A 113,854-nucleotide genomic window follows, 5' to 3' on the forward strand; every position below is an offset into this window, starting at 1 on the left:
CAGCCGACGATCGTTCCGGCCGCCGGAGCTGCTGATGCGAGTTTTGGCGGGACAAACCGACAATGGAGTACATCAAGGGCCTCCGTCCCGCTTCAGACTATCCGCCGAACAGGCATCGCGAATCCTCTGGTTATCATTGATGAGATCGAGAAGGCTGGGGACGGGAAGCACAATGGCAACATGCTGGACGTCTTGCTCCCTTTTTTGGAGATCGAGAGCGCGAAGCGGTATCATGATCCATACCTCGAGTGTGCAGTCGATTTGTCGATGATCGGCTATATTTCGACAAGCAACTCGAGATCTACGATCCCTGGTCCTCTGCTCGATCGACTGCGGGTACTTGAGGTCCCGCAGCCCCGGAAGCAAGACCTGAAGATCGTAGCTCGGACAATCCTGAGCGAGATCCGGCAGGAGAGGCGAGAGGACGAGATTTGGACACCAGATCTCGACGGCGATGAGATCGATCTCCTGGCCAAGCAATGGCGCGGCGGCTCGCTGCGGCCGTTGCGGCGAATGATCGAGGTCATTCTCAGCGGTCGCATGACGCTCGCACCGCGTCACTAACTCCGCTCGATTCTTGCATCCTTCCAATTCATCCTCTTCAGAGGAGCATGACTCATGCGTATCTGGTTTCTGTCCGATCTCCATCACCATAGCTCATGGCCCTTCGCTGCTCCGGCCATCGCTCCTGCTTGCGATGTCATCGTCATTGCTGGAGACAGCGGAGAAGAGATGAGCCGCAAGGCCCTCCCGTGGACTGCCGAGGTCTTTGGCCGCTACGGCAAGCCCATTCTCTACGTGCCGGGAAATCATGATTTTTATGGTGCCAACCTGGCATTCGAAATCCGGAAGGCGCAGCTGGTCGCCGAGCACCACAAGATCACCTTGCTTGCCCAGGGCGAAACGGTGGTCCTCGGCGGCGTACGCTTTGTCGGCGCGACTTTATGGACCGACTTCGATCTCGGCGGATATGGACACATCAGCGAGCTCGAGGCCATGAAGAATATGAATGATCACCGTTACATTAGGTTTGGTAGCTCATATTCGAAGGTGCGGCCGAAGGACCTGATCGATATCCACTACGCCCATAGAGCCAGGATCGAGCAGGTCTTGGCGACGCCGTTCGATGGGCCGACGGTAGTCGTCACGCATCATGCGCCTTTGGAGCGCTCACTCCAGAAGGGTTATCAGGAGGGACCATTGGATGCGGCTTATGCGAGTGATTTATCGTTGCTGATTGAGATGTACCAGCCGGAGATATGGCTGCATGGGCATGTGCACGTCAGTCATAATTACATCCATGATAACACCTGTGTCCGGAGCAACCCTCGCGGTTACCTCATGGGAGCCCAAATGGCGGGCCGCGGGAGGACTTGGCCCGAAAATCCGAACTTCGACCCGACACTCGTCATCGAAGTGGAGCCGCGGCCGAAGCCGATCTTACAACCCACATGAGAGATGAAGCCGCTTCGGTATCTACCTACAGTAGGTACATTGCGGCCTGAAATTTCTGGAACGCGCTTTGAGCCTCTTGTAGCGACTTAAGTCACTGGGTAGGCCAACACACCACCCATGCTGTTTTGGAGCCCCTGTAGGCCGTCCTGGACGGTCGCTCCCGACGCCCGCGTCAACCAAAATGGGGTTGCGGCGAGGTTTTCGGCAAATGCGGGAGAAATCAGTGCTCGTCTTGATATGGGCAGGCACAAATATTGGAGCCCGCGTCGTCGGTCGCAACCACGACCACTACCAAGAAAGCCCAGGCCCGCAAAGCCGCAGCGCCCAAATCGACTGCAAAGACGGCGGCAAAGGCAGCGAAGGCCGGCACCAAGGCAGCAGCTCCCAAGGTTCCTGCAAAGGCGTCGAAGAAGACCGTGAAGGCTACCGCCAGCTCCAACGGAATCCTGACGCTGCGGAACATCGCCGACACGCTCTCAGAGGCGCATGAGCTGCCGAAGCGTCAGGCGAACGAGATGCTGACCCAGGTGGTAGAGATCATTGCGAAGAGCCTGAAGAAGGGCGACAAGATTCGCCTGAGCGGCCTTGGTATTCTGCAGGTGCGCAAGCGCGCCGCCCGTACGGGTCGCAACCCGCAGACGGGCGAGCCGATCAAGATCAAAGCCTCCAAGAAGATCGCCTTCCGACCCGCCAAGGAGCTCAAGGAAGCCGTTTAACCGAGCACTGTAGCGGGGTGGCTGAGTCCAGGCCCACCTCGTCAGGAACTCGGCGAGATGGGCGTACCGCTCCATGAGGAGAAAACTCAGGAGTGGTTGACATACAGAAAGATCCTACAGCTGTTCCATAAGACTTGTTGCCGGCCACAAGTCTTGAAGCCGCAAAGGTAGAATGTCCCTATTCTGTAAAAAAATATCATTACAATTTAGTAAGCGCGCTGGTGCTATAGAGCCCTTTACGAGAGCGCCGGTACCAATGAATCCTGCCTCGGGTTAGAATCCAGCTTCTCAGTCAGACGAGAGAAAACCGAGGGAACGGCAATGACTATCATGAGGAGCTTCGCGTTGGCTGCGATCGTTGCCACTGTGGCAGGTGGTGTGACTGCTGCACAGGACAGAGTCATCAAGATCGCGACGGAAGGCGCCTATGCCCCGTGGAATTTCACCGGCGCGGGCGGCAAGCTCGAAGGCTTCGACATTGATCTCGCCAACGAACTTTGCCGCCGCATCAAAGTAAAGTGCGAGATTGTGGCCCAGGACTGGGACGGGATCATCCCCGCTCTTCAGGCGAAAAAATACGATGCCATCATGGCCGGCATGAGCATCACCGACGACCGCAAGCAGGTCATCGATTTCGCTGGCCCCTATGCCGACTCGCCGAACGGCTTCCTGGTGGCGAAGGACTCGCCACTCGCCAAGATGCCGGGAACGGGGCAAACCTATAATCTGGTAAGTCAGCAAGCGGAGGCCGAGAAGGCAATTGAGGCGACGAAGCCGTTGCTCAAGGGCAAGACGATCGGCGTGCAGGTTTCCACGACCCATCCAGTCTTCGCCGAGAAGTATCTAAAGGGGATAGCTGAGATCCGGGAGTACAAGACCACCGAGGCACACGACCTCGATCTTCTGGCCGGCCGCATAGATGCGGTGCTGGCGGACGCCACTGCGATTATCGGCACCCTCGGTAAGCCGGAATTCAAGGACTACGCCCTCGTCGGGCCTGCTGTCACCGGTGGCATTCAGGGCGACGGGGTCGGCATTGGTCTGCGCAAGGAGGACGCCGAGTTAAAGCAGAAGCTCAATGAGGCAATCAACGCGGCCACTCAGGACGGCACCATCCAGAACCTCTCGATGAAGTGGTTCAAGATCGACATTGCTCCGAAAACCTGAGGATAGCAGCGCGATACACACTCATCGGCTCAACTACACACGCCAATGACGCGGCCTCAGCTTACGCCGTGTTCAGCCATGGGGCTCAGGACATGAAGCGATCAATAGAATAGGGCTTTGGGTCAGTGAACGTTTCCCGGTCAGTCATCATCTCAGCCAGTAAACGCCCGGTAACCGGTCCAAGGGTCAGGCCATGATGATTGTGGCCAAAGGCGCACCATAGCCCTTTGTGCTTTGGAGCAGCACCAATGACGGGACGCATATCAGGCAGACAGGGGCGGGCTCCCATCCACGGCTGCGGATCAATCCGATCCTTAAGAGGAAAAATTTCGCGCGCCAGGGGCTCAGTTCGTTCCAACTGCAGGGGAGTTTGTACGGAGTCTCGGTGGGCAAACTCGACACCCGTGGTCAGGCGGATACCGCGCGTCATTGGCGCCAAAAGAAACCCGCCGTCCACGTCGACCACAGGATGGTGGAGGACAGCATCGGCCTGTGGTCGGAGATGTACGTGGTATCCGCGTTTGACGACCAGCGGAACGCGATAGCCTAGAGGACGCAGGACCGTGTCGGACCATGGTCCGAGAGCAATTACGACGTCGTGGGCGCGGACTACGCTATCCCGGCTGCGGACTGTCCATTCGATACCGTCCTGCCGGAGCGTGCGGGCCTCACCTTGAACGAAACGGCCGCCGCGCTGCTGAAACAGGTCAGCGTATCCTTTTACGAGACCGCCGGGGTCGGGAACCGTCGCCGGATCCCGCCAATGAATTCCACCAATGAGGGTCTCGGATGTGTGAGGCTCGCGCTGACGAAGGCTCTTGCCGTCGAGGATATCGAAATGCAATCCATAAGGCTCAAGAACCGCTGCATGCTTCGCTGCGTGGTCGAGAGACTTCCGACTGCGGAATGCCTCGATCCAGCCCGTCCGGCGCAATTGCCCCAGAAGCCCGGCTTCTGCCATGAGGAGTTCATGCTCTGAAACTGACCGCTCGATGAGAGGCAGCATGTCGGCCGCTGCCTTTTTCAAGGATCCGGGGGCGGATTCGCGCCAGAATTGCCAGAGCCAAGGGAGGATCCGAGGCAGGAAGCGCCAGTCGGAACGGACATCTGCGGAGCGGTTCAGGGCATAGCGGAGGACGGTCCTGAGATCGCGGGGGAACCCGTAGGGGATGACGCTCGACCGTTCGATCAGCCCAGCGTTGCCGTGGCTCGTTTCCTCACCCGCGCCGCGTCGGTCAATCAGAATGACATTGCGCCCCCGCATCTGAAGATGCAGGGCGGCGGAGACGCCCACGATGCCGGCTCCCAGCACGATGACATCGGCGCGGATTTCAGGATGCGGCTGTGTCATCGGCTTAGGACGCGTGCGAGCTCACGCGGTGGATCTCGAGCGCCATCTTCACGTCCTCAATCCCAAGGCCCATGGATCGGAAGAAGCTGGCTCGATCAGGGGAGGGGGCCCGCGCTCTGCCGCAGGCAAGTTCACCCAGATCGCCGCGGATGTCGTCGCGGGACCACCCGTTTTCGGAGGCCAGGACCATCTCACCCGCAATGAGGGGAGTTGTCGACCGATCATCGCAATAGACATTCATTCGCGCCAAGGCATCCGGCGGGATTTCATGGGCTCGCGCGACATTCGTGCTGATCGAGGTCACAAGCATCCCGGGCCTGATATGGTCCATCGATAGAACCGGGGTGCCGGAGGACGTACAAAGCAGCACCACATCGGCATCGACCACCGCGCGAAAGCAATCGTCAACGATCTCTGGGATCGGTCGGAGATTGCCGAGGCTTGCCTCGAGGGTTTCCTTCTTGGCCAAGATGTTGCGTGAATGAATGCGGACCCGCTTCCAGGACCGAAGCGGCAGGACGTGACGCAAGTGAGCCAAGGCAATGGGGCCGCTGCCGATGATCGCCAGATTGGCGGCATCAGATTGGGCGAGGAGGTCGACCGCCAAAGCCGTTGTTGCGGCGGTTCGCTCTGTCGTCAGCGCCAGCGAGTCGCAGAACAGCAAGGGCTGTCCCGTCTCAAGGCTCATCAGCATCGTCGTGGCCGTGACCTTGCCGCCGGACGGGGTGACCACATAAGGAGAAACCTTGACCCCGAAGACACCGTCCTCCGGCAGAACACCCGAGTAGGTGATGAAGTCGCCCCGGTTGTCGGGAAGAAGGGTGAGGACCTGCGGCGGCTGGGTCACACGGCCTTGTCCGTGCGCCTCGAAGAGGTCGCGCATCGCCGCAACCGCATCAATGCGCCTCGTCCGGTCCTCGACGGCAGCAGCGTCGAGCCAGGCAGGGGAGGGCTGTGTCATGCTCGGCTCTCCACCTTGACAGGCTTTTCAGAGGACCGGGAACGAATAAAGACTTCGGGGTTGTAGGGGGTGTCGGGTTCGAGCGGATACATTGGTCTCGGCACGCGCGTGAAGGTGAACTTCCTCAGATCCGGGGAGGCCAGCGCCCCGCTGTCGCAGACCAGAACACGACTTGCGATCGGCTCGAACGCGGCCCGGAAATGCTGCATGGATTTGACACCAACGATCCTCTTGGCGCGAGGGTCAATACCAAAGGCGAGGAATTGCTGCAGGTCATGACACTGGTGAGGCTCGGTGACGATGACGACCTGAACGCGCCCGACCTCGATCACCGCCGTGGGACCAAAGGACATACGGACACCCGCATACATCGGTCCATCACAGGTGTAGTTACCGTCGGATACGCTCAGCAGCGTGCCAGTGAGCTCAAGCGGTTCGCCGCCGAAGGTCGCGTTCACCTTGCCACCGAGACGGATCGATACCGTTTCACCGGGCTTCCTGCTCTGCAGCTGCGAGGTCGTCTCAGGGTCCACGATCGGGCAGAAGCAGGCGTCTGCGTCTGCCGCAATCAAGGCCCGAAGCAGGTTCGTGCCGTCGCCGTAACCTCCAGCTCCGGGATTATCGGCATAATCCGCGATGACCACCGGCCGGTCATCGCCCGCAAGCGCGGAAGCCACAGCCTCATCAGGCGACAGGAAGCGATTGACGAGATCATGGCGCACGTCCCACATGGCCTTTGCCATCTCTTCGGCGAAGTGCCGGTGAGGTTCCGGATCCCCTGAATAGGTCACCGTGATGGTCGGGCCGATCTCATCGATATCGGCATAAGGAAATGCGCCGTTGACGCTCACCGCCAGGACATTAGGCTCGCTTTCATACGCTCGGGCGCGGTCCATCACGGCGACAAGCGGCCCAACATCCGTGCGGCCGCCATTGGCGTCCTCCAGCATGGGCGGGCGCACGAAGAGGGTCTGGGGCTTGATTTCGCCAGCCATGGTCCGGTGCAGCAACTCGCCCGCATGCCGGCCGGACACGCGCATGTCGATATGCGGATAGGTCTTATAGGACACGAGAATATCGGCCAGTTCGCACATGCGCCGGGTGACGTTCGCATGCAGATCCAAGGTCGCGGCGATTGGGACATCTCGACCGACAATGGCGCGGAGGCGTTCGAGAATTTCTCCTTCGCCATCGCCTGAATGGGTCGTGACCATGGCTCCGTGGAACGCGAGCAGGATCCCATCGAGCCGTTCCCGCTCGCGGCGGGCGCCGTCCTCGACGACCTTTACGATCTCCTCGAAAGCCTGCTCGGTGACGCAGCCTGCCGGATTAGCGTGGGCACTGATGACATGAACCAGTTCCCAGTTCTTCTCGCGTGCAACATCCAGGAAACCCGCGACCTCGGTATTCGTCCCATCGAGCGCACGCAGGGCCTCGTCGCCGTGGAGCAGGATCACGTCGGCGAAGCGGTCCAGGGATGTCAGGCGCACGCTGAAGGAATTCGACTCGTGCATGATCTGTGCCGAGAGAACGCGAAAAGACATGGTCCAACTCCAGGTTTGAAGGAGGGCAGGGGACGAGTACCGGTGGAGCGTCTGCTTCCTCGTGTCTCGTCCTCATGCAAAGAGGCAGCGTACCCCGCCGGCTCAGCCGAGCGGGGCACTTTCAGGAACATTGATCGTTCGTTACTTTGCGGCGAGGTCGCGCTTGAACCACTTCTGGGACAGCCGTGAGATCGTGCCGTCGGCCAGGGCCGATGCGATCGCCTCGTCGAACATCACTTTCAGGTCTTGGTCAGTCTTGCGTAAGCCTGCAGCAACACCCCGGCCCATGAAGCCACCGGTGAAGCCGAGACCGGCAATGACGAAGTTCTCGAAGCCCGGCTTGCTCAGGGTGATGTCGAGGGCCGTCGTGGCGGCGGCCACAGCGTCGATGCGCCCTGCCGCGAGATCGAGATCATGCTGCTCCGTAGTCTTGTACTCGCGGACTTCCACGCCCTGGAACAGGCGCTCCATCAGGGTTGCGAGAGTGGTCGAGCCCTGGACGCCCACGACCTTGCCCTTGAGGAGAGGTTTCATCTCATCAGCGGCTTTCTGAGCCGCCGCAGGATCCGCGCCGATATCGAAGACCTTGTCGCTCGGCACCTTTGCCAGGGGAGAGTCCTTGGGAACTAGGAAGGCGCCAGGGGTACGGGCATACGGCCGCGAGAAATTGATGGTTTCCAGCCGCTTCTCCGTGATCTGCATCCCGGCCATAATGGCGTCGTACTTGCCGGCGTTGAGCGCCGGGATGATGCCATCCCAATCCTGGGCCACGATCTCGCACTTCACCTTCATCCGCGGGCAGAGCTCGGCAATAAGATCGATTTCGAAACCTTCGAGCTTGCCGCCGGGACCGGTGAAGTTCCACGGAGCATAGGCTCCTTCCGTGGCGATCTTCACGGTTTCCCATTTCTTTGCCTGTGCGAAGGCGCCGCCTGTGGCCGCAAGAAGCCCCAGAGCCGCAATGCCGAGTAGTTGAAGACGCTTCACCGAGCCGCTCCCCTTTTTGAGTGTTTCTGAAATCCGTCCAGGGGTCGACCAGGGTCTCCACCAGGAGCCTAGACCTTGCTCTAGACAGATGGGCTCACGCAAACGAGAATGTCTCCGGCTCAACTGTGAGAAAATCTAACAATGGCAGCACGCCGGCTCCCTCCTCTCAATGCTCTGCGGGCCTTCGAGGCTGCGGCCCGCCGTCGCTCGATCTCCCGGGCCGCGGAGGAACTCGGGGTGACGCACGGGGCGGTCAGCCACCAGATCCGGACGCTGGAAGCCTTCGTTGGCACCGATCTCCTGGAGCGGGCGGGCAACCGCTTCAAGCTGACGGTGGCGGGAGAGCAACTCCTGGCCCCCCTGAGTTCCGGGTTCGATCTTCTGGCGACAGCCGTCATCAGCTTGGATCGACCGAGCGTCCGGGGCGACGTCACGGTGAGCGCGCCGCCTGCCTTGACGTGCCTGTGGCTGGTAAAGACCGTCGGGGATCTTTTGAAGCAATATCCGGACTTGCGGTTACATCTGCGTCCCTCAAACAGTCCGAAGGAGGTTATCGCCTCCGATGTCGATCTGTGCATTCGCTATGGCGATGGAATCTGGCCTGGCCGGCGCAGCGAGCGGTTGACCGACACCGATCTTTTCCCGGTCTGCCGGCCGGATCTTCTAGCAAGTGGTGACATCCTTGAGTTGGCCAACGCGCCCCTGCTATGTGCCGCAAATGGGCATGAGTGGGACCTCTGGCTGGCGACAGTCCCACAGGGAAGTATCCTCACCGGAGGACGCCACTATCTCGGAAACCATTTGGCGATGATTGAGGGAGCTGTCGGTGGCCTCGGGCTTGCCATGGGAGACAACGTAACCTGTCAACGCTACTTGGAATCTAGAGTCCTTGTTCGACCGTTCGCTGAGAGTGTTCGGGCGCCAGCCTCATTTTTCCTGATCGATGCCGGCGATCACGAGCGACGTCCGGCCGTGACAGCGGTTCGGCAATGGATCCTCGAAAGCTTCAATCGGGAGACCGCTCTAGCCGCCTGAGTCCAGAACGGGAGACAACAGCGACGACCTAAACTTCTTGTCAAAAGATCCCTTATGCGAATGTTTTCCAATCTCGCTCACTGCTCTCCCTCAAAGCGAAAGGCGCCGGATCGCTCCAGCGCCTGACGGCTCATCCGCCGACCCTCACAACAGTGGGTCAATCATCTCTCATCCCATCATGGAACGGCCTCAGCATGCTCCAATACTGGTCAGCTAATTTCTGACAATGCCTCCCAGTCCTCTTCTGGCATGAAATCCTCCTGCGCTCGGTTCGAGGGGCTTGGCGTAGCTACTTTTTTGACCTTTCCACGAACGAAGCTGTCCAACTTTTTATAGGCCTTGGTGAAGTCCTCTCCTTCGCGCAATTCTGTACGACAATCTGTGCTGCCGTATCGCCCAAAGCGGATGAAAATTCCCCGTTTGATATGTGCCTGATAACCTCGGCCCCGCTGTGCATACACCGCTCGATAGAGAGCCCACGTTCCCTGCGTGCACGCTGAAACAGGTTCGACATTCAAAAGCATTCGAGCCTTCAACAGGCCGCTCTTGCATCCAGCTTGGGTTACCCTCGTTTTCCAATCTGGTCGAACCGTAATCGCATGCCTATCACCTTTCGCGGCCCATCCTTTGAACTGACCACGATAAACGGTGTAGTCCCGCCACGTTGTCAGCTCGTAATCGACGTCGTCCGTCGTACTCAGCCGGATCTGCCACTTGGTGCCAGCCGGAGCCCCCCAGTTCATAACGCGTTTGGCAGCATTCTTCACAGCCTCTTCCCGTGCTTGCTTCAGGCGTTGCTCCAAGGGAGCAGCTAAACGACACGCCAGTCGACGTCGCTCGCCGGCCTCCTGAGCTTCCGCAGCTCTCGTCTTGAAGTCTTTGGACGCCTCCAGTTTACGGAGCCGCCGACGCTGTAAGCGGATCGAGGCAATCTCCTTACCGGTCCGAAGGAGAAAATCGACTGCAGCGGCCTGGGTGAGGCCGCCCCTTTCGGCCTTCGGGACCGATCGTACAATCGCTAATGCGCGTTTGTGGGTCAGAATGTCTGTTTCATGGCCGACCACTTCGGCGGCTTTCATGACAGCCGCACGCATAGCAGGCGAGAGCTGGGACATGCGGCGAGTAAGTTGGTTCTTCGACATGTGGTATCCTTGAGTGAGCCGCTTCGGCACGATTTGACTGTTGAATTAGTTGAATGTTCTGGCGCTCAGCCGATCAGGAGAGAGATCCAAGAGAATCCACTCCTCCGTTGCTCGTGTTCACGCACTTCACCTCGGCAGAACGTGCTCAGCTATCTCCAAGAGAGCTCGTGCAGTGACACTGATCTCATCCACGCCGGACTGCGTGCCGAGAACACCGAGTTTGGTAAGAACTGCTCGAAGGCGGATAGAATCTCGCTTCCGGATGGCAGTACGAGCATGGGCGACTGCATCGAGGCACGCCCGATAATCCCAGTCGGGCGACGGCTTGAAGAGGTCTCGCTGGGCCCATGCAGCCACTTTGCGCTCCAAGCTATCGCACAGCTTTTGAGCCAACCTTTCGTTCTCTGCGCTCAGAATGGGAGCACCGCAGCCCAGCAACCGAGGATGACTTGCTCTAGCTTCCGCGATGAGTGCATTGGCACACTCAGTGACAGCCCGAATAGAGCTAGGGTCTACAGCAAATTCTCCTCTCGCGAAAATCTGGTATTGGTAGCTTACGGCAAGATGAAGTCGCCCAGATTGGGTAATCGACCTTTTGACTTTGAATATGTCAATGTAGCATGGCGGCAGTTCGCGCGCGATTGGACTAAAACTCGACATGATCTTATCTCCATAAAGGGATATGACTAGGCTGTCCTCAAAGATGAAATCATCCTTGGACATTGACGAGTTTTATGAACTGCGAATCTAAACTAAGCCCAAATTCAGTTGTGACAATTGTTCCAGCTCGGCATTTTTCTTGGATTCATCCACTGCCTCTTGGAGTTAATTATGTCTTCTTTCCAAGAAGACCGGTTTACTATTGGATTATAATTGGATTAGAGCCTTGCCGAGTTCTAGCAACTTAAAGGGTGTAATTGATCAGGGGCACTGCCGATCTCAGGCTTAGTTTCACAGATGGCAAGCTCAGCAGGGGATGCTCTCGAGCAGTCGATTTCCACTGCGGATGGACGAGCGTTCTCACACGAGACTTTCCCTGATCCGCGGCCACTCGACGAGACTGGGCTAGAAGCTCATCCGGCAGGTGTTCGCCACCAGGCGGCGCTCTTCAAGGACTCAGTCGAGATAAACTTCGTTCCAAAGGATGATGGCCGCGATCCAATGGCCACCATCGCGCACCATCTAACGAAACAACTCTGCGGTGATGATCGTGTAGCGGTACGTTGCCTCTCCCGTGTCCTTCGAGAAAAGACGAAGTGCACGCGCCTTGGTACGGAGGGCATCTCTTGACGTTTGCGCGAATCGAGGTGAGCGTAATTCTTCTTGTTGGCTGAAGGTTTAACGATGCAGGGCAGCACCAACCATATCTCCACTGCGCACTGGGACAGGTGCCGGTGACTGAAAGGATTGAAAAAGTCCCCTTCCCTATTGCATCTGACCTCCGACCCATTGCTTCAAATTTCGAAGGAATTGTCCCCGGTTTCACGACCATTGTGCCGCCTTCGACGATCCCTAATTGGGATCCGGCTTTTTCGGCTCATGATAATGCGAAGCAGTTGTTCGAAGCACGCTGGGCGGAGACCCGCTGCCTGCGGCGGACAGAAGCTCTGAGCCGGCCGGCCAGGCGCCGCCCAGTCGATTTCCATAACCCCTTCTTTCAAAACGCGTTGAGCAGACGTGAGCTCGTCAGACTGCGGATCGAAGAGGGATTCGTGTGGTTTGGCGGTGAAATCGCTGGTCGCCATTGGCCGGCATTCTGCGAGGAGGGACTGCGTTCGGCCGGTCTGCACGTCCTCCGCAGATTCGTACAACTGACCCGTCGAAAACAACATTTGCTTGTCGGCTCGGATAAGGGACGGGTCTACCACCCGGATTCGAAGCTTCTTGGTCTTGACGCACCGTATGTGACACTCAACGACGTCATGCGTGGCGGATTCCGGGTTGATTTGGACAAGACCTTTGCGTCTTGGGACGACCTTCGAGCTTCGCTCGAGCAGTTGCCTTTACCATGCCTCCCGCATGCTGTTGTCGCAGATGAATGCCCCAGGACCGGGGTAGTCCGGAATCCGCATCTTTGGTACCTGCTGCCCTATGGCAGCGAAGTCTGGTGGGCCCCGGACGACCCGCGCTGCCGAAAGGATATCGTGCGTTTTCTTAGCGGAGTCATCGCAGGCATCTGCAAGACCTTGCTGCCGTTAGGGGCCGATCCTGGCGGCCTGTGCAATCCGCTCAAAGGGAAAAACCCGCTGTCTCCGTTCTGGACGGTGAAAATCTGGAATGACAACGTTTTTCTAAGACTCTCCGAATGGGCCTTGCACGTGGATACGCGGGCAAACTTATCGGTGATGGCGCGGGAGAGTGCAGTTGCCGTCTCAGGGTTGCGCAAAAAGCAGTCCAACATCGTTTTTTCGACCTGTCAGACGTGGGCTTTCGACGAACTGCGGCGGATGCACAGATCGGAAGATCCGGACTACCAGGTCGGGCTTGAAGACCGAGCTCTGCTCGCAGCGAACCTGTTTGAACGGTTGAAACCCCGTGCGATCTCTAGTTTCGAGCGCCCCCGACAGGCTTTGGCCGTGCTGGATAAAGTCGTAGAGTTCGCAGCTGACCGTTGGGATCCCGCTAGACTGAAGGCGAACGACCGCGACCGCGGTGCCTGCGCGGTTGAAGTCGCCGGACTACCGCTGCGGGAGAGGCAGAAAGTCGGCGCTCGATATGCTGCGAGTAGGCAAACCGCCAAGTCGCTTGAGGCTATGGTCAATGCCATTCTTGCTCTTCAAGCAGAGGGCTTGCCAACGTCAAAAGTGGCCGTCGCGAAACGAGCCACCCTCAGCCGCTCGACCGTTGTCCGCCATTGGCAGACCGCGATCGACAGTGCCGCCCAGCGTGCGCCGGCATCTACAATCTCCCAGACCACCACGGCAGCGCCGACCGAGGACGAGTGTGTCAAACGGTGTATAGGTAGAAAGGAATACCACGGTTCGCTGAAGCACGGTTCCATGGATCGTCATGACCCTACGGTGGACTTAGATGTCCTTCCGGGCCAGATTGACATGATATCTCCCCAGGGAAATGAGGGAACCTCTTTATCCTCCTGTGCGGATCCATTGTCGGGCTGGAATATCTCGACCGACACTCCAGCCGACTCTATGAACGCTCCTCATGTCACGCAGGCCCGAAATGGCGGTCCCATACGAGTGGGCAACGCCTTGCGGCCCAATTTACGGTCATTAACTCAAGGGGTGGAGATACGGGAGGGCGCTACCATCCCTCAAGGAAAACCTCGGCACCGGCTTCCTCAGCACAGTCGACGGCAGTTTCCAGACAGACCGGATGGACGAGGCCTAAGACTTCGAGAACCGGGCGGACCAAGCTGGAAACCACTCCCCACGGGCGGCCGAGAGCCGGAAGCGAAACGCCCTGCCCGGCTCAGCCCCAATGATCGGAGCCTCGATCCGCTTGTCCGTCACCTACTCGGCCGCTTCCCCGATCTGCAGATTGTGACTGTCATAGAGCGGCGGACCGCCTGATACCGGCGATCGGCTCGGACTTTGGATATTAAGCACGTGTGGTGATGCTCTCCATGGCCACAACAACCGCTAGAACATCACGGTAGCGCTCCGTCCCAACGCCCTGTTCCTGGTCACAGCCGCCTAGGGAAACAAGTTTGTGCCGGCGATCCTTGCCGACACCGGAGCGGAGGCGCTCGTCATCGCCATGCGCCTGCTCAGGGCTGAAACGGACCATACCAGGGAGCCTGCTCCATCCATTTATCAGCCGTTCGTGAGTGTCGGCCTTTTTCTCTGTGAAACGCCTTAGAACCACACCTTCCGGACGCCCCATCTCAGTCCGTTGGAGGACAAAACAAACGGTCGCTTTGCTACGGCTTTGCCAAGCGATAGGCACTGCCCAGAAGATCAACGAGATCGAGCAATCGCGCCACGTACGGGTCACGGGCGGTGAAACCAGCCTCCGTGTGCTCGGCCTGCCATTGTCGGTCAAGCGCATCGATCAGGCGGAGCAATCGACGATGATGCAGGCCCAAGCGCCGCTGGATCGGATCAGCCACAATGCCCGCAAAGGCGGCCGCGATCGAGCTGACCGCCAGAAGCCCGCCGGTGACCCCGCTGAGCAGCGCCGGTGATACGGCCGCGGGGAAAATGCCGTACCACATACCGCCCAGGCCAGTTCCGAGGGGAAAGGACGCGATTGCGGCCTGCTGCGCCAGTGCAGCCGCCAAGGCCGGGCCGAGTGTCATCACACCCGGAGTGGCCTGCTTCACCGTGACAGCTCCCGCCCCGACCGTCATCAACGCTGTCGTGATTTCCGCAGCCGCGGCGCGTGTCCCGGCATAGGTCGCCATGCCCTCTTCGAGTCGCTGCCTGAACTCAGGATCGTCGCCACGCCGGCCGATCGCCTGGAGGGTCTCGTTCAGCGACTCCTGAAGCTCAGGGGCGGACAGGATGGTCTCGGCCAGAGCATCCTTGCGAGACTCCCGCTCGCCCTGCCGGAATGGCAGTTCCAGAAGCTCGGTCATGATGAGCCACTCGATCTCCTGACCGACGGCCGTGTCGAACAACAGGTTGCGGGAGCCAAGATATCTCGCCGCTCGCTTGGCGCCGACCGCCTGGGCCCCGGCCGCCGCGAGTTTTGCGGCCAACTGCGGCACCGCGAGGGTGACGTTGGCGGGTGCCTTTAGCATGTCCCACCCGACCGCCCTGCGATGGATCGCCGCCGAGCCGGCAAGCGAGAAGTGGCGGTCGACGAACGCGTCGACGCGGGATCGGCGGCTGTCGAAGTAGCGTCGCCCAGCATCGGCAACGATGCATCCTGCGGCTTCGGCCGTCAGCCGACCGTTTCCCTCGGATTGCATGGCAATTTCATCCGCCATTGAACTCGCCGACGTCAGCCAAGCTTGAACGGGTGTCCGACCCAACCTCGTGGGGAGGAGCAGGGTTCTCGGCAACCCAAGCAGATTCAAGAGGCTCTATCGGCGATCGATGACCGTATACTCGGCGTCGATCACATCGTCCCGCGAGCTCTGCTGAGCCTGACGCACGCGACGGCGAAGGTAAAAATACGACGCGATGCCGCCGACCACCATCAGCGGGAGCACGACGAAGAAGCCAACAAGGACAAGGGTCAGCAGAACAGCCCCGGCTGCAGCCAGGATCACCAGTCTGATTACGGTAGCCAGCAGCCGGTTTGCATGGCTGGGAGCCGTAGTGGCCCGAAAAGCAATGTAGTCCATGGTGGATTCCCCGTTGCGGTCGCGCTCGTGGGCGCAAAGCAAGAGAAGAAGTCCGACATCGCGAGCGGCGACCCGCTCGCCAGAGGGGCCCGGACCCTAAGGCTATGCTGACGTGGGGAGTGGGCGAGCGGGACGCAAGATCAGGGACAAAAGGGAGCATCTCCAGCACAGTCGTGGCTACGGCGAGTTCGTCGTAAAGGTCGGCCTTTGAGCGGGAGGCAATCAAACCTGACGGAAGCCCCGACACCGGGCGAAGGTCATCTGGCCGGTTGGCCCGAACGGTACGGCAGCGGAGCTGTCGTTCTCACCCCCAACCCCCATGCCTGGCCAGCCGACAGGCATCCCGGGAACGGACAATCCCCTCACCTGGGACTTCACAGCAAGCAAGCGTTTGATGGCGTCCGCAGTCACGTGCCCTTGATGAAGTAGCGGCCGACCTCAACGGGTGCCACCACGCGAGATCCTGGGGCATGCCAAGGTGAACCTTGACCGGACCGATGTCGAGCGTCTCCCGAACCACCATCAGGAAGCCAGCGGCGGACATGATCGACCCAGCTGTAACAGCATCCGCAGGACGGGGCCTTGCTCACGACGACCATCAGCAGGCCCGGTTCGGCGAAGGCAGGCCTCATGATCAGAACCGCCCCACGTGCCGAGGATGGCGAGGAAAGGGCGGCGATTGAGCTTGAGCGTCTCCTCAGGCTGCGGTCGGAGTGTAGCCGACCTCCGGACACCCTCAGAAAACGCCGAATCGTTGATTCCTGTTAGAGTGGGATCTGGGTACCAGGGTTTCGGCTTGTCCTCGGCCGCCACACGAACGTAGCGGAGGAGCACTTCCTATTGCTTTTTGACACGATACGGGGTGAGCCGTTCAGGGGGGTCAGGCTGCGCTCAAGGCCTGCAGGTCCGTACCCGGTGCTAGGTGCTCTGACGCATCGAGGATTTCGACGGCCACAATCCGGCCATCTGCATCGAAATCGAACACGATACCAGGGCGAACTTCCTCGCTCTCGCTGACGGATGTTTCAGCAAAGCGCAGGTAAAGGGCATCAACCTCAGCATCGTAATGGGCTCTCATCGCCTCCGGCTCCGACCCCGATCAAAAAAGAGGGTCACCACCCGATGGGTTCCCGCTCCAGGGACATATACCACACGCAACACTCTGCCGTCTCGCTCCGGGATTGAGCGGAAGGCCAGTACCCTCTCCGGGTGCTTCGGATCAGGCTCTGTCGTCTCAGGCGCCAAAATGGTGCATTCCACCCATTCCCGCTCGATCTCACGCTCTGCGAGCATTTTGATCGCATGATCGGAGTAGGAAAAGGACACAGCAGGCGGGGTCATCACAATGGCCTCATCTCACAGACCCACCCTATTCATCACACGCAGGGGGTAGAGCGCCACCGGGAATGCACAGGCAGGGATCAGAACCGAGACCCTCCCATCGTCACCGCTCGGCGCCCTCGTCCCGGTTATTGGAAGATCCTTTGGGATATCGAGAGAAAGTTGGGTCTCTCATGCCACCATAGAGGCCAAGGATCGATGGTAAGCGAGAAACTGTCCGAGTTGTCCATTAAAGGCCCCTCTAGGGCGACCGAAGCAGCCTTGATCTCGCGGTAACTGCTCACGCGTTTTTAAGCGTATGCGTAAACTAAGTTCGCTGACAGCGAACTTTTTTCTTGACGCCTCTTGAGGTCCGCCCTAATTTCCTAAGGGTCAATTATTCTTACAAAGGGATAAGCCATCATTCACTGAGGCTCCATCCGGAGCCTTGCGGAAGGCAAACGCCTTCTACCATTCGGCCGGTTCGTGCTGAGCGCGCGGTCCGGACGGGCGTGCCCCCGATGGCGGGGGCACGCCCGTACTTTCAGGGTTACCGTTCTCGCCCCGCCTTTCTTTGCTGCGATGGCAATCAGAGCAATCCCGCTCTGGTTGGCAAAGATAGGAGATATCGATGGAAACATCGAAGGATATTGACCGGGAACGGCGGCGGGTTGGGTCTCGGAAGCGGTGGAACTGGGCGAAAGCCCTCATCCGTCCGCAGACGATCAAGACCCTGGTGGCAGTCGGCAAGTGGGTCACTCAGGTGATCTACATCGCCCTCGCGATCATCAAATTCCTTCGGGAGTGATCCGCCGCCCTGTTTAGTGCCAAGGAGAAACACAATGCTGAACGAAGCGCTTCGCTTGATCCGTGTTTATCACGACATCAAGCAGTCAGAAGCTGCGGAAAGGCTCGGCATCTCTAAATCATACTTGTCGGAGATTGAGAAAGGACACAAGAAGCCCACGCTTGAGCTCATCGATAAGTATGCTGATGCCTTTGGCATTCCAGCTTCTTCTATCATGTTCTTCTCTGAGAACATGGATAAGCCAGGAGCTTATGAGCAAGCTCGGACATTCGTGGCGTCCAAAATCCTCAGTCTGATGCGGTTCCTTGAGGAACGTTCAGAACATGCACATGCGGACCAACGCTAAACTGTATAAGCTCGATCAATCGCCGCTCTACAAGCTGAGGAGCCGCGCAAAGCTTGCCCGCCTTTTGGGAGTGAGTGTCGCGGATCTACGCCGCCTGACGAAAAATGCGGACTCGCTTTATAAGGAGTTCGAAATCCGCAAGAAGAATGGTGAGATGCGCCCTGTACAGAACCCAGAGCGGTATCTCAAAGTCGTCCAGGGGCGCCTGGCTAAGGTTTTAGCCAGGATCGCCCCTCCGGACTATCTTTATTGCCCTGTGAAGGGACGCTGTTACGTCTCGAATGCCGGACAACATCGGGGCAATAGAGATGTTCGGTGCCTTGATATTCGCAGGTATTTTCCGAGTACGCCATCTCGCAGGGTCTACTGGTTTTTCCGCTCCGTTATGGGATGCGAGAAAGACATTGCGGCAACCCTTGCCCGCCTTGCCACGTACAAAGGATGCTTGCCAACGGGCAGCCGTCTCAGCCCTATCATGGCGTACTATTCGCACATCGATACCTGGGACGCGATCGCCTGTATCTGTAAGGAAAAGGGCTATCGACTGACTGTATACATTGATGATGTGACGATCTCCGGCCAGTCAGTCGACCCTGACGATATCTGGAGGATCAAGCAGGTCATTCATCGTTCTGGCCTCCGGTACCACAAGGAGAAAGCATACACAGATCGTCCGCCTGAGATTACGGGTGTGATCGTGGACGGTGAACGTCTCATTGTGCCCAACAGGCAGATCGCGAAACTGGCCAAGACCCGTAAATCACTCAGCTCGACCACTGATCCGGAAGAACTCAAAAAGCTTCATGACAAGATTTCTGGACTGAGAGGTCAGATGGCGCAAGTCGCAATCAAAGCGCTGGAGTTGCCGCAGTTATCAACGACCTAGCTTAGGCAACGTCCTTCATTTTCAACATTATGGCCTTCACCAGAGTGGCCTGAACACCTCGTCGCATCCGGTCAATCCCATGCCAGCCAACGCTTTTATCTCTTATTCTCACGCTGACGAAAAATATCTTGAGCGACTGCACAAGCATCTGTCGGTGCTCCGCCGCGAGGGCGATCTTCAAGACTGGTCGGATCATAAGATCCTTGCTGGTTCGAAGCTGGGCGACACGATCAGCGCCAACCTAAACGAAAGCACCTTGTTCATTGCTCTCCTGAGCCCGGACTACCTCGCCTCCACTTATTGCTACGAGAAGGAGTTTGAGCAGGCGCGGAAGATGCATGAGCAGGGCAGAATCCGGATCGTGCCAATCATTCTTGAGCCCTGCGACTGGCTCGCCTCCCCCTTCAGCGAGTTCATGGCTCTGCCCAAGGACGGGCTGCCGATTTCGGAGTGGACGAACCCGAACAATGCGTTCCTCAATATTGTGACGGGCTTGCGTCGGATAATCGAAGGCATGGAAGCTGACTCTTCGGGCAGGCTGACGCCAGTTGTGAATGTCAGCCCTACGACGGGTCGTCGCCCGCGTGTCAAACAGGACTTCGACAGCATTCAGAAGGCGGAGTTCGCCGACGGGGCGTTTGCAACCATTCGGCATTATTTCGAGCGCTCCTGCGCCGAGCTGCACGACCTAGAGGGTCAGATCAGAGCGAAATTCGAGCCGATGAGCCCAACCGCTTTCACCTGTACTGTAGTCAACCGCGGGAAGCGAAGCGGCGGTGAAGCCCATATCACCGTGCATAATTCCAAGGGGCGGCGTCATGGTATGGGCGACATTTCTTATGTCTACGAGCGACATGCCGGCACTAACACAGCGAACGGCTGGATCAGCGTCGAGGCGGATGACTACAACCTCTATCTTGAACACCATGGTGGGTTTCATTCCTTCGGCGGGCGTGATGACGCGAAGCTCACTCCTGAACAAGTAGCGGAAACCCTCTGGAACGATTTTGTGAGGCAGGCAGGAATCGAATATGAATAGCAGTCCGATCATTTGTGGCTGTACCAGCTCACATGTCGGCATAAAATGGACGTGACCGGGATTTTGAACCAGGCGCTTTGAGGGGCTATTGCATCCCTGCGGCACTGGGAATGTCACAGCCCCATATTCCGAGGCAACCAAGCGGTCCATGCCCCCAATACGTCGTCTGTCGTTTCTGGGAACAATCGACGAGCTCAGAAGACCGAGGGCAGATCTCGTCTGATCGAAACGGACCCACTAAGCACCCGTGTGCAATCAGGAGCTTACCCGGAAGGGGTTGGGGTGATGGTTATGGTCCTTCAGTCCACAACGTCTTCGGTTTATGAACAGATGGATTTCAGGATAGCAGCTTGCTGAGATCCCGACAGTCGAAACGGATCGATCTTCCCTTGCGTCGGTAGTGTAGTTCGCCGAGACCGAGGTATTTGATGGCCTTGCCCATCGCGTCTTCAGGTGGGCCTGGAATGACAAGGATCTTTCGGTGAGTTGATCCGAGAAGCTGCTCGTAGAGGAGCAGCTGCCCGACACCTCGTTGAAGGTCCGTGGCCGTACAATCTGACTTGATCTCGAACAGGATGGGTGACTTCCCGAATGTCCGTAGGTCCGGACCATGTCGTCCGACCCGTGCGTTCGAATGCTTGATTTGGCGCTCATCAAGGGCTTTCGTGAGAGCATGCCATACGTCGGCATGGCGGCGTTCCACCACCTTTGGGCCTTGAGGGCCCACTTGGTAGCTGCCTTGCTTCTCAGGAGACGAGGCCCCTTCCGCAGCCTCGACATTGGCTTCCTCCTGTGCGGCCTTCTCCCCTGCGATGTAGTACACACGTACCTTGGAGCACTCGCCTACGTACGAGGCCATCTGCGTTTGGAGAATCTCCGCCGGCGCGTCGATGTTGGCTACCTTGTAATAGTCCACCACCTCGGAGTTGGAGAACTGCACCGATACCCTTTCCATTGAGGTTGCGGCGTCGAACATTTCCTCCGTAATCCGGACACCGGACGGGTGAAGGCGGCCCTGGTGAAGCACCCAGCGGTCACCATCGGCATCAACGGCTACAACCCCTTGGACATTAGTATTGATGCCGACTCCAGGCGGGTTAATTTCGACGATCATGTTCTTTCGGAATCGATGCGGGACTCGACCAAAGACATTCCAGTAGTTTCCCTGGTAATTCCCCTCAGTAAATCCGTTGTAGAAGTGGCCCCATACTCCGAGACTCTGGTGCCAATACACCTGCCCACTCAGGCCGCTGAAGATCGTTGCTCCAACTGATAGCTTACTTTCCCAGGTATCGACAGCCTGACGGATGAATTTCTTTGATTCCACAGCTGTCAGCATCTGCTTCTTTGCCATTCTCCATCGCCCCAAGTTGCGGCAGGCACTCGCGCTCAAGGTGAGCTGTGCCCGCCTGGATAATAGATCTGCTAGAAAGGAAGGAGATCCTCGACGCGCCGGAGATGTGCGGTGATGTCCCGCCGCTCCGGCATTCCTTCGATGAAGGCCTTTGTGGGACGCCAGCGGAGCGATCCCTCAAACTCCTCGGCGTTCGCATCAAAGTGAGGCTTCAACGCCTTAGTGGGGACGAGATAGGCACTCTCCAGGAGTTCTCTCTCATCGAAGTACCCGAATACGATCCCGTGCGTGCGGCCGTCGAAGTATTTCGGATACAGGGCGATCCTGAAGGAGCAGCCATCAGATCCGCGGGTACGGCTCTTGCACTCAAGGTGCTTGCCTGAGGCAAGGACATCGTGCGTGGACTGCTTCACGACTCTCCCACGGAAAGCGAAAGCCGTCATGCCCTCGAACCGGTCACCCAACTTCATCCGTGCAACTTTCGAGGGACTCGTGTAGGCGGAAAGAGACCTGCACATCTTTGTTTAGCTCCCTGCTCTTGATACCTGCACTCTCAGCGCAGTTCCTCCCAGAACGGGCGATTTCCACACCACGCGATGTAATCGGCCATACCGTGATCATCTTCCTCGTTGAGGTTATGCTCGGGGAAAGACTCTTCACGGGGCTCGTGGGATCGGTCGACTGTGAAGTCTGGCTCGCCGGCAAAGCGCGAAACCTTCACAACGAGTACCTTGCGGAGCCAGATAAAGCCGTGATCGTCGTCCGGGTGCGTGCGTTCCACGTATCGTCCCCAGAGAAGATGGAGGCCTGCCTCTGTCTTGAGTTCGGCGGCGTACTCTTCGAGCGACTTTGCGGCGGCGAATTCCTTGTTCGACTTCCACAACTTGCCTGCGTTTTGCAGGCGCCCGTGTGCCCCATCAATGATGTCAGCCACCTCGAGGCCTGCCTCCTGACTGGAAGGCTTGCGAATGACGAGACGCATATTCGAAGTACCAAGGGCCTCGGCAAGAGCCTCCCATGATTCCGGGACGCTCAGCGGGAGAGGGAAGGCGGACATCGCCCTGCGCAACCTCTCAACCTTGGCCTGCTTCCACCTCCGGTGGCCCTCGGCACGGCGCTTCGCGATCTCTTGGCGGGCTGGCCAGTCAAGGAAGACCAGGTCCTCGACATTGCAGCGGAGGCTCGTAGCCAAGGCCATGGCGTCAGCGATCGTGATGGCATTCCGCCCGCGATTGATGTTGCCGAAGGCGGTCGGCTGCTGGCCGATTTCGTCCATCAACTGTGCCTTGGTGAGATAATCCTTCCCACGACTGGGCCTGCGACCGGCCAAGCCGTTTGATGCAAGCGCCACGTAGCCCTCATACCGGTCCTTGAGAGCTCCTGGAATGGGCATGACGCGACCGGATCTTGGCGGGTTCTTGGGCATGACACGGGCACCCGAATGACTTCTAAGTGTTTGTAACATATATGGCCTCCCTCTCTTACAACCGGCCGCAACGATCATAGAATGAGAGTGCCAGATACGCTTCAGATCGTCCCAAACAGAACGGACGTCATTGTTCATGATTTCAGCTCAAAACTGCACAGATCAAGCCGAAACTGCACAAATAACGGAAAAGCTGCACAAGTTTCGGGTCGACCGCCCGTGTTCCTCGCTCCTGATTTTCCAAAAATTCCGCTGACGGTTTCCTAAAATACGGGTATTCATTTCCCAGTTTCGGAATGAAGGCTTGGTCTCTTTGCCCCATGTTGATTGGGTCAGAAGGAGACGAGGCGATGGAAAGCATCGAAACGGCAACCGAAGAAATCACAATGACCCGACATGCACGCACGAGGTGCCAACAGCGTGGGATCCAGACCGAGGTACTGAGGTTGGTTCTCGAGGAGGGGGATAGGGAGTATCACGCCGGCGAGGGAACCTTCGCCCTATCGCTATCCCATCATACGCTGGCTCAGCTGTCTTTCAGTGACATTCCGAAAGCGACTCTGGATCAAGCTGCCAACACGGTAGTGCTCATGGCCGACAACGGAAGCGTGGTCACGGTGGTCAACCACCAGACCTGGACTGGTCGATTTTACCGGGGAGCCAAACGCCACAATCCAAGGCGCCAGCGCCAAGGTCGATATGCCAAGCGTTATGGAGGGTCCGCCCGATGAGAGATGGTAAGGTCCCAAGCACCCCGTCGGTGAACCTGAAAATCGTTGCTGGACATAGTCAGCCGGACGAAGAGCAGCGTCAGCGTGCCGAGAAACAGCGCCACCGCTTCGAGGAGAGGCAGCTCGAGGCGATTCGACAGCGGATCGCAAGAAAGCCTCTGATGAAGAGGCGATCCGAGAGGCGTCAGGTTGCCAACAACCTGTGGCGGATCCTTGAAAGTCTCGAAGCGGGCCAGCCCTCAATCAAGAGGAAGGACGTGCTCCAGGCCGCAGGCCAGGGTGGCGAGCATGACTCCACCAAACGCTTACCTCGGTTCGCCATCAATCCGGATCTTCAACCTGCAGAACAGGAGGAGCGCGCGGAGGCAGCGACCCAGGACATCCGAAAGTACCTGAAAATTGCACGCACGGCCGCCAGGCTGGCGGGTCACTTAGAGGAGGATGCGTTTCTACGCCAACTGGTCTCCGGCACCAGCTTCTTAACAGGAGTTTTCGACGATACGGCACTTGAGAGTTCCGACGAGGATCTTATCCAGCATACCTGGGATGACCTGGAGATAGCTCTCGAGATGGCCTCTCGTGCAATGGTCGATCGCCTTCACCTGAACGATCACTTGATCAAGGCGCAGCACATTCGATTGAGGCGCAACCTGACCGGTGCATGGGAGTCGAGCACCCGTGGCACTATCGATTCGATCCTTGCTCCTCAAGCAGTCAGGGACGGGGATCTGCCCCCCTGCCCTTCAGTCTTCCTCGGAGTCGTTTCCGGCTTTGATCCTGCGCCATGCCAAGTCTCAATAGAACTCAGCGATGCATACGGTGACCTCGCGGACGACTTGAAGGGCCGACTGATAGATGCCGGACTTTCAAGCCGGACCTTCGAAGCCAACGCTCACCCTGTTTTTTGGGTTTGGCTCGAGCTTGGTCCATTCGGCCCTGGCGGCCGGATCATCCCGGCGTTCCGCCTGAAGGCACGTACGCTTCTGGTGTCTGCCGAGACCGTGGACGATTATCAGGACTTCGGTGCTGGTGCGGGCTGCATCAGCGGTCAGCTGTTCGGCGAAATCGACGAGACCCTGCCTACAGACGGATCCGCAGCCTTCGTAAGCACGGAACGGTACGATACCTTTGGGGCGGCGGCGTTCGATCCTGAGACAGAATCAATGGTCGGCATCCACTTGTACGTGACCCTAAATCCGGGCTCTGAGTGGCTTGAGCGATATGCCGCAAGCTTGCACGGAGAGACACCTGGGTTCGACTCGTCGCTTATCCTGTCGATCCAGGATCCCAGACGCACAGTCCTTCAAGCCCCGATCTCCGAGGGATGGCTTAACTTCCACGGGAGCGGAATCCGCCAGAACCTGAAGGTATTCTGCTATTCCACCGTCCAAGCCATGCGCGAAACTGGACAAAGCTCGCGGCCAGCAGAGATCGGCTCCATTACGCCCTTCGATCCGCGAAGCCTAGTGGCAGCCATCGAGCGTTCCCTCTTTATGGCTCCTGACGCGGCAAGACTGGACCGGCTTCTTGAGACGTCCGCTCGCGAGTTGGCAGACGAGCTGGATGCCGTGCTTGCAGCTTGGGATCAAGAACGCAGCCGAAGGCTTAGCGCCTTTCTGGCAGACTACACATGATCCTCGGGTCACACCCAATTACCTGAAGCGGTACACAGCGAGACGGGGGATCTCCGGGATGTACTCCTTGTCGACACTAAGCCCTGTTTCGCGAACTCTACCCTAAACACCAGCCGAGCATGAGACCACAGGGTCTAGCGTCCGCATTGCTGTGATCGACATCGATCACTACAAGGCCATCAGCGACACGCACAGGCACAATGGGGGCGGCACCGCTCTTCGCCATTTCACCAAAGCCTGCCCCGGGAGAGTGTGGGACAGGACACCCTGAGCCGGACGAGAGGCGAGGGGTTCCATCTGGTCCTCCCCGGCGTGGCCACGGTCATGCCATGGACATTCATTGACAGGATCAGGAATGAAACTCCTCCTGCCGCCAAGCTTACTCGGGACAGGGTCGACCTGCCTTACACCTTCAGCGCCGCCATAGCCAACCGATGGGCGCTGCCCAGTGGAGACCGTCCATCCAGCCATTTTGGCGTTCCGTTCGAAGGGTGTCCGATCCATTTCTCTATTGGAGCCAGGATGGCGGATGAAAATGGACGAACTTCATCTAAATCAATGGGTTAAGTACTTCATTTTGGGCGTTACTTACTTCAGTTTGGACGTTACCTCTCGTCCATCCTCCGCATCAAGTTGGCCCATCGGAGCCTTCCATCGCCAGATTGGTTTATCCATCATGGCGGGGATAGGGCGGTTCGGGTGTTTTTGGATTGAATGAAACCGTCGGGATGGTGTCTGTCACGCACCGATTTTCGCCATTTGGGTGATCCAATTGCCATCCAAACTCTCCCATCTCTCTCCATCCAAAAAATGGTGGGTTTCATCGACAATCCGTGGGGAAGTTCCTAAAAAATGTGGGGGAAATCGCCCGGAACGTGAGAAAAACTTCAGATTGTTCATGCACTTATTGAGGGCGTCAAAATCCTGAATATATTGAATAGATGGACGGCCTCGACCGAGAGAGTCGGCTCAGCCATCAGCCCTCCCCTCGCCATCATTGAATGATCGGCGGATTATCATGGATGGCTCCATTGGGATGGATGGCGCCTCCATCGCTCGGTGTCCCACCGAGGGGCGTGTGAGGGTTGGGTACGAAAACATGCCTTGACCTTCGAAGGACCTGCCAACGATCGTTTTGGTTTGCCAATGGCCGAGGCCGGATTGACCCGTCCCGCAATGAGGCGAGTCCGCACAATTAATCGGATCATTAAAGTCCTACGCCCCAAACCGATAAGCCATCCGCGCCGGATGGATCCTCAAATGGAAAATCCGTCAATCGTCACGTGCCTGCAAGGCCAGAAAAGAGGCGTAGAGACCCCAAACCGGACAAACGAGCGGAGTTCTTGCCTCTGGCCAATTGAGCCGCTCTGCTCGGCATAACCGGCGGTTCTAGGCGGTACCCGACGATGCATCGCCTTGATAGTGGCAGGACTGACTTGGCCGAGGCTTAGACACGCAAAGCTTCCGTCCAGCGGGACTCATCTAAGCAGTTCGACAGGCCTGTCGGCCTTTGAGTGAGAGATAGGATTCCCTCCGCCGAAGCTAGTCCCTGTCCGTCGGGCACCGTCCCAACCAGGCTCGGGCGACTTCACTTGCCGCGACATTCGCCCTTGGCGGGCGGATTTTGACCGCTCGCTAAGGCCATGCCGTAAGGAGGGTTACCCTCTCGTACATTCGGCGATTCCACACTGGCCCGTGAAACACGGACCGATCTGCCTGATAAAGACGCTCGCCCAGGTCCGACGAGTGTCTGAGCCGAACCGTCTCTACCTCCGCCCATTCTTGGATTGGCTCGTCGGATGGGGGTTGGGGGATTGAAAATGGCATCTCCGCGGCTCCCATTTTTGGCCCTGACGAACATTCCAAGCTTATTCTATATATTCATGATCCTGGCGCATCCCGTAACGCGCTGAAATATCTAAGCTTTATCTCACACTCCGGGCGATTTCCCCCACAGATTGCCGGAACTTCCCCACAGATTGCCGGAAAAATTCGCCATTTTCCGGATGGAGGAAAATGGAGAGCTATAGACGGCTATTCTGAATTGACAGCGGGGGAATGAGCCCGTACATACCGTACATATGTACGTATAAACCGGAGATAGCTACGGTGCCGCCGGCCAAAAGCGAGCGCTTCGAACTGCGGGTGGAAGCCGATCTCATGAATCGTATTGACCAGTGGCGCTCAGCCCAGGCTGATCTGCCTTCTCGGGCCGAAGCGATCAGGCGTCTGACGACGATTGGGCTTAGTACCCAAACAACCCGACAATCCTTCATGGCTATGAAGTTTCAGATCATAGTGGCTGCCTTAACAAACGGGCCCGGTGTAAGGCTCGATGATGCTTACGTCTTCGCTTGGGATCGGGACGTCTATCCGTATTTCCATGAGGGCACACCGTGGCACAAACCGTTCAGGAATGATTTCGCTGTCACGAATGATCTGATGCACGAGCTGCTGGTCTACCTCGACAGAAAATGGCGCGACGGCACTGTCCCTCTAACCTTCTATGAACTTGAGAGCACATTCGGGGTGGGTGGGCGCGGCTCGGGATGGGATCGATTAGCACTGATCGGAGCGTGCCGATACGCCTACCTAAGCGGAGCATTTGACCAAAACTTCTGGCACCAGCTTGTGGCTCCCGCAGAACATCCTACAGAGGCCAGTGAAATTACGGACCCTTTCGAACGTGAGCGCGGCATTCATCTGATGTAACTTCATTTCGAACATGCCGCGTTTCAGATGTCCGAAAACGTATTTGGGTTTGGAATTTCAGCCCAAAAAATGAAACACCAGGTGAGGACTGGCCTGACCTGGTGCACAAGAAACGGTGTCGATGGCGCTTAGCAAAGCCAGTGGGGCCGGTTCGACTGCTTGAGCGAGGTTATCGGATCTCTATGGCCGAAAGTCAAGTTCCTTATCCGTATCAGCCTGCCCAGCTGCAGGCCATCAGAGCCTCCATTTCCGAACCAAGATTCGCGACCTACCTCGAGAAAGCGGGCAATCACGAGGAATATGCCCTCGCTCTCTATCTGTATAATGCAAGGGTCGCAAAGGCGTTCCTGTACCCGTTGAGCGTGGTCGAGGTTACGCTGCGAAATGCCGTCGACGAGATTTTGGTTCGGAAGTTCGGGACAAGCTGGCATCGCGAGGACGCGTTTCGCAATCAGACCCTAACGCCGGAGGGGCTAGCGACCTTGGACAAGGCGATTCAGCGGGCGGGTCAGAATTCGGGGCGCGACCAGGTGGTCGCAACGCTGACTTTCGACTTTTGGTCGAACCTGTTCAGGTCTGAATATGGCAATCTCTGGCGCACGACGGTCAACATTGCATTTCCGAACCTCGTACACGGTGAGAGCCGACAGGACATCCAGAACCTCGTCAAACCAATCAATGCCTTCCGCAACCGTGTCGCCCATCACGAACCCGTTCTCGACATGAACGTGACCGATATCTATGCCAAGACAGTGCGGCTCGTGACATTGCGTTGCACCCAGACTGCGGAATGGATGAAGTATCACACAACCTTGAATGCAGTCATCCGAACAAGACCGAAGCGCGATGGCGGAGTGGCAGTACCGCTGGCATCAAAGCTCGACTCCGGATTCGTCGAAGTGAAGCATGACACGACTCTCATGGAGATCGTCGGCAACGTTGACGCAAAGCGTCCTGCGATCGTTTGCACCGATGACATCGGGGCACCGGTTGCTGCCTTCACGGTGCTGGACGTAACGCACTATCTGTCCATGAAGTCAAAAGAGTTGGATGGCCTGATCGCTCTCAACGAGCACCGAGTTTCACATATGCTCGACGGTCTCGATCTGGCTGGCCGCTGGATCCGAATGGATGGAGAAATCGCTCTCGCAATTGCGATTAAAGAGCTTCAAAAGCCACGAGTTCAAGTCCTTGTCGGCGTGGACGCAACGACTGGTAAGACAATGGGCACGATCGTGCGTGCCCACCGCCGATACTGAGATGACTTCTTGGTTAGATGGCTATCTAAGCATGGGTTTCAACATTGGGATTGAGTGTCTGATAGGTGAACTCAACCTGCTTTAGAAGCTAAGTCCTATATAGCTTCCTTTTCTTTGTACTGACTTCGCGCCCGACATGAACAATGTCCGATAATTTTTAGTTATCGGACACCGGCTTGATCCAACACTTACCCGGCAGCAGTGCGGCACCGGAGCTGCCCTTGAAGCTCGCATTGCATATCCTGCTAAAAATTGCAGAAGCCCTCCTGACAGGAGCACGGAATAGTTCGTTTGATTATCCACAGTTCAGCGTAAGCACGCCAATTCTACTGAGGAACTCGCAACGCAAGCTGTGTTATACATGACTTCAATGAAACGGAGTGCGCACATGTCGGCGTTTGGAGTAGTGCATGCCACCGAGGGACTTATCAATGGGCTCGCGATGGGTCTCGCTGCAAGCGGCCGTCCCGCTCCAACCTACATTGAAAGCGACCGAGCCATCCGTGCGGTCGGCGGACTCGTGAAAGAGTTAGAAATGGAAAGAGCCGCTGTAACAGCTCTTGAAAGTGAGAATGCTCAACTGAGACTGTTAGTAGAGGACTTGATGGCACAAGTTCTCAGGCTGCAGCACGAGATTTCAGAGTGTAGATAGACTCGCCACCAGTTCCAACGAGAGCATTCGTTCGGGCCATTAGTTCGTTGGTTTCCGCGAGTAAGGCCTTTGCCCTTGCAGATGACCGATTAGACGCGGCTTCACGACGGGTCATATCCATTCCGGTGTTAGCACGCCATTGTTCCGCCGCCATGTAAACGGCAGCGACCTTTGGCCTGCGCTCAGTAAGCTCAGCCTCGGTTAGAGCCTTGAGGCGAACGGATGGCCCGGTAAGCCACATTTCGATCTCCTGAGGATGACGGATTGCCAGCGTATCGAGCTCAGCTGGGCGTGCTTGCTTGATCTTCAGTCGCTCACGCAAAGTGAAACCCGCGAGTGACGGCTCGGGGCCGGCTTTACCGCCAGTCTTCCATATAGCCCATCGCCTGACTGCGTCGAAACGCTGTATGGTCGTCCACACTTCAACGGGTCGCCGATCGAGCGAAGACCGCTGCGAACGAGCCTCAGCGAGAGCTCCCTCGGCGACATCGCCCGTGATGTCTTCGGGTTGAGGATGAACGAAGCCAAAGGCCTCAAGGATAGGCCGAATTGTCTGGATAAATGCGTTCCAAACATGACCAAAGAACCCAAAGATCGACGCAATAAAACTGAGAATCTTCATCTGGCAGCTCCTGTATCTGCGCAGCATTGCGCCTCATCCAGAGGATGCGCTCTACTCATGCAAACCAGAAGGCCAAACCTCGCATCTGCGATGAAACCGACCTGAGGTCACTGGTTCCTTTCACGCATTCCGCTGATGCTGGTCGCGAGGAGAAATCATGACCCAAACACCAGCATCTATAATTCAAGAAACCCTCGCCAGTACCTTCACGACCTCTACACCAGAGTCTTGGGTCCGATTCGGCGACCGAGTCATTGATGCGCTCGCAGATGCCGGATTCGAGATCTCAAATGGAACGCATCAATGCATCTTGCGGAGCAAGACTTTGTTCACGGACGGATCCCAGCTGGCCGATGCGGGAACCTTGAACTGTGAGGCCAATGAAGAACCCGATCCTTTCGACGAGCTCTTGGATCTTGCATCGATTCTACCGGCCGAGAATCATTGGAGGCCAGGCAACTCTGGAGATATTCCTATGGACGGCTCCATGTTCTTCGTCAGGTTTCGCTATAGAGGCCTGAACATGATCGGTATTGCCGTCGTAGTGGACTCACTTCGACGATATGCCAACGTCATAGGAACGGTCGGCGACTCTTTCGCTCATCGCCTTCATTTTATGGATATTCTACAGTGGGCTCCGGTCTTTACCGTCAAAGGAGCCTGAAGGAGGCGATCTAAACCTGTCGCACGATCTTCATATCTATCAGGGCATGAAGGTGTGACCGTAGGCTTGCCGGAATGTGCCCTCCCCTGATGACGACGCCGGCCTCCATGTTTTTTTCGAGCGCGTGTCCCGTCAGGTTTGCGCTCGTCAGGAATGCGGTGTTTCCGTCTGCAACGGCTACCTTCGCGTGGACCCGTCCATCCCTGAATGGGAGCTCTCTGTCTGTCCAGACATACAGTAGTGCAGAAGGCACATTATCCCTCATCATATCAATGGGATCGATCGATAAGCTCCCCCCATGGCTGGTGGATGTCTCCAGAAGGATTCGTATTTCGACGCGGCGGCCGGCTGCGGCAGTCAGTGCTTGAACGACAGACGGAACATCATACGCGACGAAGCTCACGAGGAAGATATCATGTTCGGCGCGGCGAATGATGTCCAGGAGCACCTGCTCGGTACGCCGGGTCGCCACGATCGGTGTCGTTGGACCGGTCCAGACGAGATCAATACTACTCTCGCGTAATGCCCTTTGACGTGCGTATGCGGCGCCGACCAAAATTCCTGCCAATACGTCTCCTGGTGTCGCCGTCACTTTCCACCCGACTAGAAGACGATCGAGCACGGCGCGTGCGGCTGGCGTTGATACGAGCTGGTGCAGGATCTGGTCGCTGCCGGCTGGGGATGAGCCACGCACCCGCTCTGCGACGGCTTCGACCCTAGAGGGAGGCAACAATGCCACGAGGTCCGAGACGGCGCTCAGCAATGGCTCCATCAGATCGTCCTGAAGAATGCAGCGTCGGGGTTTTCGAGCGTGGGAACCACCAGAGAACGGTCGAGGTGGCGGTTGCCGCGCTCACACGAGGTTTCGGAAACAAAGGAACAGGCGTGGCAGGCGGCACCGTGCAGCGACTGGTCCTTACTGGGATCATGCTCGGAGCATAATGGGTCTGAGGCGCAAACGTGGGCACGGTCCAACGCCTGACGGAGGAGGCGACCGAGGTTGTCAGGCTTTCCCAGTTCGACCAATCCCCCCAGGGTTCCGTCGGAGTCGGCTGCGGCTGTATAAATGAGAAAGCCCGCCTGATCCCGCCCATCCTCGACATCGGCATAGATCCGTTCGCGGATACTGGCAGCATTGTACCCACACTCAAGGGCCAGCTCTCGGATCAACAGATGGGCAAGAGTGTGGAGCATCACATAGCGGACCCCCGGATAACCTTCGTTCGGATCGAGTTTCCGCTTGCGGCGCCATCCGCGATGCCCCTGCCGAAGCCTCGCGTCCAAGGCCTTGACCGCATCCTTCTCTGCCCATGTTTTCAAAGCATCGGCGTCGAAACGGATAAAGATGCCCTCGCCGTGGACTTGTGTGGCCGGCACCCAGGTTGGCGCGGCGCGTCCGAGCGGAGCACGGGGTGCCGCATCATCTCCTGAGCCCTCGTCGGGGGACTCGACCCGCGTGAACCCAAGGAGCGCATTGACCTCACGCAGACGCTCCAAGAGGAGAACGCGGCTGACGGTCGAACCGAAGCCAGGCGGGACACCCACCTTCTTGCTCATAAAATGCGGGTAGTCCGTCGGCGGATTCTCGGCCGTGAGCACATCCCATTCAGGACCCTTGAGATCACTCTGCTCAACTTCCGAGCCACCAGTGCGGTGCTTTTCAATGGCCGCCCAAATCTGGTCGCTCGTGAACTGTTCGATCCCGGGGAGTTGTGCCGTCTTCTTGAGCGTCTTGACCGTGAACGCGACCTCCTCAGCGGAGCCGACATCTTCGAAGAAGGTCCAACCATCGGCTACCAGTTGATCTAAGGGGCTCCCCGTTTGGGGAATCGCCAGAACCGATAAAGTCACAGGGAACCAACTGTTCGTGGCCCCCAAGAGGATCGCTCGTGGCTCTTCAGAACAATCGTCTGCGAACCGATCGATATGCGGATGCCTTCCACGACAGGCAGGTAGATTGCTGCGACCGGCTTGCCCAAAGCCCTGCGCCATGTTCTTCGACGCGCCACAGCCATCACATTTGACCCAAAGGTTCTCAGTTTGGAGAGATGCACCACTCTCGAAAAATCGCAAGGTCGCTCGGCACGAACTGGGGCCGCCATGAACGAACCAGTGCCACGGAAAATCGTCCAGATGGCCATCCCGGCATGCCATCAGGAAGCGGGCCGGTACCGCATCGGCATCCCTCGCTCTCTGATCGTTGCTCGACCCTCGACAGCCCTCGTGAACGAAGCGTGTACGCTCCGGTCGATAACGATCTTCCTTCAGCTTGAAAAGACCGGCGTCGTAGGTCGAAAGCAGGCCGCATTTCACACAGCGGAGCCATCGTGGGAACGGCTTCACCGGAACGCCGACCAAAGCGGCAGCCGAAAAGGGGTCACTGATGTCACGGTCGCCAATCGGTGGCATGCGCAGCGCCTCAACTTGAGGGCCAAGGACCTTGCGAACGTTGGCCAGAAGCCGCGCCTCTTGAATGGGCTGACACCTGTCCTTCTCCCAACGATCGATCCCCATTGTGACTACCGAGAGGTTTGGAAGGTCTACCAGGGCTCCGGGACCATAGGTCCACAGCAGCTGGCTCGGTCTAATTTCTCCTACGGGTGTTCTACTCATCCTTACTCCTCCTCGGCCCCGGTCACCCGCGGACGCCAGGTGGGATCAATGGTCGAGCGATCATCCTCCATTATGAGCCTTACACCGGGTTCGACTTCACGCATCGACATCGGTACGGTCCAGTCAGTCCAAGGCTTGATACCGGGAGATTCCAGCAGCGGATAGGCCGTTGGGCCAGCCCCGTGTTTTTGATAAACGAGTGTTCGGCCACCAACGCCTGCTTCATTCGCCCAATCGTCCGCACGGCTCTTCATTTCGATCTCGGCCAGGACTTTCTTGGAGGAGTCTTCCGTGACTTCCCAGGTCCGATCGCAGACGGCTCGAATGGTTTCGAGTATCTCATTCAGGCTGGGGCTGTTCATCGCTCCAGCACCATCATTGGGTGCGAACGGGTCGTACGAATGCCGCATGATGGACAGCATCGTGCCGGTAAGTCCTCGATCCAAGGCTCGAGGAGAGAATGGCGTAACGGATTGAGCCTCGACATGCTGATAAAAAGTCGCGTGATAATGCTCAAACGTTTCATAATGTGATAAATCACGCGGGCGAGCCCATGTGAGCACCGTTGCGACCAAGCCAGGCGGAGTACGTCCCACGCGGCTCGTTGCCTGGATATATTCTGCTGTTCCTTTGGGCTGACCATTCACGACCATCACACCCAACCGATTCACGTCGACACCAACCGAAAGCATGTTGGTCGCCAGCACGACGTCGATAGGGCGCGGATCGCCAGGCTTTCTGGTCGAAACCCACTTGTCCTCGGCTCGATCGAAGTTCCCATCGAAGGGGATCTCGAGCTGATCGAGATATCGTGGGATGTCCTGACTGGCGACACGTGACGTCAACTCGCGAACGTCTTCGACGCGCCGCTGGGACAAGCCTGGTCTATCGACAAGACTCATGCTCACACGAAAGGAGCGAGTTTGGACGTCGTCCTCCGCCAAGCGTTTCATGCCGCCGAGTTCGCGCAGCGAGTTGAAGTACCCGACGAGCGTCATGTACGGGTCAGCCACTGGACCGAACCGATCGAACAGCGCTTGGGCAGCAGTGAGGAACGCCGTATAAGTTCTGATCAGGACGGCAGGCCTCGAGCTCCCAGGGGCACAGATACCCATGTAGCGCCGACCCGGCTTCTCGTTAATCGGCCGCTGAACCGCAAAGAAATTGTCTTCGACGTCGAGACCGGAGGGTGGGAATACGGAAATCCGACGCATGAAGACGTTCCGGACCTGGTCCTCGGCTCGCCGCACGGTCGCGGTCGATGCCACCACTTTGGGCCGGATCTTGGTTTCGCCAATAAACCAGCTGCTCAGCTCGTCGACCGCAGTCTCATAAAGGCCGACCATCGTCCCGAGTGGACCGCTGATCAGGTGGAACTCGTCCTGGATGATGAGGTCGGGCGGCCTGATCGGGCGGACTGCCTTCACCTTCGCGGCCGGATAAGCGCCGCGTGCGCGGTGGCCGGTGCCACAGTCATGGCTCGGCCAAAGCAAACCATGGCGCTCGCATTCCTCATCGACCCGGCCGAAGAGCGTCCGCACTTCGGGACGCCAAGCCATCATGGCGAACTTGTCCACGGTCGCGATCATCATCGTCGGAGGCCGGTGGTACATCTCCTCGTCGACAACCTTGACTGGAAGACCGGGATGCGGCTGCCCATGGGACCGTGCGCGGGAAAAGTCACAACTCCCCAGTTTGTCTCCGCAACAGATGATCGTGCGGCCAGCGATCCTATCGATCTCTATGTCTCGGCCAGGAGAGATCTCCGAACCACACCAGGGGCAACTGGTCAGCTGCGCGGGTGACGCGATGCCCGACCTGTTACGGTCGCCATTGCGAAGCGCCTCAATCGCTTGATGCGAGGCTTCGGTCGTTCCGGGCGTGACTCGGTTACCGACCCACAGACCCAGTGAGAACGGCTCTTTTCCCCAAGTTCTCTCATCTCCACGGCGGATCACCTCCATCGCACAGAGCAAAGTCGCCGCTCGCTGGAACTGCTGCAATGTCAGGAGACGCAGCGTATATCTCATGATCACGGCAAGGCCGCGAGACCCATCAAGACCCCCTAGGCCGCTTTTCAAGCGACGAATTCCCATGGCGAAAGCGGCCACACCGAGATAGGCCTCCGTCTTACCGCCCCCCGTCGGGAACCAGAGCAGGTCGGCGAATGCCTCGACTGGCTTCGTCCGATCCGGATGCGCCGGATCGGCGAGCGAAGGGATGGACAGCAGCAAAAACGCCAGCTGGAATGGGCGCCACGATCTATTCTTCGGCACGTCCAGTGTCGCAACATCGACGGCTTCGTTCCGTCTGCGTTTGAGGGCGTAGATGCTTCGGACACGTTGCATCGCCATCGACCGATTCGCGAACCGGAATGCCTCCAGCGCTCTACCGTCGACAAAGAGAGTATCCATCCCCTCCCGCAGGCGACGCAGGATTTCCTCACAACGCGCGATGATGTCCTTGCCCGGATTGTCGAAGCCGGTGATCTCGGCTCCCAATCGTCTCTTCTGCTCTTCGATCCACACAGCGTAATCGTCGATGAGGCATGAAAGCGCTTCGCGCAGCGCTTCTGGCCCCATTTCCGCCAGCCGCGTCATATTGAGCCATCCCTGATCGATCATACGTCGCATGGCGGGCCGGTCCCGAGGATCGAGCCCCGGAGTTTCGGTCACGGCGACTTCGTAACGAGGGATGATCTCGGTTCTGACGCGATAGGCCCTTGTCGGATCCTCAGGTGACGTATCGGCGTGAAGGGACACGCCATGGCCGACGGCAAACTCCAGGCGGTTGCGATAGATGAGAGCTAGTCGATCGCGCTCCGGGTCGTCGACCACGACCTCGTTGGACGGGCGGCGCCTGAATATCGATCTGTCGTCGTGGCCTTCGGGAGCCTCCACGGTGATCTCGGGCTGGAACAGCCAAGCGCGGTCCTTGTTGTCTTCAGGCTCTAACTGGCCGTTCACGAGGAACAGAGTGACGAGTCGCTCTCCCTTATTGTTCGTCCGTACCGTACCCTGCAGGCGAACGTCCGGTTGATCAGGGTCGGGCGTGGATGGTTTGATCTGACCGTCGACCAGCGGCAACGTGACAATGCCGCCGCATGGGATCCGCTGCCAGACCTTGACCTTCACCTCTTCCCCGTGACCGGTTGCTCGGTTCCTGCGGGTCTTGGTGATGTCGTGTTCCTCATTGGGGACACGTTCGTAGCGCCCCCATCGGGCGTCGACGGCCAACGCCTGGATGTCCGGAGCGACGCAGAAGGTGACGCCCATGCTGGAGGGAACTAGCGACTGATTGTTCGCCGTGTCGATCTCGTCGAGCGCGTCATCCTCTGGTTCCACCCGACCTGATGTCCGCGCGAATTCGGCGCCTGGCTCGTGGAGCGGCGCCGCGCGTTCATCCTCAAGGTCGCCGGCTTCCTCCGCAGCCGAGGCTGGTTCGACTTGGGCCGCCTGGTCGTCATCTGGCTGACGTGGCGCCAGCTTACCGACGAGATAACGGTCGCGGACGCTCATGTCTTTGATCAGCTCATGCGGCCCACCTGCAGGGCCGAGCAGATCGTCGCGTACTGCCAGCTCCAGGAGGTCGCGAACGTAGACGACATCGTCGATCAGCGGCACGTCAGCCGCTGAAAGGCTGTCCAAGGCGAACACGTTCGCGAGATCCTCCGAGCGAAGACGTCCGAGGGGCCCGGGAGGTAGCGTCAGACCAGCGTCAGACACCGATTTTGATGCACGGAACCTGTGCACGCGGTCGAAATAGATCGTCGTGGTCAAGAGATCGGAACGCAGCCGGAGAATCCGACCAACAAATTTCAGCGTGCCATCCGCTCGAGCCACGACGATCCAGTGCCCTTCATCGACGGCAGCCAACTTCGAACGCTCTCCGTCGAATTGCGCGACACAGGGGCCGAGCCAGGCCGGCTCCTTTGCCAACCATCCTTGTGCATCTGGATCAGTGGTCGTTGTCATGGGCGCCTTCTTCGAACCTCTACAGCTCGACGCGAGAGAAGTGCGGATAGATGCGATAGAACTTCTTAAAAACCGAGAACGGATCCTCACCCATATCGGATTTGGGCAGGTTGAAGGGCATTTTCTCGCGGGGGTCCTCATGCGACTCAAGCGTCAACCGCTCCAGAGTCGAAAGGGCGGGTAGGTCGAGACGATGCGGCGAGTCCGGTATCGAGTAGAACTCCCACTCCTTCACGAGCCTTTCGATGGAGGTGTCGCTGGTAGCACACACCACGAGCGCCGCAGTCACCATGGCCTGCCCGTCGGCGTAGTGCGTGCACAGCCCCCATACGACTTGCCGATCACGGAAGCTGAGCATTTCTTTCTCGACCGCGAGCTTCAGTGCACGAAGAAGGCTCGGACCGTAGGTTTTTAAGCTCATCCCTTCGGCCGTCAGTCCGCTCGGGAAAAGGGCACCGAGGCGCTCCTTGAAACGCGCAAGCCGCCATTCTTGGATCGTCGGCTTCACCGCGCGGTCACTGGATTGCTCACCGTCGATCTCGACCGACAGCTCACTGGGATCGGGTTTGCCGAGTGAAGACGGATTTGCGTTGAGCGTCACCCTAAGCACGCTCCCGAGCGGAACCTCGCCCACCGTACGCACGAAACGTTCGATCTGCGTAGTGATGCCTTTCGGCTCCGTGTAGTCGAACCAAATTATCGCGGGCACCTCGAATTCGTGCCCATCCAAGTATTCTTCGAGCGTCTTGTGGAAGCATTCGATCGAAGCGACCGGGCGATTGAACTGTTGGCGCTTGTGGACCTGCTCCTCGGCCTCGACACAGGTCATCCGCGCGAGCCCGAGCCGGGCATGCACCAATCTAAAGTCTTCGAGAAACGGACCCCCGAGACCGACATACTGGTAATTCTCCAGCGACAACGCAGGAGCCAACCGCATCAGGAGCGACAGGAACAGTTCCCGGTCAACGGCCTTGTTGGGCCTCAGCCGGTAGGGAAGCGAAGATCCGGCGCTCATCTCTCAGCTATCCTGCTTCTTGGCCTTGGTGAGCGTCAGTTCGAAGCACTTCTCACCTACGATTCCCGGCTTCTCGTCATCGGCGTCGAACAGCATTTTTGAGACGAGCCGTATTTCCTCGACTGGCCGCGAGAACACGATCCTCCGAGAGGATGCCGTTTTGCCCGGCGGCTCGGGCAGGACCTTTGCCTTCTGCGGGTTGAACTCGACGTACTTGTCAGTCTTCTTCGTGGCGTCACGCGAAGTGACTGCTGCGATCACTCCCCTCAAAGGAAGCGGGCGTGCATCATCCCAGTAGCTCGACTGATCAGCACGCGGGTGGTTCTTCCACTGGTTCGTATACGAGATCCAAACTCGCATACCCTCCTTCATCTTCACCAAGGACTCGAGCCAGACGTTGGACGAGGTATCGAGCGCACGTTTCGTTGTCGTTACCGGCAGTTTGTCGGCAAGCTTGGAGCGGAATTCGATGATGCCGGTGATGATGGCGAACTGCGGATGGTATATTGGAATGCCGTCGCCCCAGCCCGTGAGACGGCTCTTGTCGCCGACGATCACCGCGCGATCATTGCAAAGGACCGTCCAGCCGGCGGTCGCGGACGAACGGTCGCGCTCGAAACCCGAGTCGTCTTCATCGTCGTTGCCCAGGCTGCGGCCGGTGTTCAAGCCGACCGTAATAGAAACCAGCACATCGTCGATGGTCTTCTGAAAAACGAACGGCGCCGGTCCGTCGGCACGCTCTGAAACCAGCACTTCGACGAAGACCGGCTCCACAGGTTTGCCGTTGAGATCAACCTTGAGGCCCCACTGTAAGAACATTGTGAAATGTTCGGAGATGGCCGTGCGGACCTCGTTCTCGAACGCCTCGTTGGCAAAGTGCCTGGAGACGCCTTCGTACAGTTCGCGGACGGTGATAACCGTGCCGGGCTCGGCCAGCTTCTCGGCGACCTCCGTCGGCTCATTGATAGGCAGTGGATCCCACCCTTTGGCTTCCAGCCAAGCCGAGGTGATCGGCACCTCGAACGTGTCGTCGCCATACCGAGTCCGCACCAGCGCCTCGCGACCCATCTTGAAGATCGCGCGCTTCATTCCTACGCCATACATGCCGATGGTTTCTGCGTCGGAGTCGCGGTCATCATCGGGCTCGCGGCCCATCTTGAAGGCATAGTTCTTGGCGACCTCACGCGGGATACCGCCGCAATTGTCTTCGATCGAAAAGCGATCCGCTGCGAGTTCAATCTTCACGAAATGCTGCGAGTAATCCACGTCATTGCCGTCTGCGAGCCGGAGCGCGCCATCAAGGCAGTTGTCGAGGAGGTCGAGGATCGCGTCGGCGAGGTTGATGTCTCGCGTCAACATCGACACAAAGAACCGCTTCGTTGGACTGGCCTCTGCGTGGTCGGTGGTTGGCTTCGTCATCGGCATGATCTCAGCAGGAAGTCGTTTTTCGTTGGGAGAATGTCTTCAAGGTCGAGTGTCGGTTCGGATGCAGAAGCTGCCCGGGATCTGCGCCCACGCGCCTTACCTGAGACAGCCGTTCCGCCATGCAGACCCTGGTCGACCTCTTCCTGGTAACGCTGCCGATTCATGTCGGCAAATCGATGCAACACGTCCGCGCGTGCACTGGCGGAGATAGTGAATCTCACGCGGTCGTTCTCGGCCAAGTGCGGCTGCTCATGGAACCCATGACCAAGATCTATGTCTTCCCACCCGTAGGCACGCATTACCGCTGCATCAAGACCACAATGCAGCTCACGTAGGTTCTCAATGCGCTGGTCGCTATCGCCCGCGCTATGAAAACGATTGTAAAGTCTCGTGAGACCGATCGGATTAGCCGGATCCGTCATAACAGCGCGTCGTGCATTTAGGTATTCATGACCTAGCTTGTTTAAGCAATCCATGTCGGAAGGAGATAAGAACGGGAACGTTTCGACCGCGTCCGACGGCGAGAAATTCAGATCAAGTTTCATCCTTGATGAATACTTCCACATCCACGCGTCAACCGGAGACGAATTAAGTAGGGCCGCATAAGAATAAATATCCTCCACCGCGAAGACGACGCACTTCTCGTGGAAGACGCAATCGTTATCGACGACAGACGGATTTAAGTACTTGCCCACTCTGCCTGCGACAAGAATTTTTTCTGGTATGTGACTGTGCTCGCTCCATCCTTCAGGATGTTGCTTGAAATAACGCCCTCGTCCAATGGCATGGTAAAGCTCGGGTCTGGCGCGCAGGGGCAGCCACCACTTTTCGCGAGCAACACGATCATTTTTGGCGAGCCGCTCCTCTTTCACATTATTTTCCAGCCAAGCATACGGCAATGGATATTCGCGCGCTTGATCCTCAGACCAGTCCCAGAAATTAATCACCCATCTAGTCGGGCGCTGCTCCGGGATAGATTTGAGATCGTCACCATCAATATACGGAAAAATGACATCGACATTTTTGGAGTCGGCTTCCAGCATTGATCGGGCGTCATCCGGGGAAAGAACGAAGCCTAGCCCAAGAACATATGTTCCGATGAAGGTTGTGTTTTCCGAGGCCTTTAGTCGTTTTGGACTCCAGTCTTCGCGATCAGACAAAAATGCCGATATGAAGTGAGCCTTCCGTCCTAGCAGTGAGCGTCCGCCATGCCACTCACCCTTGTGGACATGGACGCGGCTAGTGACGACCGCCGCCTTCCCTGGCCAAGGTTCGTTCGGAAATGCTGCATGGATGACGGCACCCGCGCCGACCATTGCCTCCAGCCCAACCTGACGAGTGTCGCCTTCCGCGATGGTGTTGACCGCGAGTAACCCAAAACAACCTCCTTCGCGTAGGAGTGAATAGACGCGTAGGAAAAAGTACGCAACGAGGTCTGCCGATCCCCGACGGCCCTCCGCGATTTGGTCTACGAGCCAATTCCGATAAGCCGTGCCGGCCACGCCGGTGATCCGCTGTCCTCCCAAGAACGGCGGATTGCCTATAAACGCATCGAATCCTGGTTTCTCGCGTAGAAACACTTCGGGGAACGCGATTGGCCAATGGAACGGCGGTCGCGCCGCTCCATCGGGTGCATCTTTGGAGAGGTCAGTTGTGGTCTCACGCAAGAGCCGATGCTTCGCCGAGGCGTCGCCGTTCGCGGCAGCGTCTGCGAATGCGGCTAACGTCTCGATCCGAGCGCCGCGCTCTCCCGCCCGCTCTTCAGCAAGGGCGATGCCGACGAACGCATTGGCGATAAGCGTTGGCAGTGCCAGTTCGCCCCGCGACTGCGCATTGAGCGCTGCCATCGCCTCAATATCTTTTATGTCGCGGATGGGGATCTCCCGTAGGCGGGCGCGCAGTTCGAGCGCCCTGCCGACCGCTGACCGAATTGTCCGACCGAACAATCGCAGCTGAGCTTTCCCCTTCGGATTCATGTCGAGCTCGACCAACTGACCCAAATCGTGAATGCCGAGTAGGCCGTCACCGCTGCGCAGGTTGTGGTCGAGGAAGCCGAAGGGCCGCCCCTTGGACATGGTGATCAGCCAGAGTGAGAGCTTGGCCAGCTCCACAGCGAGCGGGTTCTTGTCCACGCCATAGAGGCACCGTTCTGCCACGAGACGACGGGCGACGATGGCGCGCTCCTCGACATCCTGCGATAGGGGATCGAAGCCCTCGGTGGTGGCATTGACAATACGCCCCTCGCTGTCGATCTTCTTTCCGCCCGCCTCTGTCACCGACCAGGCCTCAACCAGCCGGTCCGAGAGCCACCGGCACGCCTGAACGAGGAATGCGCCGGAACCCATGGCAGGATCGCAGATCTTCAGATCCAGCAATTCCCCGGCGCTCTTCAGCTCCCAGTCCGTCAGCGCCTTGCCCTCAGCCGGGCCGCGGTAGGCGACCGGCGTCAGCGTCTCCTCAACGATCTTCACGGTCAGGCTCTTCGGCGTGTAATGCGTGCCGCTCTCGCGCCGGTCGGCGCCGAGCACGACGACGAAGGCACCCTTGTGATGCACGAGCGGATAGCCCCAAGGGTCGGTCCTCAGGAGGGACGCGTAAGGCAGGATGCGGTCGCGCAGACCGGTGTCGCCGCGGCAGACGGTGAGCAGCCGCGCGGCGAGACGATCGTCGGCCGTCCGCTCAAGGACATTACGGATGGCGGACTCCGAGCGTTCGCTGCGTTCCTTCAACAGTTCAACGACCGTTGCAGCACCGTCTAAGCGCGCCGACTCGATCGCACCAAGCGTCACACGCGGGCTCTTCGCCTTCGCGCCACTGTCGAGTTCCAGCGTCACGTCGCCGACGCGCTTCACCGTGCGTTCGAGGAGACCTTCATAGACATGCCCGATCTGCTCCACGTCGAGCGCGCGGTAGGACAGCGTGCGGCCCTCGAAGGTCTGGATTGCCTCCAGCAGGAGCAGGACGGTCCGGTCGTCGATCGGCAACGGCTCGGCTGGGTCGCGCCGCCAGCTCGTCCCTTTCTTACGTCCTTCAAGGAATGGGTAGCGGTTCGGATCGAACAGCGAGCCACCGAGCGCCGGGAGCCGTAGGGTCGGATGGTCGACGCCGCCGTAGACGCCGCGAAAGAGACCGAGCAGCCGAGACCACGCCGATCGGCGACGCTCCAAGATCTCTTCCGAATCCGCGCGCAGCTGCATGCGTAGGCTGGAGATCGCATAAAAGGCGTCGTAGCGGGGATCTCCGAGCAGCAACAACCCACGCTCCTCGGCGGCCAGCAGGAAAACGAGCCGCATCATAACCGTCAGGCCGGCCTCATAAAGCTCCCGGGGATCGAGATCGCGCAGAAGCTCGCGGTTGCGATCCTGGTCGGCCCGATCGAGAGCCTGGACCAGAACTTCAACCGCGCGCCGGACCTGTTCACCCAGGGCTTCGGTCACGTCATCCTGGTGCTTCAGCGATCGCTCGTAGAGCGCCGGTAGCTTTCCCTCTTCGGGCCCGAAGAAGCGACGGACGCCCAGCAGACTGGCGAACGCCCGTAGGGTTTCCGGTTCCTGCCCCCAGAGCCGTGCGTACCAACTCGCAAAGCCTGCGACGGCGCCAGTGGGCGCATGGACGAGCATCCACCGTTCGCCGTTCGTCACGATGCCGACTGGGCACCCCGTCGCACGCAGCAGCGAGACCATCCGATCGCCCGGTGTGGTCGCAAGACCATCGAAGCGTCGGGTCGCATCAAGATCGGCATCCGGCTCGTACACGTGCATGACCAGAAGCGGTTCGTCACCATTGGTGGGATTCACGACCACGATATCGGGCGCGACCGTAACGCCGTGTTCAGGCATTGAGATGGTCAGGCGTTCGAGGAGACTGGCACCTCGACGCAGTACGGTGTCGTCCAGCTCCAGCGCGGTCACCAGCACTTCATCGATCCAGGCCACGTGCAGGGCCGGCAGGTCGACGTCGTCCACGTCGACCGCGTCCCGCCATTCCTCGTACGTGCGGCGTAGCCGCTGCGGGCGACTGGAAGTCAAAGCATCGAGGCCTTGGGGAAAGATATCCCTCAGTACAGGGACAGCCAAGAAAGGTCCCGAGACTTCAATGAGATTCAGCCACTCGTGATCGTTGCTCATCCGCGCTTCTCCGTCGCGAGGGAATTCGGCACCAGCAGCACGATGGCCACTGGGAAGGTGTGCTCAACCACGTTCGAGTGCCGTTCCTCGATTGCCAACAGTTCCTGTTCCCGCTCGTTCGGGATCCTGGCCAAGCGTGCTTCCAGAGCGGCTCGGTCGCGTTTGAGCTGAGTGCGTTCATCTTCGGAGAAGAGTGACAGCTGCTGTGGCTGCTGTTCCGCAGCGATCTCCGCCCTCAGCGCCTGTTCGAGATCGTCTAGAACTTGGCGAATGTCGCCGGACTCCTTTCGCTTCCGGGTCTCGATCGTGTTCCCGAGGAAGCGCAACCGGTCCTTCGAACGAACTTCCACGGCGGCCAGAATGGAGTCGCGCTGCTTATCGAAGCGGGTCCGCAAGGCCTCGAAAGTCGGATTCGAAAGGGCCGCAGGCCGCGACTTCTCCAGCCATTGGCGAAGTTCCGTGACTCTGTCCTCCCGCCGGAAGCCAGCATCGCGCAGGTATCCCCCTGCTTCGGTAAGCTCCTCATGCAGGCGGTGGTGGTTCCCACCGGTCACGACGAGCCGCGACATCACGACCACGGCAGGCCCCTCAATCTGCCCGTCTGGAAGGGAGCGCACCGTCACTCGGTGGAGCTTTTTCACGTCATCATGCGCCCAGATCTCGGCCCGTAGGAGGCGTAGGCTCATCTGGACCAGACGGTGGTTCAGGTGCACGAGAACGACATCGTCTCGCCCCTTGGCGACCTCGTGGTCAAAGGTGATAGGCCGGATCTTTCGGGTGTAGGGATGTTCGAGCCCCTCAAGGCACCGGTACCAGGACCCGGACAGGGGCGGCATGCGAAAGACAGTCCCGGTTGGCGCTTGAGGCAGCGATACGGGTTCGAGGTTGGGCTTGTCCGCGAGACGCAAAGCTGTCCGCACGGCCCGTTCGATGTGATCCGGAAGGAGGCTCTGTTCGCGCCGCGTCTCATTCAGCCTTTCGTGGAGTTTAGCGACACGGTCCCGAAGATCGCGCTCGACCTTTACGAAGCGGCGGGACTTCTCTATCCGCGCTTCAGCCACTCGTGTGTCGAGATCGCGGCGGCGGCCCTCAAGGAGGTCCGGCAACTGAGGTGCGATGACTGGGTTCACGCTGCCCATGTCGGCACGCATCGCATCCAGCTTTCGAAGTGCACGCAGAATATCCTCGCCGTGTCCACCTTCGGCGTCCACCGGGTGCCAGATGATGACTTCGTTGGAGCGTTGCCCATGGCGGTCGATACGGCCATTCCGCTGCTCCATTACGTTCGGGTTGTAGGGGATCTCAAGGTGGATCAGCAAATGGCAGTGGTTCTGGAGGTCGATGCCTTCCGATGCCGCATCCGTCGCCAACAAGATCCTCATAGGGGATTCCGAAGGACTGGCCTGGAACGCGGCCTTCACCGCCTCGCGTTCCTTCGGATCCATACCGCCGTATATCAATGCCAATCGGTCACCGCCAAAGCCATGAGCCGCTAGAATCTCTTGCATCCATTGCTGAGTGGCACGGTACTCGGTGAATAGGATCACCCGTTTGCCCGTCCACCGGTCACCGTCCTTCAGGTGCTTGGCCAGCCAGTCCAGCACGGCATCAGCTTTTGCGTCGGTCCGACGAGCCGCCTGCTGCGCCCAAGAGCGCAACTGGTCGAGCATTCTACGTTCTTCGTCAGTCGCTGGCCGGACATGCTTGCCGGCCTCCTCGATTGCTTCTGCTTCGGCTGCCTCCCGCTGAACATCGTCTGCATAGTCCTCCTCGGTCTTCGCTATGGCGCGACGGAGGATGCGATCGTCGAATTTCTTCCGGGCGTGCTGGCTCGACGCCCAGCCTTCGATCGTCGCGATATGTCGTTCCAATGTCGCGGCGAATGCCGCGGAGGACGAAGACAGCCGCTTGCGCAGCAGCTGGTGGACGAAATGATCGGCGGCGCGCCCACCATCAGCCCCCCCTTCACGACTTTTAATGTACTCTTCCAATTGCTTGCGAGCATTCCTCTCTTCATCGGAATACTCGATCGGGAGCGCTTCCAGTCGCCTCTCGGGATATATGCGTTTGCCATTGGCGTCGACGAGGTCGCTCTTGAGTCTACGGACCATGACTCTGGCGAGCTGCGGGTCAACGGGCAGGACGTTCCGAGCAAATCGCTGATCATCCAGGAGTTCGAGGAGCGCGGTGAAAGACTCCGTGTAGCCGTCATGTGGCGTGGCCGTCAGGAACAGCTTGTGCTGGAAATGTGGCGCCGCAAGTCGGACCAGCCGTGTTCGGAGGCTTTCAACGGCATAGCGGCCGACGGTAGGCGCAACGTTATGGGCTTCGTCGATGATCAGCAGATCGAACTTCCGCGGATGGCTAATGTGTGGTGGCAGTGCATCCCGAAGCAGACGCAGGCCTTCGCCCTGCTTCGCCCAGTCCATCGACGTTATGAGCCGGGGAAATGACGTCCATGGATTTGCGTGCAGGCCTCGTTCCCGACGCAGTCGCTTGACGTACTCTGTATCGACGATTCGGAACTCGAGTCCGAACTTCTCTTGCATCTCGGTCCGCCACTTCTCCTGCAATGAGGCGGGGCAGAGCACAAGGACGGTCCGAGCGCGGTAACGCAGGAGCATCTCCTGGACGACGAGCCCAGCCTCAATGGTTTTCCCGAGGCCCACGTCGTCAGCGATCAGCAGACTGGTGCGCGCCATATCGATCGCTCGCACGAGCGGATCCAGCTGATAGTCTTCTATGCTGACGCCGCTGCGGAATGGCGCCTGTAGATAGCCGCGATCCGCGTTTGTCGCTGTGCCCCATCGGACTGCGTCGAGAAACGCTTGCAGCGTCGTGGGCTCGTCCAGTCCAGTCATGCGAGGAAGACCGGCACGCTCAATGACCTGAGCGCCCGGCTCGAGCTCCCAGACAACCTCAATCTCTTCGCCGAGCGCATCTTCGTCGATTGAGGCGAGCCGCACGAGATGCCGCTCAGGCATCCCGGGTGCAATCGTGCCGCCGTCAACTTCCGAAACGATCCACTGTCGTCGACGAACGTCGACTAACTGTCCAGGCTCTGGGATCGTGTGATGAGATACCTGGGTTATGATTTCATCGGCTGTGATCGTCACGGACCGCTCCCACTTTCTTTTGTTCGTTGACGATCTGGGCAATCCGTTCGGCTGCCTCCCTGGCATCTTCGTGCGTCCAAACCCGAACGACCCTCCAGCCCTGTGCTTCTAGGCGCCTGTCGGTATCTGCATCTCGCATACGGTTCGTTTCGATCTTGTCCCGCCAGAAGTCGGCGTTGCTCTTCGGCCATGATCCGTGTTCGGGGCATCCATGCCAAAAACAACCGTCTACAAAGACGGCGACACGGGCCGTAGGAAATACGACGTCAACGACACGCCTGGGTTTGGTCAACAGAGGCACTTGCAAGCGGTAACGAAGACCTTTGGCATGGAGAGCCCTTCGCAGATCGATCTCTGCTCGGGTGCCCTTCTGACGCACGCGGGCCATCCGTCGGCTGGCATCAGGCGACGAGGGACTTACGCGCGGCATCCTTGGTTGCTCCCTTCTCTCTTGGCTTCTCGGTCTTCATCTCGAGGTGTGCCACGATGCTTTGACCGATTACCTTTCCGAGAGTCACGGGCACGGCGTTCCCAATCATCCGTCCCAACGTTTTGAAGTGAACGGGAGCCCCTTCGGGTACGAAGGAGTACGATTTTGGAAAGCCCTGGAGGATTGCTCCTTCACGCAACGAGATTGCTCGATCCTGCTCGGGATGTCCAAAGCGTCCGCTTCCGAATCCGTAGAACTGGGTTGTGAGCGTCGGGGCAGGCTCGTCCCAAACCATGCGACCGTACACCCCCGGATAGGTGTGGCCGGTCTCACGCCGATGGCATTCGGCAATGAGACGCTTCGGCCAGTCTCGCCAAGTTCCTCCCGGAAGCGAGGCGCGAATTCGCTTGACGTTCAGATCCGAGAGCTTCGCTGACGTGTGCAGCCGATCCTGCGGATCCGATCCACTGTGGGGAATTGGTGGAAGCTTCCCAATGGCCCTACGAACGGTCGCCAGCTTTCCATGGCTAGGTGCGATCAACTCGATTGGACCGAGCCGGGATGCCAACAACACCGTGCGCCGACGGCTTTGTGGCAGTCCATAGAGCGAACAGTCGACTACGCTCTGATGAACGTAGTACCCCATCCTCGTAAGCGCCGCGATGAAATCATCGAACACCGCATGCTTGGTAACGGATGGAACGTTTTCCATCGTGACCAAGTCGGGCCGGGTCCCCTTGATCAAGCGGGCGAACTGGTAGAGCAGCCCCCATCGAGGACTCCCGACGACATCATATCGCTGAGCATAGGTCGAAAAGGGCTGGCAGGGAGCACAGCCTGCTAACACGCGGATTTTGGCATCGCCAAAGAGTTCGTTGATCTGCTTCGGCGAAATGCGTGCCACGTCTTCGTTGATGAAGAGAGCAGCGTTGTTTGTCGTGTATGGATGCCGGCATGCTTCATCCACGTCTATTCCCGCAACGACCTGTATTCCTTCTGATTTCAAGCCGTGGGTAAGCCCTCCTGCACCGCAGAAAAGGTCGATGCATGCGACATCATTCATCCTCTTTCTTGCCCCCAGCTTACTTTCTTTTGTGCGAGATCTGTTTTTCTGGTGTTGGTTCGAACCAGTCGTCAGATGCTTTGCCGATCCTTACCCAATTGTCGACCTCGTCAGTTTTAAATTTCCAGAGCCTTCCTACTTTATGCGCTGGCATGTCCTTCTTGGATATCCATCCATAGACGGTGTCCTTGCTGACACCCAGGTATCCAGCAATCTCTTCAACGGATACCCACCGGTCCATGCGCCACGGTCTTTCGTTAGCCAATCGGATCTGTGTTAGTATCACATGGGTTTGAGCGGGAGTAAATCGGATTTAGCCTGAATTAAGTGGGTCTGGCTGCTCCTAAGGCAACTACGAGTCTGCAATCCTGGGGCGGGTGTCGCAAGTGCATTGATCACGTCGTTGCAGACTTCTGGTCAGCGATGGTCGACAGGGCCATGACCGCAGACGAGAAACAAATCAGAGATCATACACCGCGTGTATGGTCCCTTGCGTCAGGTCGCATCAGAATCCAGATAGCTTTGAGGAGAGCGTCTGATGCGGTCATTTTGCGATGGAAGAGCATTCGCCCGGCCGGGGCACGATCTTGATTTGCACGAGTGGGCGGTCCGGTCCGCAGAGGAGATCCGGAAGAGCCTCGCGGTCGGCGAGAAAATTGTCGAGAAAGCGCGGGATGAGCTAGCTCTCAAAGACGAGACTGGGGCCTTTAACTGGCGCAATGGCGCGTACCTGAGGTGCTGGGAGCTGATCAATCTGCGTGAGCGTCACGTCACTCGGTACGAGCGCTTGGCCGCTAAATTGCCATCGCACGAGCCCGATGCCGCATTCGCCGCGAGGTCTGGCTACTACATTCTCGATCGCTCAGGTCACTGCATTGGCATCGCGATCAAAGTCGAGCAGACTGACCGCACCGGCAGCTGGAGAGACAGCAAAGACTGGTGGTGGCCCATTCGCCCGGATGGCCGGTGCGGCGATGCCAAATCACTCAAAGCGGCCGCGGAAGCAATCCTGAGAATTGAAGAAGAAGACATCGAGCGGCGCCGCCTGCAGCGCCTTGATGACGACGTTCTCGCGGAGCTTGTTTGATGTCAGCGGTGGATTTCTGGACCGAGATCACCTGTGGGCTCGCCTTTCTGTATTGCGAAACGGAAGCGGCAAAGTCGGTCGCCTTCGAGCTACGCCGGCAAGGCGATTACCCGGCCCGCATCTCACATTCCGGTTGCGGCAACCTGGTTCTCCGCACATCCATCGATGATCTTGATGACCTGGTCTCTGATCTCGAGCGCTCGGGTTACGGCGTCCAGGTCACTCAAGGCATCTCCTGAAGCGTGTTTCCGGACCACCGGAACACGCCAAACCCGGTCTCATAGATCGTCGCGAGATCGCCGCGGGCGTTCATGCCAACAGCCATCGCCGGAACTTCTTTCACTAGTTCAGTTACCCTCCCCTGCACTGCATAGACGAGTAGGTGCCCGCCCCGCGGGTCTGGGCTGTCGAACTCGGCGCCCAGCGGCCAGACGGCAAGCAGGATCTGACCGCTCGGCAGCGTGATCGGGGCCCAGGAGGACCTCACGGGGCGATCGACGCCATGTGATCGGGCGTAGTCGGCGACGAGCCGGCGGACCAGATCGCTGTATTCCTCAGACGGCCGAGCCCCCATGTCGATGATCTGAAAGCCAGCCGCCTCGGCAGACGGCACGTCAGCGAGCAGCTCGGGCTCCTGTGCCCAGGCCGAGGACGCGAGTAGCAGCAGGGGCAATGTGAGAAACTTGCGGATTCTTTCTGACATTGACATCACCCCTTCCCTCCCGGGATCACTTTCAGCTTCCGCATCGGAGGCGGCAAGTCCAGAGGTTTAGGCGGTCCGTCTCGGTCGGTGAACCTCGCTCCACATTTCGGATCATATTTGCCTGGCGGCCGTCGACCGGGCTCCCGTCGCCAAGGGCAGTCCAGCGCCAACCGCTTGAGCAGGTCATCCATTCCGATCTCCGGCCCAAACTTCGCAGCCAGACGTGACAATCTGTTCGCACCATTGCGGCCGTATAGCGAGCAGCCCACACGGACGATGACGAAGGGGTACGAGCTGAGACAATCCTGATCCACGCTCCTTCTCTTTCAGAACGAATAGAGAACAAAATCAAGGCTCAACAGATCCCTTATCCAGAGTATACTGCGCACATGAAGCTCTTCGAATGCGCCTGCGAGAACGCAGAAGCAATCCGAAACGTCGGCCTGATCGCTATCGCTGAAGCCCCTGCCTTGGGTGTCCCGGTGCATTACATGGGCCCCGCTGTCTGTGACGGCACCAGACAGCAAGTTAAGCGCATCGACGACGAAGAAATCGTCATTGCTGACCTGCCTCCCCGCCTCTAGAGCATCGGACCAGAAGGCGGATCCACGATGCCCCGCTCCTCTCCCCTGGGCAGAAGCGGGAGCCGGGTGGTTCCGCCAAACCGTCCGATACTCTAGCTCATCCTCCGTCGCCTCATCGCCAAGAGCTCGACCTCAAGGTTGAGTTTGCCAGCTTTGACCATGCGGACAAGCGCCCTGAAATAGCCGCCCGGATTTTTGATCCGGTTTGCCCCAGCCGACACGTCATCGTCGTAGAGCTGCAAGACGTAGATGACCGCCGCGGCCGCTGACACAGGTCCGATCTCAGCCACGGCCTCGTTCCAGGCGCTCTCGTGCGCGCCGAGCGAGGCCCGCAGGTACCGGCCTGCCCCGACGAGGTCGTCGACGTTGCGGATCGGTTTCCCGTAGTCGGTGGCCGTGGGGCAAGCCTCAACGATCAATGCCGGTGATAGGTGCTCTGCCGGTCGTTCTTTTGGCAGAACCACCTCAGCTTTCTTCGGAAAGCCGTTTGTACAAGGTACTCTAAGGGATTCTTTGATTGTTTCTTTGTGGCTGACTCTGAGTCCGGCAGTCCCGGTCTCGTAGAAGCACCTCTCTGAGAGATCTCGGAGGTTCTGCCAGTCCTGCAGCAGGCCGCCAGGCAGCCCAGCCGTCGACCTCGCCGGCGTCCTGGCCATCAGCTCGGCGTAGCGTTCTTCCAGATCAGACCTATCGAGCGCTGGGAAATGTTGAGTGAGGGCAGAGATAGCCTCCGCAGTCGCGCGACGGGCAATCGTGACTTCGTCGTAGGCACGTTTGCGGATCTCTCGTGCGGCCTTCTGCTCGGCGATCCTTGCGGTCCACTCCCCTCGCCTCGCGTAGACCGGCGTCACGTCGAAGCCGAATGCGTCGATGATCGTCCCGGCCAGATCGCGGACCGCATAGCGTTTGCCATTAGGCGAGTCTTTCGCGACGACAAGCCCAAGGTCGACCAACTCGCACACGATGCGGCGGATTGCCCTCTCTGTGAGGCCTGTCCTTGCAACCAGATGCTCGTTCGATGGCCAGACCAGCAGCCGATCGAGTTCCTGCTCGCCCCAGCAGCCCACAATTTCGTCAAGGACCTGACGCTGAGCTGGCCGTAATCCAAGCGCCTTCTCGGCGTCTCTGGCAGCGGCCGAGAGCTCATTGCGCGTGACTGTACGGCCCGCCTCTAAGGCAAGCTTCTTCACGGCCAAAGCGGCATGCCTCAGCCGCCGGCCTCCTGATGATGCGAATTGCACCCTACCCTCCTGTCTGAGGGCAAAGCGAGAGCGTTCACCGAATCAGGTGCTTGACACTCGATTCATCAGGGGGGATAAGAATTGCGTGACTAATCCTTTGCCACCCTGTGGTGAGGTTCCAAAGGTCTCAAGGTTTGCCGACCTTGAGACCTTTTGCTTTGCCTGCTTACATCACGAAGTCCCCTCCTCCCTTGCCTTGGCATACGCCTCCGCAAGGATTGGGAGTTGATCGACAAGGAATGACGCGAAATCCGCGTCAAATCCTTTGTCGATATCGATCTTTAGACCGCGGCCGCTCTGGGCGACCTTCGCGACCTTCCGACCTGATGCGGTAATGACCCGCGCCCCGTCCGTAGCCTTCTTCGGCTGCTCGGTCGCTGCCGAGAGGACTGCGACGAATCGTGCGTCCGTATCTTTCTCAGAAAAGCTGTCTGCCTTGATTGCCGCTCGCACCGCTTTCAGGGCAGCCGGAGTTCCCAAGGCATCGGCCAAAGTCTGCCAGCGCGGGCGCCCGATCTTTGGGGCCCGGCCGATCGCCTCAATGATGTCCGCCGGCAGTGCCTTTGCGACGGAAACCAGCTTCGACACCTCGGCGCGATCTACGGACAATGCATCTTGTACAACGATCCTTTCGTGACCAGCCTCCTCAAGGCGGGCTGCAAAAACTGCCCTTTCGATAAAGCTGAGATCCTGTCGGGCTGAGTTCTCAAGACCTTGAGCAACTACGAGATCCTCATCTGACAGAGTTCTTACGACAGCACGGACGGGTATGCCGAGCTCGCGAGCAGCCCGTATGCGGCGATGGCCATAGGCGCTCTGATATCGACCGTCGATTGATGGATGACGCCGCAGCAGGACTGGAACCTCCTGCCCTCTTTGACTGATCGATGCCTTGAGGTTTTCAAAACCAGCGTCGCCGTCCTCGCGGAAGCGGTCAGCAATCGGCGACGGGTCGATAAGGCTCGGATCAATCTCCTGAACAACTACGGCGGCGGCTAGCTTTGCTCGCAAGTCGTCGTTTTCACGTTCGGCATTGGAGAACGTCTCCTTCATGGCCCGGACCGAACCGGAGGAAACCCGAGGCGACGGGGCCGGCTTGTTGTCAGCTGACAACATGTTTTCGGTCGGTGCCGGCGAAGAGGTCAGGATCGACCGGATTGCGTCCATGCGCTTGTTGCTCATCTGCCCCATGCCCCTCTGATCAATCCCAGGATTTCCGCATTCACGGTGTCGACCGACTCCAATGCCCGGTCGTAGGCAGCTTTGCCGACTGAGCTGCGCTCTATTTCATAGAGTGACTGCTTCGTGAGCCCGGCATTCGCGATGGCCGTTGACTTCCAGGCGGTCGCCTTGAGGACGTCCTCGCCGAACAAGTTGCGGAGCAGGGCGACGATTTGTGTCTCTGGGACGTCGTGCGGATCGTGCCGAGTGATCACATACCTGATGAAGTCATGATCGAGTTTGCCGCCAGCCTCCTCGACGACGGAGATTAATTCGGACGTCATCAGGAGAAACTGGTTCATGGAGGCTACGTCGACCATCTGGGGATGGACCGTGATCAACATCGCCGTCGCGGCGTTCAGGGCACCAAGCGTCAGGTAACCGAGCTGTGGAGGACAGTCGATAACGACAACGTCATAGTCAGTTTCGACCTGATCGATCGCCCCTTGAACACGCCTGAAAAAAATATCGTGTCCACGCACATTCCGCTCGAGCATCGCCCGAGGCGTATGGTGCTCGAATTCCATAAGCTCCAAGTTGCCGGGCACGAGGTCAAGGCCGTCAAAGTAGGTCTTGCGAATGACCTCGGCCATCGGTCTGCGATCCTCGTCGTACCGGATCGCCCCGTAGAGGGTCTGGTTCTCGCCAATGTCGAACTCGGGCTGGTAGCCAAACATGGCCGAAAGAGACGCCTGTGGATCCAGATCGATCGCTAACACCCGCAGACCCCTGAGGGCGAGGTACTGCGAGAGATAAAGAGCTGTGGTCGTCTTTGCCGAGCCGCCTTTGAAGTTCGTGACCGCGATCACCTGCAGCTTGTCTCCAGGCTGCCGACCAAGCTTGAAGCTCAGAGCCTCTTTCGGCCGGGCGCTAGCGAGGTAGTCGCGCATGGCATTGATCTGCCCGAGCGTGTACGAACGACGGCCGCCGGTACCGATTGTCGGCATGGGGCCAAGTCCATCAATTGAGAGCTGACGCAGGTATCCATCGGAGACGCCTAGAAACTTCGCGGCATCACCAGACGAGAACGACCTCAGGCCCTTGCTCGCTGTCGGTGGGAATAGAGCGTGTCCGAGCTGATGTAATTGACTGGAAAGCACGCTGGCATGCCGGGCTATCCGCCCTGACGTACTCTCGTGCTCTTGCTTCGTCTGTACCGCTTGCTGCGTCATTGGCTTATCCCGGTACGGCAAAAATCAGTCTGACAGTTATTTGCCGTCTCGGGATACAGCCACGATTCGCTCACTGCGGCAAGCGATTTACTCCTAACAAACTGTTAACGGAGTTCCGAGGTCGCTGTTGTCAGCTGACAACAACGGTGTCAGAAAGCCTCTTGTTAACCTCTCCCAGAAGCGTTCCCTGAGGGTCTCTGGCTTGGGCACAAATTGCCTGTCTTGGACATCATGTCCGGGACACTCAAACATAATAATACAGGAAACTGTGTCCTGGACATTTGTCCTCGATAGATAGCCGGGACATTTGTTTCTTGCATCACTCCGCCGTCTCCTAGTCCATCTCATGGAGGTGACGATGGGACGTCGATACAACCGATATAAAGCTAACAAGCAGCTCGATGCATCGCTTAAATACAAAAAGAACCTCAGGAAAGCGGGCGTCCCGCTGAGAGACGATCTCGCGAGGGCGGCATTTATCCGAGTACTCGATGATCTCGCCGACAAGCTTGAAAAGGGCGACGGGGAAAAGCTTGAGAAGGGCATCAATGTCTGGATCAGGCGCCTCCCTGATCGCTTTGATAAAGAGAAAGCTCACGATCGGCTAAGGAAGATCGTCGCCCAACACCGCCTCGCCCGCCTAGAGGCCAAGGGCATGACCGATTCAGATGTTTGATGCCTAGGCTGTGAAAGATTCCAAACCTTGATTAGACTCCGGTCCCACGATGTTGAGACTGGGGTTCATGTTTGAGAAGCTCAATCTCGTCGTCCTCGACCACCGTGATCCCACTCAGAACATGAGCCGGTTTTACGTGCTCGCGATCGAGCCCAGCCTGTTCGGCGACGCCACCTTGGTCCGCGAGTGGGGCCGCATCGGAAAACCCGGCCGCCGGCGTGTTGAGCTGCATGAAAACGAGGGTAGGGCGGTCGAATCCCTTGAAAACTGGCTCAGACGGAAGCAAAAGCGCGGCTATCGGATCCGGGCTGGTGGATCAATTTGACCTGCCCACGACCTGCCCACGACCTGCCCACGACCTGCCCACGACCTGCCCACGACCTGCCCACGACCTGCCCACGACCTGCCCACGACCTGCCCACGACCTGCCCGCAGGTCATGATGATCTACACAGGGTGGAACAAGAGGGAATTCTGTCGCACTTCGATAGCAAAATTCGGTGACATCGGCGAGATCACTGGATTTCAGGGACTGCGAGGCCAATTTTGCGGGCCCGATCGAGCTGGAATTTGACCGAGCTCGCTTTCCATTCCCGCCCACCACGAGGCGTCCGCTCTCGCATCCCTTCCAGCTGAGCGCCGATCTCACGCAGGGTAAGGTTCGGGTTAGAGATCGCAATACCGGCAATCAGGGTCATGATGCGGTCGTCTGGCGGCCTTCTTCCGGCTTTCCGTAACAACTCCGGCTCGGCCATCCGCTCGGCGATCAATCGCTTGATCGCCCTCCGGAGGCTTTGATCCGTCCAGCGCTGGCCTCGTGCATTCAGCACCTGGACGACATCCTGCCACGAATGATCCGGCCGCATCTGACGGACTACAGGCAGAAATGAATCGGCCGCCGTCAGCAGGTCGCCGAGATAGACCCGATCACGAGCGAGGGCCGTCTTGCGGATCGCTTCCGGTCGGCCCTCCCGCAGGCCTGGATTGCCAGGCCTCTTCCCCTTGGCCTTCGCCGCCCGCACGCCAGCCTTCGTACGCTCGGAGATCAGCGACCGCTCGAGCTGGGCGACGGCGCCGAGGACCTGAAGAGAGAACATACCTTGGGGCGTGCTCGTGTCGATCGGATCCCGGAGGGAACGAAAGTGAGCGCCCCGTGCTTCGAGGCCCTCGATCACCTCAAGGAGATGGCTCACCGATCGTGCCAGGCGATCGAGCCGGACGACCACGAGGACCTCATCCTTCCTGATCTCACGCAGAAGTCGCGAGAGTACTGGCCGGGCCCGGGAGGCACCAGAGCCGTGTTCCTGATGGATGACCTCGCAGCCGGCCGCCCTCAGCTCATCGAGCTGGGCATCAGTTGCCTGCTCCTCAGTCGAGACGCGGGCGTAGCCTATCAGGCCACGTGCAGGGGAGGGAGCCATGGTCAGTCTTCGCTCTGTCGGTCAGATGCGGCCATGGCCTCTTCATCGATCAGACGGCTGAACTCGGCCATGGCTTCCCGCTCTCGCTGGTAGCGCTCTTTGAAGGCGATTACGTCAGCGTGTCTGAGGCTCTTAATGCTCCCGACTTTAAGACCGTGTAGCAGCATCACTCGTGACATGCCGACGATTTCCGCTGCTGCATCGGGCGAGAGTTCGTCAGATTCCGGCATTCCTGACCTCCATACAGCCCTTTGTACATAATCTGCGATCATGAGCAACCGATCGTTTGTAGACAATCGGTGAGCGATTTCGTTTACCACCCGGAAAGGGCAGGGCTTCCCTCAATCGCACTAAAATGGCTTAAAACAAGGACTTCTGAGGTCCTTCAGCCACCCAGGGATCCACATACGTGCCCATAATGAGGCCTCAGATAGAGTGGCTCACAATGCAGCCCGACAAAACAGCTCACACCTATTCACCAGATCGTAGCTAGTGGCGAATTAGCTTCCATTACCCTGGCTTCGTCGTGATAGCTCAATTACTTAGCAGTTGCGTCGAAGCGTGACCTTTGAAACGGGCCGGGCCCCCTCATCTGAGGTTTTCCGATCCTCGTCCGCAGAAACCCTACGCCGCCTTGATCAGCATCAGAGCAGAGATGGGAGACTGTCGGCTGACCCAAAAGGTATTCACGGTAGGTGGAGAGGAGAGGGAAGGGGAGGGCAGGTGCAAAGTGCAGAGTTCTTGAGGGAGAAAGCCTGCCACCTTCCCGTGCCCCGGCAGGCTGGGAGTGAGCCCAGCGCCTGAGGAACGTCCTTACGGCGGGATGCAGGACGTGTTGTTATGAGGTCCGGTCGTTCTCGAGAGGAGGGAGATCGTGGCAGAGACAGGAGGCTACCACGTTGTCCTCGGCGCCACCGGCGGTGCCGGCCGGGCCCTCGTGGCCGAGCTGGCCCGCCAGGGCCGACGCGTGCGGGCGGTCAGCCGCAAAGCCCCTGACCCATGGCCCAAAGGCGTCGAGGCCGTCACGGCCGACATCCTGCGAGCCGACGAGGTTCGCAAGGCTTGCCGGGACGCAGCGGTCGTCTACCACGCGGCCAACGTGCCCTATGCACAGTGGCAGCAGGTCCTGCCGGCGATGACCGAGAGCGTGATTGCGGCTGCTTCCGCCGCCGATGCCGTTCTGGTGGTGGTCGACAACCTCTACATGTACGGTCCCTCGAGCGGTCTGATGACCGAGGACAGCCCGCGCCAAGCAAGCGGCCCCAAGGGGCAGCTGCGGGCCCGCCTGGAAGAGACGTTTCTGGCCGCCCACACGAGCGGCCGGGTTGGCGTCGCGATCGGCCGCGGCTCGGACTTCTATGGACCGCATGCCAACTCCGCCGCCAACCTGCTGGTGATCGAGCCGGCCCTGCAGGGAAAGACGGCGTCCTGGCTCGGGTCATTGGATGCGCCTCACACCCTCAGCTACCTGCCGGACTTTGCCCGCGGTCTGGTGACTCTCGGGACGAATGCCCGCGCCTGGGGCGAGGTCTGGCACATTCCGAGCGGCCCGCCGGTGACGGGCCGGACCTTCATCAGCGAGGTGTTCGAGGCTCTGGACCAGCCGCCCCGGATGCGGCGGCTCGGACGCGGGATGATGACGTTGGCCGGCCTGTTCAATCGCCAGATCCGCGAGGCCCGTGAGGTACTCTACCAGTTCGAGCAGCCGTTCGTGATGGACACGTCCAAGTTCGAGCGCGTGTTCGGGGGCTCGGTCACGCCGCTGCGGGACGGCGTGCGACAGACCATCGCCGCCCTGCAATCTACTCCCTGAGCGCGTCCCGCCCGCAATCCCATTATCGGCCACTGTTTCCCTGACCTCAGCTCATGTACCAGCCGCCATTCACGTTGAGGGTTTGGCCGGTCACATAGCCGTTGCGGGCCAGCATGACCGCCACCTCAGCGACCTCATCGACAGCCCCGAACCGCCCCACCGGAATGAGGTCTGGACGGACGTTCGGGTTGTCGCGGATCATATCCGTCTCGACCAGGGCCGGGGCGATCGCGTTGGCAGTGATGCCGTGCTGGGCGAAGCGGGAGGCATAGGAGTGGGTGAGCCCGATCAGCCCGGCCTTCGAGGCGGCATAATGCGGGCCGACCACACCGCCGCTCTGGGCGGCCACAGAGGACAGGTTGATGATCCGGCCCCAGCCGGCTGATCACATCCCCGGCAGAACGGCCTGCGTGACCAGGAAGGCCGAGGTGAGGTTGGCGAGCAGGATGTCGTTCCAGTCCGTCTCGGTCACCTCCTCGGTGGCTTGCGGCCGGGTGATCCCGGCATTATTGACTAGGATGGCAATGGGCCCGAGTGCGGAGGAGCCCTGCTCGACCAGGCGGACCACCTCCGGGGCTTGGGTCACGTCGGCCTGGACCGCCAGAGCCCGCCGTCCGAGACCTTCAATCTCGCCGACCACAGTGGCGGCTTCGCCAGCGCTCGCCCGGTAGTTCACCACGACGTTTGTTCCGGCTCTTGCCAAGGCGATCGCGATGGCTCGCCCGATCCCGCGGGAGGCTCCTGTCACCAGGGCAACCTTATCCTTGATGCTGTCCATGTCGTCTCCATCCGATGGTCCGAAGGAAACGATCAGGAAGCGGATCGGATACAAGGCCCGTAGTTTAGTCAGCATCCGAGGGCTAAGCGGACGTTCCTGAAGGGCAGGGGAATCTCGGCTCCCTGGTAGAGTCGAGGTGTGGCGCGGTGGCGGTAGGATCGGCCTATCTGTTTCCGCCGCTTTCGCCTGGCGGTGCCTCACTAGCCGAGCCGTAGCTCCGTTTCCACACCCCGCTCATCGAACCGGACATGCAGATCTCCCGCATCCGGCTCTCGGACAAGACCTCACGCCTTCACCCACGGCACGTCGTGCCCAAGCCGGCTCAGGCGTACGAGCCCGAAGTGCCCGTAAAGGTGCGAGAGAGGATAAGCCCCGCCCTTGCGTCGCCTGACCTTGTGCTTGGAACGCAACCACCAGCGCAACCGCACCGCTGTGTAGGAGTCGAGCGCCCGATACGCCGGATTGACGGTGCCTACTGAGAAGTAGTTCGCCCATCCGCGGAGCGTGCGGTTCAACTTGCACACCAGCACTGTGGTCTCTTGCCATGTTCCCGCTCGGGCGGTCAGCGCGTGGATCTTCTCGACCACGCGCCGGATGCTCTTCTTCGAGGGCCGTTGCGCCAGGCGCGCCTGGCCGGTTCTCGCCGAATACATCCGCCCGAACGTGTACCCCAGGAAGTCGAACTCCCCGTCCGGCACCTTGCAGATGCGCGTCTTCTCCTTGTTCACCGTCAGCTTCAGCTTGCCCATGATCTCGCGCAGCCGGTGCAAGGCCTCTTCGGCCTTACCCTTCCTGCATAGGATCACGAGGTCGTCCGCATAGGTCATGATGCGACTGCCGAGGCTGTGCTCCAGCCCGAGCTTCTTCCATCCCAGCACAAACCGGCGCATGTACAGATTGGCCAATAAGGGTGAGAGGGGCGAGCCCTGCGGGATGCCACGCCGTTGATCGCGCGCCTCCGTTGTCCGCGTCGTCCGTCCTCGTGTGTCGGACTCTTCCACGGGGCAGTCCAGCCACAATCTGATCAGGTGCAGCACGCGCCGATCAACGATCCGGCGCGCCACTGCCCTCATCAGCTCGGCATGGGGAATGCTCCCGAAGTAGTCCGCGAGGTCGGCGTCCACGACGTCCGGATGGCCCCGGAACAGCAACTCTTCCACCTCGATCACCGCCTGCTGGGCATTGCGCCCAAACCGGTAGGCGTAGAGTTCCGGTGGAAGGTCGGCCTCGAAGATCGGGTCCAGCACCAGCATCGCTGCCGTCATGCAGACCCGGTCCCGCACGGTCGAGATACCCAGCGGCCTGAGTTTGCCGTTGGCCTTCGGGATGAACACGCGTCTGATCGGGTCCGGTCGGTAGGTCTCCTGCCTGAGCGCAAGCGCCAGTTCACCCAGCCACCGCTCAACCCCATACGCCTCGATGTCCGCAAAGTCCTGACCGTCGCCACCCGGTGCGCCCTTATTGGAGCGGCACTGGGCATAGGCATGGGCCAGGACGTCCTCGCGGCTGATCTTGTCGTACAGGGCGTAAAAGCGGTAGCCGGCTTCTGCCTTCGCTTTCGCGTGCAACGCCATCTGCAGTTTCTGAACACTCTTCGGAGTTGATAGGTTGCCCAATCTCCAGGTCCCTCACCACGTCCTGCGTCTGTCTTGAACTGAGGTCCCTTTCCTCGACCAGCGTTGACTGGCTTCAGCGGTACTACGGACCCCTCCGCCACCCCAGGGCGCCCGGCCTGTCCCTCGCGGGCTTCCGGTTGATCATCCCTGACCACGTCCTGGGGCTTCCCGTGTTGCGTGCGCTTTCCTTGTGTACATGCTGCCGCCACTACCCCGGTGCAGCGGCCGGGCGTACTCTTTGCTCATTCACCCAGCCGTATCAGCCTTCCCCGAAAGGGTTGTCGGGTCGGCCTGCACATCGTCCTTTTCGAGGCTTGCTCAGCGTTCACTCACGTTACGGCCTGCACACTCGCGCGGTCACCAATTCGCGACCCGCTATCCGAAGGCTTCAGCCATTTCGTTACCTCCATGACTGCTCCGGTTGCTTCCGGCTGGAGCATTTGCCGGGTGGGATTGCACCCACTGGAAAGCGCCGCCTTGTCACGGCGCACACCCGTTGCGGACCTTCGACAGTGAATCGGCCTCACTGCAGCTCTGTGCATCGGCCTTGGATCCGGTAGCGGGAAAGGGACGTCCGCCATAACCATCATCGGCAATAAGCTGATCGACAGTCTCTTTGGGAAGGGTGTTCATCCCGGCATGCTGCGAATTCTCGGCGGCACGTTCCGTACGGGCTCCAATTGGCATTTTCCCGGGGAGCAGCACGCGCCGATCGAGCTTCGTGCAGGCTACGGACCATGTCACTCTTGCAAAGCCAAGCCTAGCCCGAAATACGATCTAGACGCACTGGGACAGATGCTGAAGGCTGGCCTTATCAGGTGCAGGTCGCCGGACGATCCCGTGTACGTGCAGAACTGAAGTCCGTAGTAAGATTTCGTCTCCAGCACTAACTCGAAGCAGCCCTCCGAGCGTGGATCGTCCGTCGAAGGACCTCAGCCTATCCAGTGGTACACGTCGCCTTATCCTGACGCTAAGGCCTATGCCCCCTAATCAACGAGGATGGCCCGACTGACACAGAAGAGACGGCCCTCTCAGGGAAAGCACAACACGGACGGGAACGCAGCCCGATGCTCTCGAGGGGAGCCAATGGCTTGGGTGGTATTCAAGCAATCTTAGCAGGCAATTCGCGGGCCATGCTCAGTCGCGGTGACATTTCCGGTGCACCCACCGCGAGTTCAGCATGACGCTGCAGATGTTCAGCCGCTGGAAATTCGGATCCTTCTCCGCAAGGAAATCGTCGTTCATGGTGCCGAATGTGCTGTCAGGCCGATGCTTCATCCCCTGATAGAACGCATCGATCATCCGGTGCTCGAACTCGTTGCCACGCGGATAGGCGGCGATCACCGCCTCGCGTTGTTCGTCCGCGAAGTCGTCATAGCCGCGCCCGGCGACGTCCATGCCCGCTCCCGCTTGTATCAAAGCTATCTCTGGACCCATGAACTCAGGAATGCCTGGGGTCGTGTGGAGCGCGATTGCGTCCCAAACCTTCTTGACGTCCGCTTCAGGAATGCTGCGGCTTCGCAGGAAGTCGCGTGCGGCATTTGCACCATCCACCTCGAAGCGAAGCTGACTTTCCCGGTACTTCTCTGTGAGGCCGATGTCGTGGAACATAGCGCCCGCATAGAGCAGCTCCGGATCGACCTTGAGGCCTTTTCGCTTTCCTGCCAGAGCGGCCCAAAAATAAACCCGAGTAGAGTGATTGAAGAGCAGTTCGGACTCCGTGTCACGAACGATTTCGGTCACCTCATGCGCGAGCTTGCTGTCAGGGATCTTGATGCCGTTTATGATGGTCATTGATGTGCCTCCGTTCAGTCCCTCGGCCTTAATGAGCTTCAATCCAAGCGATTCTTTCATCTTGCCCTCCTAATTTCCTATGCGGCGAGGTTCTGCAGGGCGGCTCCGGCGGGCCCGAGCGGCTCCTCAACCTGCACCGACCGGGCGATGCGGCGGATGGCGGCGATCGCGGCGACCACTGTCGGCTGGTTCAGGACGAGGTCGCCTCGCGCGGATAATCTCGCCTCGCTTGCGGCAATGACCGCAGGCCTGTCCGGGTGGTTGTCGCGATACTGGTCAGCCAGGATCCAGCCGTCGATCAGGCTTGGCAGGTCAGCTCGCGTGTACAGCCAGGCGATCGGATGCTGCCTGTCACGGAGAAGGTGAAAGGCCTGTTCGCCTGTCGTGGCGGTTAGCACCTCATAGCCGGCTTCCCGGAGGACCTTAGCGAGGCCGTTCCGAAAGGCGGCATCAGTCTCGACGACGAGGATGAGACCCCTGAGCGGATGGCGTGCGAGAGGTATTCTGACAGAGGAGTTACCGATGACAGGCCTGACCAATTCGGCATTCCCGAAGCTATAATGGATCGTTGCTGTGCTCATTTTGAGACTCCAGGTCGCATGCTAAGTCTCGTGGAAAGTGCAGCACGACCCCATACCGGGAGGGCGCGATACGGGGCCGTGCTGCTGAGCGTGTTACCCCAGGCGGTCGCTCGTTCTGCCCCTACGGCCTAGGAATTCCGACTGAGATAGACGCTCGATTCAAGCATCAGTTCGACATCGCTCGGAGGTGAGTTTCACAGGAACCACCCGTCCCTCGGGAAGGCTGAACCTGAGTCTTGCACTTCTTCGAAAGGCTTGCACCCATGCCCTACTAAGGACAACATAAAGCTGTTGGGTTCGCGAGGGCAGGCCGGACAGAGCGGCGTTTCCGGCCGGATGCACGTCGTTTCGGGTCAAGCCGACCCACAGGCCATTTGGTCAAAGCAGTGCGTCGTGGAGGGAACCTAGGTGGCGTCAGCTGTCTCTCGGGTCAGACTCGCCTGGCGAAAGCTGGCGCGATACTGGGCCGGCGTCACGCCGAGCCGTTCAGTGAAGACAATCCGCATCCGGTCCGCTGTCCCAAACCCGCAATCATACGCAACCGCCTTGAGCGGACGATCGCTCCCCTCGAGCAGCATGCGGGCGGAATCAATCCGGGCACGCTCGACGAACTCGTGCGGCGTGAGACCTGTTTCCTGCACAAAATGGCGTGCAAGATTGCGAGCGCTCATTCCAACGAGGGCCGCAAGGGACTCGAGCGTGTGACGGCCTCCGATATTCGCCATCACATGATCCTGAATTCGGGCAATGGGCGAGGTCGGATCAGCCGGAGCCGTCAAATAGGGGCTGAACTGCGATTGGCCTCCTTGGCGCTGCGCGACCACCACCAGCCGTTTTGCCACCGCTAAGGCAACACCCGGCCCATGTCGCTCGCGCACCAGCGCCAGGGCGAGATCAATCCCGGCCGTGACGCCGGCTGAGGTGACGAGCTGGCCGTCACGGACATAGATGAGATCCGGCTCGACAAGGGCGGCCGGGAAACGCGCGGCGAGCTTCTGGGCAATCTGCCAGTGGGTGGTGACCCGGTGCCCGTCGAGCAGTCCGGCATGACCCAGCGCGAAGGCTCCCGTACAGATCGAGCCATAGAGGCTCGCACGTGACGGTGCCAAGCGGAGCCATTCGGTCAGCGGCAGATCCGGGGCGGCGTAGGGCAACTCGGGGCCGCCCGCTACCAGCAGGATGTCAAAGCCGCCGGCGGCCTCCTCGAAGCTCAGATCAGCGATCATTTGCATGTTGTTCGACGCCCGTAGCGGCGCACGGTGGGGGCCGACCAGCACCGTCTCGTATCGCTCCGCCGCCGGGATATAGGCGTTGGTCTCGGCAAACACATCCACCGGCCCGGCGACGTCGAGGGCCTGGACGCCCTCATGAATCACTATTGCAATCGTCTGAGCCGCCATCGCTGGTCCTTACCGATCTGGCGTAAATCAGTGTGCCGTTGTCCTGATCGGCAGGTCAAGCCGCGTTGTCAACCCGACCCGCAAACGCCACAAAGGACACAGGACTTGCGCCGGCGCTCCAGCCTGATTTGCCGGCCGGTGCAGTTCTATTAACAGCAACGACAAGGTCACTCGCGTGCCGGTTCACGCCACGGCGAAGCCTTGTCTCGACAAGGAGTGCATCCCATGGCCGAGATCATTGCTGGTATTCATGTCCCCGACAGCGCGATCGCACGTGCGGCGACGCAACTCGTGCGGGATACCGAGGACGACCTGCTCTACAATCACAGCCGCCGCGTCTTCTTCTGGGGTGCGCTCACCGGCGAACGCCGAGGCCTCCCATACGATCCCGAGCTGCTCTATCTCGGGGCGATGTTCCACGACATGGGGCTGACCGAGGCCCATGCGAGCCCTGACCTGCGCTTTGAGGTCGACGGAGCCAACGCGGCCCGCGAGTTCATGAAGAGTTACGGTGTTTCAGAACGCGACATCGAGGACGTTTGGACCGCAATCGCCCTTCACACCACCCCAGGCATCCCCGAGCACATGCGCCCGACGATCGCGCTCGTGACAGCGGGCGTCGAGATGGACGTGCTCGGCATCGCCTATGACGAATTCTCACATGAACACCGAAACGAAGTTTGTGCGTGCCACCCGCGCGAGGCGAACTTCAAGGAAAACATCATCGATCACTTCGCCCAAGGCATCATCAAGAAACCTGAGACGACGTTCGGCAATGTGAAGGCAGACGTGCTGGCGCTGAAAGATCCAACCTACAAGCGGATGAACTTCTGCTCGATCATTCTTAGTTCCGCTTGGCCGAGCTGACCTCTGCCTTGCGGAGAGGGGCCTGAGTCACAAACGAAGGGAGACAGCCCATGACCGAGGACGGCACCAAAGTCGCCATTGTCACCGGGGCTTCGCGCGGCATCGGGGCAGCTATCGCTGAGCGGCTGGCAGGCGATGGCTTCACGGTCGTGATCAACTACGCCGGCAAGGCGGCTGAAGCCGAGGCGCTGGCGGCGAGGATCGAGCAAAACGGCGGAAGGGCACTCACAGCGCAGGCCGATGTCAGCGACGCAGCCGCGGTCAGCCGCCTGTTCGACACGGCCGAAGCTACCTTCGGCGGAGTGGACGTGCTCGTCAACAATGCCGGGATTATGCGGTTGGCGTCCCTCGCTGAGGCGGACGACGCCCTTGTTGACAGTCAAATCGCCGTCAACCTGAAGGGCGTCGTCAACACCCTGCGTGAGGCCTCCCGTCGGCTACGCACTGGCGGAAGGATCGTCAACCTGTCGTCCAGTGTCGTCGGCCTCTTCCAGCCGACCTACGCCGTCTATGCGGCCACGAAGGCTGGTGTGGAGGCGATGACGCATGTGCTCGCCAATGAGCTGCGCGGCCGCAACATCTCCGTCAACGCGGTGGCGCCCGGGCCGACGGCGACGGCGCTCTTTCTGGACGGAAAGCCTCAGGAGGTGATCGACCGCCTCTCGAAGCTCGCGCCGCTCGAGCGCCTCGGCCAGCCGCAGGACATCGCTGCCGCCGTCTCGTTCCTCGTGGGGCCCGATGGCGCTTGGATCAACGGCCAGGTGCTGCGGGCCAATGGCGGGATCGTCTGACCCCGAGTCGCGAGTTCGTGTCCATTACCAGGAATATGCGATGCCAAGCTTTTTCTTTGATTTCCATGAGGGCCAGGACTGCATCCCTGACGAGGATGGCCTTGAACTCGACAGCCTGGAGGCCGTCGAACACGAGGCGATCCAGACAGCCGTGCAGCTCGGACGCGACTGGCTGCCAAGGAAACGGGAGGTCAGTCTTGCGGTGAGGGATGACCAACGCCGGCTGGTGCTGTCCGTGAGTCTGGAGCTCACGGTCGAGCGGCTTGTGCCAACCAGGACGGCAGGATCAGCTCGGTCCTTGCCTTAAGAAAGGACAAGACGATGAAAATAGAAAACATTACGCGCTCCATCGGCACCGCCGTTGTGACAGTTACGCTCTGGACAGGGACTGGGCACGCCCACGAGCCTGAGCGGAAGGCCGCCGCTGTTTCGCAGGAGCCGGGAGAGCCGGACCTGCATGAGACAGTGAGACCTGTCTTCCAGCGTGCGATCCCCAATGTTCCGAGCCGAAGCATGATCGCCGTTGTCGTGAGCTACCCGCCCGGCGCGAAGTCGGCGGTTCATCGCCATGCCGCATCGGCCTTCATCTACGCTCACGTCCTGTCAGGCGCCATCCGCAGCCAGGTGGATGACCAGCCCGCGAAAGTCTACCACGCCGGTGAAGGCTTCTACGAGGATCCGGGCGCGCAGCACAGGGTCAGCGAGAACGCGAGCGCCAATGAGCCTGCCAGCCTGCTGGCTGTCTTCGTCGTCGATCCCACAGAGAACCCTCTCACGATACCGGAGCGGAAGTAAAAAATCCCGCATCCCTAAGCCTCTCGCAAGGAGCCTAAGATGACCACCGATAGCATTGCCCACGAAGCCGTTCCGGACCAAGCCCATGCATCGATGATGGCATGGCGTGTGCATGAGTTCGGCCCCCCGCAAACCATGACATTCGAGTCCGTTCCACGTCCGAATCCCGGCCCCGGTGAAGTTCTTGTCAAGGTCCGTGCGGCCAGCGTCGGCCCATGGGACGGGTGGATTCGGTCTGGCAACAGCGCCTTGCCGCAGCCGCTGCCTCTGACGCTCGGCTCCGACCTAGCTGGGGACATCGAGGCTGTCGGACCCGACGTGACCGACCTTCGCGTCGGGGATCAGGTTTATGGCGTCACGAACCCGCGGTTCATCGGGGCCTACGCTGAATACGCTGTCGCCTCGGCGGCAATGATCGCACCTAAGCCAACCTCACTCAGCCACATCGAAGCGGCCTCGGTTCCCGTCATCGCCGTGACGGCCTGGCAGGGGCTGTTCGATCAGGCGCAACTCACGGCTGGCCAGACCGTGCTCATTCATGGGGCTGCTGGCAATGTCGGTTCGTACGCGGTCCAACTCGCCCGGCAAGCCGGCCTTCGGACCATAGCGACGGCTGCTGCAGATGATCTCACCTATGTGCGCGAGCTCGGAGCAGACACGGTGGTTGACTACAAGAGCGAGCCTTTCGAGGATGTGGCCCGGGATGTGGATGCCGTCCTTGATCTGGTCGGCGGTGACACGCAAACGCGCTCGTTCCAGGTCCTGCGTCGCGGCGGCAAGCTGATCTCGGCCGTCTCCCAACCCGACCAGGAGCTTGCGAAGAGCCTCGGTGTGGACGCAACCTTCTTTCTGGTCGATGTGACGACCAGGCACCTGACGGAGATCGCAGGCCTGATCGACAGCGGCGCATTGAGAACGCGGGTTGGTGCCGTCCTTCCTTTTGCGGATGCACGTGAGGCCCACCTGATGCTGGAAGGCATACGGCGTCCGCCCAAAGGAAAAATCGTTCTCGCAGTGACCACCAAGTAGATGATCTCCGCGGGCGCTTCACGACGGGACCTGACAGGTGATCCGGCCCTGTATGGGCATACTCGGTTTAGCGATAGGAGGAAGACCATGAAGATTCGTCCCATCTTCACTGCTACTTGCGCGGCTCTCGCCATCGTGATCGCTGCGGTCGTTTCGGTGCCAGACGGTTGGGCCGAGACGCCCGCGCGTCAATCCGATCAACCAGCGCTCGACGCCAACGACGGGATTTCTGGAATAAGGATTCCCGACAGCCCATTGGCGCGCGACGCAGCTAAACTTATCCGCGATACCGAGGGCGATCTTCTGTTTCAGCACTCCACGCGCGTCTATTACTGGGCTGCCCTGGCAGGAAAGCGCAAGGGCTTGGATTTTGATCCGGAGCTTCTCTACGTTGCGGCCATGTTCCATGATTTCGGGCTGACGGCAGGTTACGGGGAAAGCCACTCGCGCTTCGAGGTGGATGGCGCCAACGCCGCCCGTGATTTTCTCCGCAACCACGGCGTTTCGGAAGCCGATAGCCAGAGAATCTGGTTTGCGATCGCGCTGCATACGACAAATGGAATTTCCACGCACCTGTTCCCCATCGCCGCACTCCTCGCCGAAGGTGCCAACATGGACCTTGTGGGCGCCGGCTATGACGACTTCACCGCCACCGAGCGGAACGCCGTTGAGGCCGCTTATCCGCATCCGCCACAATTCGCGGACGACTTTTTGCAAGCCGTTTACGACGGTCTCAAGCATCGTCCCGAGACGGCTCAAGGCACCGGCCTGGCCGATGTCATGGCCTATAAAGATCCTACTTTCCGCCGCAGAGACTTCAGCCTCCTGATGCGCAACTCGCACTGGGCTACCGGAAAATGACTGGGGTAAACCACGAACCGCCGGCCTGATGCCTTCGGTTATGTGTACCGGCACAGAAATTGCTCTGGCTCCACCAGGGCAAGGCGAGCTTTGAAGATGCTCGACCTGCCGCCGTTAGCCAAAGCGGAAAGCCGGCTCGTGCCGGCGGTTCGTCTAAAATTGGAATTTTGGGACAGGTCAATTGCGGCCGCCCTTGTTCATGAAGGACAACACCATGACAAAACGGACATTTCTCGTCACCGGCGCCAGCAAGGGCATTGGCCGCGCGCTCTCAACGCGGCTCTCCGATGCGGGACATCATGTGGTCGGCATTGCCCGTGGCCAGGATCCAAGCTTTCCCGGCACGCTTGTGTCCGTCGACCTTGATGACAGCAAGGCCTCAGCGGAAGCCTTCGCCGATCTCGCTCAGCGCCACTCCTTCGATGGCGTCGTCAACAATGTTGGCCTCGTGCGGCTGCATCGCGTCGGCGAAATCAATCTCAAAGACGTGGATGACATAATGCGCGTCAACCTGCACCCGACGATTCAGACGGTGCAGGCGATCCTGCCGACCTTGCGGGCGAAGGGCTGGGGTCGCATTGTCAACATTTCCAGCCTAACCGTCGTAGGCGTTGCGCAGCGCAGCGCCTATGCGGCCGCCAAGGCCGCGATCAACAGCCTTACGCGTACCTGGGCGCTGGAAATGGCCGAGACCGGCATCACCATCAACGCGGTGGCACCTGGCCCGGTGGAAACCGCGTTGTTCCGTCAGAACACGCCCGTCGGAAGTGAGGCTGAGCGGGGTTTCCTTTCGCTAATCCCGATGCGGCGCCTCGGCAAGCCGGAAGAGATTGCCGCGGCAGTTGCCTTCCTGCTCTCGGAAGAGGCTGGTTATATCACCGGGCAGACCCTATTCGTCGATGGCGGTGGATCGATCGGAAGGGTAGCTACGTGAACTGAAGCAACAGGGTGGCAAGGAACTATGTTTCCATCGCTCGCCGTGGCAGCACGGATGCTAGGACTAGGATGCGGAGTAGGTCCGCTCCTAGCACGGAGCTGAAGTAAGCGGAATGTCTGCTGGGGCAGGGGAAAACAGACGTTCCTGAAGCATTCGCAATTTCTTCGGACAACCCTGAGCTGACCTTGGCAGCTCCAAATTCACTTACTTTCCCCCCGATGCCGTTGATGACATCATGTGTGTGCCTCTTCCTGGAGGGCCACATGCCCGAGCTTGACGAAGCGGAATGGCCGCCACACTTGGATGCGCTGGCCGCAGCCCCGGCCAATCATCGCCTTCTCTTCGAGGACGAGGCTGTGCGGGTGTTGGAGGTCACCGTCGAGCCTGGCGAGCGCGAGAACCTGCATCACCACCGCTGGCCGAGCATCATGGTCGTGCTGGCTCGACCGAACTATCGAAACTTCGACGCAGACGGGAACGAGATCCCTCCATCGGGCGGAACCCCGACCAATCCGTCGCTGCCACGGGCTCTGCGCCTGCCCCCGCAGCGGCTACACGCCATTGAGGTCGCCGCTGACGCACCACATGGCTTCCGGGGCATTCGGATCGAGTTCAAGACGCCCGAGGCGTAAAGGTGGTCTGGGCGTCCCATAAAGCGTCCTCTCGGACTCACGTGTCCGCGCAGCAAGCCAGATCACTGCATCGGCACCGGAACCGGCAGAACACTCGATATCTTCCAGCCTCCAGGCGTTTTGACCAGGAGCTGGTTCATGAGGAAGCGGGCGGGCTGGGCCGTCTGACCGGCAGGAGCGATCATAAAGGTGATCGGGACGTAGAGTTGGGCTACTCCCGGCTGGATCTCGAACACCTTGAGCTCGTCCGTCTTGGGATCGAGAGACCATGTGCCTTGATAGAGTGCTTCGAACCGCTTGAGAGCCGCTTCACGGCCCCAGATCGGCGCTCCCCGGGTGATCCAGAGAAACTGGGGGCTGTCGAGCAGCATGTCGCCTACGGCCTTCAGGTCATGGGCGTTCTGAGCGGCAACGAACTTGCTGAACTGTGCCTTTACCTCATCTTCGGTTCCGGCCTGAGCGGAACCAGCGAAGATCATGAGAACTGCCGCGAGTGTGGCGAGTGAACCTGTCCACATAGGGGTCTCCTCCGACGCCAGCCCCACAACGCACTTTTCACCTGATTGAAGACATTCATCAGACCATGACGGGTACATTGGTATCATACCCCAAAGACGCCTGACCTGGATTGGGTAGATACCATAGATGGCCCTTCGCGAGATTGAGAGGGAACCCGGGAGGTCCGAAACTGTGTAGAGTTTCGGACGCCGGCCCCAGTGCATCCGGCTGCGCCTGTGATGGCCGGCATCCGAAACCCTTCACATTAGTGGACGTCCGACCGTGAACCAGCAACGTGTGCCGCCTGTCGAACGGTTATCCGCGTTGCCGCAGTCACTCAGACAGCTCATCAGGCTGGTGGTATCGGCGAGATGCGTTTTGGAGAGTCCACTTCTGCCGCCAGGTGAGCCAGCTTGTCCGGGTTCTTGACGATGTAGATCGCGGCGATCCCGTCCTCGCGGATGTCGAGCGCGGTGGTCTGAAGCACGCCACCTCCATCGAGGCCGACGTAGCCTGGTAGGCCGTCGATGGTGACGACACGAAGCAGCGTCGGCGGCACGGCAACCTTGCGCCGCTGCCCGGCAAAAAGGCGCAGGGCCCGCTCGACGCCCTGGATGACATTGCGGAAGGCAAGGACCTTACCGCCGCCATCGGTATGGATCTCGACATTCCTTGCCAGCAGCACTGATAACGCCGCCACGTCCCCGTCGCGCGCCGCGGCGAAGAAGGCACGGGTGATCCGGTCCGCATCCGCGGGCTCGACGTCAAAGCGGGGACGTGCGGCCTGCACGTGCTTGCGGGCGCGCGCCGCGAGCTGACGAACCGCGGCCGGCTCGCGGCCGAGGGTGATGGCCACTTCAGTCAGCGGAACGTCGAAGACGTCATGAAGAAGGAAAGCGGCCCGCTCCAGAGGCGACAGACGCTCGAGGGCCAGCATCAACGTGACCGTGACGTCGTCGGCGACCGTCTCGTCCGGCTCCGCGGAACCCACGAGAGGATCTGGCAGCCAGGGTCCGACGTAGGTTTCCCGCCGCACCCGCGCGGAGCGGCGTCGGTCGAGGCACAGGCGTGTGACGATGCGGGTGAGATAGGCGGGAGGCGAAGCGATGCCGCCCTCCACCCCGACCCACCGCAGCCATGCGTCCTGCACGATGTCCTCCGCCTCGGTGAGCGAGCCCGTCATCCGATAGGCCAGGTGTGTCAGGCGCCTGCGCTCCGCCTCGAATGCGGTGGTCCGCTGATCGTCCATCGCCCCCATCCGCCCCGTTTCCCCGCCGATCATATCCGCCTTCCCGTCGCTCGCGCATCCTGACCCCGAGGATAAGACGATCGGACGTGCCCGGATGTGACATCGGCCGCTTCGAGCGGACATGCTGAGTGGCATGTCACATCCTGACCGCTTGGCCCGTCATGGCTTCGAACGTCGATCTCCGGCGTTCCGAACAGAGAGATGTGTCATGAGCGAGAACAAACGGCTGGTCTGGAACGAGGTGGCGCCGCAGGGTGCGAAGGCCCTTTTCGGCATCCACCACTACATTACCACGGGCACCGACCTGCCCCACGAACTGATCCATCTCGTCTTCCTGCGGGTTTCGCAGATCAACGGCTGCGCGCACTGCATCGACCAGCACACCCGGGACCTCCTGGACACGATGCCGTTCGAGAAGGTCGCCCTCGTTCCGGTCTGGGCCGAGGTGCCCCACCTGTTTCCCGACAACTACCGTGCCGCGCTCGCGTGGGCGGAGGAGGTCACGCTCGTCAGCGAGACGCACGCCTCCGACGAGGCCTATGCGGCCGCAAGCGCGGCTTTTGCGCCCAAGGATCTCGTGGACCTCACGATCACGATTGCGGCCATGAACGCGTTCAACCGGCTGGGCGCGCCCTTTCGGCTCCCGGTCAAGGCCAAGGCCTGATCCGCTTCTTCGCATCGTCACGGAACGGCCCCGGCGCCGTTCCGCTTCCACCATTCAGGATCCAACCCATGGCTGTGAGCGTCGGGCTGCGAGACACTGGCCCAATGCTTCAGTCCACACCACACCCGGCTACACAGACGGGACCAGCGCCCGCTGCGAGGCCGCTCAGACTCGAAAGCCGACAGGCCGCATTCCCCGCTGAAGCGGACGCTCCCATAGAGCAGGGGATTGGCATAGAATGACCCGATGCATACCTCCAAAGATTCAAACAGCGAGCTGGATCCAGACCCAGAGCGCTTACCACCAATGTGAAAGGTTACTGGCATCTGCCGGTCGCGCGGTCTCTGCCCAACTGACCTCCGTTTCTGGATGCTTCCAATCCTTCATCTTAAGCCGGCCAGGGTTCAGAAGTGTGTCCTGCGTAGGAGAGCCGTCCGGGGGCAGCCCTTGTCCGATGTTTAGCGCCTTGATTGTGCTGCCACAGAGCAGCCTGCCATCCATCCAGAAGGGCCTGTCTCTAGCCCAGCTCACCACCCGGCTTTGGTTGAGGCACTAAACCCTAGTGCTCGTGTCCGCCAATCTCTCGATAACGAGATCGAGGAGCGCCCTGAGACGCGCTAACCGTCTCATGTCCCTGTGATAGCCAACCCAGGTGTCGCGGTCGGGCGGATCCTCGCCTAGGTCGATCCGTTCCACCCCCGAAAGCGTATCGCCCAATGGTCGCGGCAGAACGGCAACTCCAGCCCCTTGGGCGCACATCCGCCCTTGCACGTCCCTGTTGTTGCTCCGTGACACGACGTGAGCATTGGGAAGAATTCGCTTTAACCAGACAGCATCCGGCAGGGTCGCCAGGGCTGTATCCATGGTGATCAGCGGCGTGCCGATCCCGTTGCCAGGACGCGGGTGCTCCAAACCCGATTTGATGTAAACGCCATAAGGAATGCGCAGGAGGCGGCGGGAGATAACATCCGGGTCGTCGAATGGCCGAATCCGGAACACCATGTCGGCCTCGCGCCGCGGCAAGCTAAAATGCTGTGCGCTAGTGACCAGCTCGACCACGACCCGCGGGTGCAAGCCAACGAACTCGGCCAGGATGGGGGTCAGCATATGGGTTCCGAACCAGTCCGAAGACGAGAGGCGGATGGCTCCTTCGAGTTGCCGGTCCTGACCGGAAAGCTGGCGCTGGATGGCCAGCACCTCTTCCTCGATCCGCTCAGCGTGGGAAAGCATTGCGCTACCCTCATCGGTCAGGATGAAGCCTTCGCCTGTGCGTTGAAAAAGCGTGTGGCCGACATCCTGCTCCAGCGCACGCAGACGTCTGCCCATCGTCGGCTGGCTCTGCCCGAGTTTACGCGCCGCAGCCCCGAGCGTGCCTTCGCGGGCGATCGCAAGAAAGATGCGTAGGTCACTCCACTCCACCAGCAATCCCTTGGTCATTCATTTTTGAATGGAATTCGTGCATCATTGTCGATTTTCAAACAAGAACATTGCGCCCACCTTGTGGCCAGAGATCAAAAGGAGCAGATCATGTCCACAGCAAACGTGATGACGGCCGCGGTTCTCGACGCCCACGACGCTTCGTTCCGTGTTGGAGCCGTCGCTCGTCCAGAACCCGGAGCCGGCCAAGTTCTCGTTCGGATCCTGGCAAGCGGTGTCAATCCGCTTGATACCAAAATACACGCGGGCCAGGCGGCGCACGCCCGCCACCCACTGCCGGCGATACTTGGGATTGACCTAGCCGGGGTTGTCGAGGCGGTCGGCCCCGGTGTCAGCGGATTCCGAAGGGGTGACGAAGTTTATGGCATGACCGGTGGCGTCGGCGGTCATCAAGGGTCACTTGCGGAATTCGCGGCGGTTGATGCAGATCTGCTGGCGCCCAAGCCTGCGAACCTGACTATGCGGGAAGCCGCATCATTGCCGTTGATCTTCATCACTGCCTGGGAAGGGCTCGTCGACCGAGCCAACGTGCAGGCTGGGCAGAAGGTTCTGATTCAGGGAGGCGCTGGCGGCGTTGGGCACATCGCGATCCAGATTGCCCGCGCCCGCGGTGCCGAGGTGTACGCAACGGACTCCGGCGCCAACAGTCCCTATATCGAGCAACTCGGGGCGATCCCGATCAACTATAGTGCGATGTCCGTTGACGATTACGTCGCCACATACACCAACGGGAAAGGCTTCGATATTATTTTGGATACCGTGGGCGGTTCCACGCTGGATGCATCGTTCCAAGCGATCCGCCGGTTCGGACATGTGGTGAGCATTCTGGGATGGGGCACGCATTCCCTAGCTCCGCTGTCCTTCCGCGCGGCAACTTACTCCGGCGTGTTCACATTGCTGCCTCTGCTAACTGGCGAAGGCAGGGATCATCACGGAGAGATCATGCGCCAGGCGACGCAGTTGGCTGAAGCAGGCAAGCTTATCCCTCGCGTCGATCAACGCCACTTCACTCTGGAAACTGTGGGTGAAGCCTATCAGGCCATTCGAGATCGCGACGCAAGCGGCAAACTGATCGTCAACATCGCAGACAAGTGACTTCGGAATCCTATCGCTACGGATCTGAAAGGCCGCCGTCTGGCGGCCTTTCTAGTTCTTCAGTACCGACGAGGCGTTGTCGGGTGAGCGGCTGTGGCTCCCGTCGTGCAAATCTGCAAAATCAATGCGTTGCAGCAAGACACCCACGGCTGAGCCTGCGAGCATGCCGGTATCGCAGGTCGACGGATCTCTCGAGGCACCTCAGGGGCTCAGTCCAGCATCGTGGATTGGGAGTGATCCGCTGCCTCGAACAGCATTTTCGGTGGTCGGCACCAGGTCCCTGACTATTGCTGTTGTGTTGAACTTCTCTTCGATCGGCGGAGCCTCTGCGGAGGATACAGTGAGACTCGAAAGCCCCTACTCATTCGCCGATACTCTGACCGGGTTGAAATCGACCCTCGAGGGCAAGGGCTTCAGGATATTTGCGACGATCGACCACCGTGCGGCCGCCCGCTCGGTGGGGCTGGGTCTGCCTCCAATGACAGTGGTCGTTTATGGCAACCCCAAAGGAGGAACTCCGCTGATGCTCGCAGCGCCCGATTTTGCCCTTGAGCTTCCCCTCCGGGTTTTGGTTCGAGAGGACCAGCAAGGGAGAGTCTACGTGACCTACAATGCCTCCACCACGCTGGAAGGCAAGCATGGCCTTCCGGGAGGTATGGCCCAACGGCTCGCATCGGCAGAAGCTGTGATCTCCGATGCTCTTGCCGTGCCACCCGGACAGAATTGAACAGGCAACACCCAAAGCAAGGATGGACATTATGCCTTTCGTGAATGTGAAGCTCGTCGAAGGCGTCTTCTCGACCGAGGAAAAACATGAGATGGCCAAGGCTCTGACCGACGTGATGGTCCGCTTTGAGGGATCGGAGGCCTTCCGTGAAGTGGTGTGGGTCCTGATTGAAGAGTTGCACCCGGATGGCTGGCACATCGGCGGCCGGCCCTTCGAGGGCCCAAAGTCGCTCATGGACTCGTTAGGGCGGTCAAAAAGCATCGTCGAGTCGATCGATGGCCACCCGACCACTCGTGCCGAGTTCACCAAGGCAGCACCCGTGCGCATCTAACCTGCTCCCGTGGGAGCAGCCTTCCATCCAGCAGCATTACGTTGGAAAAAGTCCACCGCAGCTATTGGCCTTTTGCAACGCCTCTGTTCGAGGCTATACGGCCGACTATGCCAAGCCCGCTCCCGGTTCCTCACTGAACATAATGTCTATGTGCTCGAGGCCTACACTCTGGGCCTCCTGCGCATTGTGCCAAAGGACGCTAGGCTCTCCAGAGCGCCTGCCGGAGATCTACATGCCTCGTCTTAGCGATTTCATCGCTGGGTAGCACTGAGTCACGCAAGAAGTCCGCCCCAGGAGGCAACGGTCAACGTCATCCGCGTTGTGCTGCGTCGTGTCGGCACGCTCATGTACCGGTCAGTTCGATCCGGCCTCGAATTCCTGTGGCTCTAAACTGCATGCTTTCATGACCCATTCATCATGACCGATACCTAGGTATAAGGCCGATTGCGCCTATTGCTAAGCGGTGCGTCCTCCAGAGTAACAGATCGACCCCTTTATCGGAGCTAACGTCAGGTCATCGGGGATATGCCGATCCGCTACGAAGGAGACGTTGCGATGCTTGTGAGTCAGCGCGCACACACCGAGGTCCTTTCAGTTAAACGTGATGGGCCTCAAAGGTCGGAACCACTCCTGCCGGATGCGGGACTGCCGATTGCCGGAACCATGACGGAGCGACTTACCCGGCAACTGACGCTCGCCCTTGAACAGGCCGATGTGTCGGATCTCGCGCTGAGGGCGATCCTCACTGATGCGATTCAGATGCTGCTTGGGCTTCCAGAGAACCGACCTGGTGACAATGCTGCGCATCCGTCACCATGCCTTAGCGGGCAAGGGCTCGTAAAGTGGCGTTTCGGTCGCGTGGAGCGGTATATTCGCGAGCACTTGCACAGGAACATCACCCTTCCGGAACTCGCCTTGGCCGCCGGCCTGAGCCGGATGCATTTCGCCAAGCAGTTCAAGGTTGCTATGGGCTTGCGCCCGCACGAGTACGTGCTTGGCAAGAGGATCGAGTTGGCCAAATCTCTTATGCTCAATCCGGACGTTCCGCTCGTCGACGTCGCCATGAGTGCCGGGTTCCAGAGCCAATCCCACTTCACGACCGTCTTCAGGCGGCTCGTGGGTGAGACGCCTCACAGATGGCGTTGCAGAAGAACAGAGGTTTCGAAGAGCGCCGTACCCGATGGCGTGCTTCCGTTCAGCAGCCGGGCGCACCCGTGAGAATTGCAGCGTACTTAGCCGGCCGGATGAAGCCTTGCCTCCATACTATGAGGGTGGCGCCGGCGCGGAATCCCACGGGGGCGGGTTTCGCCGGTACTTACTAGCCTCTGCAACCTCCGGCTCAAAGGTAGAGGACCTGTCATCGGCGTGAGGCAGCCTCCCTGATGATCCCGATGAACGCCCGCAAGCCCGCAGGCACGTGCCGGTGGCCTGAATAGTAGAGCGAAAGGCCTGGGAACGGCTGAGTCCAGTCCTCAAGAACCCGGATCAGCCGCCCCGACGAAATCTCATGGGACACCGACCATTCGTTGACATAGGCCAGCCCTGCGCCTTCCAGGGCGGCTTCGATCCAAAGCTCGTAGTGGTCGAGGGTGAGCGGCCCTTTTATGTCAACCACCATCTGTTCGCCCCGCTTCTCGAACTCCCACTTGAGCATCGCACCGCTCGGCAGGCGCCCGCGGATGCATTCGTGCGCCACGAGATCGCCAGGCGTTTTCGGGCGTGCGCGGCTGTTGAAGTAGGCCGGCGACCCAACCACGGCATACCGCTGCTCCGGTCCACAGGGAATCGCGATCATATCCTGCGGCACCGCTTCAGTCAGACGGATCCCGGCATCAAAACCCTCGGCGACGATATCGACCAGACGGCCCTGGGTCACGAGGTCGACCTGCATTTGCGGGTAGCGCCGCATGAACTCGAGCACGATTGGGGTCAGGATCTGCCGGGCGGCTCCTTCCGACATATTGAGCCGCAGGGTGCCGGCTGGGCTATCCCTGAACACATTGGTTGCGTCGATAGCCTCCGCGATCTCGCGCAGCGCCGGCCTGACCTTGGCCAGGAACTGTTCACCGGCTTCCGTGAGCGACACACTCCGGGTCGTGCGGTTGAACAGCCGGACACCCATCCGCTGCTCCAACGCTGCAATGGCGTGGCTCAGAGCCGACGGCGACATCCCGAGCTCAGTTGCGGCAGCCCGAAAGCTGCGATGGGAGGCGACAGCCACAACGGCATTCAGTTCGACCAGACCAGTACGGGGCATTGTTCGATTTCCTGCATCGCCTCATGCGAATTTATACGGCTTATCTCAGGAATGGCAGAGATTTACCTACGCATGAGACTTCGGTTGATCAGACATCCCGGAGTTCACCACGCAAAGGAATGAACGATGAACCTCATTACAACACCTTTTGGATTCGGCTCGACCGCTGCTGAGGTCGTGGCCGATGTTGACCTGACGGGGAAGCGCATTGTTGTGACGGGTGCCTCCTCCGGCATCGGGATCGAGACCGCACGAGCCTTGGCTGGAGCCGGAGCCGAGGTCACTCTGGGTGTGCGAAACCTCGAAGCGGGCGAGAAAACGGCTGCCGAGATCCGGTCATCGACGAGCAACCCTGCCGTTTGGGTCCGGCGTCTCGATTTGTCCGATCAAGGGAGTCTTCAGACATTCGCGGCCAACTGGGAGGGCCCCCTGCACATCCTGGTGAACAATGCCGGCATCATGGCTCTACCTACCCTGGAGCGCACCCCTGAAGGCTGGGAGATGCAGTTCGCCACTAACTTCCTTGGTCACTTCGCGCTCGCCATCGGTTTGCACCGGGCGCTCGCGGCGGCGAATGGCGCCCGCATCGTGTCGGTCAGCTCGAGCGGAAACTTGATCGCCCCGGTGATCTTCGATGACCTTCATTTCGATTTTCTGCCCTATGACCCACTCGTGGCCTATGGGCAGTCCAAATCCGCCTGCGCCCTCCTGGCCGTGGAGGCGACGCGGCGCTGGGCCAATGACGGAATCGTGTCCAATGCGCTGAACCCTGGCGCAATCGCCACCAACCTCCAGAAGCACACGGGCGGTCTGAAGACGCCTCCCGAGCGCCGGAAAACGCCCCAGCAAGGTGCCGCTACGTCAGTGCTGTTGGCGGCATCTCCGCTGCTGGAGGGAGTCGGCGGGTGCTACTTCGAGGATTGCAACGAGGCCACCACCGTTTCGAAACGTCCCTCCGATTGGATGGGGGTCGCACATTACGCGCTCGACCCAGCCAATGCGGAGCGCCTGTGGAACATCTCTCTGGGGCTGATCTCCTGACGCGAAAGGCTGGCGCCGTTCGAGCCGGTGGAACTTACTCGATCGAGAAGGACACATGAGATGAAACCCAATCTGAACATTGGATTTATTGGCCTTGGTGACCAGGGTGGACCTATGGCTCGAGCCATAGGCGAGTCCGGGCTCAAGCTGCACGTCTGGGCTCGCCGGGCCCAGTCTCTGAAGACGGTCGCTGGCGTTCCGCATACAGCCCACGCTAGCCTCACGACGCTTGCGGAGGTCAGCGACATTGTCGGTCTGTGCCTCAGGGATGACAGTGACCTCTGGGACATTCTTGAACGCCAGGGACTACTGATGGCGCTGAAGCCGGGGACGATCGTGATCAACTTTGGTACCGGCGATCCGGACGAGAACCGACGCATCGCCTCCTATTTGGACGAAGTCCGGGTCATGTTCCTCGACGCACCCGTCAGCGGCGGTCGTCCGGGAGCGGTGGCACGCACCCTGACCGCCTTTGTTGGCGGCGATGCGGCAGCATTCGAACACTGCAAACCCATGTTTCGCACCTTTTCGACACAAGCTGTGCACATGGGTGGCTCGGGCTCTGGGCAGGTCGCGAAGCTTCTGAACAATGCATTGACAATGACTAACCTCAAAAATGCTGTCGACGTGTTTGGTTTTGCGGACAAGTTGGGGCTGAACACCGCACGTTTGTTCGACGCAGTTTCGGTCAGCAGTGGGTCGAGCGCGGTCTTGAGAGCCTTAGGAACCGCCATTACACCGGAAATTGCGCCGCACCTCCAAGATCTGATGAGAAAGGACATCGAGCATTTCGCCGATGCCATGGTGACCAGGGGGCTCGATCCAAGCGAGGTGGTAGAACGGGGATTAAATGGGGCAAACGGATTGCTCGATCTTGTTCAGCGGGTCACAGCGGGCCGGCCGAATGCCTAACGGGTCCAAGCAGTCATCGCGTCGTGCGATCACGAAGCAATCGGGCGGTTTGGCAAGACAGCCCCCGCACTAACGGCGCACCTTCCTGGTCATGGAGGACAGGAGAATGGCTGTGGGTGACGCAATCAACACATGCTACACCGCCGCTGACGAGACAGTCGGGGCTGCATGGGTGCGAGAACGCATCCTTATTATCGATGCAAATCTGGCCGATCGGGAAAGGCTCACACGAGAGTTCAGGGCAGCCGGCTACGATGTGGCCGCAGTCAGGACAAGCGAGCAAGCCCTTCTCCTCCTGAGGAACTGGCTGTCGTGTTGATCGGCTCAGCAGCTCTGATCGATCGCCGCGGGCGCGACAGTCTTGACGAAGACGCACCGGACAGGTCGACCTCGTCCGGGAAGCGCTCAGGGGAAGCGACGGCCCACATCTTTAAGTCTGCAGGAGTTGAAAACTAATTCTGGACAGATTGATCTAGTATGTCTATATCACCTCTCATGGCTAGGCATAAAGGATTTGATCGCGACGCGGCCCTGCGGGCCGCTATTGCGGTCTTTGCCGATCACGGCTTCGAAGGGACGTCGACGGAGGATCTCCTGCGCTCCATGGGGATCAGCCGACAAAGTCTCTACGACACCTTCGGCGACAAGAGGAATCTCTACCTCGAGGCTTTGCGGCAGTACAATTCGAATAATGTATCAGATCTCATTCGTACCCTGAACACGGCACCGTCGCCTTTGAGGGGGATTGAGGCTGCGCTCCTTCAGTTTGCAACCGCGCCCGAGTTTAATGGAGCGATGGGCTGCATGGGTGTGAGCGCCATCTGTGAGTTTGGCCGATCCGACGAGGAGATCACAGCAGTAACCGATGCGATGGGACGCACACTGATAGGAGCGCTTGAGCGGCGGCTGACCGACGCCCAGGCTATGGGTGAGATTGGCTCGGACCTTGATGTGCCCGCGGCTGCCCAATTCATCGGTTCAACCCTTTCAGGGATGAAGGTCAGCGCGAGGGCTGGCGCCTCCACCGACGTCCTGCGCAACATTGCTCGTATGGCTCTTCGGAGCCTGAAGTAGCCCGCACCGAGCGTGGAAGGCATGGAACCGGGTTTTGTCCCTAATTATAGACTGAACTGTCTAAAATAAGGGGCAAATCTGAAAACAAGAGTCAGAGTTTGGCCCATCCGGCTAAGCAGATCAAAGGAGGCATCATGCCACCACTCTACTCAACGGCACATCTGCTGATCCGGACGCAGATCGAAGATTTACTAAAGCGCTACACGCGGGCCGTCGACCGGATCGATGAAGCGGCGCTTCGGAGCTGCTTTCACCCAGGGGCAACGATGCATGCGGCTGGATCGGAAACGACAGCCGACAGCTTTTGTGACGTGGTCGTGGGCATGCTCCAGGAACTCGAGCTTACGCACCACCAGATTGGCAATATCCAGATCGACTTCGACAATCATGCCTCCGGCGACGGCACGGTTGCGTTTGGCGAGACGTATTTCACGGCCATCCATAGGATTGGCCCGGCAGGGTGGTCGCCGTTCCCCCAGGCTAAACCTGGCGAAGATCTCATGATGCGCGGCCGCTACGTCGACCGCGTTGAAGATCGAGGTGGCCACTGGGCTATCGCCCACCGGACCATTGTCGTCGACTGGGCACGTTTCGATCCGCCTGACGATCGCGGCATCGTGGAGAATTCCCGTGGCCGCCGCGACTATTCCGGTCCCGTCTATCATCCAAGGAAATCCGCATGAGCAAGAACATAATCGGTGTTGGCGTGATTGGCGCAAGCACTCTCAATCCCGGCTGGGCCATGGCCTCGCACATCCCGGCGATCCGGGCGCTCCCGGACTTCGAACTGCGGGCTGTCAGTACAAGCAGCAAAGCCTCTGCCGAAGCAACAGCGCAAGACCTCGGTGTGCCGGCCTTCGATAATCCTGAGGCACTCATCCACCGTCCCAAGGTTGACTTGGTGGTGGTCGCCGTAAAGGTTCCTCACCATCATGAGCTGACCGTCGCCGCGCTCAACGCCGGCAAGATGGTGTTCACCGAGTGGCCACTGGGCCGAACTCTGGAGGAGGCCGAAGACCTTGCCGCCCGGGCCCAAAAGGCGGGCGTGCGGACGGTGATCGGACTGCAAGCCCGATTTGCTCCAGCAGTGCAGTATGCACGTGACCTGATCGCACAGGGCTACCTTGGTGATATCCTGGCGACGAACCTCATTGGCACAGGCATGATCTGGGGAGATCAGATCCCCCGGTCCTTCGCTTATACCCTTGATTCAGACCAGGGTGCCGGGGTGCTGCCGGTCCCAATGCTGCATGCCCTCGAGGCGGTAACCTTCGTTCTGGGCAACTTCGTCAGTGTCGATGCTGCCGCGGCGGTACGCCGGCCGACTGTTCGCATCACCGAAGAAGACCGCTCGGTGCACGCTACTGCCTTTGATCACATCGCTCTCAGTGGTGCCTTGCAGAATGGCGCCATCGTGTCCGTTCTGTACCGTGGAGCTCCGTCACGCGGTGATAATCTGCGTTGGGAGATCAACGGCACCAAGGGTGATCTTGTCCTGACAGCCGCCAACGGGAACTTTCAGGTTGCCGATCTGAAGCTCCAAGGCGCGTGGAACGACCAGACAGATGTTGGTCCGCTCGAGTTGCCTGAAACATTTGCCGCGGCTCCCGGCGGCCTGTCCGGCGATTTTGGCGCCAACACGCTGCGGGAATATGCAGCGCTCTCTCGCGATCTCCGGGACGGCACAAGAGTAGTTCCCGATTTTGCTTACGCAGTGCAGCGTCACAAACTGCTTGATGCCATCCATGAAGCGGCTCGGACCGGCAGTCGGCAAAAGGTGGCGTGACATGGCACAGCGCATGAAACGGTGGGAGTTGAGCACACCCGGTATCGAGGCCCTGCGTCTTGTCGAGGCGGAACGTCCTTCGCAAGGCGTGGGTGATGTACTTCTGCGAACGCAGGCCGTCTCGCTGAATTATCGCGATGGCGCCATCATTGAAGGCGCCATGGGGTCACCATGGAATGGCGCCTTGGTTCCCGGCTCTGAAATGGCGGGTGAGGTCGTCGCACTCGGTGAGGGCGTGACACGGTTTGCTGTCGGTGACAGAGTGATCATCAGCGACAATGTTGGCTGGATCGATGGGCCCAAGCCACCGGACGATGCCAATCACGAAGCCGTTCTGGGGCGGTTGGCTGAGTATGCGGTTGCCCCAGAAGCGCAACTGGTCAGAGCGCCGGTGTCCCTCGATGCGGTAGCGGCAAGCACCCTTTCGGTCGCAGGCTTGACGGCTTGGTTTGCGGTCGTCGAGTTAGGCGCTGTTCGGGCCGGCCAAACGCTGGTGGTCCAAGGCACCGGAGCTGTCTCGCTGTTCGCCATCCAGTTTGCCGTTGCTCATGGCGCTCAGGTGATTGTCACCTCGAGCAGCAACAGCAAGCTCCAAAGGGCAATAGCCCTCGGAGCCAGTGATGGCATCAACCGCGTGGATCATCCGGAGTGGCAACACCGCGTGCTGGAAATGACGGGCAGGCGCGGGGCCGACCACATCCTCGAAATGGTCGGAGGCGATAATGTCGCCCGTTCGTTGGAAGCGCTTTCGATTGGCGGCCGGGTGTCAATCATCGGTCTCCTGGGAGACACAACCCTGCATGCCCCAATCCTTCCGCTGCTGTTTAAGCGGGCCACGCTGGCGGCGATCGCGGTAGGGCATCGACGTGCGCTGGAAGACATGGTCCGCGCGATTGATCATCTCCGCATCAAGCCCGTCGTCGACCAGGTCTATGATTTCCACAGTGCCCCCGAGGCCTTTGCGCATCTTCGCCGCGGCCCCTTCGGAAAAGTGGTGATCAGGGTGGCGGACTGAAGGCTTTCCCGGGAAAGCGGATCCGCAGCGCCTTCCAACAACACGGCACGGCAAAGCAGGCCCCTGCTTCCACGGAAAGGGAGCGGTTTTTCCTGCGCTGTCTTCTATCAAGGAACAAATATGATGAAAGCCATTGTTCTCGAAACAGTCGGTGGGCCGGACCACCTGCGCTTATTGGAAGTTCCCGACCACGACCCTGGTCCCCATGAGGTGCTCGTCGAGATTGCGGCCGCCGGCGTCAACTACATGGACATCGGTACCCGCGTCGGCATGTACTCGATTGCGCCCCTTCCCATGACGCCAGGAGTGGAGGGAGCGGGCCGGATTGCAGCTGTCGGCGAAAACGTTCGCGATCTCAAGGTCGGCGACCGCGTTGCTTGGTTTTTTGCGGTCGGAAGCTATGCCGAGCGGATTATTGCTCCGGCCGATGCCATGGTTCCGGTGCCTGACGACATTGATCTCAAGACAGCCGCGGCCCTGCTGATGCAGGGCCTGACGGCAAGCCACCTGGTTTCAGACACATACGCCATCAAGCCTGGCGATGTTGCCCTGGTTCACTCGGCCGCTGGCGGCGTCGGTCTGATGCTGACGCAGTTGATCAAGCTACGGGGCGGCCGGGTGATCGGCCGGGTGTCCAGCCGCGAGAAAGTGGAACTCGCCAGGGCAGCCGGAGCCGATCACGTCGTGGTCGACGGGACCGGTGACTTCGCTGACGAAGTCTTGCACCTCACGGACGGAGCAGGTGCGCACGTGGTGTATGACGGAGCCGGTGCGGACACATTCCAGGGATCTCTGGCATCCCTGCGCTATCATGGAGTGCTGGCCTATTACGGCCAGACCATCAAGCGACAGCCGCCGATCGATCTGCTGGATCTGCCCAAGAGCGTGCTGGTCACCTATCCCGTGGTTCACCACCACGTCAGGACACGCTCAGATCTCCTTGGGCGCTCGCAGGCCCTTTTCGATCGCGTCCGGGAGGGCAGCCTTAAAGTACGGATTGGACACCAGTACCCACTCGCAGAGGCAGCGCAGGCCCACACCGACATCGCATCGCGACGTACAACCGGCAAGCTTCTGCTCGTCTCATAATCGGCAGTTGTACCGAGTGACGGAAGCCTGACATTGCCTCGAACCCGGTCTGTTGCGTGGTCGATGGACTGGGTGCATGATAACTCGTCGAACACAGGGATGTCATGTCGTTACCCATCGGAATCGGGTTCTGTGCTGTAAAGCTTTCCGGTAGGCAGTTGTGTGATTTGGTAATCGGATGACGAAACCTTTGGCTGAAGGCGCCACCACAGGGTGAGTTGGGCACCCGCGGTTCTGCATGTTTGAGGGTTCACGTCGGCGGATGCGGGTCCAGGCATGATGACGTATCTCTCGGGAAAAGTCGCAAGAGCCGCTGGTGGAGCGCCATGAGAGAGGAACAGCCGATCGTCTTCGTTGTCGATGATGATCCAAAAGTCCGCAATTCACTCGAGAATCTCCTTGGCTCGGTTGGCCTTGAAGTGCGGTTGTTCGGATCGACGCTCGAATTTCTGAACAATCCGCGCCCCGACGTTCCCGCGTGTCTCGTTCTCGATGTCCGGTTGCCGGGGCTGAGCGGACTGGATTTGCAGCGGGAATTGAACCGGCTGAGCATCGATCTTCCCATCATCTTCGTGTCCGGCCACGCCGACGTTCCCATGACAGTGCGGGCCATGAAGGCAGGAGCGGTCGAATTCCTGACTAAGCCGTATCGCGAACAGGACCTGCTCGATGCGATCCAGGTCGGGATTGAGCGGGACCGGGCCCGGCGCCAGGAACTCCGATCGTTGTCGGGCTTGCAGCAACGCTTTGCTGCTTTGACGCCAAGGGAGCGTGAGGTCATGGATCTCGTTGTCTCCGGCCTTATGAACAAACAGATAGCAGCCAAGCTTCAGGTCAGCGAGATTACGGTCAAGGTCCATCGTGCTCATGTCATGCGCAAGATGCAGGCCAGATCGCTGGCGGATCTCGTGCGGATCGCAGAGCGACTCCACACCGGGCTTGGACAGGCGCCATTAGCATAGATAGCCCGGTCAAGAACCGGCGCCAGTTTGCCAGCGCCTGAAACCGAAAATGTTGGACAGCTGGTTTATTGGTCGTGCGAAGTTGGCAAAGCCGTTCGAACGCGGAAGAGTGCCTTCTCCCTCCGGATTACACTGCCTGAACTGACTGAGGTCTCCCTCCGTCCCGGTTCAATTGGATCATCCGGGAGTGCTCTGATGTCCAAATCAAAGTCCGAAAGGTCCTTGTTGCCATCACGCCGGTCCGTGCTTGCCGGAACAGCCGGCGCGCTTGTCGCACCAGCCCTCATCGCTGCTCCCAACCTGGCAGCAGCGCAGCCTCGTCTCAGCCAGCCAGCCAAGGGGATTCCCATGACGACGATCACGATAAAGGACGGTACGCAGATCTATTACAAGGATTGGGGCAAGGGCCAGCCGGTCGTGTTCAGCCACGGATGGCCCCTCACGTCGGACGCGTGGGAGGACCAGATGTTCTTTCTGGCCAGCCATGGCTACCGCTGCATCGCTCATGACCGTCGCGGCCATGGCCGGTCAAGCCAGCCGTGGGACGGCAACGACCTCGATACCTACGCCGATGACCTTGCCGAGCTGGTCCAGGCACTCGACTTGAGGAGTGCTGTTCATGTCGGCCACTCGACCGGTGGTGGCGAAGTGACCCGCTACATCGGCCGGCATGGAACCTCGCGGGTGGCCAAAGCGGTCCTGGTCGGCGCAATCCCGCCATTGATGCTGAAGACGGAAGGCAATCCAGACGGAACGCCGATGGAAGTGTTCGATCAGCTCCGCTCCAGTGTGCTCGCCGAGCGTACCCAGCTCTGGAAGGATCTGACAATGGCCTTCTATAGCTACAACCGACCGGGCGCCAAGGTGTCGGAAGGAGTTCGTGAGCAGTTCGTCCACCAAAGCATGATGGCGGGCTTCCCAGCGTCGTATTTCTGCATCAAAGCGTTTTCTGAGACCGATCTGACCGAGGATTTGAAAAAAATCGATGTTCCAACATTGGTGGTGCACGGCGATGACGACCAGATCGTGCCGATCAAAGCCTCCGCGTTACGTTCGGTTAAGTTGATCCCGCATGCGACGCTCAAGATCTATGAAGGCGCACCCCACGGCCTTGCGACAACTCACAAGGACCGACTGAACGAGGATCTGCTCGGGTTCATCAAGAGCTAGCGGTCGAGATGGTCGAGGAGGCTGCCATGACCTATGCCAATCATACCCGCTTTACGCGCCGCGGTTTCTGCCTCTGCTGCGTCGGTGCCACGACCTTCGCGGTCTCCGGGGGATGGCTCACGCCAAAGGAAGTCTTTGCACAGGCACAAGGCATTGTCGATATGATCCGATCGGCAGCCGCGAAAGCCCCAATTGAGGTTCATACACTTCGGGGCAATGTCAGTGTTCTTGAAGGATCCGGCGGCAATGTCGCCGTTCTGACCGGACCTGATGGTAAGGTCCTGATCGACGCTGGTATTACGGCATCGCGACCTCGCATGCTTGAGGCCATGAGTGGTCTCAGCCGGGAGCCGATCCGGCACCTGATCAACACGCACTGGCATTTCGATCATACGGATGGCAACGAGTGGCTTAACAAAGAAGGAGCAACGATCCTTGCGCAGGAAAACGCGCGCAAGCATCTGATGTCCGCCCAGAGAGTCGAAGACTGGGATTTCAACTTCCCGCCGTCACCTCCGGCGGCACTTCCCAGCGAAACTGTGTCAGCTGAGAAGTCGCTTCGACTGAACAACGCAACTCTGCTTCTCAAGCATCGGCCTAACGCGCATACGGACGGTGACATCACAGTTGCATTTGCTGAAGCGGACATCTTCCACACCGGCGACATTTACTGGAACGGAATTTATCCGTTTATCGACTATTCGACCGGAGGGAGCATCGACGGGACAATCGCTGCTGTCGAGGCAATTCTTGCCAGCATCGGTGATCGGACGATCGTTGTTCCCGGGCACGGTCAGCCAGTGAGCAATAAGGCCGAACTGCAGGCCTATCGAGACATGCTGACGACAATTCGCGCAAATGTATCCAGCCTGAAGAGGCAGGGCAGGTCACTTGACGACACCATCGCGGCGAATCCAACCGCGGCCTTCGATGCCAAATGGGGGCAGTTCGTCATTGGGCCCGCCTTCTTCACGAAGCTGGTTTACGAAGGTGTTTGACTGAAAGGATCAAGCCTATGTCGGATTCCGCTAACTCTCTCGTCATCGATATCCCCGTGGAGCTGCAACTCGTCAAGTCGGTGCACAGCATCGGTGATTTACAATTTGAGGGCGATCTGCCGGCCTCGCTCTTTCACCTTCAGCTCATCACGGGCGACATCGCCGAATGGCACGCCCAATCCGACGTGATCGCAGTGTTTCATACGAATGCGGGCCATGTGACGCTCAACGATGATGCCTATAATGCCTCGCGTAACATCTCGACGGGAAATCCGTACAAGAACCTGGTCGCCGATTTGACGAGGCGCGGCGCAAAAATCGAGCTTTGTGGTGCGACCGCCAGGGTTAATGGGTGGGCCAATGCGGATCTGCTTCCGGGCGTAAAAATCAATCTGGATGCTATGGCCAGGACAATTCAGCTTGTCCAGCAAGGGTTTGTGAAGATCACGGAGTGATTGGATGCTCACCGTGAGCTGCTCCTGACACTTCCATGGCTCAGGATGGTCAGCGGAAAGGCGTTCAGATATCAAACAAAGGAGAATGCTAGCCGTTGAGCAAGAGAGAGTTTCAACGTCAGCGCCATCGCATCCGAATGTTGTTTAACGAAACATTGCTCTGGTACAGTGCGTGCTCGGTGAGCATGGGCCCGCACACGGAGTACCGTTGCGATGGATCGTTCCATTTCGTTTGGACGGCACAATGTGACAATTGTGCTAGGCTGTACTGGTATGGCGCTCAGTTGGCTGTCCGGCGACACCTCGGGCCTCATCGCCGGGACCGCTCCACTGTACTTCTTGATAGGAAGACAGTCACGGTGGTTCACGATCGGGCTTTGCATTCTTGCCCTTGTCGCCTCGGTGCTGCTTACCAATGCGGCTGGAGCGCTAGGATCCAGTGCTCTTCTGGGTCTATCGTCCTTTGTGGCGGCTCTACTTGCCGTCCGCTTGATTATCCAAGGTTGTGAGCATGATGCTTCTGATCGGCAGGTGGACCGGGAGGCACGGCTGATCGTAGAGAGCATGCCAGGACTTGGATGGTCGACCGATGCAAGCGGCAATTTCATTTACGTCAGTCCAAGCGTTATCGACTATGTCGGCAAAAAAACCGAGGAGTTCAACCGCACTGGGCGCACCGGACTGGAGGCGGTCCACCCGGACGATGCGGAGCGTGTCACCAATGCATGGCTACACAGCCTCCGGACTGGGGAGCCGTTCGAAACGGAGCACCGGATTCGACGGTTCGATGGGGCATACCGTTGGTTCCATGCCTTGGGGCGACCGGTCTTGGACCGTAGCGGCCGTCCTACCGGTTGGTACGGCACAACGATTGATATTGAGGAGCGGAAGCAGGCCGAAGAGACAGCTGCGAAAAGCAAGCAGCACCTACAGGAAATCATTGATACCATGCCGGCCCTGGCATGGACCACCAATGCTTCCGGCGAGGCATCCTATTTCAGCAAGCGAACACTCGACTACGTTGGCTTCTCCAGCGAGGAGTTGTTCAAGGAACCCTTCGCAGCAATGCATCCAGAGGATATCCCTGCGTTCAAGGAGGTATGGGCGCAATCGGTCGCGTCTGGCAAGTCGTTCTCATTCACATACCGACTTCGTCGCTTCGATGGCGAGTATCGCTGGCATGTAGGACGTGCCGAACCCTTGCGCAATGAAGTCGGTTCGATTGTCGAGTGGATTGGTGCGAATATCGATATCAATGAATGGCATGAGGCTGAGGAGGCGCTACGTGCAAGAGAGCTTCAGCTGCGCCTGCTCGTCGATACGATCCCGACAATGGTCTGGTGCATGACCCCCGAAGGGGAGCCGTCCTATCTGAATAAGAAACTGATGGATTATGTGGGACTATCCCTCAACGATCTCGAAGCTCCTGATGGAACCCGCCTCACAGGTGCCATTGAAGCGGTGGTCTTTCCAGAAGATCGTCCTATCGTCCGAGCCAACCTGGAGCATTCCTTCCACACTGGAAAGCCCTTCAGCATGAAATACCGGCAAGTGCGGGCTGATGGCGTGTGTCGGTGGGTCGATGGCCGGGCAGAACCACTCCGGGACGATGATGGCCGGATCATCCAGTGGTACGGCGTTACGGTCGACGTCGACGATGAGACGAGGATGCATGAGACGCTTCGTCTGGCACAGGATCGTCTGGCGCGGGCTACACAGGCAGCGAGCCTCTCAGAATTGGCTGCGTCCATCGCTCATGAGGTCAATCAACCCCTGGCTGCCGTGGTGACGAACAGTGAGGCGGCCTTGCGCTGGCTGTCATCAGAACCGGCTAATGTCGAGCGGACCCGGGTGACTTTGGATTGGATCATACGCGATGCAACGGAAGCTGCCGAGGTGGTCAGCCGCATCCGGGCCTTGTTCAGGCAGTCGCCTCAAACCCAGACAATGGTGAGGATCAACGAGGTCATCGGAGAAGTGCTCCGCCTGATGCAGGCGGAGGTTTCAGGAAAGGGCATCCGCATAGATGTCGAACTGATTCCGGATCTTCCTCCAATTGCGGCCGATCGTGTTCAGATTCAGCAGGTTCTTGTCAACCTTATCCGCAACGGGATCGATGCGATCGAAACCGCAGACGGAGCACGCAAGCTGTTACAGGTCCGGACCCAGTTGGACGAGGAAAACAACATGGTGTGTGTCGAAGTCCGGGACCATGGCTGTGGGATCAAGGAACCTGAGCGGATCTTTGAGGCTTTTTATACAACGAAGGGAACTGGCATGGGCATGGGCCTGGCAATCTGCCGGTCCATCATCGAGGCTCACAACGGTCGCCTATGGGCGGAGCCCGCTGAATCAAACGGATCCGTGCTCAAGTTCTGCCTTCCGATGAGCTCAGGTGAGCTTGAGTAACCCGGGAGACGCCTCAAACTTTGATCACTCCACCCGGCGCACAGGAAAATCGCTGATATGCCCGCTGAGCGTAGATTGGTCATAGCAGTTGTCGATGACGATCAGCGAATTCTCGAGTCTCTAAAGAACCTGTTCGAGTCTGCGGGGTTCGCCGTTCGAACGTATTTGTCCGGCCGGACATTTTTGGAGGATTCTCCTCTCTCGGAGATCGATTGCCTGATCACCGACATTGGCATGCCCGACATCGATGGGTTCGAGCTACAGCGCCGGGTCGAGGGGGCTCGTCCTGACGTACCCATTATTCTCATTACGGGGGATCACGCGATCTCCGCCCGCCAGCGCGCCATAGGGAATGACAAGGAGAACTTCTTTCGGAAGCCCTTTAGCGGTCAGGAACTGCTTTCAGCAGTATGCCAAGCGTTGTCTTCGTCTCGTAAGCTGTCATGAGGCATCATGGTTCCATGGCAATCTCTGATATTCGTCCATGGGTCAGGCCGCCTTGCGGCAGGCCTCTCCGACCGTCTTACCGATCTGCTGACGCACAGCCTCGATCGCCTGCTCGCGGGCTTCCGGTCCGAAAGCCAGCTTCTCCGCCCGCAGGAAGGTCACGTCGGTGATGCCCATGAAGGCGAGAAGGTTGCGAAGATGAGGCTCCTGCGAGTCCATCGGCTGGGCGGGGCCCTCGCTGTAGAGGCCGCCGCGGCTCTCAACGACGAAAGCACGCTTGCCCTTGATCAGGCCCTCGGGACCGCTCTCGCTGTAGCTGAACGTGATGCCGGCACGCAGCACATGGTCGAACCAAGCCTTTAGGGTCGACGGCATGCCGAAGTTGTACATGGGCGCGCCGATGACGAGGGTATCGGCGGTCTTGAGCTCGGCGATGAGGTCGTTCGAAAGGGAGAGGGCATTGACCTGGGCATAGTTCGAAGGCTCGGCCCCGCGCAGCGCCGCGGCAGAGTCGATATCCAGGTGCGGAACTGGATTGCGGCCGAGATCCCGGGCGATGACTCGCAGGGCGGGATCATGGGACCGCAGGCGGGCGACGGTTTCCTCGACAAGCTGGCTGGACACGGAGGCTTCTCCGAGTGCGCTGCTGGTGATCACGAGAGCTGTGGACATGAGACAATCCTTCCGAGGGTTCTGGTCCGTGCGGTACGACCGAGGTAATAGTTCATCGGATGCATCAGAAGGCGCATACCCGGCACCATGCTGTTGCCGTTGGAGGAACACTGCCGTGACCGAGCTGGAGGAGCTGAGGACTTTCGTGGAGGTCATCGAGAGCGGCGGCCTCAACCGCGCCGCGGCCCGCCTGGGGGTCTCGAAGTCCATCATCAGTCGGAGGATCACGCGTCTGGAGACGGATCTCGGCGCACGGCTGCTCAGTCGCAGCACGCGCGGCATCATCCCGACTGAGGCTGGCATCGAGTTCAAGGCGCGATGCGACCGGATCCTGGCGGACCTCGAGGAGGCGCGCGATGCGGTGGCGCAGCAGGGGCGATCCGTGCGCGGGCGTCTGCGCCTGTCCGCACCGCTGGCATTCGGCGTGCGGCACCTGGCGCCGGTCCTGGCGGAGTTGGCACGACTCCATCCCGCTCTCGAACTGGACGTGTCTTATACCGATCGGGTCGTGGACCTGATTGGCGAGGGGTACGATGCCGCGGTCCGCATTGGCTCCCTCAGAGACTCCAGCCTTGTCGTTCGCCGGATTGCCCCTGTTCACGCAGTACTGGTCGCAAGTCCCGATTACCTGTCCCGTCACGGACAGCCGGGGACGCCGCAGGATCTCGTTGGCCACGAATGCCTGATCTACACAGGCAGCCTTGTGCCCGAGTGGCAATTCCTGTCGGGCAAGCGCCGGTTCTCGATCCGCCCCGAGGGAAGGCTGAGGTCGGACAGTGGGGAGGCCATTCTCCAGTGGGCGATCGCGGGCCTTGGGATCGCGGACGCTCCTTCGTTCCTGGTTGCAGACGCCATTGAAAGCGGTGCGCTCGTCCCCCTTCTGTTGGACCATCCGCGGCCCGAGTTCGGCATCCACGTCGTGCGGCCGCCGGGCACGCATGTCCCAGGCAAGGTGCGGGTTCTGATCGATACGCTCGCCGAGCGCTTCGGCGGCACGCCGGACTGGGATCGCTGCTTAGTCAGCTCCGGTGACCAGAAGCATATCGTCTAAGACATTTCCCAGGAAACTGGTCTATCGACGTGATCGTCGGCAGTCGATAGGGGAGATGTGTATGAGCATCGAAACATCCCAGCGAAGTGACTTCGGGAGGGAAAGCCCAAGTCCAACGCAGGGACCGTGATCGGCTGCGGAGAGTAGGCCCCGATGGCCGACCCGGTAATTTACTATGTTAAAGCCATCTCGCCTGCCCATCGCCATGTGCGCTAGAACACATGCCGGTGATCATCAGGCTCTGTGGCAGCCTTGCTCGGTTGTTCTCCGGCGATGCCCTCAACGTCTCTCGGACGGACGAGGGATCGGACCCCTGAGCTTCAACGGCTCTATTAGGGCGCTGGCGACGCCAGCGCATCCCGGTCTGGAGCCTCGGATTTTGCCTGTTGGAGACCCCCTATCGACTTGTTCCCTCTTCACCGGATTCGGCTTGCGTGGCGCGTAGGAGGTTGTCGCGTATCGTCACAACGGTCGTCTGCGCTGCGGAAAAGTCCTCTCCGAGCCCCGTGGCATTAGCCAGTGCCGCTCCAGGATCCGTCGCAACCAATTGACGTCCCTCAGGCGTCAGAGTTACCCGCACCTGGCGTTCGTCGGCGGCGTCGCGTTGACGTCGAATGTAGCCGATTGACTCAAGCTTCTTAAGGATCGGTGTGAGCGTGTTGGACTCCAGGAACAGCTTTTCGCCGAGCGCCCGAACAGTCTGGCCATCCTCCTCAGAAAGGGCCACGAGAGCGATGTACTGGGTGTAGGTCAGGCCAAGCTTGTCCAGGAGCGGCTTGTAGGCGCGACCGAAGGCCAGGTTCGCCGAGTAGATCGCGAAGCACAGGTAGTTCGCAAGCTTCTTGCTTTCACTGGTGGCCGGCCGGGAATTCGGCCCGGACAGGGACGGGGTCTGAGTTGGGCGTTGGGTAGGCATAGGCATCCCCATGGGCTTTGCTGTTCGAGCTACATATAAATCGCATGCGATCAAATCGGAAGTGCTTGACATAAATATTTCCGAAGCCTATTTGCATCGCATCCGAATTGATCGGAAACGATCTAATAAACTCAGAAAGGATAGTGCGATGACTGCCAAGGTTCTCTTCACCGGAAAGACCCACAATACCGCCGGGCGCGACGGCGGGACGCGCAGCAGCGACGGCTTCCTCGACCTCAAGCTGTCCCAGCCGCACCCGGCCGCCGAAAACCTGTTCGGCGCTGCCTGGTCGGCGTGCTACATCGGTGCGCTTGAACTCGCCGCCGCCCAGAGGAAAGTCACCCTCCCGACTTTGCCGACGGTTGATGCCGAGATCGACCTGGTCCTCGACAGCGGCTCCTATTTCCTCCAGGCGCGCCTCGACGTCAGTCTGCCGGGGATCGATCGCGAGGTCGCGCAGACGCTGGTCGATGCGGCGCACGGGATCTGCCCGTACTCCAAGGCAACGCACGGCAACATCAACGTTGAGACCAATCTGCTCTGAACCGGATCGGCCGGGCCCGCCTCATCGGCAGGCCCGGCTCCTACACGAGACGCATCGCAGTCCAGCGCCTAATCAGCAAGGCATGACGTCCCGTTTGCCGATGCACGCCGATCTGGAGGACACTCATGGTCAGCACCCCAATACAGTTGCCCGATGTGGAGCAAGCCTTCCAGGAGCGGACGATCGAACCCCATCAGCCGCTGTGCAATGCGAGCTCAGCCGACCGGTAGCCTTGTTGCCCACATTGCTTTCTGCTGTCCTCGGGTATCGTGACGAAGGCCGACACTCCGAATTCCTGATGCTTGGCGCAAGGGTCCCCTGGTCCAGCGCGAGGCGGCCACGCTTACTGCCATCAAGCGGGTGATGGTGCAGCTCTTTCACTGAGTCTTGGGCCTGTTCTGTAGCCCAGCCCGCTGGCAGGATTGCCACCATCGAACGAAGCCATTGCTTCAGCTTCAAATGGAGAATTTACATGTTCGTCGCTATTGTTCTTTCCAGGATCCATGCCTTCCAGCGGTACCGTGCGTCCGTCCGTGAGCTGTCCCACTTCTCCGACCGCGAACTCGATGACCTCGGCATCTCCCGCTACGAGATCGACACCGCCGCGTAGAGCCTCGCATGCAGCAGCCGCGGCTCCCGTGCCTTCCGACGGGTGCATTCATATGACCCCTTTTTATTGTTGAGATCACTCTATGACCACACATCGCACCGAGGTCCTGATCATCGGGGCCGGACCGGCCGGCTATACCGCCGCCATCTATGCTGCCCGTGCCAACCGCAAGCCGCTTCTTGTGACCGGCATTCAGCCGGGCGGCCAGCTCACCATCACGACGGATGTCGAGAACTACCCTGGATTTGCGGAGCCCGTTCAAGGGCCATGGCTGATGGAGCAGATGCGGCAGCAGGCAGAGAATGTCGGCACCACTCTGGTGTACGACACCATCACCTCCGTTGATCTCTCCAGCCGCCCGTTCCGGGCTGAGGGCGACTCCGGCGATACGTACATCGCTGACGCCCTCATCCTTGCAACGGGCGCTCAAGCTCGCTGGCTTAGACTGCCCTCAGAACAGATCTTCAACGGGTACGGGGTCTCGGCCTGTGCAACCTGTGACGGGTTCTTCTATCGAAACAAGGAGGTCGTCGTTGTCGGGGGTGGCAACACAGCCGCGGAGGAAGCCCTCTTTCTGTCAAACATGGCCTCCAAGGTTACGATCATCCATCGCCGTGATCGCCTCCGGGCAGAGCCCATCCTTCAGGACCGTCTCTTGGCCAAGCCGAATGTCGAGGTGATCTGGAACCACGTCATCGACGAGGTGATCGGCAAGCAGGAGCCGGTGAAGGCAGTGACTAGCGTTCGGATCCGTGACGTGAACACGGGCGTGACCAAGGAGCTCACCACGAACGGGCTTTTCGTTGCCATCGGTCATGATCCCGCAACCAAGCTGTTTCGCGGTCAGCTTGAAATGGACGAGGCCGGCTACATCAAAGTCGGCTCCTGGTCGACGAAAACCTCGGTCCCCGGGTGCATGGCCGCCGGTGATGTAATCGACCCGGTGTTCAGGCAGGCCATCAGCTCCGCCGGAATGGGGAGCATGGCGGCCCTGGAAGCCGATAAGTTCCTGGCCGAGCATTCTCCTGACCCAATCACTCGTTCGATCGAGAAGCGTGAAGAGCAGATGGCTGGCGCGTGGGCCTGAGCGACGAACCCATCGAGCGCTGAGCATGAGGGGCGCCGCACGTGGGCGTGCCTTATGTCAGTCTCGCGATCTGCAAAGCTACATTCGATAGGTTAGATCAATGATGCGCCTGACCTTGAGCCTGTCCGACAACCCCGCCACGACCTTGGTGGAGCGGGCGATCATGGAGTTCCGCAGCGCCCGTCCCGTCGTGATCGACGGGGCAGAGGGCAGCGCGCTCGTGGTCGGCGTTGAGAACCTCGGCGACGCGATGAGCGCCGAGATCGGGGCTGTGGCCGGCAGCCATGCCTATCTCGCCCTGCCGGGGGCAAGGCTGCGCCGCCTGGGCCTCGAGCGGGAGGTGCCCGGCCGGGTGGCCCTGCCCGTGGTGGACAGAGGCCGCGTGGAGGCGCTCGCCCTCAAGGTCGACGGCCGCATCGACGCGCCGGTCCGCGCCGCCGATGCCCTCGACGAGGAGGCGCTGGAGCTTGCCCGTCTGTCGCTGGTCCTACCGGCCGTGATCGTGGTTCCGCTGGCGGCGGGCATCGAGATCGACCCGTCCCTCGTGCGTGTCTCCGGCGAGGCCATCCGGGGTTACCGGAGCGCCAAGGCCGCCGATCTGACAATCGTCAGCCGGGCCCCAGTGCCGCTGGAGGGGGCCCCCACCAGCGAGTTCGTGGTGTTCCGCGGAGGCGAGGGCCTGCGCGACCAAGTGGCGATCGTCGTCGGAAAGCCTGATCTATCCAAGCCCGTCACCGTGCGGCTGCATTCGGCCTGTCTCACGGGCGATCTGTTCGGCAGCCTGAAATGCGATTGCGGCGACCAGCTGCGTGAGACCGTGCGGTTCATGGCGCAGAGCGAAGGCGGCATTCTGCTCTATCTCGACCAGGAAGGGCGCGGGAATGGCATCGCCAACAAGATCCGCGCCTACAAGCTTCAATCCCAGGGCTACGACACCTATGACGCCGACGAGGTTCTGGGCTTCGAGGCCGACCAGCGCCGCTTCGATTTCGCGGCTGTCATGCTGCAGGAACTCGGCGTCGGCACGGTCCGCCTGATGACCAACAACCCAGAGAAGATCGCAGCCCTCACCAAGGCTGGGCTCGAGGTGATTTCCGATCACCGAGTGCTGGGCCGGCCCACGGCGGAAAACGTCAGCTATCTGGCCGCCAAACGCGACCGCGCCGGACATTACATCGACCTCGAGGGCATGCTCGCCCGTAAGAACAAACAATGACGGCGTCATCGAACCACCAGCGTTGCTGGAACGGTTCAGCAGTCTTACCGATTGATCCACTGCAGGAAGGATTATTCGGATGAGTGATGTGGCAAGGGGCGGCGGCGCATCCAGCAAGGCGGCACGCGAACCGAGTCTTCACCGGGTTATGGGACCGGGTCTGCTGCTGCTCTTCATCGTTGGCGACATTCTCGGCACCGGCATCTACGCATTGACCGGTCAGGTGGCGAAACAGGTCGGTGGCGTCGTCTGGCTGCCTTTCCTGGTGGCCTTCGTGGTCGCCTTGATCACCGCCTTCAGCTACCTCGAACTTGTCACCAAATACCCCAGGGCCGCGGGTGCCGCCCTCTACACCCACAAGGCCTTCGGCATTCACTTCGTTACCTTCCTTGTGGCCTTTGCGGTGATGTGCTCAGGCATCACCTCCGCATCCACCGCTTCAAGGGCCTTCGCGGCCAACTTCTCATCCGGTTTCGGTCTCGGGTTTGAAAGCTTTGGCATCACGCTCGTTGGTCTCGTCTTCATGGCGCTCGTCGCGATCATCAATTTCCGCGGCGTTGGCGAGAGCCTGAAGGTCAACGTGGTGCTCACCTGCGTCGAGCTCACAGGCTTGCTCATCATCATCGTGATTGGCTTCTGGGCTATCGGAGCAGGGCAGGGCGATGTGTCCCGTGTCCTCACCTTCGAACCCGCGGGCGACTGCGGTGTGTTCTGGTCTGTGATTGCGGCAACGACGCTGGCTTTCTTCGCCATGGTGGGCTTCGAGGATTCGGTGAATATGGTCGAGGAGAGCAAGGACCCCTCAAAGATCTTCCCGAAGGTTCTTCTCACCGGTCTTCTCGTTACAGGCCTTATCTACATTCTCGTGTCCATTTCGGCGATTACTCTCGTCCCGGCCGCCGAACTCGGCGAGGGCGAGGCGCCGCTCCTCAAGGTGGTCTCAGCCGGCGCACCGGGCTTCCCGCTCGGCATCTTCGGCATCATCACGATGTTTGCGGTCGCCAATTCGGCGCTGATCAACATGCTGATGGCGAGCCGGCTCGTTTATGGCATGAGCTGCGAGGGCGTGCTCCCGCCCATCCTCGGCCGGGTGCATCGGAATCGGCGCACTCCTTACATCGCGATCGCCTTCACGTCGCTTCTGGCCTTTGGCCTAGTGACCTTCGTCGGCGCGGTGCCAGCGCTCGGCGGCACGACTGCGCTCCTCCTTCTGGGTGTCTTCACCATTGTCAACATTGCGGTACTGGTGCTGCGGAAAGACAGGGTCGGCCACGAGCATTTCAGGAGCCCGACAATCCTGCCGGTTCTCGGCGCAGTCTCCTGTGCCTTCCTTGTTGGCCCCTGGACCGGTCGTGCCTCGGTCCAATACGCCATTGCCGGCATTCTGCTGTCCATCGGCGTTGTGCTCTGGTTCGTCACCGTGAGGGTGATGCGCTCGCAGGGACTGAATCCGTCAGGGGAAGAACTTGCTCCGATGAGCCACTCCGGCCCAGTGAATTGAACACGCCGTGGCGCGGCAGTTCGGGGATTGCCGCCCGGCACGGCTCACGCCTGGTTTGGAGAGCCGGCGATTACAGTCGAATTCCGATGACAGATCGTCGATCATAGCGGGTGTCCGGCGCCCTCCCGAATGAAAGGCACTCAACATGAGTAGCCAGTCTAAAGCGATCGGTTCCTCGCTCGACCGCGTGGCAATACCCGGCGCAATGCCGATCGCATCGGCGAATGCCGCCTGACGGTCGACCGATGGCAACCCTCTCCATCCTGACTGCCGTAGCTGCGATCGGCCTTATGGGATTCGCGATCCAGCGCGGCGGAACCTGCACCGTCGCTGCGATAGAAGAGATTGTCGCCGAGCGACGGTTCGGGCGCCTAGCCGCATTGGTCGAGGCATCGCTCTGGGTCGGCGGCGGCCTCGTGCTGCTGAATGCGGCCAGCCTACTCCCGGTGATGCCGGTCGGTTATGCAGCCGGCATCACCACCGTCGCCGGCGGCATGCTGCTCGGCATCGGTGCCTTCGTCAACCGCACCTGCGCGATTGGCACGATCGCGAGGCTCGGCTCGGGCGAATGGACCTATCTCACCACACCGGTCGGCTTCTTTCTCGGCAGCTTGGCGGTCATCTACTTGCCTGCCCCTGTGCGATTGGCCGAAACATCGAACGTACTTGAGGCATCCGCCTGGCTCGCGATCCTCTGCCTTGTGCTTATCGCAGCTCGGCTGTTCACCCATGGCCGGACGATCCGGCGCAAGGGCATCACGCCGCTCGACCATATCTGGTCACCGCATGTTGCGACGACGATCATCGGAATCACCTTTCTCACGGCGTCCCTGACAGTGGGGAGTTGGACCTATACCGAGACGCTCGCCGGGATGGCGCACGGCACGACAGTCGACGTGGCGCCCAGGCTGCTGCTGTTCGCCGCGCTGCTGGCAGGCGCGCTGCTCGGCGGCTGGACGGCAGGGCGGTTCAGGCACGTCACGCCGAACGCAGCGAGCGTCGGGCGTCGCCTTGCGGGTGGCACGCTGATGGGGGCCGGCGGTGCCCTAGTCCCCGGCGGCAACGACGCGCTGATCCTGGTCGGAATGCCGCTGCTCTGGCCCTATGCCTGGCTCGCGTTTACCAGCATGTGCTGCGCGATCTTCCTCGCGATCCGGCTTGCACGCTCGACAGTGCGGTGACCATCATCGCCTTCATGCGAGACGGGACTGGGGCGGCTGCGGCTTTACGCGGTTTGATTTGAACGAGGCCCCAGCCACCATGAATCCCGCCTCCTCGAAAGAGACACCCAGGGACTTTCGCACGCGAGGCCTCAGTGAACTTTACGATCTGTTCGGAAATCCCGATGGGAGTGATGGGTGATACGGCCGCCTTTGCTGTCGCCAACCCGGATTACCTGATCGTCCCCTGACGCTGCTCCTGACCATGAAAGCCCTTCCCAGCGCCAGCGTTGGGGAGGGCTGTGACCCGCACGCCTCAGCAAGCGTCTATCTGGCCGATGGTGCAATGGTACTATCAAAATGCAAGTCGCATTCACAATTTCCGCAAACTCCGACAAGCTCCCGCAATATCGGGATAGTCGTTGACTAGGCGTCAAAGAGTATTCGATTCATGATAACGCTTAAGTGCTTTCCAGGCACGTACAGCAAGAATCGCGGAATTGGAGCAAAACGGCTGGTCATCGAACCGGCTCGGCGTGCTGTCTAGGCGCGAGGGACTGGCAAACAGCAGCAACCGAGGCCACCATGAGACACGGCCATATCGTTTCACCTGTGGCTGGAGACTGCGATTGAGGCTACCCTCGAACCAAGAGCATATCCCCAGCAAAGAACAAGCAGTAAGCAAATAAGTTTGGTGTTTGACCTGCAGATTTCTTGCCGAAGCCGAGCCCAGACTTCCGGACCTGTAGCACGCAAGCGAATCTGCACTCGGCGCTCATTGTGGTGCTCGCCACCGCATGTCCGCTCAACTCACCGATGGGACGGCAACAATGGCAGAGACTGGGCAGGCGGTACGTCTCCAGGTCGCGAATGCTCCCCTTGGCGATGCAGGACGCGGCATAGCTCGGATGAGCCATCAGGCACTCACAGCGATGGCTCTTCAGGAGGGAGAGGCCATCGAGGTCATCGGCAAACGCCACACGACGGCTCTGGTGGTCGGTCCCTATCCGGATGACGAAGGGCTCGACATCCTCCGCCTCGATGGTCTGCAGCGTGTCAATGCCGGCGTCGGTAGCGGCGATTATGTTGAGGTCAAAAGGGCCGAAGTTCGCCCGGCAACGCGGGTCGTGCTCGCTCCCGCCCAGAAGGGTTTCCGTCTGCAGGGTTGCGGCGACGCCCTGAAGCGCACCTTCCACCAGCGCCCGCTCACAGCCGGTGACGTGATCTCCACCTCCGTCTGCACTCCCGGCACCGCCGGCTCTCGCCTGCCTGACGAGCTGAGCGGGATGTTGAATATTCCGGCCTTCGGCCTGCAGGAGATCCGTCTCGTGGTCGTCTCGACCGAGCCCCGCGGCATCGTTCAGGTCACGGCCAAGACGGAAGTGGATCTTCGCCCGCAGTTCGAGGAGCCGAAAGAGGCAAGACGCGCGGACGTGACCTATGACGACATCGGCGGCCTCGGCAGCACGGTCGATCAGGTGCGCGAGATGGTGGAACTGCCGCTGCGCCATCCCGAGCTTTTCCAGCGGCTCGGCATCGACCCGCCAAAGGGCGTGCTGCTCTACGGCCCCCCGGGCACCGGCAAGACCCGTCTGGCACGGGCCGTCGCCAACGAGACGGAAGCACAATTCTACCACATCGCAGGCCCCGAGATCATGGGCCGTCACTATGGCGAGTCTGAGCAGCGGCTGAGGCAGGTGTTCCAGGAGGCGCAGCAGAACTCGCCCGCCATCATCTTCATCGACGAGATCGACAGCATCGCGCCCAAGCGCGAGGAGGTGACCGGCGAGGTCGAGCGGCGCGTCGTGGCGCAGCTCCTCACCCTCATGGATGGGCTAGAGCCGCGCCAGAACATCGTGGTGATCGGCGCCACTAACCGGCGTGAAGCCATCGACGAGGCTTTGCGTCGTCCGGGCCGCTTCGACCGGGAGATCGTGATCGGCGTTCCGGATGAGCCCGGTCGGCGCGAGATCCTAGCGATCCACATGCGGGGCATGCCCTTGGCCGAGGACGTGAACCTCGACGAGGTCGCTCGGACATCCTATGGCTTTGTCGGTGCGGATCTCGCGGCTCTCTCCCGCGAGGCGGCCATGGACTCCCTGCGGCGGATCCTGCCGGGCATCAACCTCAGGGACGGCATGCCGACGAACGTGCTTGAGAGCCTGCAGGTCACACGGCAGGACTTCCTCAACGCCATGAAGCGGGTCCAGCCCTCGGCCCTGCGCGAGATCATGATCCAGGTGCCCAACATCACGTGGGACGACATCGGCGGTGTGGAGGAGGCTAGGACCCGCCTGCGCGAAGGCGTGGAGCTTCCGCTCAAGAACCCGGAGTCGTTCCAGCGCCTCGGCATTCGGCCCGCCAAGGGCTTCCTGCTCTTTGGCCCTCCCGGTACCGGTAAGACGCTACTGGCGAAGGCTGTCGCCCGCGAGGCTCAGGCGAACTTTGTGGCGACGAAGTCCTCGGACCTTCTCTCCAAATGGTATGGCGAGTCCGAGCAGCAGGTCTCGCGGCTTTTCGCCCGGGCACGACAGGTTGCCCCGACGGTGATCTTTATCGACGAGATCGACTCCCTTGCCCCGCTCCGCGGCGGCGGGCTTGGCGAGCCCGCGGTGACCGAGCGCGTGGTCAACACGATCCTGGCGGAGATGGACGGCCTGGAGGAGTTGCAGAGCGTCGTCCTGATGGCGGCGACGAACAGGCCGAACCTGATCGATCCTGCCCTCCTGCGCCCAGGCCGCTTCGATGAGTTGATCTACGTACCGGTGCCCGATGCCGCGGGCCGGCGGCACATCCTCGGCATTCACACTCGGACCATGCCGCTTGGCCCTGACGTAAATCTTGATGAAATTGCCGAACGGACCAGCCGCTTCACCGGAGCCGATCTCGAGGATCTCACACGCCGAGCCGGTCTACTGGCCTTGCGTGAAACCCTCGAGGCGCAGACCATCACGATGGCTCATTTCGAGCATGCCCTGCGGGAGGCACGGCCCTCGGTCACGCCGGAAATGGAGCGCGAATACGAAGACATGGTGGGCACCCTGAAGCAGCAAGGACCGCAGCGACAGGCCATAGGTTTCCTGCCTTTGGGACAGGCCTCTTCATAGGAGGGTGAAGGCCTTCCCGGCCCAAGCACAGAGTTCCGATGTCCGCCTGCACATGGCCGGCTTTGCCTCGGCGCCACAGCCAGGTCATGCAGTCGATGCAGCGCACCAAATCTGCCCGTGCTCGAAAGCGACACACGGCAAAATCAACGTCGAAACCAACCCGCTCTGAACGGATGCGGCCGGGCCTACCTACAAGGCAGGCCATCAGTTCCGCCGGAACGGGGCGCATGGCGGCCTCGGAAGCCGATAAGTTCCTGGCCGAGCATTTACCTGATCCGGTCACTCGCTCGATTGAACAGCGTGAAGGGCTGATGATCGGGGCGTGGGCCTGTGGATGTGGAGGAGGGCCGAATGTCGACAGAAAACAGGACGCGAAAGCTCGGATTACATTCAGATACATTTTTCCAGACATTCGGACACATGTGAGATACGAACGTCCAACAGGCTTATGCGGATGATGCCCAGAGCCTCAGTTGGAGCTTGCCCTCCCAGTGGAAGGGCGATCTCAACACGTCTTCAAAGGACATTTTATGGCAATTGACCGAAGGGTCGTGATTGTGATCGGCGAAATCCTCCACGTCGGCGGCGGTCAGAGCGCGGGTCATTGATGCCATGCCCTCCTCTACGTCACAGCGCAGACTGCTTGAATTGCTTGGCATCGACGCTAACCGCCGAAATGAAGCCGGCTTGACCCAGTAGAGTGAGACCGACCCGTGAGCCAGTCCCGGGTCAGGAGCTCCCCCTGACGTTCGACCTCGGCCGTGAGGATTCGCGGTCGTTAGAACTTTAAGAGAATGAGGAGACAAAGATGAATACATCGACGTCCCAGGACACCGCCCTGATCACCGGCGCCTCGTCCGGCATTGGGGCCATCTACGCCGATCGCCTCGCCCGGCGCGGCTACAATCTGATCCTTGTGGCGCGGAACCAAAGCCGCCTCGAGGAGCTTGCGGCCCGGTTGCGGGACGAGACCGGTCGCTCGATCGAGATCCTGCCCGCCGACCTGAACGACGACGACGATCTCCGTCGGGTCGAGACGGTCCTGCGGACGAACAGCGCGATCTCAATGCTCGTGAACAATGCCGGTATCGGTGGAGCCGCTCCGCTCCTGGCCTCCGATGTCGACGCGATGGACCGGATGATCCGGCTGAACGTCCTGGCGTTGACCCGCCTGACCTACGCGGCCGCACCGGCCTTTGTCGAGCGCGGCCGCGGCACGATCATCAACATCGCATCCATCGTCGCGATCTCGCCGGAAACGCTCAATGGCGTCTACGGCGGATCCAAGGCCTTTGTCTTAGCCTTCAGCCAATCCCTCCAGCATGAGCTGGCCGAGAAGGGCGTGCGGGTCCAGGCCGTCCTGCCCGGCGCCACAGCCACGGAGTTCTGGGACGTGGCCGGGCTGCCGGTGGACAATCTTCCGGCGGAAATCGTCATGTCGGCGCACGACTTGGTCGATGCTGCGCTCGCCGGTTTGGATCAGGGCGAGATCGTCACCATCCCCGCGCTTGAAGACAAGCCAGATTGGGACGCCTATGACGCGGCCCGGCGGGCAATGGCCGGCAAGCTCTCACGGACGAATCCCGCCAGCCGCTACAAGGTGGGTCTGGCCGCGGCGACACCTTGATCGCTATTGAAGCGCTGGCTGAGACGGATCGATCGGGTGCAGTGCCATGCCTCTGACACCAGGATCGTGATTGCGATAGGGCGACCTCCCGAGTGCGGGAGGTCGCCGAGTCTGTTGCAGGATACGTTGCCTGACCCGAAGCCCAGCACAACAAGTTTTTAGATGCTGTCACGGGCTCGGAGGGCAGGCCGCGATACCAGGATTCACACTTATGGCGAAAACCTCATGTTCGCCGTCTAGTCCCTTGAACTCAAACCGTCCCATCGTTCGGGTGAATGTCGGCGGCAAAGCCGAGGCAAAGGTCTCAGAGCAGACCACCGTCTCGCCCCTCGCCTTGGCGATCCCCTCCAGACGGCTGACGATGTTCACCGCCGGCCCAACCACTGTTAAGTCCAGGCGAGTGGGACTGCCGATGTTACCATACATGACGGGGCCGACGTGCACCGCGGCGATGAAGGGCGGCAGATCCTCGGCACGGGCCGTTGCGACCGCCTGCGATACGGCACACACAGCGGCGTGGCAGGCCGCTGAACGGCCTCCCTCGCCAACCCGGAAAATCGATAAGGCTCCGTCGCCAAGAAATTTGAGGACGTCGCCGCCCTCCGCCTGCACGGCATCCACCACCGCTTCGAAATAGCGCCCCAGGGTGGTCACGAGGTGAGTTGGCGGCGACGTGAGCGAGAGTGCCGTGAATCCGCGCATGTCCGTGAGCAGGATGGCCGCTTCGGTCTCGACGATGTCGCCGCGGCGAATGGCACCGGCTAGCACGCGTGCCGCCGGACCCTCACCCAGGAAAGTGGCCAGCAGGCTGGCAGTCGAGCGGCGCATGGCGATGGCTTCCAAGGCCGCCGAGAGAGGAATGGAAAGATCCTGGATCAAAGCAACGTGGGTCTCGGCAAAGCCGCTGTCGTGCCGCGTGGCGAACATCGCCGGTTGAATGATTCCGTTTCCGAAGACCACCGGGACCGCGACGTAGTCAGTAAAGCCGGCGCTCGCCAATTCATGGAGAACGGTGTGATCCTCAGCCTTCAATTGGTCGAGCCGCCGCCGGAAGCATGTACGGGTCTCGATGACATGCTGGGCTGGGCTGCCGACATAGGTGGGAGTTTCGAGGAGGGTACGGTTGAGCGTGAACATCTCGCCCGGCTTCTCCGGCACCCAGGTGATGCCCCAGGCGGTCAGCAATGGGTTATCGACCTGCATGGCGATCCGCAGCCGGTGCAACGGGACCCCCATTGCAATCAACTGCTCTGCGAACCCGGAGGTCACTGTCAGGGCGTCGCCGGACAGGCGTGCCGGTCCGATCAACCACGCGGCAATCCCCTCCGCCCTTCGCACCCAGGGAGCCGAAACCACGGTCTGACGAGGAGGCACCATGGACCCCATCCTAAATCAAACGGCGGCTTGGCGCATCAGCCTGCCCGGCGACTTGAACAGCCGGACAGGCCCATTCGGCATCGGCAAGCCTGGGTGTGCATTGGGCGGCGATTATGGCAATATCCTGATGGTTCAGGCCAGAAGACGACTAAGGCCACAGCTGCAGAGGTAATCTGCACCGTCAGCTTCACGGTAAACCTCCGAGCCAGGAGAGTGAGGCCATGGATACCTTGCCCTTTAACATTGATCGTGAAGCCAAAACATCGCTTTCGTCCCAAATCTACACGGGCCTTCGCGATGCAATCCACGGAGGGACGCTCGCTCACGGCGCGCGGTTGCCATCCTGGCGTGATCTGGCAGCTCAGTTGGGGGTGTCGCGGGGCACGGTCCGCGTGGTTTATGAGCGGCTGCTCGATGAGCAGCTTCTCGTTTCCCGCGGTCCCAGCGGCACCTGGGTCGCTGACACACCCATTGCTCCACGTGCGTCGCCGGAGCCATCCAGCAGTCATCCCTTTCCAAGCTTGTTCCCGGACTTCAGCAACCGGCCGACAGCCTTCCAGATGGGGGTGCCCGCCCAGGACACCTTTCCGTTCAAGCTCTGGACCCGCATGATGCTGCGGAGCGCCCGCAAGGCGGCGATGCACCCGGTCAGCTATCCGGATCCACGAGGCACGATCGCGCTTAGACAGGAGATCGCCTCGTATCTTGCCATCGCTCGTGGCCTGAACTGCACGCCGGATCAGGTGCTGGTAACCGCAGGGTTTGCCGGAGCCATTGGGATCGCCTTGCGAAGCCTGAAGCTCGAAGCCGCCAGTGCTTGGTTCGAGGATCCCGGCTTCCCGCTGACACGGCGGGCGCTTCAGATCGCGGGTCTGACCGTCATACCGATCCCTGTCGACGAAGAAGGCCTTGGGGTCAGCCAGGGAATGTCAAAGGCACCACACGCGGCTCTGGCCGTTGTGACGCCAGGCCAGCAAGCGCCCTTGGGAATGACCATGTCGCTTGATCGGCGTCGGGCCCTACTCGCATGGGCGGCGAGCCAGAATGCGTATATCATCGAGGATGACTACTTGGGCGAATTGCAACTGCACGGACGGGCCGCGCCGGCGCTCGCCTCGATCGACCGCCATGGCCGTGTGCTGCATATTGGGACGTTCAGCAAAACGATTTCCCCGGCACTGCGTCTAGGCTTCATGGTCGTCCCACCCCACTTGGCGCCGGTCTTTGCCGAAACAGCGGCCTGCCTTGCGCCAGCACCGACCATCGCAATCCAGCAAGCAGCCGCCGATTTTATTAGCGAGGGGCATTACCTGCGCCATCTGAGGCGGACGAAACGCCTCTACGCCGCCCGCCAGCAAAAGCTGGCCGATGCGATCCGCGAGGTTGCCCCATCTGGCTATTCGGTCGATGGAAGCGGTGGGCTTACGGTCCGCCTTGACCTGCCACCTCACTGTGACGACGTCGCAACAGCTGAGCGAGCCCTGTCATATGGAATGTCGCCCGTCGCGTTATCCCCATGGTACCTCGACACACCGGCGCAAAGGGGGCTCCTGCTGGGCGTCACGAATTATTCGGAACGGACGTTGCGGAAGGACTGCACTAAGCTCATCGAACTCTGCAGGGCAAGAACAAATCAATGATACGACATCCCACCGTCGCTTATCAGAGTTCGCGCCTTATCAAATGTGGTCGGGCTCCCGTTGGTCCGGCGTGCCCGGTCCAGCGAATGAGCTTCACGTACCTGTCGCCGCACCTGCGATACAAGTTCATGCACGACCCAGGGTTCTAAGCGGAGCCGTGCCGCGACTTCTTCGGCAGGGACACCAAAGACGGCATGGAGGAGGAAGGCGGAGCGCTCCAATGCCGGGCGCTGCTCAAGGGCGAACATGAGCGTTTGCGTCAAATTGTTGGACATTGTGTCCCTTTCAAATGTCATTCGCGCAGGCTGTTCCAAGCTCCTGCTTCCGCCTGCTCTTTCGCGACCAGTGATCCCAAGCCCGGAATGGCATGAGATCCTGCCGGCTCATGCGGGGGTTTGGGCTCTGCTCAATCTCGTAGCGGGACAGGCCAAGGTCTTTGAGGTCGCGCTCGGAAAGGCGAGACAATTCCCGGAGGGACGCGCAATGCCTCCTGAAGGACCGGATTATGGAAAGGACATGAGCGACAAACACTGGGAATCCTCACTTCGTTGCCTGAATGACTTCAACCGCGATCTTGCGCCTTGGGCGGGCTGACGGACAGGTCCAAGACCAAGCACAGTTTGTGTACCGTTGCCGGTTCAGGCCTCCTCATTATGCTGCTCGGCAGAACGTGAGGCATTCGGTGCCGCGACCTTCGTCACGATATGGGAGCGAGCCTCAAGCGTCCGGTGCACCGGGCATTTGTCGGCGATCTCCGCGATCTTCTCCGTCACCGCAGGCCCGGGGTCCGTATCGAAGGTGATTTGGCGCTCGAACTGGTCGATCTTGCCGCTACGCCCTTCTCCGCAGTTGACACAATCCTCAGCATGAACCTTGGCGTGCCGAACCTCGACCGTAAATGGCGGAAGCTGCCAGCCCTTGCGCTCGGCATACAGCTGAAGTGTCATAGACGTGCAGGCGCCGAGCCCTGCCGCCACGAAGTCGTACGGACTGGGGCCACTGTCCAGCCCGCCATAGCTCTCAGGCTCGTCGGCAAGGAGCCGGTGCCGCCCGGCTTCGACGACCTGCTGGAAGCGGCCCTCACCCGATGCACGAATGCTGACGCCATCGTGATTGGCAACCGCCTCTGCACGGGACGAACGCGCCAGATGCCGGCCGTACCAGGCGCTGATCACCTCTGCGACAAAGGCCGCGTCCTCATGGCGGGTCAGGAGATGATCCGCGCCGTCGAGGGAGACGAAGCTCTTCGGATGCTGGGCAGCCTCAAAAATCCGCTTGGCATTCTTGATCTCGACGATCTCGTCATCGGGAGCGTGCAGGACAAGCAGCGGACGACCAAGGCTCCGGATCTTCGTCTCGAGATGCTGCCTGCGGACGTCATCCAGAAACTGCTGTTGGATCGCGAAGCGGCGTCCAGCCAGCTGCACCTCGGCCTCGCCCTGACGTTCGATGGCGGGCACATGGCTGCGAAAGCTTGAGATCACGTGCGCAGTATCAGCCGGAGCCCCGATCGTGACCACCGCCCGGACCGCGGGCAGGTCGGGGGCCACCGCAAGCACGGCGGCGCCACCGAGGGAGTGTCCGACAAGGAGTTCAGCGGGACCAAAGTGCCTCGCGAGATACTTGGCGGCTTGCCGGAGATCCTCGACATTCGAGGAGAAGTTGGTTTTGGGAAACTCTCCGCCCGAGGCCCCCAGGCCGGTAAAATCGAACCGCAACACCGCAATGCCCCGCATGGCGAGCTCGGACGCGATCCGCCGGGAGGCGAAGAGATCCTTGGAGCAGGTGAAGCAATGGGCGAAGATCGCATAGGACCGGATCGGGCCGAGCGGGAGTTCAAGCCGGGCGGAAAGTGGGTCACCACGGGACCCTGGAAAGGCTACCTTGAGGCTCTGCATCTTCGTTTCCTATGCGCGAATGAAGCGTTCGGGGGATCCCCATCATCAATGTAAAATCCCCAAATGCAGCTCGGTGTGTCCGAGCTGCACTCTGGGACCCGGCTCACGCAGTGCCGGGTCTCAGGATGTCTATGTCACATTCAAAAGGAACTGGCTGTGATCAGTGACTTGCCGCAGCCAGCGGTACGGCGCGGAAACTGATCGCGAGGCGATTGAAGGCATTCATTAAGCCGATCGCGATGGTCAGGTCGGCGAGTTCCTTCTCCGAGAACGTGGCGCGAGCTTCGGTATAGGCCTCCTCGGGAACATGCGTTTCGCTGACCCGCGTGACCACTTCGGCCCACTTCAGCGCCGCGCGTTCGCGATCGCTGAACAGGGTTCCGCCTTCGTCCCACGATTGGACAAGCACGAGCTTCTCGACTGGCACTTCGGCCTTGAGCAGGTCGCGGCTGTGCATGTCGATGCAGTAGGCACAGCCGTTGATCTGCGAAGTCCGGAGATAGACCAGTTCGATCAGGGACGCCGGTAATCCGCTCTGGGCGACGTAACTGTAGACGGAACCAAGAGCCTTCATGCCGCCGGGAGACGCGGCCGAATAATTCATGCGCTGGGACATCGCAGCAATCCTTATTGATGTTCCGGGACGGTCAGGACGTCTCCGTTATCAGCAATGATGACGGCAAGTAATTTTGCCGGTTCGGTGGCACTGGCGTTCTCGCTGATCTTGTGATGCGAGCCAGGGTTTTCGTACCAGCCTTCGCCAGCCCGGTAGACTTTCGCGGGTTCATCGCCGACCTGGCTGCGAATGGCACCGGAGAGCACATGCGCATAGATGAAGGCCGACTTGGCATGGATGTGGGATACCGACTTCCCTCCGGGAGCGTAGCTCACCTCAAGGGCCGTTAGGGTCTTGCCCGCGATGTTCGGAACAAGACGCTCGAAGACAGTCGCCACCGTTTCACCGACGGCGATGGCTGGGCCACCGGATTTTTCCGGCTCGTGGGCTACGACAGCTGTGCTTGCCACGGCCATTGCGATGCTGGCGGCGAAACGCGAGATCTTGATCATCCTCATCTGCATATCCTCATGTTGGGATCAGGAATGCAGCGATCGTGCCTGTGGTGAGGGCTCGACAACAGGCCCAAGAACCAGCAACCGGCCTGTACCATCGAACCGCCCTTATCGGGCCGACCCCGACATCAAGGTGCTTAACGGCGATGTGGTGCTTATAGGACTGATGAGATGGCCGGGCGGGCATTTCAAGATCAGCAAGTTAGAAAGTCCCAGCACAAGCAGCTCGACGATGTCGAGGGTTTGGTGGGTGTAGGTGGCCTGACTTGGATAACCGCCTGGTAGTCTTTTGATTGTGGGGCATTGATTTGCGCTATTGCATTGCTGCGCTCCTTTAGGAGCACAGCACCCGCGGCACGTTGTCCGGTCGGATTCGTTCCCGTCCGGATAACGGTTCAACCCCGGCTCTTCTCGACGGCCAGTCGTACAAGCGAGATGCAGAAGAGTGCGGTGCCGACGAGCCAAACAATCGCGGCTACGACGGCTGGAACCGGTTGCCCGTGGACGATCAGCACGTAGATCCCTGCCGGGAACATAAGGCCACTCGGCGCGGAAATCAGGAAATGGGCTTTCGCCAGTCTGCTTTCCGCCAGAACCGGATAGGCGCGATACGTGAGGCCAAAGAGCGCCGTCGAGGCCCATCCAACCAGATTCAGGTGAGAGTGCAGGTGACCGAGCGAGAAATCCTGTGCAAATCCCATTCCCAGACCAAGGGAGACACTGAGGACCAGACACAGGCTTGCCAGTGTCAGAAAGTAAACGTCGATGTTTCGCATAATATATCCGTCTCTCCGCCTTGACCGAGCAGCAGCCCGGCCAAGGCACCAGTGGTGTCTACGTTGGGGTCAGGGGACGATCACGAAGTCCGGGTTGGCGACCACAAAGGCTGCGTTGCGATCAGCCGGAGGCGGGTAGATCCACGTCGTGTTGATCGCTTGCTTGAGAGCCTTGCCGGCGTCTCGCGTCAGATGCACCTGGCGGTCCCAACCCTCAGTGTAGACAGCCCCCCAGGGACCAATATCGAGGCAGGTGACGTATTTCGGCTGGCTGTACGGATGCAACGGCAATCCAACCAGTTCCGCGGCGGCGTTATGACCGGCAACCCGTCCAAGGCTTTGTGCGTGCTGGCACGACATCAGCGTCGTGTTGCCAAGACCGTCTGTTGCCGCTTGAACGACGTCTCCCGTGACGAAGATGTCGTCCACCTCTGTGGCATGGAGGAAAGCATCGCCGATCACCCTGCCGAAGCGGTCGCGCTCGCCTGGAATTTGGCCTGCAAGCGGGTTGGCACGGGCCCCGGCGGTCCAGATGACGGTGTGCGTCTGAATGCGCTGCCCGGATGAGAGGGTAACACTGTCCGCGGAAACGATGTTAACCGCAGCGCCGGTGATGATCTCGACTCCGCACTCGGCCAGAGCCTGTTCGATGACCGGGCGTGGAACCGGGCCAAGGTCAGGACCGATGTGCGGTGCCTGTTCAACGACGACCACCCGGATGTCAGCATCGTGGCCCAAAACCTTGCGCAGGCGCTCCGGCATCTCGGCAACGGTTTCGATCCCCGTAAAGCCGCCTCCGGCGACGACAACTGTGTTGCGTGCGGCGGTCTCAGGACGGTTCGCAAGGGATTTCAGGTGAATGTCGAGCCTATGAGCGCCCTCCAACTGATCGACATTGAACGTATGCTCCGCCAGTCCTGGCACCGGCGGCTGAAAGAGGCAGCTGCCGGCGGCCAGTACGAACTTGTCGTAGGGCAGGTGTAACTGCGTACCGTCGTTCTTGCCGATTTCGATGAGGCGGGCGTCGGCATCGATCGTCTGCACCAACCCTGCGATATGGCTAACACCCACAGCTTCGAACAATGGAGCGAGATCCGGGTTCATGTTCTCGAGAACCGCTTCATAGAGACGGGGCCGGATCGTCAGGCTAGCCATGGGTGAC

General features: G+C 59.8%; 105 protein-coding genes and 2 pseudogenes (2 of these 107 only partly in view). 58 read left to right on the top strand and 49 right to left on the bottom strand.

Going from position 1 to position 113,854, the window contains the following annotated elements; genetic code table 11:
- From HPT29_RS27505 to HPT29_RS27520, 4 genes and pseudogenes are all read left to right on the top strand, one after another.
- A protein-coding gene (locus HPT29_RS27505) for an AAA family ATPase (protein WP_173949808.1) crosses the window boundary here: on the top strand, window positions 1–564 show its 3' end. Its footprint begins 1,107 nt before the window's first position; the window shows 564 of its 1,671 coding nt (coding positions 1,108–1,671); the start codon falls outside the window, past its left edge; the stop codon is at window positions 562–564.
- Window positions 565–618: 54 nt separating this feature from the next.
- Window positions 619–1,455 (top strand): metallophosphoesterase, encoded by an 837-nt coding sequence (locus tag HPT29_RS27510; protein ID WP_173949807.1) that lies wholly within the window; start codon window positions 619–621, stop codon window positions 1,453–1,455.
- Window positions 1,456–1,856: 401 nt separating this feature from the next.
- Window positions 1,857–2,171: pseudogene (locus HPT29_RS27515) on the top strand (HU family DNA-binding protein); the annotation flags it as partial.
- A gap of 345 nt (window positions 2,172–2,516) precedes the next feature.
- Window positions 2,517–3,338 (top strand): lysine/arginine/ornithine ABC transporter substrate-binding protein, encoded by an 822-nt coding sequence (locus tag HPT29_RS27520; RefSeq protein WP_349774740.1) that lies wholly within the window; start codon window positions 2,517–2,519, stop codon window positions 3,336–3,338.
- Between the two features lie 85 nt (window positions 3,339–3,423).
- On the opposite strand, the gene HPT29_RS27525 is transcribed toward HPT29_RS27520, so the two are convergent.
- The 4 genes from HPT29_RS27525 to HPT29_RS27540 all read right to left on the bottom strand — a co-directional run bounded on the left by HPT29_RS27525 (window position 3,424) and on the right by HPT29_RS27540 (window position 8,181).
- Entirely contained in the window at window positions 3,424–4,689 is a 1,266-nt protein-coding gene (locus HPT29_RS27525) for an NAD(P)/FAD-dependent oxidoreductase (RefSeq protein WP_173949804.1), read from the bottom strand.
- A gap of 4 nt (window positions 4,690–4,693) precedes the next feature.
- A complete protein-coding gene (locus HPT29_RS27530) occupies window positions 4,694–5,650 on the bottom strand; it encodes an ornithine cyclodeaminase family protein (RefSeq protein ID WP_173949803.1) in 957 nt (318 codons plus the stop codon).
- On the bottom strand, window positions 5,647–7,194 hold the full coding sequence (locus tag HPT29_RS27535; RefSeq protein ID WP_173949802.1) for a M81 family metallopeptidase: 1,548 nt from the start codon (window positions 7,192–7,194) through the stop codon (window positions 5,647–5,649). Before HPT29_RS27535 ends, HPT29_RS27530 begins: the two co-directional genes overlap by 4 nt.
- A 141-nt stretch (window positions 7,195–7,335) precedes the next feature.
- Window positions 7,336–8,181, bottom strand: a complete 846-nt coding sequence (locus tag HPT29_RS27540) for a transporter substrate-binding domain-containing protein (protein WP_173949801.1) — start codon at window positions 8,179–8,181, stop codon at window positions 7,336–7,338.
- A 141-nt stretch (window positions 8,182–8,322) separates the two neighbouring features.
- Between HPT29_RS27540 and HPT29_RS27545 the strand changes: the two genes are divergently transcribed.
- Window positions 8,323–9,216 (top strand): LysR substrate-binding domain-containing protein, encoded by an 894-nt coding sequence (locus HPT29_RS27545; RefSeq protein ID WP_173949800.1) that lies wholly within the window; start codon window positions 8,323–8,325, stop codon window positions 9,214–9,216.
- 209 nt (window positions 9,217–9,425) lie between these two features.
- Here the strand turns inward: HPT29_RS27545 and HPT29_RS27550 are convergent, their stop codons facing one another.
- Window positions 9,426–10,358, bottom strand: coding sequence for a hypothetical protein (locus HPT29_RS27550; RefSeq protein WP_173949799.1), 933 nt, complete (start codon window positions 10,356–10,358; stop codon window positions 9,426–9,428).
- A 1,394-nt stretch (window positions 10,359–11,752) separates the two neighbouring features.
- Here HPT29_RS27550 and HPT29_RS27555 point away from each other — a divergent pair.
- A complete protein-coding gene (locus HPT29_RS27555; protein ID WP_173949798.1) occupies window positions 11,753–13,888 on the top strand; it encodes a hypothetical protein in 2,136 nt (711 codons plus the stop codon).
- A gap of 350 nt (window positions 13,889–14,238) precedes the next feature.
- On the opposite strand, the gene HPT29_RS27560 is transcribed toward HPT29_RS27555, so the two are convergent.
- The 5 genes from HPT29_RS27560 to HPT29_RS27580 form a co-directional block, all read right to left on the bottom strand.
- Complete coding sequence (locus HPT29_RS27560; RefSeq protein ID WP_173949837.1) at window positions 14,239–15,231, bottom strand: DUF6635 family protein; 993 nt, start codon at window positions 15,229–15,231, stop codon at window positions 14,239–14,241.
- A 114-nt stretch (window positions 15,232–15,345) separates the two neighbouring features.
- On the bottom strand, window positions 15,346–15,609 hold the full coding sequence (locus HPT29_RS27565) for a hypothetical protein (protein ID WP_173949797.1): 264 nt from the start codon (window positions 15,607–15,609) through the stop codon (window positions 15,346–15,348).
- A 222-nt stretch (window positions 15,610–15,831) separates the two neighbouring features.
- Window positions 15,832–16,020 (bottom strand): DUF411 domain-containing protein, encoded by a 189-nt coding sequence (locus tag HPT29_RS27570; RefSeq protein ID WP_349774741.1) that lies wholly within the window; start codon window positions 16,018–16,020, stop codon window positions 15,832–15,834.
- A gap of 469 nt (window positions 16,021–16,489) precedes the next feature.
- The gene (locus HPT29_RS27575; RefSeq protein WP_173949796.1) at window positions 16,490–16,687 is read right to left on the bottom strand and encodes a DUF2283 domain-containing protein; all 198 of its coding nucleotides are present in this window, start codon (window positions 16,685–16,687) and stop codon (window positions 16,490–16,492) included.
- Window positions 16,684–16,950, bottom strand: a complete 267-nt coding sequence (locus tag HPT29_RS27580; protein WP_173949795.1) for a DUF4258 domain-containing protein — start codon at window positions 16,948–16,950, stop codon at window positions 16,684–16,686. Before HPT29_RS27580 ends, HPT29_RS27575 begins: the two co-directional genes overlap by 4 nt.
- 610 nt (window positions 16,951–17,560) lie before the next feature.
- Here HPT29_RS27580 and HPT29_RS27585 point away from each other — a divergent pair.
- From HPT29_RS27585 to HPT29_RS27600, 4 genes are all read left to right on the top strand, one after another.
- Window positions 17,561–17,737, top strand: a complete 177-nt coding sequence (locus tag HPT29_RS27585; RefSeq protein WP_173949794.1) for a hypothetical protein — start codon at window positions 17,561–17,563, stop codon at window positions 17,735–17,737.
- Between the two features lie 34 nt (window positions 17,738–17,771).
- Window positions 17,772–18,083, top strand: a complete 312-nt coding sequence (locus tag HPT29_RS27590; protein ID WP_173949793.1) for a helix-turn-helix transcriptional regulator — start codon at window positions 17,772–17,774, stop codon at window positions 18,081–18,083.
- A complete protein-coding gene (locus tag HPT29_RS27595; RefSeq protein ID WP_173949792.1) occupies window positions 18,067–18,969 on the top strand; it encodes a reverse transcriptase family protein in 903 nt (300 codons plus the stop codon). Before HPT29_RS27590 ends, HPT29_RS27595 begins: the two co-directional genes overlap by 17 nt.
- A gap of 79 nt (window positions 18,970–19,048) precedes the next feature.
- The gene (locus HPT29_RS27600; protein ID WP_173949791.1) at window positions 19,049–20,008 is read left to right on the top strand and encodes a toll/interleukin-1 receptor domain-containing protein; all 960 of its coding nucleotides are present in this window, start codon (window positions 19,049–19,051) and stop codon (window positions 20,006–20,008) included.
- 337 nt (window positions 20,009–20,345) lie between these two features.
- On the opposite strand, the gene HPT29_RS27605 is transcribed toward HPT29_RS27600, so the two are convergent.
- The 3 genes from HPT29_RS27605 to HPT29_RS27615 all read right to left on the bottom strand — a co-directional run bounded on the left by HPT29_RS27605 (window position 20,346) and on the right by HPT29_RS27615 (window position 22,788).
- A complete protein-coding gene (locus HPT29_RS27605) occupies window positions 20,346–21,362 on the bottom strand; it encodes a hypothetical protein (protein WP_173949790.1) in 1,017 nt (338 codons plus the stop codon).
- A gap of 71 nt (window positions 21,363–21,433) precedes the next feature.
- A complete protein-coding gene (locus HPT29_RS27610; RefSeq protein ID WP_173949789.1) occupies window positions 21,434–21,775 on the bottom strand; it encodes a hypothetical protein in 342 nt (113 codons plus the stop codon).
- Window positions 21,776–21,915: 140 nt separating this feature from the next.
- Window positions 21,916–22,788, bottom strand: a complete 873-nt coding sequence (locus HPT29_RS27615; RefSeq protein ID WP_173949788.1) for a hypothetical protein — start codon at window positions 22,786–22,788, stop codon at window positions 21,916–21,918.
- A gap of 350 nt (window positions 22,789–23,138) precedes the next feature.
- On the opposite strand from HPT29_RS27615, the gene HPT29_RS27620 reads away from it, so the two are divergent.
- The 4 genes from HPT29_RS27620 to HPT29_RS27635 all read left to right on the top strand — a co-directional run bounded on the left by HPT29_RS27620 (window position 23,139) and on the right by HPT29_RS27635 (window position 29,124).
- Window positions 23,139–23,519 carry a DUF4258 domain-containing protein gene (locus HPT29_RS27620; RefSeq protein WP_173949787.1) on the top strand — a complete coding sequence of 127 codons (381 nt, stop codon included), beginning with the start codon at window positions 23,139–23,141 and terminating at the stop codon, window positions 23,517–23,519.
- Window positions 23,516–25,153 carry a hypothetical protein gene (locus HPT29_RS27625; protein WP_259061120.1) on the top strand — a complete coding sequence of 546 codons (1,638 nt, stop codon included), beginning with the start codon at window positions 23,516–23,518 and terminating at the stop codon, window positions 25,151–25,153. Before HPT29_RS27620 ends, HPT29_RS27625 begins: the two co-directional genes overlap by 4 nt.
- Window positions 25,154–27,262: 2,109 nt before the next feature.
- Window positions 27,263–27,865, top strand: a complete 603-nt coding sequence (locus HPT29_RS27630; RefSeq protein WP_173949785.1) for a hypothetical protein — start codon at window positions 27,263–27,265, stop codon at window positions 27,863–27,865.
- A gap of 182 nt (window positions 27,866–28,047) precedes the next feature.
- Window positions 28,048–29,124: an Abi family protein gene (locus HPT29_RS27635; RefSeq protein ID WP_173949784.1), complete on the top strand. Its 1,077-nt coding sequence runs from the start codon at window positions 28,048–28,050 to the stop codon at window positions 29,122–29,124.
- A gap of 617 nt (window positions 29,125–29,741) precedes the next feature.
- Here HPT29_RS27635 and HPT29_RS27640 read toward each other — a convergent pair.
- The gene (locus HPT29_RS27640) at window positions 29,742–30,398 is read right to left on the bottom strand and encodes a hypothetical protein (RefSeq protein WP_173949783.1); all 657 of its coding nucleotides are present in this window, start codon (window positions 30,396–30,398) and stop codon (window positions 29,742–29,744) included.
- A gap of 157 nt (window positions 30,399–30,555) precedes the next feature.
- Here HPT29_RS27640 and HPT29_RS27645 point away from each other — a divergent pair, with 157 nt between their 5' ends.
- The gene (locus HPT29_RS27645; RefSeq protein WP_173949782.1) at window positions 30,556–31,062 is read left to right on the top strand and encodes a hypothetical protein; all 507 of its coding nucleotides are present in this window, start codon (window positions 30,556–30,558) and stop codon (window positions 31,060–31,062) included.
- 10 nt (window positions 31,063–31,072) lie between these two features.
- Here HPT29_RS27645 and drmC read toward each other — a convergent pair whose 3' ends face one another.
- Genes drmC through HPT29_RS27695 form a run of 10 tightly spaced genes read right to left on the bottom strand, consistent with a single transcriptional unit; the run spans window position 31,073 to window position 49,066 of the window.
- On the bottom strand, window positions 31,073–31,834 hold the full coding sequence (gene drmC, locus HPT29_RS27650) for a DISARM system phospholipase D-like protein DrmC (protein ID WP_173949781.1): 762 nt from the start codon (window positions 31,832–31,834) through the stop codon (window positions 31,073–31,075).
- Window positions 31,834–33,675 carry a DUF1998 domain-containing protein gene (gene drmB / locus HPT29_RS27655; protein ID WP_173949780.1) on the bottom strand — a complete coding sequence of 614 codons (1,842 nt, stop codon included), beginning with the start codon at window positions 33,673–33,675 and terminating at the stop codon, window positions 31,834–31,836. The genes drmC and drmB overlap by 1 nt, the downstream gene beginning before the upstream one ends.
- A 2-nt stretch (window positions 33,676–33,677) precedes the next feature.
- Entirely contained in the window at window positions 33,678–37,649 is a 3,972-nt protein-coding gene (gene drmA / locus HPT29_RS27660) for a DISARM system helicase DrmA (protein ID WP_173949779.1), read from the bottom strand.
- Window positions 37,650–37,668: 19 nt separating this feature from the next.
- On the bottom strand, window positions 37,669–38,664 hold the full coding sequence (locus HPT29_RS27665) for an O-methyltransferase (protein WP_173949778.1): 996 nt from the start codon (window positions 38,662–38,664) through the stop codon (window positions 37,669–37,671).
- 3 nt (window positions 38,665–38,667) lie between these two features.
- Window positions 38,668–40,083: an ATP-binding protein gene (locus HPT29_RS27670; RefSeq protein ID WP_173949777.1), complete on the bottom strand. Its 1,416-nt coding sequence runs from the start codon at window positions 40,081–40,083 to the stop codon at window positions 38,668–38,670.
- The gene (locus tag HPT29_RS27675; RefSeq protein ID WP_173949776.1) at window positions 40,080–44,216 is read right to left on the bottom strand and encodes an Eco57I restriction-modification methylase domain-containing protein; all 4,137 of its coding nucleotides are present in this window, start codon (window positions 44,214–44,216) and stop codon (window positions 40,080–40,082) included. The genes HPT29_RS27670 and HPT29_RS27675 overlap by 4 nt, the downstream gene beginning before the upstream one ends.
- A complete protein-coding gene (gene drmD, locus HPT29_RS27680) occupies window positions 44,213–47,332 on the bottom strand; it encodes a DISARM system SNF2-like helicase DrmD (RefSeq protein ID WP_259061121.1) in 3,120 nt (1,039 codons plus the stop codon). Before drmD ends, HPT29_RS27675 begins: the two co-directional genes overlap by 4 nt.
- Complete coding sequence (locus HPT29_RS27685) at window positions 47,313–47,762, bottom strand: very short patch repair endonuclease (protein ID WP_173949774.1); 450 nt, start codon at window positions 47,760–47,762, stop codon at window positions 47,313–47,315. Before HPT29_RS27685 ends, drmD begins: the two co-directional genes overlap by 20 nt.
- Entirely contained in the window at window positions 47,734–48,825 is a 1,092-nt protein-coding gene (locus HPT29_RS27690) for a DNA cytosine methyltransferase (protein WP_173949773.1), read from the bottom strand. The genes HPT29_RS27685 and HPT29_RS27690 overlap by 29 nt, the downstream gene beginning before the upstream one ends.
- Window positions 48,826–48,844: 19 nt before the next feature.
- Window positions 48,845–49,066: a helix-turn-helix domain-containing protein gene (locus HPT29_RS27695; protein WP_173949772.1), complete on the bottom strand. Its 222-nt coding sequence runs from the start codon at window positions 49,064–49,066 to the stop codon at window positions 48,845–48,847.
- A 297-nt stretch (window positions 49,067–49,363) separates the two neighbouring features.
- Here HPT29_RS27695 and HPT29_RS27700 point away from each other — a divergent pair, with 297 nt between their 5' ends.
- Window positions 49,364–49,912: a hypothetical protein gene (locus tag HPT29_RS27700; protein ID WP_173949771.1), complete on the top strand. Its 549-nt coding sequence runs from the start codon at window positions 49,364–49,366 to the stop codon at window positions 49,910–49,912.
- Entirely contained in the window at window positions 49,912–50,151 is a 240-nt protein-coding gene (locus HPT29_RS27705; protein WP_259061122.1) for a hypothetical protein, read from the top strand. The genes HPT29_RS27700 and HPT29_RS27705 overlap by 1 nt, the downstream gene beginning before the upstream one ends.
- Here the strand turns inward: HPT29_RS27705 and HPT29_RS27710 are convergent.
- On the bottom strand, window positions 50,136–50,615 hold the full coding sequence (locus HPT29_RS27710; protein ID WP_173949769.1) for a hypothetical protein: 480 nt from the start codon (window positions 50,613–50,615) through the stop codon (window positions 50,136–50,138). The genes HPT29_RS27705 and HPT29_RS27710 overlap by 16 nt on opposite strands.
- Before the next feature lie 389 nt (window positions 50,616–51,004).
- Here HPT29_RS27710 and HPT29_RS27715 point away from each other — a divergent pair, with 389 nt between their 5' ends.
- Window positions 51,005–51,199, top strand: a complete 195-nt coding sequence (locus HPT29_RS27715; protein ID WP_173949768.1) for a hypothetical protein — start codon at window positions 51,005–51,007, stop codon at window positions 51,197–51,199.
- Window positions 51,200–51,291: 92 nt separating this feature from the next.
- Here HPT29_RS27715 and repC read toward each other — a convergent pair whose 3' ends face one another.
- The 3 genes from repC to repA form a co-directional block, all read right to left on the bottom strand.
- A complete protein-coding gene (gene repC / locus HPT29_RS27720; RefSeq protein ID WP_173949767.1) occupies window positions 51,292–52,440 on the bottom strand; it encodes a plasmid replication protein RepC in 1,149 nt (382 codons plus the stop codon).
- A gap of 171 nt (window positions 52,441–52,611) precedes the next feature.
- Window positions 52,612–53,622 carry a plasmid partitioning protein RepB gene (repB, locus tag HPT29_RS27725; RefSeq protein ID WP_259061125.1) on the bottom strand — a complete coding sequence of 337 codons (1,011 nt, stop codon included), beginning with the start codon at window positions 53,620–53,622 and terminating at the stop codon, window positions 52,612–52,614.
- Window positions 53,619–54,833 (bottom strand): plasmid partitioning protein RepA, encoded by a 1,215-nt coding sequence (gene repA / locus HPT29_RS27730; protein ID WP_173949765.1) that lies wholly within the window; start codon window positions 54,831–54,833, stop codon window positions 53,619–53,621. Before repA ends, repB begins: the two co-directional genes overlap by 4 nt.
- A gap of 358 nt (window positions 54,834–55,191) precedes the next feature.
- Between repA and HPT29_RS27735 the strand changes: the two genes are divergently transcribed.
- Window positions 55,192–55,509 (top strand): hypothetical protein, encoded by a 318-nt coding sequence (locus HPT29_RS27735; protein ID WP_173949764.1) that lies wholly within the window; start codon window positions 55,192–55,194, stop codon window positions 55,507–55,509.
- A gap of 67 nt (window positions 55,510–55,576) precedes the next feature.
- The gene (locus tag HPT29_RS27740) at window positions 55,577–55,834 is read left to right on the top strand and encodes a WGR domain-containing protein (protein ID WP_173949763.1); all 258 of its coding nucleotides are present in this window, start codon (window positions 55,577–55,579) and stop codon (window positions 55,832–55,834) included.
- 189 nt (window positions 55,835–56,023) lie between these two features.
- Here HPT29_RS27740 and HPT29_RS27745 read toward each other — a convergent pair whose 3' ends face one another.
- Both HPT29_RS27745 and HPT29_RS27750 read right to left on the bottom strand, forming a co-directional pair.
- Complete coding sequence (locus tag HPT29_RS27745) at window positions 56,024–56,929, bottom strand: recombinase family protein (RefSeq protein ID WP_173949762.1); 906 nt, start codon at window positions 56,927–56,929, stop codon at window positions 56,024–56,026.
- A 2-nt stretch (window positions 56,930–56,931) separates the two neighbouring features.
- Complete coding sequence (locus HPT29_RS27750) at window positions 56,932–57,159, bottom strand: bL19 family ribosomal protein (protein WP_173949761.1); 228 nt, start codon at window positions 57,157–57,159, stop codon at window positions 56,932–56,934.
- A gap of 644 nt (window positions 57,160–57,803) precedes the next feature.
- Here HPT29_RS27750 and HPT29_RS27755 point away from each other — a divergent pair.
- Entirely contained in the window at window positions 57,804–58,742 is a 939-nt protein-coding gene (locus tag HPT29_RS27755; protein WP_173949760.1) for an NAD-dependent epimerase/dehydratase family protein, read from the top strand.
- Between the two features lie 46 nt (window positions 58,743–58,788).
- Here HPT29_RS27755 and HPT29_RS27760 read toward each other — a convergent pair.
- The 5 genes and pseudogenes from HPT29_RS27760 to HPT29_RS27780 all read right to left on the bottom strand — a co-directional run bounded on the left by HPT29_RS27760 (window position 58,789) and on the right by HPT29_RS27780 (window position 64,911).
- Window positions 58,789–59,520: pseudogene (locus HPT29_RS27760) on the bottom strand (3-oxoacyl-ACP reductase family protein).
- Window positions 59,521–59,804: 284 nt separating this feature from the next.
- Window positions 59,805–61,094, bottom strand: a complete 1,290-nt coding sequence (ltrA, locus tag HPT29_RS27765; RefSeq protein WP_173949759.1) for a group II intron reverse transcriptase/maturase — start codon at window positions 61,092–61,094, stop codon at window positions 59,805–59,807.
- A 1,179-nt stretch (window positions 61,095–62,273) separates the two neighbouring features.
- Complete coding sequence (locus HPT29_RS27770; protein ID WP_173949836.1) at window positions 62,274–62,930, bottom strand: HD domain-containing protein; 657 nt, start codon at window positions 62,928–62,930, stop codon at window positions 62,274–62,276.
- Window positions 62,931–63,007: 77 nt separating this feature from the next.
- A complete protein-coding gene (locus HPT29_RS27775; RefSeq protein ID WP_173949758.1) occupies window positions 63,008–63,511 on the bottom strand; it encodes a response regulator transcription factor in 504 nt (167 codons plus the stop codon).
- 404 nt (window positions 63,512–63,915) lie between these two features.
- A complete protein-coding gene (locus tag HPT29_RS27780) occupies window positions 63,916–64,911 on the bottom strand; it encodes a GlxA family transcriptional regulator (RefSeq protein ID WP_173949757.1) in 996 nt (331 codons plus the stop codon).
- A gap of 225 nt (window positions 64,912–65,136) precedes the next feature.
- Here HPT29_RS27780 and HPT29_RS27785 point away from each other — a divergent pair, with 225 nt between their 5' ends.
- The 8 genes from HPT29_RS27785 (at window position 65,137) to HPT29_RS27820 (ending at window position 70,823) form a co-directional block, all read left to right on the top strand.
- Window positions 65,137–65,778 (top strand): HD domain-containing protein, encoded by a 642-nt coding sequence (locus HPT29_RS27785; protein ID WP_173949756.1) that lies wholly within the window; start codon window positions 65,137–65,139, stop codon window positions 65,776–65,778.
- 50 nt (window positions 65,779–65,828) lie between these two features.
- Complete coding sequence (locus HPT29_RS27790; protein WP_173949755.1) at window positions 65,829–66,569, top strand: SDR family oxidoreductase; 741 nt, start codon at window positions 65,829–65,831, stop codon at window positions 66,567–66,569.
- A 40-nt stretch (window positions 66,570–66,609) separates the two neighbouring features.
- A complete protein-coding gene (locus tag HPT29_RS27795) occupies window positions 66,610–66,876 on the top strand; it encodes a DUF6894 family protein (RefSeq protein WP_259061079.1) in 267 nt (88 codons plus the stop codon).
- A 41-nt stretch (window positions 66,877–66,917) separates the two neighbouring features.
- Entirely contained in the window at window positions 66,918–67,364 is a 447-nt protein-coding gene (locus HPT29_RS27800) for a cupin domain-containing protein (RefSeq protein WP_432807350.1), read from the top strand.
- Window positions 67,365–67,403: 39 nt separating this feature from the next.
- Window positions 67,404–68,393: an NADP-dependent oxidoreductase gene (locus HPT29_RS27805; RefSeq protein ID WP_432807343.1), complete on the top strand. Its 990-nt coding sequence runs from the start codon at window positions 67,404–67,406 to the stop codon at window positions 68,391–68,393.
- Between the two features lie 87 nt (window positions 68,394–68,480).
- Entirely contained in the window at window positions 68,481–69,254 is a 774-nt protein-coding gene (locus tag HPT29_RS27810) for an HD domain-containing protein (RefSeq protein WP_173949753.1), read from the top strand.
- Window positions 69,255–69,468: 214 nt separating this feature from the next.
- Window positions 69,469–70,188: an SDR family oxidoreductase gene (locus HPT29_RS27815; RefSeq protein WP_173949834.1), complete on the top strand. Its 720-nt coding sequence runs from the start codon at window positions 69,469–69,471 to the stop codon at window positions 70,186–70,188.
- A 266-nt stretch (window positions 70,189–70,454) separates the two neighbouring features.
- Complete coding sequence (locus HPT29_RS27820; RefSeq protein ID WP_173949752.1) at window positions 70,455–70,823, top strand: hypothetical protein; 369 nt, start codon at window positions 70,455–70,457, stop codon at window positions 70,821–70,823.
- A gap of 62 nt (window positions 70,824–70,885) precedes the next feature.
- Here HPT29_RS27820 and HPT29_RS27825 read toward each other — a convergent pair whose 3' ends face one another.
- Together HPT29_RS27825 and sigJ are read right to left on the bottom strand one after the other, a co-directional pair.
- On the bottom strand, window positions 70,886–71,341 hold the full coding sequence (locus HPT29_RS27825) for a nuclear transport factor 2 family protein (protein WP_173949751.1): 456 nt from the start codon (window positions 71,339–71,341) through the stop codon (window positions 70,886–70,888).
- A gap of 329 nt (window positions 71,342–71,670) precedes the next feature.
- Window positions 71,671–72,570, bottom strand: coding sequence for an RNA polymerase sigma factor SigJ (gene sigJ / locus HPT29_RS27830; protein ID WP_173949750.1), 900 nt, complete (start codon window positions 72,568–72,570; stop codon window positions 71,671–71,673).
- 208 nt (window positions 72,571–72,778) lie between these two features.
- Between sigJ and HPT29_RS27835 the strand changes: the two genes are divergently transcribed.
- Entirely contained in the window at window positions 72,779–73,234 is a 456-nt protein-coding gene (locus HPT29_RS27835) for a carboxymuconolactone decarboxylase family protein (RefSeq protein ID WP_173949749.1), read from the top strand.
- Window positions 73,235–73,786: 552 nt separating this feature from the next.
- Here the strand turns inward: HPT29_RS27835 and HPT29_RS27840 are convergent.
- Entirely contained in the window at window positions 73,787–74,653 is an 867-nt protein-coding gene (locus HPT29_RS27840) for a LysR family transcriptional regulator (RefSeq protein ID WP_173949833.1), read from the bottom strand.
- A gap of 108 nt (window positions 74,654–74,761) precedes the next feature.
- Between HPT29_RS27840 and HPT29_RS27845 the strand changes: the two genes are divergently transcribed.
- The 4 genes from HPT29_RS27845 (at window position 74,762) to HPT29_RS27860 (ending at window position 78,042) form a co-directional block, all read left to right on the top strand.
- Entirely contained in the window at window positions 74,762–75,766 is a 1,005-nt protein-coding gene (locus tag HPT29_RS27845; RefSeq protein WP_173949748.1) for a zinc-dependent alcohol dehydrogenase family protein, read from the top strand.
- Between the two features lie 340 nt (window positions 75,767–76,106).
- A complete protein-coding gene (locus tag HPT29_RS27850) occupies window positions 76,107–76,493 on the top strand; it encodes a DUF302 domain-containing protein (protein ID WP_210272377.1) in 387 nt (128 codons plus the stop codon).
- Between the two features lie 31 nt (window positions 76,494–76,524).
- Complete coding sequence (locus HPT29_RS27855; RefSeq protein ID WP_173949832.1) at window positions 76,525–76,824, top strand: tautomerase family protein; 300 nt, start codon at window positions 76,525–76,527, stop codon at window positions 76,822–76,824.
- Window positions 76,825–77,379: 555 nt separating this feature from the next.
- On the top strand, window positions 77,380–78,042 hold the full coding sequence (locus HPT29_RS27860) for an AraC family transcriptional regulator (protein ID WP_173949746.1): 663 nt from the start codon (window positions 77,380–77,382) through the stop codon (window positions 78,040–78,042).
- Between the two features lie 139 nt (window positions 78,043–78,181).
- Here the strand turns inward: HPT29_RS27860 and HPT29_RS27865 are convergent, their stop codons facing one another.
- Window positions 78,182–79,081, bottom strand: coding sequence for a LysR family transcriptional regulator (locus tag HPT29_RS27865; protein WP_173949745.1), 900 nt, complete (start codon window positions 79,079–79,081; stop codon window positions 78,182–78,184).
- 126 nt (window positions 79,082–79,207) lie between these two features.
- On the opposite strand from HPT29_RS27865, the gene HPT29_RS27870 reads away from it, so the two are divergent.
- The 14 genes from HPT29_RS27870 to HPT29_RS27935 all read left to right on the top strand — a co-directional run bounded on the left by HPT29_RS27870 (window position 79,208) and on the right by HPT29_RS27935 (window position 92,439).
- Window positions 79,208–80,122, top strand: coding sequence for an SDR family NAD(P)-dependent oxidoreductase (locus HPT29_RS27870; RefSeq protein WP_173949744.1), 915 nt, complete (start codon window positions 79,208–79,210; stop codon window positions 80,120–80,122).
- A 60-nt stretch (window positions 80,123–80,182) separates the two neighbouring features.
- Window positions 80,183–81,034 carry an NAD(P)-dependent oxidoreductase gene (locus tag HPT29_RS27875; RefSeq protein ID WP_173949743.1) on the top strand — a complete coding sequence of 284 codons (852 nt, stop codon included), beginning with the start codon at window positions 80,183–80,185 and terminating at the stop codon, window positions 81,032–81,034.
- A 106-nt stretch (window positions 81,035–81,140) separates the two neighbouring features.
- Window positions 81,141–81,353, top strand: coding sequence for a response regulator (locus HPT29_RS27880; protein WP_173949742.1), 213 nt, complete (start codon window positions 81,141–81,143; stop codon window positions 81,351–81,353).
- 176 nt (window positions 81,354–81,529) lie between these two features.
- Window positions 81,530–82,108 (top strand): TetR/AcrR family transcriptional regulator, encoded by a 579-nt coding sequence (locus HPT29_RS27885; RefSeq protein ID WP_173949741.1) that lies wholly within the window; start codon window positions 81,530–81,532, stop codon window positions 82,106–82,108.
- 134 nt (window positions 82,109–82,242) lie between these two features.
- Window positions 82,243–82,791 (top strand): nuclear transport factor 2 family protein, encoded by a 549-nt coding sequence (locus tag HPT29_RS27890; protein WP_173949740.1) that lies wholly within the window; start codon window positions 82,243–82,245, stop codon window positions 82,789–82,791.
- A complete protein-coding gene (locus HPT29_RS27895) occupies window positions 82,788–83,894 on the top strand; it encodes a Gfo/Idh/MocA family protein (RefSeq protein ID WP_173949739.1) in 1,107 nt (368 codons plus the stop codon). The genes HPT29_RS27890 and HPT29_RS27895 overlap by 4 nt, the downstream gene beginning before the upstream one ends.
- 1 nt (window position 83,895) lies before the next feature.
- Window positions 83,896–84,909 carry a zinc-dependent alcohol dehydrogenase family protein gene (locus HPT29_RS27900; protein WP_173949738.1) on the top strand — a complete coding sequence of 338 codons (1,014 nt, stop codon included), beginning with the start codon at window positions 83,896–83,898 and terminating at the stop codon, window positions 84,907–84,909.
- 123 nt (window positions 84,910–85,032) lie between these two features.
- Window positions 85,033–85,998 carry a quinone oxidoreductase family protein gene (locus HPT29_RS27905; RefSeq protein ID WP_173949831.1) on the top strand — a complete coding sequence of 322 codons (966 nt, stop codon included), beginning with the start codon at window positions 85,033–85,035 and terminating at the stop codon, window positions 85,996–85,998.
- A gap of 326 nt (window positions 85,999–86,324) precedes the next feature.
- On the top strand, window positions 86,325–86,960 hold the full coding sequence (locus tag HPT29_RS27910; RefSeq protein WP_173949737.1) for a response regulator transcription factor: 636 nt from the start codon (window positions 86,325–86,327) through the stop codon (window positions 86,958–86,960).
- 348 nt (window positions 86,961–87,308) lie between these two features.
- On the top strand, window positions 87,309–88,130 hold the full coding sequence (locus HPT29_RS27915) for an alpha/beta fold hydrolase (RefSeq protein ID WP_173949736.1): 822 nt from the start codon (window positions 87,309–87,311) through the stop codon (window positions 88,128–88,130).
- A 26-nt stretch (window positions 88,131–88,156) separates the two neighbouring features.
- Window positions 88,157–89,128, top strand: coding sequence for an MBL fold metallo-hydrolase (locus tag HPT29_RS27920; RefSeq protein WP_173949735.1), 972 nt, complete (start codon window positions 88,157–88,159; stop codon window positions 89,126–89,128).
- 17 nt (window positions 89,129–89,145) lie between these two features.
- Window positions 89,146–89,583, top strand: coding sequence for a DsrE family protein (locus HPT29_RS27925; protein ID WP_173949734.1), 438 nt, complete (start codon window positions 89,146–89,148; stop codon window positions 89,581–89,583).
- Between the two features lie 213 nt (window positions 89,584–89,796).
- Window positions 89,797–91,992 (top strand): PAS domain-containing protein, encoded by a 2,196-nt coding sequence (locus HPT29_RS27930; protein WP_173949733.1) that lies wholly within the window; start codon window positions 89,797–89,799, stop codon window positions 91,990–91,992.
- 57 nt (window positions 91,993–92,049) lie between these two features.
- Window positions 92,050–92,439 (top strand): response regulator, encoded by a 390-nt coding sequence (locus HPT29_RS27935; protein WP_173949732.1) that lies wholly within the window; start codon window positions 92,050–92,052, stop codon window positions 92,437–92,439.
- A gap of 42 nt (window positions 92,440–92,481) precedes the next feature.
- On the opposite strand, the gene HPT29_RS27940 is transcribed toward HPT29_RS27935, so the two are convergent.
- Window positions 92,482–93,111 (bottom strand): FMN-dependent NADH-azoreductase, encoded by a 630-nt coding sequence (locus HPT29_RS27940; RefSeq protein WP_173949731.1) that lies wholly within the window; start codon window positions 93,109–93,111, stop codon window positions 92,482–92,484.
- Window positions 93,112–93,226: 115 nt separating this feature from the next.
- Between HPT29_RS27940 and HPT29_RS27945 the strand changes: the two genes are divergently transcribed.
- Entirely contained in the window at window positions 93,227–94,162 is a 936-nt protein-coding gene (locus HPT29_RS27945; RefSeq protein WP_259061087.1) for a LysR family transcriptional regulator, read from the top strand.
- A 397-nt stretch (window positions 94,163–94,559) separates the two neighbouring features.
- On the opposite strand, the gene HPT29_RS27950 is transcribed toward HPT29_RS27945, so the two are convergent.
- A complete protein-coding gene (locus HPT29_RS27950) occupies window positions 94,560–95,078 on the bottom strand; it encodes a MarR family winged helix-turn-helix transcriptional regulator (RefSeq protein ID WP_173949729.1) in 519 nt (172 codons plus the stop codon).
- Between the two features lie 148 nt (window positions 95,079–95,226).
- Here HPT29_RS27950 and HPT29_RS27955 point away from each other — a divergent pair, with 148 nt between their 5' ends.
- The 7 genes from HPT29_RS27955 to HPT29_RS27985 all read left to right on the top strand — a co-directional run bounded on the left by HPT29_RS27955 (window position 95,227) and on the right by HPT29_RS27985 (window position 104,303).
- Window positions 95,227–95,622 (top strand): Ohr family peroxiredoxin, encoded by a 396-nt coding sequence (locus tag HPT29_RS27955; RefSeq protein WP_173949728.1) that lies wholly within the window; start codon window positions 95,227–95,229, stop codon window positions 95,620–95,622.
- A gap of 472 nt (window positions 95,623–96,094) precedes the next feature.
- Window positions 96,095–96,232, top strand: a complete 138-nt coding sequence (locus HPT29_RS27960) for a DUF1127 domain-containing protein (RefSeq protein ID WP_173949727.1) — start codon at window positions 96,095–96,097, stop codon at window positions 96,230–96,232.
- Window positions 96,233–96,314: 82 nt separating this feature from the next.
- Window positions 96,315–97,319 carry a thioredoxin-disulfide reductase gene (gene trxB / locus HPT29_RS27965; protein ID WP_173949726.1) on the top strand — a complete coding sequence of 335 codons (1,005 nt, stop codon included), beginning with the start codon at window positions 96,315–96,317 and terminating at the stop codon, window positions 97,317–97,319.
- Between the two features lie 103 nt (window positions 97,320–97,422).
- Window positions 97,423–98,535, top strand: coding sequence for a GTP cyclohydrolase II RibA (gene ribA, locus HPT29_RS27970; RefSeq protein ID WP_173949830.1), 1,113 nt, complete (start codon window positions 97,423–97,425; stop codon window positions 98,533–98,535).
- A gap of 79 nt (window positions 98,536–98,614) precedes the next feature.
- Window positions 98,615–100,036, top strand: a complete 1,422-nt coding sequence (locus HPT29_RS27975; protein ID WP_259061088.1) for an APC family permease — start codon at window positions 98,615–98,617, stop codon at window positions 100,034–100,036.
- Window positions 100,037–100,281: 245 nt separating this feature from the next.
- The gene (locus HPT29_RS27980; RefSeq protein ID WP_173949725.1) at window positions 100,282–101,217 is read left to right on the top strand and encodes a YeeE/YedE thiosulfate transporter family protein; all 936 of its coding nucleotides are present in this window, start codon (window positions 100,282–100,284) and stop codon (window positions 101,215–101,217) included.
- An 809-nt stretch (window positions 101,218–102,026) separates the two neighbouring features.
- Complete coding sequence (locus tag HPT29_RS27985) at window positions 102,027–104,303, top strand: CDC48 family AAA ATPase (RefSeq protein ID WP_173949724.1); 2,277 nt, start codon at window positions 102,027–102,029, stop codon at window positions 104,301–104,303.
- Window positions 104,304–104,749: 446 nt separating this feature from the next.
- Here the strand turns inward: HPT29_RS27985 and HPT29_RS27990 are convergent, their stop codons facing one another.
- Window positions 104,750–104,908, bottom strand: a complete 159-nt coding sequence (locus HPT29_RS27990; RefSeq protein ID WP_173949723.1) for a hypothetical protein — start codon at window positions 104,906–104,908, stop codon at window positions 104,750–104,752.
- A gap of 203 nt (window positions 104,909–105,111) precedes the next feature.
- On the opposite strand from HPT29_RS27990, the gene HPT29_RS27995 reads away from it, so the two are divergent.
- Window positions 105,112–105,930 (top strand): SDR family NAD(P)-dependent oxidoreductase, encoded by an 819-nt coding sequence (locus HPT29_RS27995; protein ID WP_173949722.1) that lies wholly within the window; start codon window positions 105,112–105,114, stop codon window positions 105,928–105,930.
- A gap of 168 nt (window positions 105,931–106,098) precedes the next feature.
- On the opposite strand, the gene HPT29_RS28000 is transcribed toward HPT29_RS27995, so the two are convergent.
- Entirely contained in the window at window positions 106,099–107,238 is a 1,140-nt protein-coding gene (locus HPT29_RS28000) for an adenylate/guanylate cyclase domain-containing protein (protein WP_259061091.1), read from the bottom strand.
- 290 nt (window positions 107,239–107,528) lie between these two features.
- Here HPT29_RS28000 and pdxR point away from each other — a divergent pair, with 290 nt between their 5' ends.
- Entirely contained in the window at window positions 107,529–108,947 is a 1,419-nt protein-coding gene (pdxR, locus tag HPT29_RS28005; RefSeq protein WP_173949720.1) for a MocR-like pyridoxine biosynthesis transcription factor PdxR, read from the top strand.
- A gap of 285 nt (window positions 108,948–109,232) precedes the next feature.
- On the opposite strand, the gene HPT29_RS28010 is transcribed toward pdxR, so the two are convergent.
- The 6 genes from HPT29_RS28010 to HPT29_RS28035 all read right to left on the bottom strand — a co-directional run.
- Window positions 109,233–109,478: a DUF1127 domain-containing protein gene (locus HPT29_RS28010; protein WP_173949719.1), complete on the bottom strand. Its 246-nt coding sequence runs from the start codon at window positions 109,476–109,478 to the stop codon at window positions 109,233–109,235.
- A gap of 107 nt (window positions 109,479–109,585) precedes the next feature.
- Entirely contained in the window at window positions 109,586–110,845 is a 1,260-nt protein-coding gene (locus HPT29_RS28015; RefSeq protein WP_173949718.1) for a bifunctional alpha/beta hydrolase/OsmC family protein, read from the bottom strand.
- A 160-nt stretch (window positions 110,846–111,005) separates the two neighbouring features.
- The gene (locus HPT29_RS28020; protein ID WP_173949717.1) at window positions 111,006–111,461 is read right to left on the bottom strand and encodes a carboxymuconolactone decarboxylase family protein; all 456 of its coding nucleotides are present in this window, start codon (window positions 111,459–111,461) and stop codon (window positions 111,006–111,008) included.
- 11 nt (window positions 111,462–111,472) lie between these two features.
- Window positions 111,473–111,919 (bottom strand): cupin domain-containing protein, encoded by a 447-nt coding sequence (locus HPT29_RS28025; RefSeq protein ID WP_173949716.1) that lies wholly within the window; start codon window positions 111,917–111,919, stop codon window positions 111,473–111,475.
- Window positions 111,920–112,311: 392 nt separating this feature from the next.
- Window positions 112,312–112,692, bottom strand: coding sequence for a hypothetical protein (locus tag HPT29_RS28030; protein WP_173949715.1), 381 nt, complete (start codon window positions 112,690–112,692; stop codon window positions 112,312–112,314).
- A gap of 69 nt (window positions 112,693–112,761) precedes the next feature.
- Window positions 112,762–113,854, bottom strand: the 3' portion of a protein-coding gene (locus HPT29_RS28035; RefSeq protein WP_173949714.1) for an NAD(P)/FAD-dependent oxidoreductase. The gene runs 116 nt beyond the window's last position; the window shows 1,093 of its 1,209 coding nt (coding positions 117–1,209); its start codon lies beyond the right edge, outside the window; its stop codon occupies window positions 112,762–112,764.

This window comes from Microvirga terrae, assembly GCF_013307435.2.
GTDB lineage: Bacteria > Pseudomonadota > Alphaproteobacteria > Rhizobiales > Beijerinckiaceae > Microvirga > Microvirga terrae.

What these genes read in the sequence shown, in the direction of transcription:
- HPT29_RS27675 (WP_173949776.1), bottom strand. Translation starts at nt 44,216, where the DNA reads ATGAGCAACGATCACGAGTGGCTGAATCTCATTGAAGTCTCGGGACCT.
- HPT29_RS27740 (WP_173949763.1), top strand. Translation starts at nt 55,577, where the DNA reads ATGTTTGAGAAGCTCAATCTCGTCGTCCTCGACCACCGTGATCCCACT.
- HPT29_RS27795 (WP_259061079.1), top strand. Translation starts at nt 66,610, where the DNA reads ATGCCAAGCTTTTTCTTTGATTTCCATGAGGGCCAGGACTGCATCCCT.
- HPT29_RS27785 (WP_173949756.1), top strand. Translation starts at nt 65,137, where the DNA reads ATGGCCGAGATCATTGCTGGTATTCATGTCCCCGACAGCGCGATCGCA.
- HPT29_RS27890 (WP_173949740.1), top strand. Translation starts at nt 82,243, where the DNA reads ATGCCACCACTCTACTCAACGGCACATCTGCTGATCCGGACGCAGATC.
- HPT29_RS27925 (WP_173949734.1), top strand. Translation starts at nt 89,146, where the DNA reads ATGTCGGATTCCGCTAACTCTCTCGTCATCGATATCCCCGTGGAGCTG.
- HPT29_RS27780 (WP_173949757.1), bottom strand. Translation starts at nt 64,911, where the DNA reads ATGGCGGCTCAGACGATTGCAATAGTGATTCATGAGGGCGTCCAGGCC.
- HPT29_RS27710 (WP_173949769.1), bottom strand. Translation starts at nt 50,615, where the DNA reads ATGTCAGAAAGAATCCGCAAGTTTCTCACATTGCCCCTGCTGCTACTC.
- HPT29_RS27955 (WP_173949728.1), top strand. Translation starts at nt 95,227, where the DNA reads ATGACTGCCAAGGTTCTCTTCACCGGAAAGACCCACAATACCGCCGGG.
- HPT29_RS27695 (WP_173949772.1), bottom strand. Translation starts at nt 49,066, where the DNA reads ATGGACCGGTGGGTATCCGTTGAAGAGATTGCTGGATACCTGGGTGTC.
- HPT29_RS27820 (WP_173949752.1), top strand. Translation starts at nt 70,455, where the DNA reads ATGCCCGAGCTTGACGAAGCGGAATGGCCGCCACACTTGGATGCGCTG.
- HPT29_RS27640 (WP_173949783.1), bottom strand. Translation starts at nt 30,398, where the DNA reads ATGAAGATTCTCAGTTTTATTGCGTCGATCTTTGGGTTCTTTGGTCAT.
- HPT29_RS27790 (WP_173949755.1), top strand. Translation starts at nt 65,829, where the DNA reads ATGACCGAGGACGGCACCAAAGTCGCCATTGTCACCGGGGCTTCGCGC.
- HPT29_RS27935 (WP_173949732.1), top strand. Translation starts at nt 92,050, where the DNA reads ATGCCCGCTGAGCGTAGATTGGTCATAGCAGTTGTCGATGACGATCAG.
- HPT29_RS27605 (WP_173949790.1), bottom strand. Translation starts at nt 21,362, where the DNA reads ATGGCAAAGAAGCAGATGCTGACAGCTGTGGAATCAAAGAAATTCATC.
- HPT29_RS27835 (WP_173949749.1), top strand. Translation starts at nt 72,779, where the DNA reads ATGAGCGAGAACAAACGGCTGGTCTGGAACGAGGTGGCGCCGCAGGGT.
- HPT29_RS27715 (WP_173949768.1), top strand. Translation starts at nt 51,005, where the DNA reads ATGAAGCTCTTCGAATGCGCCTGCGAGAACGCAGAAGCAATCCGAAAC.
- HPT29_RS27565 (WP_173949797.1), bottom strand. Translation starts at nt 15,609, where the DNA reads ATGGACTACATTGCTTTTCGGGCCACTACGGCTCCCAGCCATGCAAAC.
- HPT29_RS27700 (WP_173949771.1), top strand. Translation starts at nt 49,364, where the DNA reads ATGCGGTCATTTTGCGATGGAAGAGCATTCGCCCGGCCGGGGCACGAT.
- HPT29_RS27745 (WP_173949762.1), bottom strand. Translation starts at nt 56,929, where the DNA reads ATGGCTCCCTCCCCTGCACGTGGCCTGATAGGCTACGCCCGCGTCTCG.
- HPT29_RS27940 (WP_173949731.1), bottom strand. Translation starts at nt 93,111, where the DNA reads ATGTCCACAGCTCTCGTGATCACCAGCAGCGCACTCGGAGAAGCCTCC.
- HPT29_RS27560 (WP_173949837.1), bottom strand. Translation starts at nt 15,231, where the DNA reads ATGCAATCCGAGGGAAACGGTCGGCTGACGGCCGAAGCCGCAGGATGC.
- HPT29_RS27770 (WP_173949836.1), bottom strand. Translation starts at nt 62,930, where the DNA reads ATGACCATCATAAACGGCATCAAGATCCCTGACAGCAAGCTCGCGCAT.
- HPT29_RS27690 (WP_173949773.1), bottom strand. Translation starts at nt 48,825, where the DNA reads ATGAATGATGTCGCATGCATCGACCTTTTCTGCGGTGCAGGAGGGCTT.
- HPT29_RS27870 (WP_173949744.1), top strand. Translation starts at nt 79,208, where the DNA reads ATGAACCTCATTACAACACCTTTTGGATTCGGCTCGACCGCTGCTGAG.
- HPT29_RS27855 (WP_173949832.1), top strand. Translation starts at nt 76,525, where the DNA reads ATGCCTTTCGTGAATGTGAAGCTCGTCGAAGGCGTCTTCTCGACCGAG.
- HPT29_RS27645 (WP_173949782.1), top strand. Translation starts at nt 30,556, where the DNA reads ATGACCCAAACACCAGCATCTATAATTCAAGAAACCCTCGCCAGTACC.
- HPT29_RS27550 (WP_173949799.1), bottom strand. Translation starts at nt 10,358, where the DNA reads ATGTCGAAGAACCAACTTACTCGCCGCATGTCCCAGCTCTCGCCTGCT.
- HPT29_RS27665 (WP_173949778.1), bottom strand. Translation starts at nt 38,664, where the DNA reads ATGAGCGCCGGATCTTCGCTTCCCTACCGGCTGAGGCCCAACAAGGCC.
- HPT29_RS27735 (WP_173949764.1), top strand. Translation starts at nt 55,192, where the DNA reads ATGGGACGTCGATACAACCGATATAAAGCTAACAAGCAGCTCGATGCA.
- HPT29_RS27580 (WP_173949795.1), bottom strand. Translation starts at nt 16,950, where the DNA reads ATGACCCCGCCTGCTGTGTCCTTTTCCTACTCCGATCATGCGATCAAA.
- HPT29_RS27595 (WP_173949792.1), top strand. Translation starts at nt 18,067, where the DNA reads ATGCGGACCAACGCTAAACTGTATAAGCTCGATCAATCGCCGCTCTAC.
- HPT29_RS27705 (WP_259061122.1), top strand. Translation starts at nt 49,912, where the DNA reads ATGTCAGCGGTGGATTTCTGGACCGAGATCACCTGTGGGCTCGCCTTT.
- HPT29_RS28020 (WP_173949717.1), bottom strand. Translation starts at nt 111,461, where the DNA reads ATGTCCCAGCGCATGAATTATTCGGCCGCGTCTCCCGGCGGCATGAAG.
- HPT29_RS27620 (WP_173949787.1), top strand. Translation starts at nt 23,139, where the DNA reads ATGGAAAGCATCGAAACGGCAACCGAAGAAATCACAATGACCCGACAT.
- HPT29_RS27750 (WP_173949761.1), bottom strand. Translation starts at nt 57,159, where the DNA reads ATGCCGGAATCTGACGAACTCTCGCCCGATGCAGCAGCGGAAATCGTC.
- drmA (WP_173949779.1), bottom strand. Translation starts at nt 37,649, where the DNA reads ATGACAACGACCACTGATCCAGATGCACAAGGATGGTTGGCAAAGGAG.
- HPT29_RS27875 (WP_173949743.1), top strand. Translation starts at nt 80,183, where the DNA reads ATGAAACCCAATCTGAACATTGGATTTATTGGCCTTGGTGACCAGGGT.
- HPT29_RS27995 (WP_173949722.1), top strand. Translation starts at nt 105,112, where the DNA reads ATGAATACATCGACGTCCCAGGACACCGCCCTGATCACCGGCGCCTCG.
- HPT29_RS27895 (WP_173949739.1), top strand. Translation starts at nt 82,788, where the DNA reads ATGAGCAAGAACATAATCGGTGTTGGCGTGATTGGCGCAAGCACTCTC.
- HPT29_RS27625 (WP_259061120.1), top strand. Translation starts at nt 23,516, where the DNA reads ATGAGAGATGGTAAGGTCCCAAGCACCCCGTCGGTGAACCTGAAAATC.
- HPT29_RS27860 (WP_173949746.1), top strand. Translation starts at nt 77,380, where the DNA reads ATGCTTGTGAGTCAGCGCGCACACACCGAGGTCCTTTCAGTTAAACGT.
- HPT29_RS27825 (WP_173949751.1), bottom strand. Translation starts at nt 71,341, where the DNA reads ATGTGGACAGGTTCACTCGCCACACTCGCGGCAGTTCTCATGATCTTC.
- HPT29_RS27685 (WP_173949774.1), bottom strand. Translation starts at nt 47,762, where the DNA reads ATGCCGCGCGTAAGTCCCTCGTCGCCTGATGCCAGCCGACGGATGGCC.
- HPT29_RS27885 (WP_173949741.1), top strand. Translation starts at nt 81,530, where the DNA reads ATGGCTAGGCATAAAGGATTTGATCGCGACGCGGCCCTGCGGGCCGCT.
- HPT29_RS27905 (WP_173949831.1), top strand. Translation starts at nt 85,033, where the DNA reads ATGAAAGCCATTGTTCTCGAAACAGTCGGTGGGCCGGACCACCTGCGC.
- HPT29_RS27980 (WP_173949725.1), top strand. Translation starts at nt 100,282, where the DNA reads ATGGCAACCCTCTCCATCCTGACTGCCGTAGCTGCGATCGGCCTTATG.
- pdxR (WP_173949720.1), top strand. Translation starts at nt 107,529, where the DNA reads ATGGATACCTTGCCCTTTAACATTGATCGTGAAGCCAAAACATCGCTT.
- HPT29_RS28015 (WP_173949718.1), bottom strand. Translation starts at nt 110,845, where the DNA reads ATGCAGAGCCTCAAGGTAGCCTTTCCAGGGTCCCGTGGTGACCCACTT.
- HPT29_RS27525 (WP_173949804.1), bottom strand. Translation starts at nt 4,689, where the DNA reads ATGACACAGCCGCATCCTGAAATCCGCGCCGATGTCATCGTGCTGGGA.
- HPT29_RS27775 (WP_173949758.1), bottom strand. Translation starts at nt 63,511, where the DNA reads ATGAGCACAGCAACGATCCATTATAGCTTCGGGAATGCCGAATTGGTC.
- HPT29_RS27845 (WP_173949748.1), top strand. Translation starts at nt 74,762, where the DNA reads ATGTCCACAGCAAACGTGATGACGGCCGCGGTTCTCGACGCCCACGAC.
- ltrA (WP_173949759.1), bottom strand. Translation starts at nt 61,094, where the DNA reads ATGGCGTTGCACGCGAAAGCGAAGGCAGAAGCCGGCTACCGCTTTTAC.
- HPT29_RS27670 (WP_173949777.1), bottom strand. Translation starts at nt 40,083, where the DNA reads ATGACGAAGCCAACCACCGACCACGCAGAGGCCAGTCCAACGAAGCGG.
- HPT29_RS28025 (WP_173949716.1), bottom strand. Translation starts at nt 111,919, where the DNA reads ATGAGGATGATCAAGATCTCGCGTTTCGCCGCCAGCATCGCAATGGCC.
- HPT29_RS27545 (WP_173949800.1), top strand. Translation starts at nt 8,323, where the DNA reads ATGGCAGCACGCCGGCTCCCTCCTCTCAATGCTCTGCGGGCCTTCGAG.
- HPT29_RS27635 (WP_173949784.1), top strand. Translation starts at nt 28,048, where the DNA reads ATGGCCGAAAGTCAAGTTCCTTATCCGTATCAGCCTGCCCAGCTGCAG.
- HPT29_RS27950 (WP_173949729.1), bottom strand. Translation starts at nt 95,078, where the DNA reads ATGCCTACCCAACGCCCAACTCAGACCCCGTCCCTGTCCGGGCCGAAT.
- sigJ (WP_173949750.1), bottom strand. Translation starts at nt 72,570, where the DNA reads ATGGACGATCAGCGGACCACCGCATTCGAGGCGGAGCGCAGGCGCCTG.
- HPT29_RS27590 (WP_173949793.1), top strand. Translation starts at nt 17,772, where the DNA reads ATGCTGAACGAAGCGCTTCGCTTGATCCGTGTTTATCACGACATCAAG.
- HPT29_RS28030 (WP_173949715.1), bottom strand. Translation starts at nt 112,692, where the DNA reads ATGCGAAACATCGACGTTTACTTTCTGACACTGGCAAGCCTGTGTCTG.
- HPT29_RS27585 (WP_173949794.1), top strand. Translation starts at nt 17,561, where the DNA reads ATGGAAACATCGAAGGATATTGACCGGGAACGGCGGCGGGTTGGGTCT.
- HPT29_RS27985 (WP_173949724.1), top strand. Translation starts at nt 102,027, where the DNA reads ATGGCAGAGACTGGGCAGGCGGTACGTCTCCAGGTCGCGAATGCTCCC.
- HPT29_RS27960 (WP_173949727.1), top strand. Translation starts at nt 96,095, where the DNA reads ATGTTCGTCGCTATTGTTCTTTCCAGGATCCATGCCTTCCAGCGGTAC.
- repA (WP_173949765.1), bottom strand. Translation starts at nt 54,833, where the DNA reads ATGACGCAGCAAGCGGTACAGACGAAGCAAGAGCACGAGAGTACGTCA.
- HPT29_RS27810 (WP_173949753.1), top strand. Translation starts at nt 68,481, where the DNA reads ATGAAGATTCGTCCCATCTTCACTGCTACTTGCGCGGCTCTCGCCATC.
- HPT29_RS27930 (WP_173949733.1), top strand. Translation starts at nt 89,797, where the DNA reads ATGGATCGTTCCATTTCGTTTGGACGGCACAATGTGACAATTGTGCTA.
- HPT29_RS27805 (WP_432807343.1), top strand. Translation starts at nt 67,404, where the DNA reads ATGACCACCGATAGCATTGCCCACGAAGCCGTTCCGGACCAAGCCCAT.
- HPT29_RS27920 (WP_173949735.1), top strand. Translation starts at nt 88,157, where the DNA reads ATGACCTATGCCAATCATACCCGCTTTACGCGCCGCGGTTTCTGCCTC.
- HPT29_RS27530 (WP_173949803.1), bottom strand. Translation starts at nt 5,650, where the DNA reads ATGACACAGCCCTCCCCTGCCTGGCTCGACGCTGCTGCCGTCGAGGAC.
- ribA (WP_173949830.1), top strand. Translation starts at nt 97,423, where the DNA reads ATGCGCCTGACCTTGAGCCTGTCCGACAACCCCGCCACGACCTTGGTG.
- HPT29_RS27975 (WP_259061088.1), top strand. Translation starts at nt 98,615, where the DNA reads ATGAGTGATGTGGCAAGGGGCGGCGGCGCATCCAGCAAGGCGGCACGC.
- HPT29_RS27990 (WP_173949723.1), bottom strand. Translation starts at nt 104,908, where the DNA reads ATGACCCGCGCTCTGACCGCCGCCGACGTGGAGGATTTCGCCGATCAC.
- HPT29_RS27880 (WP_173949742.1), top strand. Translation starts at nt 81,141, where the DNA reads ATGGCTGTGGGTGACGCAATCAACACATGCTACACCGCCGCTGACGAG.
- HPT29_RS27915 (WP_173949736.1), top strand. Translation starts at nt 87,309, where the DNA reads ATGACGACGATCACGATAAAGGACGGTACGCAGATCTATTACAAGGAT.
- HPT29_RS27910 (WP_173949737.1), top strand. Translation starts at nt 86,325, where the DNA reads ATGAGAGAGGAACAGCCGATCGTCTTCGTTGTCGATGATGATCCAAAA.
- HPT29_RS27600 (WP_173949791.1), top strand. Translation starts at nt 19,049, where the DNA reads ATGCCAGCCAACGCTTTTATCTCTTATTCTCACGCTGACGAAAAATAT.
- HPT29_RS27510 (WP_173949807.1), top strand. Translation starts at nt 619, where the DNA reads ATGCGTATCTGGTTTCTGTCCGATCTCCATCACCATAGCTCATGGCCC.
- drmC (WP_173949781.1), bottom strand. Translation starts at nt 31,834, where the DNA reads ATGGAGCCATTGCTGAGCGCCGTCTCGGACCTCGTGGCATTGTTGCCT.
- HPT29_RS27900 (WP_173949738.1), top strand. Translation starts at nt 83,896, where the DNA reads ATGGCACAGCGCATGAAACGGTGGGAGTTGAGCACACCCGGTATCGAG.
- repB (WP_259061125.1), bottom strand. Translation starts at nt 53,622, where the DNA reads ATGAGCAACAAGCGCATGGACGCAATCCGGTCGATCCTGACCTCTTCG.
- drmB (WP_173949780.1), bottom strand. Translation starts at nt 33,675, where the DNA reads ATGAGTAGAACACCCGTAGGAGAAATTAGACCGAGCCAGCTGCTGTGG.
- HPT29_RS27575 (WP_173949796.1), bottom strand. Translation starts at nt 16,687, where the DNA reads ATGAGAGCCCATTACGATGCTGAGGTTGATGCCCTTTACCTGCGCTTT.
- HPT29_RS27535 (WP_173949802.1), bottom strand. Translation starts at nt 7,194, where the DNA reads ATGTCTTTTCGCGTTCTCTCGGCACAGATCATGCACGAGTCGAATTCC.
- HPT29_RS27815 (WP_173949834.1), top strand. Translation starts at nt 69,469, where the DNA reads ATGACAAAACGGACATTTCTCGTCACCGGCGCCAGCAAGGGCATTGGC.
- trxB (WP_173949726.1), top strand. Translation starts at nt 96,315, where the DNA reads ATGACCACACATCGCACCGAGGTCCTGATCATCGGGGCCGGACCGGCC.
- HPT29_RS27865 (WP_173949745.1), bottom strand. Translation starts at nt 79,081, where the DNA reads ATGCCCCGTACTGGTCTGGTCGAACTGAATGCCGTTGTGGCTGTCGCC.
- HPT29_RS27615 (WP_173949788.1), bottom strand. Translation starts at nt 22,788, where the DNA reads ATGCCCAAGAACCCGCCAAGATCCGGTCGCGTCATGCCCATTCCAGGA.